The following is a 114,079-nucleotide window of genomic DNA, read 5'->3' as shown; positions in this document are numbered from 1 at the left end:
ATACAGGGAGCCGTCGCGGTTGATCGAGACCATCAGTCGCAAGTTGCCGTAGATCTGCTTGCGCCGGGCCTCTTCGGGGTAGTTGAGGTTGCCGATGCGCTCGACCTTTTTGCGCCACTCGTCCTTATACCAGGCGCCCTTGTCGCGCATGGTGGAGGCCGCGCTCAAGCGGTGGATGCGTGGGCGCTTGGCGTACAGTTGCCGTTCGTTGGCCAGTTCGGCTTCGAGGCTGGAAATCTCGCTGGACAGTTGTGCGCTGTCGAACCTTGGGGGAGCGGTCTTGGGCGTGGAATCCTTCTTGACCTGTTCGCGCTGGGTCACGGTTTTTTTCGGCTTCGGCGCGATGGTGGCCACGGCGGCCTTGGGTTTGGTTTCCTTGACCTCGGGCTTGACCGACGGGGGGGGCACGACCTTTTTCACTGAGTTGTCTTGGAACGGCGCCACTTCAGTGGTTTTCGGGATGGCCTTTTTGTTCAGGGTGCCGCTGCCTTGCTGGTTTTCCTGGGCGAGGAAGTCGGCCTTTTTCGGCGTGGTCTCGCTCTTAAAGGTGGCCAGGGTGATTTCCAGGGTCTTGCTGATGGCCTTGGGCTCGGCCACGGAGAAGCCCAGGCCGAGGATCAGGGCCAGGTGCAGGAGCGCCGCCAGGAACAGGGTAAACCCCAGGCGATCGGCTGGGCGCACGCCGCCATGGGCAAACTCGGGGGGCAAGTCGGACGGGAGGCTCATCGGCGTTTCGACATCACAGGAGGCATCACAAAACCAACATCACGGTTTCACAGGCGGCGCATGATAGCGCAATGTTGGTTTCAAGCCTTGAGTGTCAAACGTCAAGCGACAAGCTGCAGATGACGCAGATCAAGCTTGCGGCTTGTTGCTGGCGGCTTGCAGCTTGCTTTCGATGGCATCCATCAGCATTACGCCAATGCGAGTGCCAAACGCGTTGTCGATTTCGCGGATGCAGGTTGGGCTGGTGACATTGATTTCCGTCAGGTGTTCGCCGATCACATCGAGGCCGACAAACAGCAAGCCCTTGGCCCGCAGGGTCGGGCCGACCTGGGCGGCGATCCAGCGGTCCTTGTCGCTCAGTGGACGAGCTTCGCCACGACCACCGGCGGCCAGGTTGCCGCGGGTTTCGCCGGCGGCGGGGATGCGCGCCAGGCAGTAATCCACCGGTTCGCCGTCGATCATCAGGATGCGCTTGTCGCCGTCCTTGATCGCCGGCAGGTAGGCCTGGGCCATGATTTGCTGGCTGCCGAGCACGGTCAGGGTTTCCAGGATCACCGACAGGTTCGGGTCGCCGGTGCGGTGACGGAAGATCGAGGTGCCGCCCATGCCATCTAGCGGCTTGAGGATCACGTCGCCATGCTCGGCGGCGAATTCGCGCAATACATCGGCGCGCCGGCTGACCACGGTCGGCGGGGTGCACTGCGGGAACAGGGTGGCGAACAGCTTTTCATTGCAGTCGCGCAGGCTCTGGGGCTTGTTGACCACCAGCACGCCGGCGCTTTCGGCCTGTTCCAGCAGGTAGGTGGAGTAGACGAACTCCATGTCGAACGGCGGGTCCTTGCGCATCAGGATCACGTCCAGATCGCTCAGCGGGCAGTCGATCTCGGCGTCCAGCTCGAACCACTTCTGCGGGTTGGCGAACACCTGCAACGGACGCATGCGTGCCCGGGCGACGCCAGCGCCCTGGTACAGATCGCGCTGCTCCATATAAAAGAGGGTCCAACCGCGCTCCTGGGCGGCCAGCAGCATGGCCAGCGAGCTGTCCTTCTTGTAGGAGATGCTGGCGATAGGGTCCATGACAATCCCGACGCGAACGCTCATGGGGGGCTTCCTTCAAAAAGTTGGTGGGCGCAAGGCTAAGCAAGGCGAAAAAGTGGCGTCAGAGTGGCGCTGAGAGGGGCTTGGGTCAAGGAAAAACCACTGCCTGGCGTGGTCCATGGATTGCAGGGGGAGAGTGTGCTAAAAAGGCTCGCACGCCGGGCCGAGGCCTTGAACTTAAAGGCTTTGCGCTGTTGGCCGGCAGTACCGGACTAATTCATTGGCTGGGGCGATGGTAGAGCAGATATGGAACAGCATTCCAAGGCCTTGAAGGTGATGGTGATCGACGACTCGAAGACGATTCGCCGCACGGCCGAAATGCTGTTGAGGAACGTTGGCTGTGAGGTCATCACCGCCGTGGATGGTTTCGAAGCCCTGGCCAAAATCGTCGATCATCATCCCGGCATCATCTTCGTCGACATCATGATGCCGCGGCTCGACGGCTATCAGACCTGTGCGCTGGTGAAGAACCACAGCGCGTTCAAGTCCATTCCAGTGATTATGCTGTCCTCCAAGGATGGGCTGTTCGACAAGGCCAAGGGGCGCATCGTTGGCTCCGACCAGTTTTTGACCAAGCCCTTCAGCAAGGAAGAACTGCTGAGCACCATCAAGGCCCATGTCCCGGACTTTGTCGCGCTCACGCCACAGTAGACAAGCACAGCGGTGTCCGGACAGCGGGCCGCACGCCTATATCGTATGGGGAAGACCATGGCTCGTATTCTGATCGTCGATGACTCGCCGACTGAAATGTACAAACTCACCGGCATGCTGGAAAAGCACGGCCATGAAGTGCTCAAGGCCGAGAACGGTGCCGACGGCGTGGCCCTGGCCCGGGAAGAAAAACCCGACGCGGTGCTGATGGACATCGTCATGCCCGGCCTCAACGGTTTCCAGGCCACTCGCCAGTTGACCAAGGATGCCGAGACCAGTCATATCCCGGTGATCATCATCACCACCAAGGATCAGGAGACCGACAAGGTCTGGGGCACCCGCCAGGGCGCCAAGGACTACCTGACCAAGCCGGTGGACGAAGAAACCCTGATCAAGACCCTGAACAACGTCCTGGCTGGTTGATTGTCCACGCCATGAGCGAGTCCCAGACCGCCTTCGAGCTGCTGTTGGAGATTGACCAGCGCTGTCGCCTGCTGGCGGCCGACCTGCCGTCCCAGGAAACCCGCCAGCACCGTTGGAGTGGCATCGGCTTCCGCCTGGGTGAGCATTGGTACGTGGCCGCCATGGGCGAGATCAGCGAGGTGTTGCACGAGCCGCGCTACACCTTGTTGCCCGGGGTCAAACCCTGGGTCAAGGGCGTGGCTAACCTGCGCGGGCGGTTGCTGCCAATCATGGACCTGTGTGCGTTCTTCGGGCATGAGCTGTCGCCGTTGCGTAAACAGCGGCGGGTGCTGGTGGTGGAATACAAGGAACTGTTCGCCGGTCTGCTGGTGGATGAGGTGGTGGGTTTGCAGCATTTTGACCAGGACCGCCTGGAACCCGGTGTGACCGATGTCGCCGCTGCCGCGATCAATCCTTACCTGCAGGGACAGTTTCGCCGCGACCAGCTCTGGCAGGTGTTCAGCCCTTTCGCCCTGGCCTGTTCGCCGGGGTTTCTGGAGGTGGCGGCGTGACGGATGCTGGGGGGCTGTGCAAGCCGTTTGCAATATCACAGGAAGCACGTGCCTTTCTGGACCAACCCATGCTGTCCGGGCGATGTGCGCGTCCCGGGTATTTGAACGCGGGACCGCCCGCTCGCCACAGGCCTGATCGATGACCCAAGCCAAAACCGGCAAGCCCCTGGAGGGCTCCCGCAGTCGCTCGCAGATCATCGTGCTGTTCATCGCACTGATCGTGTTCATCATGCTGCTGTTCGCCAACTTCGCTTACCTCAACACCCAGGCCACCTACGACAAGCAGTACATCGGCCATGCCGGCGAGCTGCGGGTGCTGTCCCAACGCATTGCCAAGAACGCCACCGAGGCGGCGGCCGGTAAGGCGGCGGCGTTCAAGTTGCTGGGGGATGCGCGCAATGACTTCGCCCAGCGCTGGGGCTACCTGAAAAAAGGCGACCCGGCCACCGGCCTGCCGGGTGCTCCGGTGGCGTTGCGCGCGCAAATGCGCGCGGTGCAACTGGACTGGGAAAAACTGCTGAAGAACACCGACGCGATCCTCGCCAGTGAGCAGACGGTGTTGTCCCTGCACCAGGTGGCCGCGACCCTGGCGGAAACCGTGCCGCAGTTGCAGGTGGAGTACGAGAAGGTGGTGGAAATCCTGCTTCAGCGTGGCGCCCCCGCCAGCCAGGTGGCCATGGCCCAGCGTCAGTCGCTGTTGACCGAACGGATTCTCGGTGCGGTGAATACGGTGCTGGCCGGCGATGAAAATGCGGTGCAGGCCGCCGATGCCTTTGGCCGCGACGCCGCACGGTTCGGCCAGGTGCTCAACGGCATGCTGCAAGGCAACCCGGGACTGAAGATCAGCCAGGTCGAAGACCCCGACGCCCGGGCCCGGCTGACGGAGATTGCCGAGCTGTTTCAGTTCGTTTCCGGTTCGGTGGACGAAATCCTCGAAACCTCTCCCGAGCTGTTCCAGGTCCGTGAATCGGCGAGCAACATTTTCAGTCTGTCCCAGACCCTGCTGGATGAAGCCTCGCTGCTGGCCACCGGCTTCGAAAACCTGGCCGGCAGCCGCAAGCTGGACACCATCGGCGGTTATGTCCTGGGCTTGTTGGCGTTGGCCTCGATCATCCTCATCGGCCTGGTGATGGTCCGCGAAACCAATCGCCAGTTGCGGGAAACCGCCGAGAAGAACGAGCGCAATCAGAACGCGATCATGCGTCTGCTGGATGAGATCGAAGACTTGGCGGACGGTGATCTGACGGTGACCGCCTCGGTGACCGAGGACTTCACCGGGACCATCGCCGACTCCATCAACTATTCCGTCGACCAACTGCGGGACCTGGTGGCCACGATCAACCTGACCGCCGGCCAGGTGGCCGGCGCGGTGCAGGAAACCCAGGCCACTGCCATGCAACTGGCGGAAGCCTCGGAGCATCAGGCGCAGCAGATAGCCGAAGCCTCCACGGCGATCAACGACATGGCCCAGTCCATCGATCAGGTGTCGGCCAACGCCGCGGAGTCCTCGGCGGTGGCCGAGCGCTCGGTCGAGATCGCCAACAAGGGCAACGAAGTGGTGCACAACACCATTCATGGCATGGACAACATCCGCGAACAGATTCAGGACACCGCCAAGCGCATCAAGCGCCTGGGCGAGTCTTCCCAGGAAATCGGCGACATCGTCAGCCTGATCGACGACATTGCCGACCAGACCAACATCCTCGCGCTGAACGCGGCGATTCAGGCCTCCATGGCCGGTGACGCCGGACGCGGCTTTGCCGTGGTGGCCGACGAAGTGCAGCGGCTGGCGGAGCGCTCCTCGGCGGCTACCCGGCAGATCGAGACCCTGGTGCGGGCGATCCAGACCGACACCAACGAAGCGGTGATCTCCATGGAACAAACCACCACCGAAGTGGTGCGCGGCGCACGGCTGGCCCAGGACGCCGGTGTGGCCCTGGAAGAGATCGAAGGCGTGTCCAAGACCTTGGCGGCATTGATCCAGAGCATCTCCAACGCGGCTCAGCAGCAAACCTCCTCGGCCGGGCAGATCTCCTTGACCATGAACGTGATCCAGCAGATCACCTCGCAAACCTCGTCCGGCTCCACCGCGACCGCCGAGAGCATCGGCAACCTGGCGAAAATGGCCAGCCAGTTGCGCCGCTCGGTGTCCGGTTTTACGTTGCCGGCCACTCGGGCCCCGGCCCCGAATGACAACCGCTGACGCAGGTTTTGACTGGAGTGGTGATGGTGGATCGGCACGACTACGTAGCCCTGGAATGGGTCAAGGGCGAAATTGCCGAAACCTTGAAACAGGCGCATCAGGCACTGGAGCGCTTGGCGGACGATCCCCAGGCCCTGGACGCCCTCGATCAGTGCCTGGAGGGTATCCACCAAGTTCACGGCAGCTTGCTGATGGTGGAGTTCTATGGCGCCGCGCTCTTGGCCGAGGAGATGGAAAAGCTTGCCCTGGCCCTGCAGCAACAGCGCGTGGCCCAGCGCGACGAAGGCTTGCGTCTGCTGCGTCAAGCCATCGGTCAGTTGCCCCAGTACCTGGACCGGGTACAAAGCGCACGGCGCGATCTGCCGTTGGTGGTGCTGCCGCTGCTCAATGATTTGCGCAGTGCCCGGGGTGAAAGCCTGCTCTCGGAAACCAGCCTGTTCAGCCCGCAACTGCCCAGCCTGCCAGCGCTCTCCGATAAAGCCCTGGCGGCCCTCGAACCCCTGGAGTTCGCGACCCAGCTGCGCAAGCTGCGGCACCTGCTGCAGAGCGCGTTGATCGACCTGCTGCGCGAGCCGGATGACGACCAATGCTTGGGCCACATGGCCAAAGTGTTCGAGCGTCTGGAAGCCTTGTGTCAAGACGCGCCGCTGGCGCCCTTGTGGCACATCGCCTCGGCCCTGGTGGAAGGCATGCGCCAGGATGTGATCGCCAACAGCCCGACAGTGCGCAGCCTGCTCAAGGACGCCGAAAAGGAGCTCAAGCGCCTGCTGGAGCAGGGCATGCCGGGAATCAATCAGGCGGCCCCCGACGAGCTGCTTAAAAGCCTTCTGTTTTACATCGCCAAAGCGCGCCATCCCACCCCATTGATGCTGACCATGAAAGAACGTTACGGATTGGATGACGCGTTGCCCGATAGCACGCTGGTCGATGCCGAGCGGGCGCGCATGGCCGGTCCCGATCGTGATGCCATGCGCTCGGTGCTGGCGGCGCTGTGCGATGGTCTGGTGCGGGTCAAGGAGCGCCTCGACTTGTTCGTGCGCAGCGATCGCCAGCACGCCGCCGACCTCGATGGCCTGCTCTCGCCCCTGCGGCAGATCGCCGACACCCTGGCGGTGCTGGGCTTTGGCCAGCCGCGCAAGGTGATCATCGACCAATTGACGGTGGTGCAGAGCCTGGCCCAGGGCCAGCGCGCACCGGACGACGCGGTGCTGATGGATGTGGCCGGAGCCCTGCTGTATGTCGAGGCGACCCTGGCCGGGATGGTCGGCACCGTGGAGCCGGAAAGCCGCGAAGAGAGCCGCCTGCCCACCACCGACCTGACCCAGATCCACCAACGGGTGATCCAGGAGTCGCGGCTCTGTCTGCAGCAGGCCAAGGACCTGATCATCGAGTGCATCGAGGCCGACTGGGAGCGCGAGCAGTTGGTGTCGGTGCCGGAGCTGTTGACCCAGGTGCGCGGAGCCCTGGCAATGATTCCTTTGTCCCGTGCGGCCTGCTTGATGGACGCCTGCAATCATTTCATCAGTGAACGCCTGTTGCTGGACCCGTCGCGGCCGGATTGGCAACAACTGGATCATCTGGCGGACGTGATCAGCAGCCTGGATTACTACCTGGAGCGCTTGAGCCAAGACCCCGAAGCGCCAGGAGAGAAAACCCTCGACATCGCCGAACAGGGGCTGGCAGCCCTGGGTTACGTGCCAGCGCCGCCAGTGCCGCAACAGGTTGCGCCCCAGCGTCCCGAGGTGACGGCGCCGGAAGCGAATGCCCCCGAGGTCGCGCCGTCCCTGGCGGATGTGCTGGCCGCGCCACTCTCGGCGCTCAACCCGCCGGCCTTGATCACTCCGGGCAGCCTGTTGCCGCCACCGAGAGACGAGGAGCCGGTGGACGACGAGCTGCGCGACGTCTTTCTTGAAGAAACCGAAGAAGTGCTGGAGGTGCTGCGCGAGTACCTGCCGCAATGGGCTGTGCTGCCTCAGGGCCAATCCGCCCTGAGCGAACTACGCCGCGCCTTTCACACGCTCAAGGGCAGTGGGCGCATGGTCCGTGCCTTGGTGCTGGGGGAGTTGGCCTGGGCGTTGGAGAACCTGCTCAATCGAGTGCTGGAGCACAGCGTGGCTGCCAGTGCCGAGGTCCGGCAGTTGCTGAGTGAAACCCTGGACTTGCTGCCGGAGTTGATCGCCGAGTTCGCCGCCCGGGATCAGCGCCAGCGCGATGACGTCGACTGTCTGGCCGCTCGCGCCCATGCCCTGGCCAATGGTGATCAAGGTGTCGCGCTGCCGGCGCAGCACCAGGTCCTGGACCCGCAATTGCTGGAGATCTTCCGCATCGAGGCCCAGACCCACCTGGACAGCATCAACCGTTTTCTGGATCAAGCCACCGAGCAAGTGCCGCTGCAAGTCAGCGACGAGTTGCAGCGCGCCCTGCACACCCTGAAGGGCAGCGCTTCCATGGCCGGGGTGTTGCCGATCGCCGAGCTGGCCAGTCCTCTCGATCAGCTGACACGGGAATACCGAGCGCACTTGATCCCCCTGGACCTGGATGAAGTGGAACTGCTGCTGGAGGCCGAAGGCTTGCTGCGTCGTGGGCTGCGGCAGCTGGACAGCGCTCCGCTGGCGCCCATCGATGGCGCGCGGGCGCTGGTGGGGCGGATCCTGGCGCTGCTGGGTGAGCGTCTGGAAACCCTGCTCAATGCCCCGGACCGGGTGCCGCGGGTCAAGCGCGATCCGCAATTGATCAGCAACTTTCTGGCTCAGGGCATGGACATCCTGTTGGATGCTGAAAGCCTGTTGCGTCGTTGGCAGCAGCACCCCGGCGAGCGCCAGGAACTCAGCGCCCTGCTGGACGAACTGACCACCCTGGGCGAAGGCGCGCACCTGGCGGACCTGCATTCGATGGACGCGCTGTGCGAGGCCTTGCTGGATCTCTACGGCGCGGTGGAAGAGAGCAGCCTGGCGGTCAGCGAGCGCTTCTTTGATGAAGCTGAAAGCGCCCATGAAGCCCTGCTCAGCATGCTCGACGAGTTGGCGGCGGGGCAGCAGGTCAGCCCACGCCCGGACCGGCTTCGGGCCCTGCGTGAACTGCTGGATGAAGGCCTTGATCCATCCGCCACGGGTTTGATCAAGCGCGAGGGCAACCACGTCTTGAGCATCAGCGAATTGGGCGTGGCCACGGCCCGTCTGGAGCCGCCGGCCCCAGCGTCGACGGATGACGAGATTGTCGAAATCTTCCTCGAAGAGGCGGTGGATATCCTCGAAAGCGCTGGCCAGGCTTTGCAGCGCTGGCTGGCAGACCCGCAGAACGGCGCCCCCTTGTCGTCGTTGCAGCGTGACCTGCACACCCTCAAGGGGGGGGCGCGCATGGCTGAAGTGGCCCCGGTGGCGGAACTGGCTGAGGAACTGGAGTCGTTGTACGAAGGGCTGGTGGACCGGCGCTACAGTCACAGCCAGTCTTTGGGCTTGTTGTTGCGCAGCAGTCATGAGCAGTTGGCGCTCTTGCTGGAGCAGTTGCAAGGGCAGCGCCCCCTGGACGATTCCCGGGTCCAGGTCGAGGCTGTTCGGGCTTATCGACAACAGGCCGCCAACGCTGCGGACGCAGCGCCGAGCGCGGCACTGGAGGACGGCTCGGCCCATGACCCGGAGTTGCTGGAGATCTTCCTCGAAGAAGGCTTCGACATCATCGACAGTTCCGCCGCGGCCCTGGGGCGCTGGCAGGCCGACCCTCAGTCACGCCAGGAAGTGGAAACCCTGTTGCGCGACCTGCACACCCTCAAAGGGGGCGCGCGGATGGTGGAAATCGCCCCCATTGGTGATCTGGCCCATGAACTGGAGTTTCTGTTCGAAGGCATTTCCGCCGGGCTGCTGCAGGCCACTCCGGCGCTATTCAGCTTGCTGCAGAAGTGCCACGACCGTCTGGCGCAGATGCTCGACGCCGCCCGGGCCGGGCAACCCATTGCGGCGGCAGACCAACTGATCCTGGCGATTCATGATCTGAGTCACCCTCGTGTAGTGCCCACGGTCGGCGTGGACGCGCGGTTGTCCGCGAGCAAGCCTGAGTCGACAGCGCCGGCGGCCGAAGCGGCGGTGGCGGGGGACATGGTCAAAGTATCGGCCGAGCTGCTGGACGACCTGGTGAATCTGGCGGGTGAAACGTCGATCTTCCGTGGGCGTATCGAACAGCAGGTCAACGATGCCCGGGTCGCCCTCGGTGAAATGGAAACCACCATCGAACGCATGCGCGACCAGTTGCGCCGTCTGGACACCGAAACGCAAGGGCGCATTCTCAGTCGCCAACAGGTGGAGGCCGAGCGCCTGGGCTATGAAGAATTCGATCCCCTGGAAATGGATCGGCACTCGCAATTGCAGCAACTGTCCCGGGCCTTGTTCGAGTCGGCTTCGGACCTGCTGGACCTCAAGGAAACCCTCGAACGGCGCAACCAGGACGCCGAGAACCTGCTGCAGCAGCAAGGGCGGATCAACACCGAATTGCAAGAGGGCCTGATGCGCACGCGCATGGTGCCTTTCGAGCGCATGGTGCCCAGGCTCAAGCGCATTGTTCGTCAGGTGGCCGAAGAATTGGGTAAAGACGTGGCGTTCGTGGTCGGCAACGCCGAAGGGGAAATGGATCGCAACGTCCTTGAACGCATGGTCGCGCCGCTGGAGCACATGCTGCGTAACGCCGTCGACCACGGCCTGGAGTCCGCAGCCGTGCGCCGGGCGGCGGGCAAGCCGGAGCAGGGGCGGATCACCCTTGACCTGTCCCGGGAGGGCAGCGATATCGTCTTCGACATGCGCGACGATGGCGCAGGGGTACCGCTTGACGCGGTGCGCAACAAAGCCATCAAGCGCGGCCTGCTGGATCCGCAGTCGCCGATCAGTGACCGCGAGGTGTTGCAGTTCATCATGCAGCCGGGGTTCTCCACCGCCGAGAAGATCACCCAGATCTCCGGGCGCGGGGTCGGCATGGACGTGGTCCATGAAGAAGTGCGTCAACTGGGTGGCAGCATGAGCATCGACTCGGTTGCCGGGCAGGGCGTGCACTTTCGTATTCGCCTGCCGTTCACCGTCTCGGTCAACCGAGCGCTGATGGTGCAGTGCGCCGATGAGCAGTACGCCATTCCGTTGAACACGGTCGAGGGCATCGTTCGGGTCCTGCCGGGGGAACTGGACGGGTATTACCAACTCGATCCGCCGCATTACCAATACGCCGGCCAGCATTACCAACTGTGCTACCTCGGCGAGCTGCTGCATACCGTGCCACGGCCCAAGCTGCTGGGCCAGGTGCTGCCGTTGCCGGTGTTGTTGGTGCACTGTAACGAACAGCGGGTCGCAGTGCAGGTGGACGCCACCTTTGGCACCCGGGAAATTGTGGTCAAGAGCCTGGGGCCGCAGTTTGCCGCAGTGCAGGGTTTGTCCGGGGCGACCATTCTCGGCGATGGCCGAGTGGTGCTGATTCTCGACCTGCTGGCGCACATCCGTGCGCTGCAGCTCCAGGCACCGCAGCCCGGTCCGAGCGAGGAGGCCGCAGCCGCCGAAGTCCAGCCGCCCCGGCCCATGTTGGTGCTGGTGGTGGACGACTCGGTCACCGTGCGCAAGGTCACCAGCCGCCTTTTGGAGCGCCACGGCATGAACGTGCTCACCGCCAAGGATGGGGTCGACGCCATGGCGCTGCTGGCCGAACACACCCCGGACCTGATGCTGCTGGACATCGAAATGCCGCGCATGGACGGCTTCGAAGTGGCGATTCAGGTGCGCAACGATCCGCGCCTGCAGAAACTGCCGATCATCATGATCACCTCCCGCACCGGGCAGAAACACCGTGACCGGGCCATGGCCATCGGGGTCAACGACTACCTCGGCAAGCCTTATCAAGAGTCGGTGCTGTTGGAAAGCATCGCCCTGTGGAGCAAGCCCCATGCTTGATCACCGTGCAAGCACCCTCACCGGGCTGTTGCTGCCCCTGGCCGACCGTACCCTGATCCTGCCCAATGTGGCGGTGGCAGAACTGATCGACTATCAGCAGGTGGCGTTGGACCTGGATTCGCCGCCCTGGTTTCTGGGGCGGGTGTTGTGGCGTGAGCGACAGATTGCGCTGCTCAGCTTCGAGTCAGCCTGCGGCGGCCAGACCGTTGTCGGCGAGCGGGCGCGGATCGTCGTGCTCAACGCCTTGGGCGGACGCCCGGAACTGAAGTTCATGGCCCTGCTGGTGCAGGGCATTCCCCGTTCCTGCAAGCTCGACAGCCAGTTGAGCTACGTCGATGTGCCTTTGGCACCCTTGGAGAAAGCAGCGGTGCAGGTGGCCGAGCAAGTGGTTAAAGTGCCGGACTTGCCAGCGCTGGAGGCGTTGCTAGTGGGGGCGGGGCTATGCCTTTAGCGCCTGTGCCACCGCGTTTGTTGTCTCAGGCATGGCGCAATCTGTCTCGCACTTCCATCAGCGCATAACCCAGCAGATTAAGGCCGCGCCAGCTTGCTGGCTGGCGGGCTCTGGTGTCATCGGCGGCCAGGCCAATGCCCCAGATCCGGTCCACCGGGCTGGCTTCGACCAGCACCTGGTCTAGGGTAGACAGCAAGTATTCGTTCAGCGCCGGATGTTGACTGAACTTGGCCAGATTGCCCTGCACCACAATGTCAAAGCGCGCGGCCTGCCATTGCGCGTCATCAAAGTTGCGCACCTCGCGGCCCAGTTGCTTCACCTCGACGGGTGTCGCTGCCTGGAGGATGCGCGCGTGGGTTTGCGGGTCGTCGAACAGCAAGGCCTTGCCGGCCATCATGAAGTGCTCGGCGCTGGCGTAGTGGATGCCGGCGATCTCGAAACCAGCGGCGAACCACTGGCTGAAGCAACTCTGGGTAATGCGTCCGTCGCGGGCCGGTTGATGGCCCCAGAACATCAGGTAGTCGGGTTTCAGGCCGTGCTTTATCTGCTCCAGCAGCGCCTGGTTTGAGCGAATCGGTGTGTCCATGCTGACTCTCATTATTATGGGTTCTGGCCAGTGACTGACCGGTCCGGGGTGCATTGTGTACTGAGAAAGCGGCATGACGCCAATACCGATCAAGTGAGTGGCCGAGCAGCCGGTGGTTGTCATGCACTGCGTCCGGCACCGCCGTTGCTCTGCAGGATGCGCTGTATCACCAAGCGCAATCGCCACCTGTGGATAACCCAGCACCTGCGCAAGATGTTGCGCACGGTTTTGTGGATAACCCTGTGCGCATATCGATGTAATGCAAGCGGAGCAAGGCATGCCTTAAGCTGCGCAAGATCTTGCGCAGCACTGCGCAAGGTGTTGCGCACTTTTCGCATCATGTGCGCAAAAATACCGCTAAAAATCTTCGATAAAGCACCTAACTAGCTGATTTTAGTGGGTTAAATCCTGGGTGGCACAGTCCTTGTAATCATCTCTGCACCCTCGGGCCTTTTTCCCGCGGGTTTCTTTAGTGATTCGCAAGGAGAGCATGCATGGCAACGCCAGCGTATATGTCCGTCACCGGCACCAAACAGGGGCTGATCACCGCCGGGGCCTTTACCGCCGATTCCGTGGGCAACACCTACCAGGAAGGTCATGAAGACCAGGTCATGGTCCAGGGTTTCCAGCACGAAGTGATCATCCCCCGCGACCCGCAATCCGGCCAGCCCACCGGCCAGCGGGTGCACAAGCCGGTGATCATCACCAAGGTCTTCGACAAGGCGTCGCCGCTGCTGCTGGCGGCCCTGACCTCGGGCGAGCGCCTGACCGAGATCGTCATCCAGTGGTACCGCACCTCCGCCGCCGGCACCCAGGAGCACTACTACACCACCACCCTTGAGGACGCGATCATCGTCGACATCAAGGACTACATGCACAACTGCCAGGACCCGGGCAATGCCCACTTCACCCACCTGGAAGACGTGCACTTCACCTACCGCAAGATCACCTGGACCCACGAAGTCTCCGGCACTTCCGGCTCCGATGACTGGCGGACTCCGGTCACCGGCTAAGGAAGGCCGCTCGACCGTTACCGCGCCCTGGCCAGCCCCGCTGGTCCGGGCCCTTATTCATTCAGCAGTTGCACTGCCCGCATCGAGGCACAAGGGTGGCGCTTCAGCCTTGCACTTAAGACCCACAAGAGGTGTTCTACCGCCTGCTTGGAGCGCTCGCCGGCATCAGCATTTCCATTGGCCGCAACACCCTCTTCGAGCCCAACGCCAAACCGGACTTCCGTGCTGACGTACCTCATTCAATGCGCAGTGCCGACACACTGATCCGTATAGAAAGTCGACTTCCAGGTTTGCTGGGTAGTTTGGGGGGCGTCGATATCGAGGCGGATTGCCGACTCTGCGAAGTCATCACCCACTACAGCATCAAAGGTTCGCCCGACCTTACCGATATTCAAGCGCCAACCATGTGCTCCCTACCCAAAGCACAGCGGCTATTTAACGACAGCCTTGAGCTCTATTTTTCTACCCTTCCTGCCAATATAGATCCGTCCACCTTTAAAACTCGCAACTGGTACTGGGCGGTTCGAGCACAGTTTGTTTTGCAAAGCAGCGGTGGCGTCCGCTATTTTCCCGCACCGGAAGTTAAAGACCCAACAACTTACGGGCCGGCTGATGCCAAGGCTAATTTTAACAAGATCGAACTTCCATTTTGGGCCGACGAGCAAACACGTAAGGCATCTGGCAATGAATAAACCGATCGAGCTAATGCCTTATTACGCGCAAGCGGCATACAGTGCGAAAAAACATTCCGAGTCATCCTTTGCGGCTAAAAAAGTGGGAGGCAGTTGTGCGAGGGTTAGCTGACCAGGGATGGAGCTATGAACATTCCCCGGCACACCCGAAGGTGTCCCGCGCACAGCCACCATTAAGGATGCCGCTCAGCAAAGCGCCAGCATGGTAATGAATGGCGCTTATGCGTTCACAGCCCCACATTTCGACCGGTTAAGATCGGCCGTCGATGCGTCGGCGACCGGGCAACTATGCTGTCCCCCCCAGCGCTGCAACAACCGCCAAAGTGTTGCCATTACCTACAGCCCACACACCCTCCAATCATTACCCTCAGCGTAACGATTCAACGCCGCGCTTGATTGATGCCCCCCGTTTTCACTCCTAAGGTGGCTGCCACGACAGCGAACCCGTGGAGTGAGCATGACAACAATAATTTCCCCCGACGCGCGCTGGTCGCGGCGGCGCAGCGAAAAGCAGCGGCGCCTCGAACAGGTGCGGGCCCTCGCCGATGGCGTGGTGTTGCCGACCGACCAGATCGTCGCGGCGCTGGAGGCTCTGATCCTGCCCGGCGACCGGGTGGTGCTGGAGGGCAACAACCAGAAGCAGGCGGACTTTCTCTCCCGCTCCCTAGCCAAGGCCGACCCGGCCAAGCTGCATGATCTGCACATGATCATGCCCAGCGTTGGTCGCTCCGAGCACCTGGACCTGTTTGAGCGCGGCATCGCCCGCAAGCTGGACTTTTCCTTCGCCGGCACCCAGAGCCTGCGCATCAGCCAGTTGCTGGAAGACGGGCTGCTGGAAATCGGCGCCATCCACACCTACATCGAACTCTATGCGCGGCTGGTGGTGGACCTGATCCCCAATGTGGTGCTCTCCGCCGGCTTCATGGCCGACCGCGCCGGCAACATCTACACCGGCCCCAGCACCGAGGACACCCCAGCGCTGATCGAGCCGGCGGCCTTCAGCGACGGCATTGTCATCGTCCAGGTCAACCAGTTGGTGGATGACGTCAGCGAGCTGCCCCGGGTCGACATTCCCGCCTCCTGGGTGGATTTCGTGGTGGTGGCCGACAAGCCGTTCTACATCGAGCCGCTGTTCACCCGCGACCCGCGCCATATCAAGCCGGTGCACGTGCTGATGGCGATGATGGCGATCCGCGGCATCTACGAAAAACACAACGTGCAGTCGCTGAACCACGGCATCGGTTTCAACACCGCGGCCATCGAGCTGATCCTGCCCACCTACGGCGAATCCCTGGGGCTCAAGGGCAAGATCTGCCGCAACTGGACCCTCAATCCCCACCCGACCCTGATTCCGGCCATTGAAAGTGGCTGGGTGGACAGCGTGCATTGCTTCGGCACCGAATTGGGCATGGAGCACTACATCGCCGCGCGCCCGGACGTGTTCTTCACCGGCCGCGACGGTTCGCTGCGTTCCAACCGGATGTTCTGCCAATTGGCCGGGCAATACGCGGTGGACCTGTTTATCGGCGCCACCTTGCAGGTGGATGGCGACGGCCATTCTTCCACCGTGACCCGTGGTCGCCTGGCCGGTTTCGGCGGTGCGCCGAACATGGGCCACGACCCGCGCGGGCGGCGCCACGGCACCCCGGCCTGGCTGGACATGCGCTTAGACCCGAGCGATGCCCCTCAGGCCATGTTGGAGCGCGGCAAGAAGCTGGTGGTGCAGATGGTGGAAACCTTCCAGGAAGGCGGCAAACCGACCTTCGTCGAGACACTCGACGCGGTGGACGTGGCGCGCAAGAGCGGCATGCCGCTGGCGCCGATCATGATCTACGGCGACGATGTCACCCACCTGCTGACCGAGGAGGGCATCGCCTACCTGTACAAGGCCCGCTCCCTGGAAGAACGCCAGGTGATGATCGCCGCCGTGGCCGGAGTCACCGCCATCGGTCTGCGGCACAACCCCAAGGACACCGCGCGCATGCGCCGTGAAGGGCTGATCGCCTTGCCGGAAGACCTGGGTATCCGTCGCACCGATGCCAGCCGCGAGCTGCTGGCGGCGAAAAGCGTCGCCGATCTGGTGCAGTGGTCCGGTGGTTTGTACAACCCGCCCGCCAAGTTCAGGAGCTGGTAATGCACGCACTCAACCTGCAATCACCACCCCTGAGCCTGGCCGAGCGCCTGGCGGACCTGGCGGTGGACGCGTTGATCGACGAGGCCGACCTGTCGCCCAAGCCGGCCCTGGTGGACCGCCGTGGCAATGGCGCCCATACCGATCTGCACCTGGGCTTGATGCACGCTTCGGCCTTGTCCCTGTGGCCGGCCTTCAAGGAAATGGCCGAGGCGGCGCTGGCATTCGGCGCCGTCGGCCTGCCCCTGCGCGAAGCCCTGGGGCGCATAGGTCGCGAAGGCGAGCGGGCCATGCTGACCACCACCGGCGGGGTGAACACTCACCGTGGGGCGATCTGGGCCCTGGGCCTGCTGGTGGCCGCCGCCGCGCTGGAGCCTCAAGCCACAGTGGCCGGCAGTGTCGCGCTGCGGGCCGCGCGCCTGGCCCTGCTGGAGGACCGTTACGCGCCACGGCCCCTGAGCCACGGCGCCCAGGTGGCGATCCGCTACGGCGTGCGCGGCGCTCGCGAAGAAGCCCAGCAGGGCTTTCCCGCGGTGCTGCAATGGGGGTTGCCGCAGCTCAAGCGCAGCCGCGCCCAGGGCCATGGCGAACAGAACGCCCGGCTCGATGCCTTGCTGGCGATCATGAGCCGGCTGGCCGACACCTGCGTGCTCTACCGCGCCGGTGAACAGGGCCTGCACGCCATGCAACAGGGTGCCCAGGCGGTGCTCGACGCCGGTGGCAGCGCCAGCCTCGCCGGGCGCCGCCGGCTGCACGAACTGGACCTGCAACTACTGACCTTGAATGCCTCGCCCGGCGGCGCCGCCGACTTGCTGGCGGCCAGCCTGCTGCTGGACCGGATCGAATCCGCCGATGCCTTTCACCAGGGAGCGAACTGATGGAAACCTTGTCCTTTGAATTCCCCGCTGGCCAGCCCGGCCGTGGCCGCGCTCTGGTGGGCTGTGTCGGCTCCGGCGACCTGGAAGTGCTGCTGGAGCCGGGGCAGCCCGGCACATTGACCATCCAGGTGCAGACCTCGGTCAATGGCAGCGCCGCCCGCTGGCAGCACTTGTTCGAACGCCTGTTCGACGGCCAGACGCCACCGGCCTTGGCGATTGATATCCATGATTTTGGCGCCACGCCCGGAGTGGTGCGCCTGCGCCTGGAACAGGGCTTCGAGGAGATCGGCCATGACTGACACGGCGGCTTTGTTGAACAAGCGCAGCTTCGTCGAACTGGGCGCCCGCCAGCGCGCTCGGGCCTTGCTGGATGCCGGCAGTTTTCGTGAGCTGTTGGACCCGTTCCAGCGGGTCATGTCGCCGTGGCTGGCGCGCCAGGGCGTGGTGCCCCAGGCCGATGACGGGGTGGTGATCGCCAAGGGCAGCATCGATGCTCTGCCGGTGGTGGTGGCCGCCATCGAAGGCGTCTTCCAGGGCGGCAGCCTCGGCGAGGTGGGCGGGGCGAAGATCGCCGGGGCCCTGGAGCTGGCCGCCGAGGACAACCGCAACGGCATCCCGACCTGTGCCGTGCTGCTGCTGGAAACCGGTGGCGTGCGCTTGCAGGAAGCCAACCTGGGGCTGGCGGCGATTGCCGACATCCACGCGGCGATCGTCGACCTGTGCCAGTACCAGCCGGTGATCGGCGTGGTGGCCGGCAGCGTCGGCTGCTTTGGCGGCATGTCGATTGCCGCCGGGCTGTGCAGTTATCTTGTGGTCACCCAGGAAGCGCGCCTGGGGCTCAACGGCCCGCAGGTAATCGAACAGGAAGCCGGGCTTGAGGAATACGACTCACGGGACCGGCCGTTCATCTGGAGCCTGACCGGCGGCGAGCAGCGTTTCGCCAGTGGCCTGGTGGACCGTTATGTGGCCGACGATGTGGCGCAGATCCAGGCCCAGGTCCGCGAGTTGCTGGCCCTCGGCTTGCCCCCGCGGCAACGCAGCCGCGAGGCCGAACACTACCTGCAACGTCTGGCTCGTCTGGACACGGGGCCGCAAATCGATGCGGCGACGGTTCGCGATCTGTATCAAGGAGACCGCTCATGAGTGCTTGTTCTTTGCGGGGTTTGAACTGGTTCAACGCCTTGAGTGGCGGCGCCGCGCTGGTGGCCGGCCTGCCGCCGTCGCTGCGGGTGGCCGATGGCGAGCTGGCGGGGCAGCCGGTGCGTTTTATCGCCGTGGTGGCCGACCCGGAAAATCGCTTTCCCCGTGCCCGCCAGGGCGAGGTTGGCCTGCTGGAAGGCTGGGGTCTGGCTAAGGCCGTGGATGAGCTGATCGACACTGACCGCGACCAGCCCCACAAGCGGGCGCTGATTGCCATCGTCGATGTGCCGAGCCAGGCCTATGGCCGACGTGAAGAGGCTTTGGGCATTCATCAGGCCCTGGCCGCGGCCGCCGACAGCTATGCCCGGGCCCGCCTGGCCGGGCACCCGGTGATTGCCCTGCTGGTGGGCAAGGCCATGTCCGGAGCCTTTCTGGCCCACGGTTATCAGGCCAACCGCTTGATCGCCCTGCGCGATCCCGGGGTGATGGTGCATGCCATGGGCAAGGCGTCGGCGGCGCGGGTCACCCTGCGCAGTGTCGAGGAACTGGAAGCCCTGGCCGCCAGCGTGCCGCCCATGGCCTATGACATCGACAGCTACGCCAGTCTCGGGCTGCTCTGGGAAAGCGTATCGGTGCGGCAGATTGAACAGCCGGCAGTGGAGGATCTGGCGGTCGTCGAGGAATGCCTGTTGGCGGCGATTGCCGACGTGCGGGCCAAAGGCGTCGACCTGAGCTGCCGTCTGGGGGCGTCGAACCGGGCGGCGTCGAGCCGGGTTCGCCAATTGCTGCGGGAACAATGGTGAACGGCCTCGGCCCCTGGCTGCCCCACGACTTGCTGTGGGGCATGACCCCGGCGCAGTTGGCCGCCGATGCGCCGGATTGGGCCTTTGCCGTGCTGGAGGCCGGGCAGCCGGTGGTGGTGCGGCGGGCGCTGACGGCGCCGGGGCAGATCGCGGTCGGCCTACGCGGTCGCACCCGCGAGCAGCGCTACCCGGCTCTGCTGGCGTTGGAGTCGGTACTGCGTGGGGTACATCCCGAAGCGCTGTGCCAGCTGTGTGGCTCGCGCTCGTTGCCGGCGCTTCAGGCCTTGCAGCAGCTGCGTGGCGAGCTGGATGCCCTGGGCCTGGTCTGGGGCGTCAGCGGCAGTGCCGGTTTCGAGCTGGCCTCTGGGGTGGCTGCGTTGCATCAGCACAGCGACCTGGACCTGATCCTGCGCACGCCGGAACCCTTTTCCCGGGCTCAGGCCCGGGAGCTGCTGGCCCTGTTGGAGTGCGCCGAGTGCCCGGTGGATCTGCAACTGCAGGTGCCGGCCGGCGCTCTGGCCCTGCGGGAATGGGCGGGAACGGCGCCTCGGGTGCTGCTTAAAAGTGCCGAGGGCGCGCGCTTGGTCAGCGATCCCTGGTGCCCTCTGGAGCTGTTGGCATGAGCAGCCTGTTGGTATTTCCGGGCCAAGGCGCGCAGCAGCCGGGGATGCTCCAGCGTCTGCCGCCAAGCCCGGAAACCCGGGCCTGCCTGCAGGAAGCCAGTGAGGTCTTGGGGGAAGACGTACTGACACTGGATTCGCCCCAGGCCCTGGCCAGCACCCGGGCGGTGCAGCTGTGCCTGCTGATCGCCGGCGTGGCCAGTGCCCGGACCCTGCTGCAAGCGCCGCTCCGGGCGGACTATGTGGCGGGCCTGTCCATCGGCGCCTATCCGGCGGCGGTGGTGGCCGGGGCCCTGGGCTTTGCCGATGCCTTGCGCCTGGTGCGTCTGCGGGGGGAATTGATGCAGCAGGCGTACCCGCAGGGCTATGGCATGACCGCCCTGATCGGCCTGGATCTGGCGACGGTGGAAGGGCTGCTGGCCCAGGTCCACAGCCCGCAGAGGCCGGTGTACCTGGCCAATATCAACGCTGACAGCCAGGTGGTGATCGCTGGCAGCGAGGCGGCGATGCAGGCGGTGGCCGAGCTGGCCCGCGGTTGCGCAGTCGGCGTGGCCAAGCGGCTGGCGGTCAGTGTGCCGTCCCATTGCCCACTGCTGGAGCAACCGGCCCAGACCCTGGCCGCGGCCTTTGCCGAGGTGCCCTTGCAGATGCCCGTGCTGGATTACCTCAGTGGCAGCCGGGCACGGCCGCTGCGCACGCTGGAGCAGTTACGCGACGACCTGGCGTTCAACATGTGCCGGGTGGTGGACTGGCGCGGCACCGTGCAAGGCGCGTACGAGCGCGGGGTGCGCCTGCAGATCGAACTGCCACCCGGCGCGGTACTGACTGGGCTGGCCCGCCGGGTGTTTGCCCAAGGGACGGTGATCGCCTTCGATGGCGCGCGCCTGGACACCCTGCAAGCCCTGTTGAGTGAGGAGGGCAACCGCGACCGATAGAGCACCGACTCAGGCTGACGAAGCACAAGAACAACAACTTCGACGATGCACTTTGAGGACAACAACAATGATTATCTACGGTGTGGCCTTCCTGGCCTTTTGTACCCTGGCGGGTATTTTCATCGGTGAGCTGCTGGGCAAATTGATCGGTGTACCGGCCAATGTCGGCGGTGTCGGTATCGCCATGCTGCTGTTGATCGGCTTGGGCAGCTACCTGCACAAGCGCGGGCTGTTCACCGCCAAGTCCGAACAGGGCGTGGAGTTCTGGGGCGCGGTGTACATCCCCATCGTGGTGGCCATGGCCGCGCAGCAGAACGTCTACGGCGCGCTCAAGGGCGGGCCGATGGCGATTCTCGCGGGCACCCTGGCGGTGGTGATCGCCTTTGCCCTGGTGCCGGTGCTGGTGCGCATCGGCAACAAGGCGCCGGATGTCGCCGCTCCTCAGAAAACAGTGGGGTAAGGGCCATGTACGAATCGATGATGAAGGTCATTACCGGTTACGGGCTGATCAGCGGTTTTGCGGTGATCGGGATCACCATGTGGGTGTCCTACTGGATCTCCAGAACCTTTACCAAGGGCCGTTTGCACGGGTCGGCCATCGCCATTTTGCTGGGGCTGGCGCTGTCTTATGTGGGCGGTGCCTTTACCGGCGGGCAGAAGGGGGTGGTGGATATTCCGCTGCTGTCGGGCATCGGCCTGTTGGGCGGGGCCATGTTGCGTGACTTTGCGATCGTCGCCACGGCGTTCGGGGTCAGCTCCGTGGAGTTGAAACGGGCCGGGTTCGTGGGGGTCCTGGCGCTGTTTGTCGGGGTCGGCTCGTCCTTTGTCGCAGGCGTCGGCGTGGCCTTTGCCTTTGGCTATACCGATGCGGTGAGCCTGACCACCATTGGCGCTGGGGCGGTGACCTACATCGTCGGCCCGGTGACCGGTGCGGCGATTGGCGCCAGTTCCGAAGTCATGGCGCTGTCGATTGCCGCGGGGTTGATCAAAGCCATTTTGGTGATGGTGATGACGCCCTTCGTGGCCCCGTTGATCGGCCTCAATAACCCGCGCAGCGCGGTGATCTTCGGCGGCTTGATGGGCACCTCCAGCGGCGTCGCCGGGGGCTTGGCGGCCACCGATCCGAAGCTGGTGCCCTACGGTTGCCTGACGGCGGCGTTCTACACCGCCCTGGGCTGCCTGCTGGGGCCGTCGTTGCTGTTCCTGCTGATGCGCGGCCTGCTGGGCGCGTAGGCGCCGGCCAGCCGGCCAAAGGAGCCCTCGGAGTTTGTGCCGGGCTTGCGAACGCGTTCGCTGGCCAGCCAGCGCCTACAGGGCGGGTGCATCGCGGATTTCGTGTCGGCGCCGGCCAGCCGGCCAAAGGAGCCCTCGGAGTTTGTGCCGGGCTTGCGAATGCGTTCGCTGGCCAGCCAGCGCCTACAGGGCGGGTGCATCGCGGATTTCGTGTCGGCGCCGGCCAGCCGGTCAAAGGAGCCCTCGGAGTTTGTGCCGTGCTTGCGAACGCGTTCGCTGGCCAGCCAGCGCCTACGCAACGCCAGGCCGGCGTGCCGTTGGGTGGTCCGGCTGCTAGGTGCTTTGCCGATTGGCGTACATCCGGCATTCGGCCAGGAGCGCCAGGAGGTTGGGGTCGCGTTCCTTGGCCTTGAGAAACACCACGCCGATATGTTGCTGCAGGCGGTAGCGTGCCTGCAGCGGTATCAGCTTCACGCGGTTTTCATACACCGCGGCGATCCTTCCCGGTAGCAACGCATAACCGACCCCGGAGCTGACCATGCTCAGCAGGGTGAAGATGTCGTTGACCTGCATCGCCACCTTCGGCTCGAACCCCGCCTGCTTGAACACCCGCACGCCGTCCTGATGGGTGGCAAAGCCCTGGGTCAGGGTGATGAAGGTGGCGTCGCGCACGTCGGCCAGATCCACCGCGCTTTGCGTGGCGAAGGGTGAATCGGCGGGGGTGGCGAGGAAAATGTCATCGGAAAACAGCGGCAGTTGTTCGCAATCCGGGTCGTTGGTGCGTTCATCCAGGGAGATCAGGATGGCGTCCACGTCCATGTTCTTGAGCTTGTACAGCAGGTCGATGTTGGAACCCAGGATCAGATCGATGTTCAGTTCGCTGCGGCGCAGCTTCAGGCCCATGATCAGCTGCGGCACGGTTTTTACCGTCAGCGAGTAAAGGGCGCCGAGCTTGAAGCGTTCTGCTGAGAAGCCTGCGGCCTCACGGGTCAAACGCACGCTCTCGACCACGTCCTGCACCAGCTTCTGCGCGCGCTCCTCCAGCACGAAGGCGCTTTCCAGCGGCGTCAGGTTGCGTCCTTCGTGCTTGAACAGCGGGCAGCGCAGGGCGTTTTCCAGGGAGTGGATGGCCCGGTGCACGCTGACATTGCTGGTCTGCAACTCGGCGGCGGCGCGGGTCAGGTTGCCGGTGCGCATGAAGGCCAGAAACACTTCGAGCTTTTTCAGGGTCAACTCTTCGTCGATGAGCATGGTCCGGCCTCGGCTGATGAGGGGTTGATGATGCCCGATGAGTCCGAAAGTGGCCGCTGGTTTTTTATCCGCCGTGCCCCCATTGAGCTATTGCGCTTTCAAACTGCAGGCCTGAGCCTTGCGTGGTTTTTCATGTTTCAAGGGTGAGTGACCGATGTATCACGGAGAAAGATTCAACGCCTGGACCCACCTGCTGGGGGCGATTGCGGCGTGTATCGGCGGCATTTGGCTGGTGGTGCTGGCCAGCCTCGACGGCAGTCCGTGGAAGATCGTCAGTGTGGCGATCTACGCCTTCACCTTGCTGGTGCTCTACAGCGTGTCCACGGTCTATCACAGCGTGCGCGGCCGGGCGAAGAACATCATGCAGAAGGTCGATCACTTTTCGATTTACCTGCTGATTGCCGGCAGCTACACGCCGTTCTGCCTGGTGACCCTGCGCGGGCCCTGGGGCTGGACTCTGTTCGGGATTGTCTGGGGGCTGGCGCTGATCGGCATCCTGCAGGAGATCAAGCCGCGTTCCGAAGCGCGGATCCTTTCCATCGTGATCTACGCGGTGATGGGCTGGATCGTCCTGGTGGCGGTCAAGCCATTGTTGGCGGCCCTGGGCACCGCCGGGTTTGCCTGGCTGGCGGCGGGCGGGGTGCTGTACACCGTGGGCATCATCTTCTTCGCCCTGGACAGCCGCCTGCGCCATGCCCACGGCATCTGGCACCTGTTCGTGATCGCCGGCAGCCTGCTGCATTTCGTCGCCATCCTCTTCTACGTTCTTTAGGCGCCGGCTTGCTGGCGAAGAGGCCTTGGGAATTTGCGCTGGGCTTGCGGCCGCCTTCGCAGGCCGGCCAGCGCCTACAACGGATGGTCGAGTTGGGCCTGGGCCTGGCGGGCGAAGATCTCCAACAAGCTGGCCAGGGTGTGGGGCGGCGGTTCGGCGGCGCGGGTCACCGCGTACAGGGTGATCGGCAGCGGCGGGCTCAGGGGCCGGATGACGGTGCTGGCGGTTGATGCGCCCAGGGCGGTGAACGGGTCGATCAGCGCCAACCCGGCGCCGGACTCCACCATGGCCCGGGCCAAGGAGTAGGTCTGTACGGCAATGCGGATCCGCGGTGGCGGCTCCACGGCCTTGAGGTAACTGTCGAGGCGCGCCGACAGCGGGTCGCTGCTGCTCAGGCCAATCAGCGGTGCATCCGCCAGTTCCATCAGGGCCAGCGGTTGGCCGCGCACGGCGGGCGGCCAGTAGTCCAGCGGCGCCAGGGCCACCAGCACGCCCTGGGCCAGGGGCTGTGGGCAGAGCCCAGGGTGATCGGGGCGTTGCAGGGTCAGGGCCACGTCGATTTCCCGCATCAGCAGGTTCTGCACCAGTTCGCGGCTGTGGGCGCTGGACAGTTCGCACAGGCTGTCCGGGTAGAGGCAGGTCCATTCACTGATGGCCGGCGGCAGCAACGCCAGGGCCAGGGCCGGGGTGGCGCCGATGCGCAGGTTGTGGCCCGGCGCCCGGCGCAGGTTCTGGGCCAGGCGCCGCACGCCTTGCAGGCTTTCGCTGACCTTGTCCACTTCGCGCTCCAGCTCCAGGGCTTCCGGAGTTGGCTGCAACTTGCCCCGCACCCGCAGGAACAGCGGGAAACCCAGCTGCAGTTCGGCGTGCTGCAGGACCTTGGTCACCGCCGGTTGCGAGACGTGCAGCAACTGCGCGGCGCCGCTAATGGAGCCGGCCTGGCGGATGGCCTGGAAAATTTCGATATGACGCAGGCGCATGGGGGAGTCCATAACCTTTGTTTATGGGAGGTGCATCTTTATTCATTGTCCGGCGCCTGTCACCTGCCCCTAACCTTGGGCCATCGAACAACGGGCCAGGGGTCGTCATGAGTCAGCAGGTTTGCATCATCGGTGGGGGCGTCATCGGTCTGGCCAGTGCCTATGCCCTGGTCCGCCAGGGCTTCGAGGTGACCCTGGTGGAGGCTCAGGAGTCCCTGGGCAGCCAGACCAGCTTTGCCAACGGCGGGCAGTTGTCCTATCGCTATGTGGCGCCTTTGGCCGATGCCGGCGTGCCCTGGCAGGCCCTGGGCTGGATGCTCAAGGGCGACTCGCCGCTCAAGCTGCGCCCGCGCCTGGACCCGGCGCAGTGGCGCTGGCTGGCGGGTTTCCTCGGGGCTTGCCGGCACTCGGTGAACCAGCGCAATGCTGCTCACCTGCTGCGCCTGGCGTTGCTCAGCCAGAGCACCTTGCAACGCTGGCGCGAAGAGGATGGCCTACAGGGCTTTGACTGGCGAAGCAACGGCAAGCTGGTGACCTTTCGCGAGCCCGGCAGCTTCGAGCATGCCCGGCACAACCTGGCGGACAGCCGCCAGCAGCAGGCGTTGTCGGCTGCCGAATGCACCGCCCTGGAGCCGACCCTGGGGGACACGCCCTTCGTCGGTGGCATCTATACCCCGGATGAAGAAGTGGCCGACTGCCACGCGTTCTGCCTGCAACTGGCGGCGCGGCTGCAGGCTTCCGGACGTTGCGACATCCTCCTCGGCCAGCGGGTTCGGGCCATCCGTCAGGAGGGCGACCGGGTGCGGGCCATCGACTTGGGCGAGCGTCAGTTGCCGGTGAAGCATCTGGTGCTGGCGGCCGGTCATCGCAGCCCCGAGTTGCGCCTGCCGGGGCTCAAGCTGCCGCTGTATCCGCTCAAGGGCTACAGCCTCAGCGTGCCCATCGGCCCGCAGCACCGGGCGCCGGAGATCAGCATCACCGATTACAACCGCAAGATTGTCTACGCGCGCATCGGCCAGCAACTGCGGGTGGCGGCGATGGTCGACATCGTCGGTTTCGATCCGTCCCCAGACCCGGGGCGTCTGTCCCTGATGCGTCGGCAGGCCGAGCAGACCTTCGCCGACGCCGGCGATTATCAGGCCGCCATCGAGTGGGCCGGCATGCGTCCGGCCACCCCCAGCGGCGTGCCGCTGATCGGCGCCACCGCCTATCGCAACCTGTGGCTCAACCTCGGCCACGGTGCGCTGGGGTTCACCCTGGCCTGTGGCAGCGGTCAGTTGCTGGGCGAACTGATCGGCCAGTGTTCCACCAGCATCGACATGCAGGGCCTGATGCCCCGCGTCGCCTGAACGTTCAAAGGAGTCTTCAGATGAGTATCCAGCGTATCCACAGCAACGAGCGCCTGAGTGGCGCGGTGACCTTTGCCGAACTGGTGTTTCTCTCCGGGCAGGTGCCGGGGGCCAGCAGCGACATCGGCGGCCAGACCCGCGAGCTGCTGGAGAAGATCGACGTCTTGCTGGCCGAGGCCGGTAGCGACAAGGACCATCTCTTGAGCGCGACGATTTACCTCAAGGACATCCAGGCCGACTTCGCGGTGATGAACGAAGTCTGGTCGGCCTGGCTGACACCCGGCCAGGCGCCGGCGCGCACCACCTTGCAGGCGGCCCTGGCGCGCCCGCAGATCCTGGTCGAAATCAGCGTCATCGCGGTTCGCCGCTGAGCCGCCTTTACCCACAACGGAGAATAACAATGCATAAGATCACGTTGCTCGGCTGCACCCTGGGGCTGTTGTTCAGCGCCATTTCCCAGGCCAACGAGGCGCCCCTGGATGGCACCCTGGCCAAGATCGCCAACAGCGCCAGCATTACCTTGGGTTATCGCGACGCTTCGGTGCCCTTTTCCTACGTGGGCGACAACAGCGGCAAGCCCATGGGCTATTCGGTGGAACTGGCGAGCAAGGTGGTGGAGCGCATCCAGCAGCAGTTGCACCTGCCCAAGCTGAATGTGAAGTACAACCTGGTGACCTCGCAGACGCGCATTCCCCTGGTGCAGAACGGCACCGTGGACCTGGAATGCGGCTCCACCGGGGTGACTGCCGAGCGCCAGAAACAGGTGGCGTTCTCCTACGGCTTCATCTACGTCAAGGGCCAGTTGCTGACCGCCAAGGACAGCGGGATCAAGCGCTTCGCCGACTTGCGGGGCAAGAACGTGGTGACCACGGCGGGCACCACCAACGAGCGTTTTCTCAAGAACTACAACGTCGAGCACAAGATCGACATGTTCGTGATCAGCGCCAAGGACCACGGCGAAGCTTTCCAGATGCTCCAGACTGGGCGCGCGGCGGCGTTCTACATGGATGACGCGCTGCTCTACGGCGAACGGGCCAAGGCCCGCGATCCGCACAATTGGGTAGTGGTGGGCAAGGAGCAGTCGCGGGAGATCTACAGCTGCATGGTGCGCAAGGACGATCCGCAGTTCCTGGCGCTGGTCAACGGCGCGCTGGCGGATCTGTACCGCTCCGGGGAAATCAACGGCATCTACCAGCGCTGGTTCCAGCAGCCGATTCCGCCCAAGGGCCTGAACCTGGAGTTCCCCATGACTGCGGAGCTGAAAGCGATCATCGCCCGACCTACCAGCGATCCGGTGGAATAACCGCTGTTGGGCTGGCGGGGCGGCGCAGAGGCCTTGGGCATGAGGCTGTCTTCGTTGGCCCGTCAGTGCTTTGTGGGGCGCGGCTGGTTTTTGCCGTAACCCCACGGTGCGCGGCGTTAGAAGTCGCCCCAGAGCTGTTGGGCCACGGCCAGGGCTACCACGGGGGCGGTTTCGGTGCGCAGCACGCGAGGGCCGAGGCGGGCGGGCAGGAAGCCGGCACCCTGGGCCTGTTCCACTTCCGTGTCGGACAGGCCGCCTTCCGGGCCGATCAGGAAGGCCAGGGTTTCGGGTTTGGCATGGCTTTCCAGGGGCTGGGCCACCGGGTGCAGCACCAGCTTCAGATCGGCCTCGGCCTGCTTGATCCAGTCCGCCAGCAAGACCGGTGGATGAATCAGCGGAACGCGGGAACGACCGCACTGCTCGCAGGCGCTGATGGCCACCTGGCGCCAGTGCAGCAGGCGTTTGTCGGCGCGTTCGTCCTTGAGCCGCACTTCGCAGCGCTCGCTGAAAATCGGGGTGATCTCGCTAACCCCCAACTCCGTGGCTTTCTGAATCGCCCAGTCCATGCGCTCGCCCCGGGACAGGCCCTGGCCGAGGTGAATTCGCAGCGGTGACTCTTGCTGGCCGGCGAAGCTTTCATCCAACTGCACCCGCACGCGCTTCTTGCCCACTTCCACCAGGGTCCCGCGAAATTCCTGGCCCGAGCCGTCGAACACTTGCAGCGCATCGCCTTCGGCCATGCGTAGCACGCGCCCGATGTAGTGGGCCTGGGCCTCTGGCAGTTCGTGTTCGCCGAGGCTCAGGGGGGCGTCGATAAAGAAGCGGGACAATCTCATCTGGGTTCTCTGTTGAATATGCATCGGTGGAAAGCATTCTGTGGCGAGGGAGCTGGCTCCCGCTCGGTGGCGAAGCCGTCGTTGAATCCGTCGGGGCGCTCAGCCTGGTTGTGGGACCGCTGCGCGGTCCAGCGGGAGCCAACTCCCTCGCTACAATTGATGGCCTGCTCTAGCCCGGATCGCGAAAGCCTGGGTGGAAGTCCTTGGGCACCGCCACGCTGACGCTGTCGCGGGTGGCGATGTCGATGCCTTCGCTGGCGACTTCGGCGAGGAAGTCGATCTGCTCCGGAGTGATCACGTAAGGCGGCAGGAAATACACCACGCTGCCCAGGGGGCGCAACAGGGCGCCGCGCTCCAGGGCGTGCTGGAAGACTTTCAAGCCACGTCGCTCTTGCCAGGGGTAGGCGGTCTTGCTGGCCTTGTCCTGGACCATCTCGATGGCCAGGACCATGCCGGTCTGGCGCACTTCGGCGACGTGGGGGTGGTCCACGAGGTGCGCGGTGGCGCTGGCCATGCGCTGGGACAGGGCGCGGTTGTGGGCAATGACGTTGTCCTGCTCGAAGATGTCCAGGGTCGCCAGGGCCGCCGCACAGGCCAGCGGGTTGCCGGTGTAGCTGTGGGAGTGGAGGAAGGCGCGCAGGGTCGGGTAGTCGTCGTAGAAGGCGCTGTAGACGTCATCGGTGGTCATGCATGCGGCCAGGGGCAGGTAGCCGCCGGTCAGGGCCTTGGACAGGCACAGGAAGTCTGGGCGGATGCCGGCCTGTTCGCAGGCGAACATCGTGCCGGTGCGGCCGAAGCCAACGGCGATCTCGTCGTGGATCAGGTGCACGCCATAGCGGTCGCAGGCTTCGCGTAGCAGCTTGAGGTACACCGGGTGGTACATGCGCATGCCGCCGGCGCCCTGGATCAGTGGTTCGACGATGACCGCGGCGACGCTGTCGTGGTGCTCGGCCAGGGTCTGTTCCATGGCGGCGAACATGTTCCGCGAGTGTTGTTCCCAGCTCATGCCCTCGGGGCGCAGGTAGCAGTCCGGGCTCGGCACCTTGAGGGTGTCCAGCAGCAGGGCCTTGTAGGTTTCGGTGAACAGCGGTACGTCGCCCACCGACATCGCGGCGATGGTTTCGCCGTGGTAGCTGTTGCTCAGGGTGACGAAGCGCTTCTTGTTCGGTTGGCCGCGATTGATCCAGTAGTGGAAGCTCATCTTCATCGCCACTTCGATGCACGACGAACCGTTGTCGGCGTAGAAGCAACGGGTCAGGCCTTCGGGGGTGATCTGCACCAGGCGCTCGGACAGCTCGATCACCGGCTGGTGGCTGAAACCGGCGAGGATCACGTGTTCCAGCTGGTCCACCTGGTCCTTGATGCGCTGATTGATGCGCGGGTTGGCGTGGCCAAAGACGTTGACCCACCAGGAGCTGACTGCGTCCAGATAACGTTTGCCTTCGAAGTCTTCCAGCCAGACACCTTCACCGCGCTTGATCGGGATCAACGGCAGTTGTTCGTGGTCTTTCATCTGGGTGCAGGGATGCCACAGAACGGCGAGATCGCGTTGCATCCATTGGTTATTCAGGCTCATGTACGGTCTCCTGGAGGCGGCTGGCTGAGAACCTGTCTACGATCGTCGCGCGAAATGCCTGAGCGGCGCTGGCGAGAGCGTAAAGAGTTTCTGATGGCGCTGGCGAATAGTCGCGCAAGCCTATGCAATGCATAGCGGCGGGACAACCTATTGTGTGATGCGGCGACTGAGGACAGAACGCCGAGTGTGTAAAGACGCGTCTGGCAGTCACCAGGGCACCCGCCGTTGATTGAGACGGATTCGTCAGGAAATGGTCTTAATCTTTTCTTAACACCCTGAGCACAGACTACTCATCGTATTTCTCGATATTTCAAAGCGAAAATTTCCGCTTTAAATCGATAGGTAAATCGCTAGTCTTGGTCAGCGTTTCTTACAGGATGCAAGTGATGCAGTTACGTAATTCTTCTTCTCGCTATGGCTGGGTCAGCATCGTTCTGCACTGGGGTGTGGCGCTGACGGTCTTTGGTTTGTTCGGCTTGGGCCTGTGGATGGTCGGTCTCGACTACTACAGCGCCTGGCGTAAAGACGCGCCGGAGCTGCACAAGAGTATTGGCTTGACGCTGCTGGCGATCATGGTGCTGCGGGGGCTGTGGCGGTTTGTCAGCCCGGCGCCACCGGCACCGGCCAACCATGGGCGCCTGACGCGTCTGGGGGCCAAGTTGGGGCACGCGTTCCTGTACCTGGCTCTGTTCGCCGTGATGATTGCCGGATACCTGATCTCCACCGCAGACGGCGTGGGTATTCCAGTGTTTGGCTGGTTTGAAGTGCCTGCCCTGGTGTCCGGACTGCCGGACCAGGCTGATGTAGCAGGTGTGGTGCACCTGTACCTGGCTTGGGCGTTGGTGATCTTTGCCGGCATCCACGGCCTGGCGGCCTTGAAGCACCACTTTATTGATCGTGATGCGACCCTCATCCGTATGCTGGGCCGCAAAGCCTGATGTTCAACCTTGACTCAAAAGGAATAGAAAGCATGTTGAAAAAGACTCTCGCCGCATTGGCAATCGGATCTGCTGTATTGGCGGCTGGTCAAGTAATGGCGGCGGACTACGTGATCGACAAGGAAGGCCAGCACGCCTTTGTCGACTTCAAGATCAGCCACCTGGGCTATAGCTACATCACCGGTACCTTCAAGGACCTGGACGGCAAGTTCAGCTTCGACGCCGCCAAGCCTGAAGACGCCAAGATCGAAGTCAACGTGCGCACTGCCAGCGTGTTCACCAACCACGCCGAACGTGACAAGCACATCACCAGCAAGGATTTCCTGGAGTCCAGCAAGTTTGCCGATGCCAAGTTCGTGTCCACCAGCGTCAAGCCCACCGGCAAGAATGCCGACGGCAAGCTGACCGCTGACGTGGCGGGCGATCTGACCCTGCACGGCGTGACCAAGCCGGTGGTGGTCAAGGCCACTTTCCTGGGTGAAGGCAAGGATCCATGGGGCGGCTACCGTGCCGGCTTCGAAGGCACCACCAGCATCAATCGCCAGGATTTCGGCAAAATGATGGACCTGGGCCCGGCGTCCAACAACGTCGACCTGTACATCACCTTTGAAGGTGTGAAGGCGAAGTAATGCTTCGTCTGTAGCCGCTGCTGCAGGCTGCGAAAAGGCCCGCAGGGCCTTCGCGATTCAATTCGCACAGCCCTTATCGGACTGATCGCAACCTTCACCGAAGCAAAAAAACGCCCCCGACTACAAATCGGGGGCGTTTTTTATTGCCCGTCATGCAGCCCGGTGAGCCTGGCAGGCCCTTGCGCCAGGTTCCCCGTCGTTCGCAGCCTGTGGCAGCGGCTACAGAAAGCGCCCTCGACCAGCCGCCACAAAAAACGCCCCGGGTCTTGCGACCAGGGGCGTTTTTCGCTGCAGCGGATCGACTCAGCGATTGCGAGTCAGCAGCGCCGGCTTCTCGCCCCGTGGACGGCTTGGCAACTGATCCAGTTGCTCAGGCGTCGGGAAGCGGTCGGCCTTGGATTCCTTGTGCATGATCTTCGGTTGGTTACCCCGAGGACTCTGCACGGCCGGCTCTTGACGCGGTTGATCGTCACGGTTCGGGCGACGATTGCGCGATTCGTCGCGACGGCCTTGGCTGTCACGAGGCGCGCCGTTGCGCGCACCGCCGCTGCGCTTGGCTGGCGCGGTACCGGTGGTGCTGCCGTTGCTGTTGCGCGGGTTGCCGGAACGGCCCTGACCGCCGCCACGGGGCGCATTGCCGGCGCCTGCGCCCTGGGCTGGAGCCCCTGGACGGCGACCACGGCCTTGCTGGTTGTTCTTGTTCTGGTACGGGCTGACGTAGTCAGCGCGGTTACCGAAGTTATCCACATCGTCGTCGAGGAATTCGTCCGGCGCGCGATCGGCGCGCGGCGTCGGCTGGCGCTGTTCGCGGGCCGGGGTGCCTTCGCGAGGTTTCTGCTCACGGGCAGGGCGTTCGCCACGAGCGGGTTTGTCTTTGCCGCCCTTGTCTTTGCCTTTGTCCTTGCGACCACCGCCGCCGCCACCGCCGTTCGGGCCATCGCCACGGGGACCACGGGAGTTGCGCGGGTTGCGCACGTCTGGCCGCTCGCGCACTTCCGGCTTCTCGGCTTCCACGGCGCTGGCATCGAAGCCCATCAGGTCGCCGTCGGCGATCTTCTGCTTGGTCATGCGCTCGATGCTTTTCAGCAGTTTCTCTTCGTCCGGGGCAACCAGGGAGATGGCTTCGCCCGAGCGCCCGGCACGACCGGTGCGGCCGATGCGGTGCACGTAGTCTTCGTCAACGTTGGGCAGCTCGAAGTTGACCACGTGGGGCAGTTGGTCGATGTCCAGGCCGCGAGCGGCGATATCGGTGGCCACCAGGATCCGCACGTCGCCGGCCTTGAAATCGGCCAGGGCTTTGGTGCGGGCGTTCTGGCTCTTGTTGCCGTGGATCGCCACGGCGCTCAGGCCGTGCTTGTCCAGGTACTCGGCCAGGCGGTTGGCGCCGTGCTTGGTACGGGTGAACACCAGCACCTGTTCCCAGGCACCAGCGGTGATCAGGTGAGCCAGCAGCGAGCGCTTGTGGCTGGCGGGCAGGCGGAACACCCGTTGCTCGATGCGCTCCACCGTGGTGTTCGGCGGGGTGACTTCGATGCGTTCGGGGTTGTGCAGCAGCTTGCCGGCCAGGTCCGTGATGTCCTTGGAGAAGGTCGCGGAGAACAGCAGGTTCTGGCGCTTGGCCGGCAGGCGGGCGAGGACCTTCTTGACGTCATGGACGAAGCCCATGTCGAGCATGCGGTCGGCTTCGTCGAGTACCAGGATTTCCACGTGGGACAGGTCGACGCTGCCCTGGCCGGCCAGGTCCAGCAGGCGACCGGGGCACGCCACCAGCACGTCAACGCCACGGGCCATGGCCTGGACCTGCGGGTTCATGCCGACGCCACCGAAGATGCAGGCGCTGACGAACTTCAGGTCGCGGGCATACAGCTTGAAGCTGTCATGCACTTGCGCGGCCAGTTCGCGAGTCGGGGTCAGGACCAGTACGCGCGGTTGGCGCGGGCCGTGACGTTGGGATTTGTCCGGGTGACCGTTGGGAAACAACCGCTCCAGGATCGGAAGGGCGAAACCGCCGGTTTTACCAGTACCTGTCTGTGCCGCGACCATCAGATCGCGACCTTGCAACACGGCGGGAATGGCCCGCTGTTGCACCGGAGTAGGCTGGGTATAGCCGGCGGCTTCGATGGCACCGACTAAAGCCTCGGAGAGACCGAGGGAAGCAAAGGACATGAGTAATCCTGTTTTAGTGAGGGCTTGGCCCAAAGGGATAATCTTGCCGAGCGTGAATGGCGTTTAAGAGGACGCAATCCCGTCCGGTCCTGCTGGCCTGAAGACTCATCCACCGCAGGCTCGCGCGGGCCGGTTGGCTGCGCCGTAGCGTGGTGAAGATGCCTTGAACAGGGTCCAGCGTCCGGGCGTGAGCCTGGCGGGAGGCCGGAGTATAACAGAGCATTCGATGTGCGCTGCTTTCCTACTGCTCAACGGTTTTTTCTGACTCCGGTGTCGATAGCGGTCGGACGGGCGGCAGAGGAGTGGCGGCACCGTATTGGGCGCTCAACTCAGCGTAGGCCGGTTCGCGCTTGAAACGTTTGAGTTCGGCGCCGAAACGCTGCACCAGCAGGTCCATTCCGGCATTGCGGCGCAGCGCCAGGTACTGGCTTTGGCGGCTGATGACCGTCGGATTCTGACGGATCTGATCGCGGATCCCCAGGCTGTCCAGCAGGTGCTGGCCGACCCGTTTGTCAGTGATCAGTAGGTCGATCCGTCCCAGCAGCAGCTTGCCGAAGTTGGCTTCGTGAGTGGGGGCCGGTTCACGATTGAACAGCGTCGACTCGCTGAAGTCATCGCTGTACAGATAGCCGGGAGAGGTGCCGATGGTCAGGCCTTTGAGCTCGTCCAGATGCTTGAAAGGATGCGGCCGCTGCTTGGCGTAGAACATCACGAACTCGACGTCGGACAGCGGTTCGCTGGGATAGAGCAGGCTGGCGTCGCGCTGGTCGCTGTGGAAAATGTCCAGGGCGCCGTCGGCTTGACCGGTCTCCAGCATCGCCAGGCAGCGCTTCCAGGGCAGGAATTGCCACTCCACCTCGATCCCCAGGCGCTGAAAGACAATGGCCGTGGTTTCGTAGTCCAGGCCCCGCGCCTTGCCATGTTCCTCATAGACATAAGGTGCCCACGGCTCGGTGACAATGCGCAGCTTCTCGCCCTGAGCGTTAACGCTCAGGCAAGCCAAAAGCAAGGCTGTTAGTAATTGGGCAATGGCGGGCATCGTTGGAGATTACGACGAGAACCAGTGAAATAGCTAGCGGCCGTCTAGCTCAAGGGTTACTCGCCTTTTGTTTGTACCAGATGCGAGTAAATCGCTTTACGGCGCTGACCCAATACCAGACGAGTAATCGGATGGTTGAACCAGTGTTCGAGCTGATGGTTTTCAAGGGGGGTATCAAGGCGACGCTCAACGTTTTCACGGGCTTTTTCCCACCAGACAGGGGCACAGGCCTGATCGAATGGATTGGGGTGTTGGTAGCAACCATAAAGGATTTCACGCATGAACTGGCGTTGCTGTTTGGGCAGGGCCAGCGTCACGAGCTTATAAGTCAAGCGCTGGAGCGCGGGAGGCCTTGGCAGTGTTGCGGTCACCAGACGTGTTTCATCTAGTGCGAAACTGCTGACCGGGTCGGCGCCGTGTTTGTCCAGCCAGGCTTTTATCTTGGCGCGGAACAGCTGTTTGCGGCTCCAGTAGTGATGAATCAGGTCGGGACACTCGCGTACCTGCGTTGTGCGATAGGCGGCTACCGACAGGCAGAACTCTTCAAGGGTATAGGCGCCTTGCGCCAGAGGGTACAACTCATCCATCAAGGCGATCGAATGATCCAGGACACGCGCATCTGTGCGATCAAGGCCGATGACGCCGGAGTTCAGTAGCGGCATCTGATCATCTGCCAGGTTTCTTTGTCGCAGCACTGGCGCCAGCGTTTGATACAGCACGGCTTCTTTGTTGCTGCCGTATTGCATGCCAAAGGCATTACACAGCAGGGTGCCAGGCTTGATGCGACGAAACAGTTCCAGTGGCGAGCAGTGGAAAAACGTATCGGTGTCGATCAGCAGCGCGCGCTCAAACTCCTGCAGCACTTGTTGCATCACTACGTGTTTGGCGCGGAAGTGGTAACCATGTGGAGCGATCCAGGCCTGACGGGTGCGTTCGTCCAGCTCATGGACCTGAACCGGCAAGTTACGGTAAGGCGCGGGGTTGTCGGTGAAAACTTGAATGTCCAATCCTTCACCCGGTGTTTCGCGCAGGCCGGCCACGGCGCTGGCGATACTGAACACGGCTTCTTGGTGGTAGGTGCTGGCACCGTAAACCAGATAAATCAGCTGTGGGTTTGTGATGGGGCGAGTTGTGGACATCTGCAGCGATCATCCCTGGACAGTTGGGTAGAGTGAAAAAAAGGCCCTGGATTTCGCCAGGGCCTCGTTCTGAATGCTATGCCATTTCAGCGCGGCAGTTTCAGGTTTTTCCAGATCGCCAGGCTCGGCTCTGCCTGGTTCAGGGTATAGAAGTGCAGCCCTGGCGCGCCACCTTGCAGCAGGCGTTCGCACATTTCACTGATGACGTGCTCGCCGAAGGCTTGGATGCTGGCGCTGTCGTCGCCGTAGGCTTCCAGCTGCTTGCGAATCCAGCGCGGGATCTCGGCACCGCAGGCGTCGGAAAAACGCGCCAGCTTGCTGTAGTTGGTGATCGGCATGATGCCCGGCACGATGGGGATGTTCACACCCATCTTCTGCACGCGTTCGACGAAGTAGAAATAGCTGTCGGCGTTGAAGAAGTACTGGGTGATCGCACTGTCGGCGCCCGCATTGGCCTTACGCACGAAGTTGAATAGGTCGTCTTCGAAGTTGCGTGCTTGCGGGTGCATTTCCGGGTAGGCGGCGACTTCGATATGGAAGTGGCTGCCGGTCTCTTCACGAATGAAGCTCACCAGATCGTTGGCGTGACGCAGTTCGCCGCTGGCCATGCCCATGCCCGAAGGCAGGTCGCCGCGCAGGGCAACGATGCGCTTGATGCCGGCGGCCTGGTACTGCTTGAGCAGGCCGCGCAGGTCGTCCTTGCTGTCGCCGACGCAGGACAAGTGTGGCGCTGCGGGAATTCGTACTTCGCTCTCCAGTTGCAGCACAGTGTTGACTGTGCGATCACGGGTCGAGCCGCCGGCGCCGTAGGTGCAGGAGAAGAAGTCGGGGTTGTAGCCAGCCAACTGACGGGCAGTGGCGAGCAGTTTTTCATGCCCAGCATCGGTCTTGGTGGGGAAGAACTCGAAGCTGTAGCGACGGTCTTGGGACATGGAGGGAACCTCCAGCTACAAGCCGCAAGCTGCAAGCGCCAGAAGAAGCGTGGGTGCGCTCATCTCCCGGTCCTGGAGCTTGTTGCCTGACACTGTTTAAGCAAATAGGGGTAAAGCGTGAGGCTTTGTGCGACAAGCCCGGCTTGTGGCCCTGGCTTGCCGCTTGAAGCTCAAAGCTTGCAGCTGCTCTTAGTAGCGATAGGCGTCTGGCTTGAACGGGCCTTCGACGGTCACGCCGATGTAGTCAGCCTGTTGCTTGGTCAGTTGAGTGACCACGCCACCGAAGCCGCGGACCATTTCCAGGGCCACTTCTTCGTCGAGTTTCTTCGGCAGGACTTCAACGGTCAGGCGCTCGGCTTTCTGGGCCGGCGACAGGTCGGCGTACTTCTGGCCGAACAGGAAGATCTGCGCCAGCACCTGGTTGGCGAACGAGCCGTCCATGATGCGGCTTGGGTGGCCGGTGGCGTTGCCCAGGTTCACCAGACGGCCTTCGGCCAGCAGGATCAGGTAGTCGTCGTTCTGTGGGTCGAAATCGCCGTGGCCGGTACGGTGGATCTTGTGCACCTGTGGCTTCACTTCTTCCCATGCCCAGTGCTTGCGCATGAAGGCGGTGTCGATTTCGTTGTCGAAGTGACCGATGTTGCAGACAACCGCGCGCTTCTTCAGCGCTTTGAGCATGTTGGCGTCGCAAACGTTGACGTTACCGGTGGTGGTCACGATCAGGTCGATCTTGCCCAGCAGGGCCTTGTCGATGCTGGCTTCGGTGCCGTCGTTGATCCCGTCGATGAACGGCGAAACCAGTTCGAAGCCGTCCATGCAGGCTTGCATGGCGCAGATCGGATCGACTTCGGACACCTTGACGATCATGCCTTCCTGGCGCAGGGACTGGGCCGAGCCCTTGCCCACGTCACCGTAGCCGATGACCAGCGCTTGCTTGCCGGACAGCAGGTGGTCGGTGCCGCGCTTGATGGCATCGTTCAGGCTGTGACGGCAGCCGTACTTATTGTCGTTCTTGCTCTTGGTCACCGAGTCGTTGACGTTGATGGCCGGGATTTTCAGCTCGCCCTTGGCCAGCATGTCCAGCAGGCGGTGTACGCCGGTGGTGGTTTCTTCGGTCACGCCGTGAACGCGATCCAGTACCTGCGGGTATTTCTTGTGCAGTAGCTCGGTCAGGTCGCCGCCATCGTCGAGGATCATGTTGGCGTCCCATGGCTGGCCATCCTTGAGGATGGTCTGTTCCAGGCACCACTCGTACTCTTGCTCGGTCTCACCCTTCCAGGCGAACACCGGGATGCCGGCGGCGGCGATGGAGGCAGCGGCCTGGTCCTGAGTCGAGAAGATGTTGCAGGACGACCAGCGTACCTCGGCACCCAGGGCAACCAGGGTTTCGATCAGCACGGCAGTCTGAATGGTCATGTGGATGCAGCCGAGGATTTTCGCGCCCTTGAGTGGCTGCTCGGATGCGTACTTGCGGCGCAGACCCATCAGGGCTGGCATTTCCGACTCGGCGATGATGGTTTCGCGACGGCCCCAGGCAGCCAGGGACATGTCGGCGACTTTGTAGTCGGTAAAATCTGCAGGCGTGTTGACAGCGCTCATGAAGAGCCTCCATTCGTAGTGTGCGAATGGGCGCCGTTGTGCGTTTAGTGCCCGTACAGGGATTCCTGTACCGACAACGCCCCATCCGAGCCTGACAGGTCATGCCTGCTGCAGCGCCCCTCGGACAGGTGGCGGGAAAACGGTATCAAGTGCAGATGACCGTTTTGAAACGGTGGCGATTATAGCTGGCTGAGGCGGACTTCCAAAAGTGTTTCTGTCGCCTGGATGAAGATCATTAATCACGACCATAGTCGAGGTTGCGTAGAGCATGACCGCTCGGTCTGCCATGATGCCGGGCATCAATTGGCAGTACGGTCAGGAGTGAATATGAATTTCCATACCCGCAAGTGGGTAAAACCCGAAGACCTCAATCCCAACGGCACGCTGTTCGGCGGCAGCCTGTTGCGCTGGATCGACGAAGAAGCGGCGATCTACGCCATTGTTCAACTGGGCAACCAGCGGGTGGTCACCAAGTACATTTCGGAAATCAACTTTGTCAGCGCTTCGCGCCAGGGCGACATCATCGAGCTGGGTATCACCGCCACCGAGTTCGGCCGTACCTCCATCACCCTGACCTGTGAAGTGCGCAACAAGATCACCCGCAAATCTATTCTCACCGTCGAGAAGATGGTCTTCGTCAACCTCGGTGAGGATGGCTTGCCGGCGCCCCACGGCCGCACCGAGATCAAATACGTCAAGGACCAGTTCAAGGACGAAGCCTGATCGCCCTTGGGTGAAGGCGCGCTCCTGGCTGCCTTCGCCAGCAAGCGGGCGTCGATCCGCATGGAACAGCCCTGAACCCGATGTGTCGTAACTCATACGGCCCACTTGGTTGAGAATCTCCATGGGCATGCGAAGCGACGGTAACCCCCCGGCCTGTCGGCCGCAGAGCAACAAGACGTCGACCGTAACCAGCCACCGCGCGCGGCGGTGCTGCACGAAATCATCAGCACCCAGGGCGATCGGGAACTCAAGCGCAGTGTCGCCGCCCTGTGGTGGTCGGCGTTGGCCGCCGGCCTGACCATGGGCTTGTCGCTGAAGGGCATGGGCCTGCTCAATTCCCGACTGCCGGACGGTGAGGCCTTCAAGGTGATCGCCAGATTCGGGTACTGCGCGGGGTTTCTGGCGGTGATCCTCGCCCGTCAGCAACGGTTCACTGAAAACACCCTGACCGCCGTGTTGCCGGTAATGAGTAAACCGAGCCTGAGTAACGTCGGGCGGCTGTTGAGGCTATGGCGCCTGGTGCTGGTGGGCAACCTGTGCGGCACGCTGTTGGTGGCTTATGGGATGTTGTATCTGCCGATTGTCGACAGCAAAACCGATCAGGTCTTTCTCGAAATCGGCCGCGAGGTCATGGAAACGCCTGTGCGCAGATGTTCGCCAAAGGCATTATCTCCGGCTGGATGATTGCCACCAGGGTGTGGATGATTCCGTCCATGGAGAGCGCCAAGCTGTGGCCATCCTCCCCATCACCTACATAGGCGCTGTACGAAAAGTTTTGAGACGAAGGTCAGGCAAGGCGAAAACAGTCGATGAAGCGGAGTTTACGGGTTGTAAATGAGCATTCCGAGACCGTTTTCAACGTAGCATCACCGAGTATCAAGGCTTTTCGTACAAAGCCTAATGGCGTTGGGGGATTTCACTCTCATCCTGGTGGGTTCGGCGGAAGTGTCCTATCTGGTGTTTGCTGGTGAACTGGCGTGGCGGGATTTCTGGCTGGTGGTCGCCGGGCCGACCCTGGCGGGGAACATCAGGGGGGCGGCCTCATCTTCGCCTTGATCAGCCATGCTCAGGTGCGCGGCGAGAGTGGTCGACCGAGCCAGGGCGCGGACCAGGCGTTGGCGCCCGGTCCGCGACAGATCAATCGATGATCAATGGACCTCGGCCTTGGCGGCAGGGGCGTTCTGGGTAACGTGGCGCACCAGTTTGCCGATGCTCAGCCCCTGTAGCAGGATCGACGACAGCACCACGATGTAGGTGATGCTCAGCACCAGATCACGTTCCGGCCCCAGGGGCAGCGCCAGCGCCAGGGCCACCGACACACCGCCACGCAGACCACCCCAGGTCAAGATGCGGATGGTGCCTCGGGGGACGTTGCGCCAGCGTCGTAGCAACAGAATCGCCGGAGCCACGGTGAGCAGGCGCGAGAGCACGATGGCTATTGCCAGCAGGCTCGCGGCCGCCAGGTGCAGCCAGTTGAACGGCAGCAACAACAACTCAAGGCCGATCAGCGCGAACAACAGGGCATTGAGCATGTCGTCCAGCAGCTCCCAGAAACCATCCAGGTAACGCCGGGTCATGTCGTTCATTGCCAGGTTACGGCCCAGGTTGCCGATGATCAGACCCGCCACCACCATGGCGATCGGCGCCGACACATGTAGCTCGCTGGCCATGGCCGAGCCACCGATCACCAAGGCCAGGGTTAGCATCACCTCGATCTGGTACTGCTCAATGCTCTTGATCATCAGATACACCAGATAGCCGATCAGCCCACCGAACGCCGCGCCGCCAATGGCCTCATGAACGAACAGCCAGGCGGTGGCGCCCGCCGTGGGGGTTTCTCCCAACTGTGCGATGCCCAATAGCACGGTGAACACCACCACCGCGGTGCCGTCGTTGAACAGTGACTCACCGACGATGGTGGTTTTCAGCGGTTTGGAGGCGTTGGCGGTGCGTAGCACGCCGAGCACTGCAATCGGGTCGGTGGGGGAGATCAGTGCACCGAACAGCAAGCAATAAAGGAAGCTCACCTGCCAGCCGAACAGGCCGAAGATCCAATAGGCCAGGCTGCCGATGGCCAAGGTGGCGATCAGTACGCCCACCGTTGCCAGCAGGCCGATGGGCCAGCGATAGCTGCGCAGGTCGTTGAGGTTGACGTGCAGGGCTCCGGCGAACAGCAGGAACGACAGCATCCAGTTCATCAGTAGATCGCCGAAGTCGATCTTGCCAATCAACGCTTCGACATGTTCTTCAAGTCCGGGGAAGCCCAGGTAGCTCAAACCTTGCAACAGCAAGGAAAAGATCAGGGCAGTCACCATCACGCCGATAGTCGGCGGCAGGCCGATAAAGCGGAAATTGACGTAGGTGAGCAGGGTGGTCAGGCAGATAAAGGCAGCGACAAGTTCGAGCATCCGGACTCCTTTGGATGATTGCAGTGAAAACAGCCCGAACGCTTCAGGCCAAGGCTTTGATGTGTCGGCGGCGTGGCGGGACACAGTAGGGTGCTTTACGGATTCTGTGAGTTGTTCAGCTACGCTCTGGTGCTTTGGGTCATGCAGCTGGGATCGATTGCCAAGGCGGCATTGCGTGACATCAGCGTGATTCTGGTACTGCGGGTCATGGGTTACCTGAAAGAACCTTTCGGCCGGCCCCGGCTCTTAGCTTGTGGGTGCTGCTGGGCATGTTGCTGATGAAGCTCTGAATACTCCCTAAAACTCTAAAAAGGATGTGCGTTATGACTGTCGCTTTCTGGTGTGTGTTGATCGCTATTTTCCTGCCGTACCTGTGTACCGGTATCGCCAAGTTCAGCGGTGGCCAGTTCGGGCCACGGCAGAACCACGATCCACGGGCGTTCCTGGAAACCCTGCAAGGTTTCGCCAGGCGTGCGCACGCCGCGCAGCTCAACAGTTTTGAAGTGACCCCGGCGTTTGCCGCGGCGGTGATCGTCGCCCATGTGGCGGGCAACGCCTCGTTGGTGACGATCAATGTGTTGGCTGTGTTGTTCATCACCAGTCGCCTGTTGTACATCATCTGCTACCTGGCGGACTGGGCGATCCTGCGCTCCCTGGTGTGGTTCGTGGGCATGGCATTGATCGCCAGCTTCTTCTTCGTTTCGCTCTAAGGCGGGGCTTGTCGGTGCTAGCGAGATGACGAACGCTACCGCCGGCCCAGCCGGGCTCAAGGGGTGTCGCTGACTTCCGGGACGCTGGGCAGGGTCGCGCCTTTGGGCCAGAGCATCCAGATCTGGCCGGATTGCTTCATGTCGCCGGCCAGTTGCCCGGCAGCGTTGCCGGTGCCCCAGAACAGATCGGCGCGCACCTCGCCGGTGATGGCGCCGCCGGTGTCCTGGGCCGCGACTGGACGGACCAGGCTGCTGCCGTCGGGGCGGGTGGTGGACAGCCACAGCAGGCTGCCCAGGGGAATGACCTTGCGGTCCACCGCAACGCTGTAGCCGGCGGTCAACGGGACGTTCAGCGAGCCTCTCGGTCCTTCGTTGCTGTCGGGGTTGCGGGTGAAGAAGACGTAGCTCGGGTTGCTGGCCAGCAATTCGGTAATCCGTGTCGGGTGAGCCTTGGCCCAGGCGGCGATGGTGCCCATGGTCACGTCTTCTTTCTTCAGTTCGCCCTGGCCCACCAGCCAACGCCCGATGGGGCGATAAGGGTGGCCGTTCTGGTCGGCATAACCGATTCGCAATTGGCGCCCGTCATCCAGTTGAATCCTGCCCGAGCCCTGGATCTGCAGAAACTGCAGGTCCATTGGATCGGTCAACCAGGCCAGCACCGGCGCCTTGACCCCTTGGCGCTCGATGGTTGCCGCGTCGTCATAGGGTTTGAGCACCCGGCCTTCGAGCCGCCCCCGCAAGCGCTTGCCTTTGAGTTCTGGGTAGAGGCTGTCCAGCGCGACGATGATCATGTCGTCCGGCACCCCGTAAACAGGCACGTTGGCCACAGGGGTCGGGGTCAGGCTGCCGGGATACACCGGTTCGTAGTAACCGGTGATCAGGCCGGTGCTGCTGCCGCTGCCCGAGCGCAGGCCATAGACCTGCAGGTGTTCCTTGAGAAAACCGCGAACGGCCCCGGGGTCTTGCGCCACATTGGCTGCTGCGGCGCAGGTGGTGCCCCAGACCGGGTCGGCTTTCAGGCGGTTGCAGGCGCTGCGCCAGGAGTCAAAGCCCGCCAGCAGGTCGTTATCGGCGACGCTGGGCAGCGATTCCCATGAGGCGCTGTTGTACGTGGCCAGGGCGTGGGTTGACGGCTTGCTACTGTCGCCGCCGTTGCAGCCGGCAAGCAGCGCCAAAGCCGGCAGGGTCCAGAGCAGGTGGCGATGCCAGCGGAGGAAGCTCGGGTTCATGCTGTGTTTCCTTGAGGGGTGGGCCACTGCCTGAATGACGGCGGACAACCCCTATTGTTAATAGGGCTATTGGTGTTTGCCGGGTAGACGAGGATACTGGCCGCCGTTTCCGTGACCTGACCTGAAGCCATCATGACGCTAAAAAGACTTTCCGTTGTATTGCTGGCCTGCCTGACGCTTTCCGCCTGTGGCGGTGTCGACCCCAATTCCCCTCTGGGTCAGCGCAAGGCGATCTTCAAACAGATGCTCAAGACCGGCGAGGACCTGGGGGGCATGCTGCGTGGCCGGATCCCCTTCGACGGCGCACGCTTTGCCGAAGGGGCGGTGAAGCTCGACAGCCTGTCCCATGAGCCCTGGAAGCACTTCCCCGAGGTCAAGGAAGAGGACCACACCAGCGCCACCGATGATGTCTGGCGCAAGCAGGCACGTTTCCAGGAGCTGGCGCGCAACCTTGAAGCCGCCACCGCTGAACTGGTGACCATCAGTCAGGTCCAGCCCTACAAGGCCAGCAACCTGGGGCCCGCTGTACAGAAAGTCGAGGACGTCTGCAGTGCCTGCCACAAAGAGTTTCGTAATCACTGAGTGATGTGGTCGCCAGGGAAGGCGACGGTCATTTGTCCAGATCGTCCAGGGCTTCTTGCAGTTCCTTGCGGGACTCGGCGAGTTTGTCTTTGCGCTTGTTGATTTTCTCTGAGTCGCCTTTGTTCATGGCTTTTTCCAGGTCGGCCTGGCGACGGCTCACTTCGTGCTTGGCTTCCAGTACCTTGTTTTCCCGTTCCTTCCTCAGCGACGCATCGGTGCAGTGGGCGGTGACTTTGCTCAAGGCGCGCTCCAGGCCGGCTTGCTGATCGCTGTTGCCATGGGCCTTGGCCTGTTCGATCTGGGTCATGATGGCCTGGCGTTTGGCGGCGCAGCCAGTCAACGGAGGCACTGGTTCGGCGGCCAGAAGGGGGGCGCTCATCAGGCTGCACAGGGTCATTGCGGCGAGCATTGGAAAACGGTTCATTGAGGGCTCCAGGTGAAAAAAGATCAAAAAACAACCAGTGAAAAAATACAGCGTTTGTATCGCAAGTGGCCTGTTGGAGCCCGTTGCTGACGAGGTGGTTCAATGCGCCGGCACCGGCGGCGGGCTAAAAGCCTTCGATGCCGGCATCACTCAAGATTGTGCGCAGGGCCAGCACCTGTGGATCACGAAAAAATGCCGCCAGTTGCGCGGCTCGTCCAGCACCTACTCCTGATTCGTTCTGCCAGTCCTCGCGGCTTTTCAAGGCCAGGGTCTGCCACGGTCCGCTCAGATCAGCTGAGCCGCTGGGGGGAAGGCCCAGGGCTTTGAGCCAGCGCGCGAAGGGTCGTTGTCTTGCGCTGTGCAGGCTCCTGAGCAAGCGAGTACTGCTGCGTTTGCCGAAGCCGGCAATGTTAGCAAGCTCTGCCTGATCGAGGGTCAACCAATCCAGCAGGCTGTTGATACGGCCTGCTTCAATCAGCCGAGCCCAGGTTTGTCCGCTGACATTCTGCAGGTTTAGCCCTTGCTTGCTGCTGAGCCAGGTCAGTCGCGCCAGAAACTGGCTTTCACAGCCGGGTACGGGCTGCCAGCAACTTAAAGGGTGAAAGTCCTCCTGTCGCGGCGCCTGGATGGCCGGACGTTGCGCACGTCTGAGTACCACGCTATCCAGACGTGGAATGGTCAGGCCGGCGAGGCTGATCGCCACCTGGTCGCCGGGGACAATGTCCAGGGCTCGCCAGCGTTGCAAAGAACCGAGGCTGACGCGGCGGATCTGTCGGTCGTCAAGGGTCACCGGTTCGATATCCAGTAATGGGGTGATGCGTCCGGTGCGACCGATCCTGAATTGCACCTGGCGCACGTTGGCCAGGGCTTGGGTGTAGGGGTATTTCCAGGCGGCGATCCAGTGTGGGGCTTGTGCTTGCCAGCGCTCGGCAGGCGGGCGCCGGCTTTGACGCAGGATGATGCCGTCGCTGGCAAAGGGCAGGGGCGTGCGATACCAGTGTTCCCGCCAGTGCTGGGCATCGGCAAAGCGAGTGATGGGCTTACTGTATTCGCGGCCTTCGGTGAAGCCTAGTTCTGCCAGTCGCTCAAGGCGCTCGCTCAGCGTGCTGGGGCCTTGTGGCCAGTCCCAGACGAACAGGCCGATTTGCGCGGCGTCTTGTGCGGCCAGGTGCTTGCGCCTCATCCAGCCAGCCACGCGGCTGCGGGCGTTGATACTGCCGGAGCGTGCTTGGATGTGTAGGTTCAGGCGTTGATAAAGCTCGCCCTGAAGCAACAGGTCGACGGGTTGGTTGAGTTGCTGAGGAATGGCCTCGATCTGGCGCGCCGCTGCACTCCAGTCATGGCCATGCTGACCGTCGCCACGGCTCAGCGCCTGCTGAAGGCGCCCCTTGCGATAGATCAGGGTCACGGCCACGCCGTCGATTTTGGGTTGCGCCCAGACCTGCGCCCGGCTTTTGAGCCAAAGCTGCACCGCGTTGGCGTCGGGGAGTTTTTCCACGCCGGTGTGGGCGATGGGATGGGCGATGCCGCCGCGTGAGCTGGCCAGTGGCTGGTCCAGCATCCGGCCGGGCTGCGGGAAGCAGCGTTGCAGGGTATTGAGGCGATGGCGCGACTGGTCATACAGCTCATCTGCAACCAGCGATCGGCCTTGGCGATGGTAGCTGTCGTCCCAGCGTGTGATCTGTTGTTGCAGGTGGGCGATTTCCTCGCTGGCCCGGCGGCTTGACCAGTCGGGGCATTCGGCCTGGGCGGGCAATGGTATCAGGGTCAGTAACAGGAACAGTTTTGGCAGCATGGGGAGCATCCTTGCTCTGCGTGGTCATGTTCTGAAGGGTAGGCGGGCTGGGGCGGGGGATCTGGCGGAGGTGATTGCGGGGTGTTTCGCCAGGGCTGGGCGCGTCATCGCCAGCCCGTGGGGGCCTTGAGGGCTGTGGGTTTGTCGGCGCCAGAGAGAAACCTTCGGCTACAAAAAAGCCTCGCCGAGAAGTGCCCGGCGAGGCTTGGGGTGTTGCCAGGTGAAGCTTACAGGCCGGCAGCGGCGCGCAGTGCATCGGCGCGGTCGGTTTTTTCCCAGGTGAAGGTGGTGAAGGTGTCTTCACCCACGGTTTTGGTTTGCGGTGTACGGCCGAAGTGACCGTAGGAGGCGGTTTCCTGATACATCGGGTGCAGCAGGTCGAGCATGGTGGTGATTGCGTAAGGACGCAGGTCGAAGTGCTCGCGAACCAGGCGGATGATCTTGTCGTCGCTGATCTTGCCGGTGCCGAAGGTGTTCAGCGAGATCGAGGTCGGTTGCGCCACGCCAATGGCGTAGGACACCTGGATCTCGCAACGCTCGGCCAGGCCCGCTGCGACGATGTTCTTGGCCACGTAGCGGCCGGCGTAGGCGGCTGAGCGGTCAACCTTGGATGGGTCCTTGCCGGAGAACGCGCCGCCGCCGTGACGGGCCATGCCGCCGTAGCTGTCGACGATGATCTTGCGACCGGTCAGGCCACAGTCGCCCACCGGGCCGCCGATGATGAACTGGCCGGTCGGGTTGATGTGGAACTGGGTGTCCTTGTGCAGCAGCTCGGCCGGCAGCACGTGTTTGACGATCAGCTCCATCACGCCTTCGCGCAGGTCGTTGTAGGACACTTCCGGGTTGTGCTGGGTCGATAGCACCACCGCGTCGATGCCAACCACGATGCCGTTTTCATAGCGGCAGGTAACCTGGGATTTGGCATCCGGACGCAGCCAAGGCAACAGGCCCGATTTGCGAGCTTCGGCCTGGCGCTGCACCAGTTGGTGCGAGAGGGCAATCGGGGCGGGCATCAGGGCCGCGGTTTCGTTGCTGGCGTAGCCGAACATCAGGCCCTGGTCGCCGGCACCCTGATCTTCAGGCTTGGCACGGTCGACGCCCTGATTGATGTCGGGGGACTGCTTGCCAATGATGTTCAGCACACCGCAGGTGGCGCCGTCGAAGCCGACTTCGGAGTTGGTGTAGCCGATGTCGCAGATCACGTCGCGAACGATCTGCTCCAGGTCGACCCAGGCGCTGGTAGTGACTTCGCCAGCGACGATGGCCACGCCGGTCTTGACCAGGGTCTCCACTGCTACGCGGGCGTGTTTGTCCTGGGCAATGATGGCGTCCAGTACCGCATCGGAAATCTGGTCAGCGATTTTATCCGGATGCCCTTCGGACACGGACTCGGAGGTGAAAAGGGAGTATTCGCTCATCTCGACGGTTTCCTAAAATTTACCGATGGTGAGTGTCGCCAGCCGGTCGCTGAAAATGGCGGACCTGGATCTGGAAACCATTACGTAAGCCTATATAGAGGCTGTCCCCGGGAGTCAGTCCCGCAGCGGTGGCCCAACGGGCCAGATCATCTTGTTCGAAGCCTAGCCAGAGATCACCGCAAGCCTCTTTGGCCCAGCTCTGGTCATGGCTGCACAAGTCTGTCACTAACAGGCTGCCGCCTGCTTGCAGCAAATTGGCCATCTGCTTGAGGGCCTCGGCCGGCGCGGCGAAATGGTGCAGCACCATATTCAGCACCACGCAGTCGGCGGTCAGTTGTACGTCACCCAATGCATCGGCCAGTTGCAGGCTGACGTTAGCCAGCGTTTCGCGCTCACACAGCTGGCGCGCCAGTTCAAGCATCGCCGGGCTGTTATCCAGCGCGGTGACGTGGGCAAAGCGTCGGGCCAGATCGGGGAGGAATCCGCCGTCGCCTGGACCGACTTCAATGGCCGTGGCCATTGGACTGAAGCTCAGTTTGTCCAGCAGCGCGAGGACGCTCTCGCGGTACTGCGGCAGTCCTGCGATAAGGTCCTGCTGGGCGCGAAATTTCTCCGCCACCCGAGAAAAAAAGTCCTGGCTGGCCGCGGCTCGTTGCCGATGCACCAGGCTAATTCGCGACTGCACGTCGTCTGGCAACGGCAGTTGATCGACTTCATCCAGCAATGCGGCGTGCAGCTTGCCCCCCAGGAGTTCGGTATGGGGCAGGGCGCGGCGATAGAAAATTGCATTGCCTTCACGGCGGGTCGCCACCAGGCTGGCCTGAGCCAGAACCTTCAAGTGATGACTCATGCCTGACTGGCCAGTGGCGAAGATCTGAGCCAATTCCAGCACGCCGAACGAATCGTTGGTCAGGGCTCGCAGCACATTCAGTCGCAACGGATCGCCGCCGGCTTTGCACAGGGCTGCCAGTTCGTCGCAATTGTCATGTTCGATAGAGGGTGCGTGCAGGTTCATAGGGGCGCAGTCTAGTGATGCCCGGAACGGCTCGCAAGACCAATATCAAAAAGTTTTGATATTGGTCGCCGGAAGGCCTTTGCCAGAGCCTCGGTCATGTCACTTAACGAACGGCAAAGAAGGCTCATCAGGGGATTGTGTGTTCATCCGTGGGAAAAACATGCCTGAGTGACTATCTGTCATTGCCCCCGCCAGACGCCTGAGGGAAAATGCAGGCCTTTTTTCCGTTTCGTTTTATTCAATCCTCAGGAGATCAGCGATGCCCAGCCGTCGTGAGCGTGCCAACGCCATTCGTGCACTCAGCATGGATGCCGTGCAAAAAGCCAACAGCGGCCATCCAGGTGCCCCCATGGGTATGGCGGATATCGCCGAAGTACTTTGGCGTGACTACCTTAAGCACAACCCGAGCAATCCATCCTTCGCCGACCGCGACCGCTTCGTGCTGTCCAACGGTCACGGCTCGATGCTGATCTACTCGCTGTTGCACCTGACCGGCTACGACCTGTCGATCGATGACCTGAAAAACTTCCGCCAACTGCACAGCCGCACCCCGGGCCACCCGGAGTTCGGCTACACCCCGGGCGTGGAAACCACCACCGGCCCATTGGGTCAGGGCCTGGCCAATGCCGTGGGCTTCGCCCTGGCAGAAAAAGTCCTGGCGGCCCAGTTCAACCGTCCAGGTCACGACATCGTCGATCACCACACCTACGTGTTCCTGGGTGATGGCTGCATGATGGAGGGCATTTCCCACGAAGTGGCGTCCCTGGCCGGCACGCTGGGCCTGGGCAAGCTGATTGCTTTCTACGATGACAACGGCATTTCCATCGACGGTGAAGTCGAAGGCTGGTTCACCGACGACACGCCGAAGCGTTTCGAAGCCTACAACTGGCAGGTGATCCGCAACGTTGACGGCCACGATCCGGAAGAGATCAAGACCGCCATCGACACCGCGCGCAAGAGCCCGCTGCCGACTCTGATCTGCTGCAAGACCACCATCGGTTTCGGTTCGCCGAACAAGCAGGGCAAGGAAGACTGCCACGGCGCGCCACTGGGTGCCGAGGAAATCGCCCTGACTCGCACCGCGCTGAACTGGAATCACGGCCCGTTCGAAATCCCGGCTGATATCTACGCCGAGTGGGACGCCAAAGAAACTGGCCGCGCCGTGGAAGCCGAGTGGGATCAGCGTTTCGCGGCCTACTCCGCTGCATTCCCGACCGAAGCCAACGAGCTGGTGCGTCGCCTTGCCGGTGATTTGCCAGCGGACTTCGCCGAGAAGGCCAATGCCTACATCGCTGAAGTGGCGGCCAAGGGCGAAACCATCGCCAGCCGTAAAGCCAGCCAGAACACCCTGAACGCCTTCGGTCCGCTGCTGCCTGAGTTCCTCGGCGGCTCGGCCGACCTGGCGGGTTCCAACCTGACCCTGTGGAAAGGCTGCAAGGGCGTCAGCGCTGAAGACGCCAGCGGCAACTACATGTACTACGGCGTGCGCGAGTTCGGCATGACCGCAATCATGAACGGGGTTGCCCTGCACGGCGGCCTGGTGCCTTACGGCGCGACCTTCCTGATGTTCATGGAATACGCCCGCAATGCGGTGCGCATGTCGGCGCTGATGAAGCAGCGGGTGATCCACGTCTACACCCACGACTCCATCGGTCTGGGCGAAGACGGCCCGACTCACCAGCCGATCGAGCAACTGACCAGCCTGCGCAGCACCCCGAACCTCGACACCTGGCGCCCGGCCGATGCCGTGGAGTCGGCGGTGTCCTGGAAGTACGCTCTGGAGCGCAAGGACGGCCCATCGGCGCTGATCTTCTCCCGTCAGAACCTGCAGCACCAAACTCGTGATGCCGGCCAGATCGCCGACATCAGCCGCGGTGGCTACGTGTTGAAAGACTGCGCAGGCGAGCCTGAGCTGATCCTGATCGCTACCGGTTCGGAAGTGGGCCTGGCGGTTCAGGCGTTCGACAAACTGACCGAACAAGGTCGTAAGGTGCGGGTGGTTTCCATGCCGTGCACCAGCGTGTTCGACGCCCAGGATGCAGGCTACAAACAATCGGTGTTGCCGCTGCAGGTCAGCGCGCGGATCGCCATCGAGGCTGCTCATGCCGACTTCTGGTTCAAGTACGTGGGCCTGGAAGGCCGCGTGATCGGCATGACCACCTACGGCGAGTCGGCGCCTGCGCCGGCCTTGTTCGAAGAGTTCGGCTTCACCCTGGACAACATCCTGGGTCAGGCTGAAGAGCTGCTGGAAGACTAAACCCGTTAGTGGGTTTGTCTGGTCTGACGCTCGGAGCAAGCTCGCGCGTACAGGGGGGCACGACATCCCTGTGCGGGCGAGCTTGCTCGCGATGACGACATGACAGGCAGCACCACGCTGACGGTACGATCCCCGGTCATCGAGAACCTCATGCCCCAACCGCGTCCCTATAAAGTTGCACTCAACGGCTACGGCCGGATTGGTCGTTGCGTCTTGCGTGCTCTCTTCGAGCGGGGGGCTGCGGCCGGATTCGAGATCGTCGCCATCAATGACCTGGCCGACATGGCCAGCATCGAATACCTGACGCGCTTCGACTCCACCCACGGCCGGTTTCCCGGTGAAGTGAAGGTCGACGGCGATTGTCTGCATATCAATGGCAACTGCGTGAAAGTGCTACGCAGTGCTACCCCCGAAGGCATCGACTGGGCGTCCCTGGGCGTCGACCTGGTGCTGGAATGCTCCGGTGCCTACAACACCCGTGAAGATGGCCAGCGCTTTCTCGACGCCGGCGCTCCGCGAGTGTTGTTCTCCCAGCCGATGGCCAGCGAGTCGGATGTCGACGCCACCATCGTCTACGGGGTGAATCAGGATGGCCTGATTGGCAATGAACTGCTGGTGTCCAACGCCTCCTGCACCACCAATTGCGGCGTGCCGCTGTTGCGTCTGCTGAATCAGGCGATTGGCCTGGAGTACGTGTCGATCACCACCATTCACTCGGCCATGAACGATCAGCCGGTGATCGACGCCTATCACCATGAAGACCTGCGCCGCACCCGTTCGGCCTTCCAGTCGGTGATCCCGGTGTCCACTGGTCTGGCGCGTGGTATCGAGCGTCTGTTGCCGGAACTTGCCGGGAGAATCCAGGCCAAAGCTGTGCGCGTGCCAACGGTCAATGTGTCTTGCCTCGACATCACCATGCAGACCGTCAATGACACCGACGCCACCGAGGTCAACCGGATCCTGCGCGAGGCCGCCACCAGCGGTCCGCTCAAGGGGCTGTTGGCTTACACCGAGCTGCCTCACGCCAGCTGTGATTTCAATCATGACCCTCATTCGGCGATCGTCGATGCCAGTCAGACCCGTGTTTCCGGCCCCCGGCTGGTGAACATCCTGGCCTGGTTCGACAACGAATGGGGCTTTGCCAACCGCATGCTGGATGTTGCAGGACATTACCTGCAAACAGCTGCTCCACTCCCTGTCTCTACCATTCAGTAACCCAGGAATTGCGACCCATGACCGTGTTGAAGATGACCGACCTCGATCTGCAAGGTAAGCGCGTACTGATCCGCGAAGACCTCAACGTCCCAGTCAAGGACGGTGTTGTCACCAGCGATGCGCGGATCCTGGCTTCGCTGCCGACCATCAAGCTGGCCCTGGAAAAAGGTGCGGCAGTGATGGTTTGCTCGCACTTGGGTCGCCCGACCGAAGGCGAGTTTTCCGCCGAGAACAGCCTCAAGCCGGTAGCCGATTACCTGAGCCGCGCCCTGGGCCGCGAAGTGCCGTTGGTGGCTGACTACTTGGGCGGCGTCGAGGTCAAGGCCGGCGACATCGTGCTGTTTGAGAACGTGCGCTTCAACAAGGGCGAGAAAAAGAACGCCGACGAATTGGCCCAGCAATACGCAGCGCTGTGCGACGTGTTTGTGATGGATGCCTTCGGCACCGCGCACCGCGCCGAGGGTTCGACCCATGGCGTGGCCAAGTTCGCCAAGGTGGCTGCTGCAGGTCCTTTGCTGGCGGCCGAGCTGGATGCGCTGGGCAAGGCCCTGGGCAACCCGGCCAAGCCGATGGCGGCCATTGTTGCCGGCTCCAAGGTGTCGACCAAGCTTGATGTGCTCAACAGCCTGAGCCAGATCTGCGACCAGTTGATCGTGGGCGGAGGCATTGCCAATACCTTCCTGGCTGCGGCCGGTCATCCGGTGGGCAAGTCGTTGTACGAGCCTGATCTGCTGGACACGGCCCGTGCCATCGCCGCCAAGGTCAGCGTGCCGCTGCCGGTGGACGTGGTCGTGGCCAAGGAGTTCGCCGAAAGCGCCGAAGCTACCGTCAAGCTGATCGCTGACGTAGCGGCCGACGACATGATCCTCGACATCGGTCCACAGACTGCCGCGCAGTTCGCCGAGCTGCTGAAATCTTCCAAGACCATCCTCTGGAACGGTCCGGTGGGCGTGTTTGAGTTCGACCAGTTCGGCAACGGAACCCAAGTGCTGGCCCAGGCCATCGCCGACAGCGCCGCGTTCTCCATCGCAGGCGGTGGCGACACCCTGGCGGCCATCGACAAGTATGGCGTGGCCCAGCAGATCTCCTACATTTCTACCGGCGGTGGCGCGTTCCTAGAGTTCGTCGAGGGCAAGGTGCTGCCGGCGGTTGAAGTCCTGGAAGCCCGGGCCAAGGCCTGACGCCTCGATTGGCCGGGCAAAGGAGTGTTCTGATGGTCAAGACATTGCCACTGTTGATCGCCGCGGCTTTGCTGGCGGGGTGCTCCGGCACTCCGCAGGCAAAATCGGTCGATGAGGCCGGTGAGCCGGACAAAGGCTGCTATCAGGCCGATTGGCAGGCCGAGACGGCGCCGGTGATTAACAAACGGCTGGGCCCAGAGGGCCTGGAGAAGTACGAGACACCGTCAAAGACCAGGGAACAGGGCTGCCCTTGACGGGTCAGACTGGATAACGCGAATCGCCGGGGCCTGTGGGCTCGCGGCCGAGGAACATTGATGAAAGCTTTGATCGTCGTGGCGATGCTGGGAATGCTGGCCGGTTGTGCCAACCTGAACCTGCTCAAGTCGCCGCCCCCCGACAACTGGACCACCTGGGTATGTGACAGCCAGGCAAGCGTGCTCTGGCGCTACACCGACAACAGCCGCAAGGAGGTTGACGTGCGGCTGGGGGGCGACGATCAGGTGCGTCGCCTTAAGCTTGAGCCCAGCGGTTCGGGTTCGCTGTACAGCGATGACATGCTGGCCTTTCACGTCAAGGGTGAAGAGGGCCTGGTTTATTGGGTCGCCACCAATGACTTGATCGGCCGTGGCTGCAAGGCCCAATAAGAGCTGGCTTGCCAGCCAAGGCGGCGTCCAGACCTGTGCAAGGTCAAGGGCCCCTTTACCGGCGAACTGGTTCCTGAAGGGCTGTAGAGATTTGGTTTTAACGGATACAACAGGGCGGGCTGACCCCCGATCTGCAATCACTTGAATAGCAGTCGCCGCTACGGCAGGCTTGCACGATTAACGACCCTCGACCGGGAGAGAGACACACAATGGCACTCATCAGCATGCGCCAGATGCTGGACCACGCAGCCGAGTTCGGCTACGGCGTTCCAGCTTTCAACGTCAACAACCTTGAGCAGATGCGCGCCATCATGGAAGCCGCTGACAAGACTGACTCCCCGGTGATCGTTCAGGCGTCCGCCGGTGCGCGCAAGTACGCCGGTGCGCCGTTCCTGCGTCACCTGATCCTGGCCGCCATCGAAGAATTCCCGCACATCCCGGTGTGCATGCACCAGGACCACGGCACCAGCCCTGACGTCTGCCAGCGTTCCATCCAGTTGGGTTTCTCCTCGGTCATGATGGACGGCTCTCTGGGCGAAGACGGCAAGACTCCCACCGATTACGAATACAACGTGCGCGTCACCCAACAGACCGTGGCCATGGCCCACGCCTGCGGCGTGTCGGTCGAAGGCGAGCTGGGTTGCCTGGGGTCTCTGGAAACCGGCATGGCCGGTGAAGAAGACGGCATCGGTGCCGAAGGCGTGCTGGATCACAGCCAGATGCTGACCGACCCGGAAGAGGCCGCGGATTTCGTCAAGAAGACCCAGGTCGACGCCCTGGCCATCGCCATCGGCACCAGCCACGGTGCCTACAAGTTCACCAAGCCGCCTACCGGCGACGTGCTGGCCATCGACCGCATCAAGGAAATCCACAAGCGCATTCCCAACACCCACTTGGTGATGCACGGTTCTTCGTCGGTTCCGCAGGAGTGGCTGGCGATCATCAACCAGTACGGCGGCGACATCAAAGAAACTTACGGCGTGCCGGTTGAAGAAATCGTTGAAGGCATCAAGTACGGCGTGCGTAAGGTCAACATCGACACCGACCTGCGTCTGGCGTCCACTGGTGCCATGCGTCGTCTGATGGCCACCAACCCGAGCGAGTTCGATCCGCGCAAGTTCTTCGGCGCCACCGTGACCGCCATGCGCGACGTGTGCATTGCCCGTTACGAAGCCTTTGGTACCGCCGGCAACGCTTCGAAGATCAAGCCGATCTCCCTGGAAGGGATGTTCCAGCGTTACCTCAAAGGTGAGCTGAACGCCAAGGTCAACTAAGTCCTGGCGTTGAACGAAAAACCCGCAGCAATGCGGGTTTTTTGTGCCCGTTGTTCCTCTTCCCTTGGGCACGGGCTTGCCTGCGACAGCGGCCTGCGCGAACGCAACGCGCGGTGCGCCGGTAAGGTGGCCGGGCGTGTTGGCTCAGGTCTTGTTGTGGTCGATGTCCAGCTTGGAAAAGGTCACCTTGCCGCCTTCGCTGGTGTAGCCAGTGTTGTCCTGCACATAGACCCCTGCCTTGAAGTACAGCGGCTTGTCGCGCCAGGTGGCGCTCAATTGCGCATCCCACTGAGCGCCTGCGGCGCTGAGCCCCAAAACGCCGCCAGGGCTCAGGTGGATCAGGTAGGAAAAGTCGCGATCCATCGGCACGTTTTGGGCCAGGGTGATGATTCGACTGTGTTCATCGTCCGGGCGCATGCGCACCTTGGCGACAATGTTGCCGGCACCTGTGCTGGTCTTGTACTGGTACTCCACTTTCACCAGGGGCTTGGTGCTGTTGTAGGCGTGGATCTGGCCAATGACGATCTTGCCCGACGAGGGCACCTGGTTCACCGTCAGGGTCGCGTGCAACAGGTTGTCGGCCTCGGGGTAGGTCCAATTGCGCAGGCTGCCGTTGGCGTAAGTCTCGCGCAGTTCGGTACGGGGATAGATGGCGTTTGCGGTTTTCGAGCCGGTCACCGGCGACCAGAAAAACAGCGTGCCGGTGTCGGCGTGGAAGTAAGAGTTCTTGAAGCCTTTGACCAGTCTCGGGGTGTCGATGGTTGTCGGTGGAGTGCCGACGGGAACGCTGAGGTTCCAGGTTGCCAGGTCGATCATGATGGGGGATTTCCACAAGAGCGTCTTTGATACAGGCCCGCCAACGGCTTTAGCCTGCGCTTCTCAGGGCGCCTTTATAACGCAGATCAGGCGCAGGGAATGCCCCGTATGGCGGATATCTGGCGTCAGCAAAATGTCTAAATGCCATACTCCCCGGTTTCTATGCTGCAAACATGTGACCGTTAGTCGGGAGTCGTGGCGATTGGCGAAGTGATGGCGTGCTGACAGCTTCTGCTTTTCAGGATCCGGGTCTAGAGTGAGACCTCAGTTTCTGTCGGGTTTCTCCCCACCCGGTCTTTTTGCAGACAAAGAGAAGCAGCATGGAATGCGCGCAACCGGAGGCGGCCGAAGGCCACTCCACTCTTCTGATCGTTGATGACTATCCTGAAAACCTCCTCAGCATGCGTGCGCTGTTGCAGCGTCAGGACTGGCGAGTGATGACCGCCGGCTCAGGCGTCGAGGCCCTGGGCCTGCTGCTTGAGCATGAGGTGGACTTGGTGTTGTTGGATGTGCAGATGCCGGGCATGGACGGCTTTGAAGTGGCCAGGCTGATGCGTGGCAGTCAGCGCACCCGGCTGACCCCGATCATCTTTCTGACCGCCAACGAGCAGTCCCATGACGCCGTGCTCAAGGGCTATGCCAGCGGCGCGATGGATTACCTGTTCAAGCCTTTCGACCCGCAGATCCTTAAACCCAAGGTGCAGGCCCTGCTGGAGCATCAACGCAATCGCCGGGCTCTGCAGCGCCTCAGTCATGACCTGGAAGTGGCCCGGGCGTTTAACGCTTCGGTGTTGGAAAACGCCGCCGAGGGCATTCTGGTGGTAGATGAGGAGGGTTGCGTACGCTTCGCCAATCCCGCGGTGTCACGCCTGCTCAACGCTCAGGTCAAAGAGCTGGAAGGCTCGCCCTTTCTCGACTATCTGCAAAACCCCCATATTCCCCACTGGCACGACTCGGAGTTGTACGGCTGCTATCGCCGAGGCGAAACCTATCGCCTGCATGACGCGTTGCTGCGCACGGTTCCCGGCCAGCAACTGAGCGTGGCCTTGTCCTGCGCACCATTGCCCAGCGAGCAGAAGGCTATGGTCGTCACCCTGCTGGATATGTCCGAGGTGCGGCGTCTGCATCAGCAACTGGAATATCAGGCGGTGACCGATCCGTTGACCGGGTTGCTCAACCGTCGTGGTTTCTACCAGACCGTGGATAACATCCTGCTGCGCAGTGAGCGTTCAGAAAAGTCTCTGGTTCTGCTGTACCTGGACCTCGACGGCTTCAAGCGGGTCAACGATTCCCTGGGGCACGATGCCGGTGATCGCGTGCTGCGCTGGGTTTCCGAGCAGTTGAAGGAATGCCTGCATTCGTTTGACATCCTCGGGCGCATGGGTGGCGATGAATTCACCGCGTTGCTGGAACTGCGCTTTCCCGAGCACGCGGCGAAAATTGCCGAAAAGCTGATCGAACGCCTGTCCATCAACCAGCAGATCGATGGGCTGGAAGTGGTCTTGGGGGCCAGCATCGGCATCGCCATCTACCCTGATTGCGGTTCCAATCTGGACGGCCTGTTGCGGGCGGCGGACATTGCCATGTACGAAGCCAAGCGCGCCGGTCGCCAGCAATATCGTTATTACGATCACGAGATGAACGGTCGCGCGCGCTCTCGGTTGATGCTTGAAGACAGCGTGCGCAACGCGGTGGAACGCAAGGAGTTCACTCTGGTGTATCAGCCCCAGGTGGCGATTGCCGATGGGCGTTTGCGGGGCTTCGAGGCGCTGCTGCGCTGGCGCCATCCGAGCGTGGGTGATGTGCCGCCGGGGCTGTTTCTGCCCTTGCTGGAAGAGGCGCGCCTGATCAGCCGCCTGGGCAGTTGGATCTATCAACAGGGCGCCGCTCAGCGCAAGGATTGGGAGCCCGTGTTCAGTGCAGACCTGGTGCTCGGTGTCAGCCTCAGCGCCACTCAGTTCAACATGCCTAATCTGGCTGCGGAGTTGCAGCAGGTGTTGGCCCACCATGGCCTGCAACCTCGGCAGTTGGAAGTTGAAGTCACGGAAGCGGCCTTGACCCAGAACCTGGATGACAGCCGCAAGCAGTTACAGCAGTTGCATCAATTGGGCGTACGGGTGGCGTTGGACGACTTTGGTTCAGGCAGTTGTTGCCTGGCTTATCTGCGCGATTTGCCACTCGACACCCTCAAGCTCGATCGCCACTTGATTGCCCGGTTGCTGACCTCGCCCCGAGATGCTGCGATTGCCCGCAGCGTGATCGATCTGTGCAAGCAGTTCGGGCTGTTGGTGATCGCCGAGGGAGTGGAAACCGTCGAGCAGTACCAATGGCTCAAGGGCAATGGGTGTGAGTATGTGCAAGGCTTTCTGGTGGCCCGGCCACTGACCGCCGACAGCGCCAGCCAGTTTGTCCAGCCGTTTGACTGGAGCGCGCTGCCGGCCTGAATTCGCTACACTGGCGACCTTTTGCACCTTGCGTTGCCTTCCTCATGACCGCACTCAAATACCTCCAGGCCTATCCCGTCGCCTTGCAAGAGCAAGTGCGCCAGTTGATCGTCGAAGATCGCCTGGGCGCCTACCTGAGCCAGCGGTATCCGCAAAAACATGCGGTGCAGAGCGACAAGGCGCTGTACAACTATGCGCTGGAGCTCAAGCAGGAATACCTGCGCAACGCACCGGCCATCGACAAGGTGCTGTTCGATAACCGCCTGGACCTGACCCATCGCGCCCTCGGTCTGCACACCACGGTGTCCCGGGTGCAGGGGGGCAAGCTCAAGGCCAAGAAAGAGATTCGTATTGCCTCGTTGTTCAAGGAGGCGGCGCCGGAGTTTCTGCGGATGATCGTGGTGCACGAGTTGGCGCACTTCAAGGAATCCGATCACAACAAAGCGTTCTACAAGCTCTGCGAGCACATGCTGCCGGGCTATCACCAGCTGGAATTCGACCTGCGGGTCTACCTGACCTGGCGCGACCTGCAAGCCAAGGCAAGTGTGTTGGGTTAACCCTTAGCGACAAGGAACGGGCGATGGATGTGAGTAAAACCAAGAGCAGTTTCTACCGCCGCTTGTACGTGGCGTATCTGATCGACACGGGCCTGGCCAGCAGCGTGCCGGCCTTGACCGAGGTTACTGGCATGCCCCGGCGCACCGCCCAGGACACCATCGCCGCCCTGGCGGACCTGGACATTCTCTGTGAGTTCGAACAACAAGACGGCGCCCGCAATCACGCCGGTTGTTACCGGATTCGCAATTGGGGCGCGATCGACAAGGTGTGGATCAAGTCCAACCTGCCGCAGATAAAGACGGTGCTGGGGTATCCCTGAAATTCAGACCCGGCGCATGCCGATGTGGGGGATACCGTCTTCCAGGTAGGGCTCGCCGGCCACATTGAAACCGTAGTGTGCGTAGTAAGTCTGCAAATGAGCCTGGGCCGAGAGGTAGATCGGCGTGTCGGGCCAGTACCGCTGCGCCTGTTTCAGGCCCTGTTCCATTAGCTCGTGCCCCAGCCTGTTGCCCCGGCTGCTTTCGGCGATCACCACGCGACCGATCACCACGTCGCCGCCTTGGGAGACTGGGTCCAGCAGGCGCAGATAGGCCACCAAGCGGTCACCGTCCCAGCCCATCAGGTGGCAGGTGTCGCCTTCCAGGTCACGGCCGTCCACTTCCTGGTAGGGGCATTTTTGTTCCACCACAAATACTTCAGTGCGCAGTTGCAAGATGGCATACAGCTGCTCCTTGCCGAGATCGGTGTGATGCTTGCAGACCCATTCGATGGTCATTTTCATATCCTGTGAAAAGTGCTGCGCGAAATAGTAAGCACATCGGCGCGAGATGTCTTGTCGTGACTTAGCGGCAAATTGTTTCTGTGAGTTTGGTCAAAATGCCACTATTGTTTTCACAGACTTTTGTCTTCGTTGTGTAATGTGCTTTGAAGTCCTGTGTATTGGCGTCGATGAGCTAATGTTAAAAACGGGGCCCGACCTGCTGCCTGTTGCAAGTGGGCGGGAACGCGCTGGGCACTGTGCCCGCTAAGGATCTTTTAGCATGCTGCGATTGCATCGAGCTTTGGCTTTGATCGGATTGCTGTTGCTGGGCCAAGGCGTTTATGGGGAAAAGCTGCGACTGGTCGCTGATGCCTGGCCGCCGTTTACCGATGCGACTTTGGTCAATGGCGGTGTGGCCACCGATATCGTCAGCACGGCGCTGGCCCGCGCGGGTTATTCCAGTGAGTTCGAACAGGTGCCTTGGGCCCGGGCGCTGCTGGGGATCGGTGAGGGGCGCTACGACGTGCTGGTCAACGCCTGGTACAACGAAGAACGCACCCGCCTGGGGCAATTCTCTTCGGAGTACATGCTCAACCGGCTGCGCTTCATCAAGCGCAAAGATGTCCCGCTGGAATACAAAGACCTCAAGCAACTGCACGCATACCCGATTGCCGTGGTGCGTGGTTATGCCTATTCGCCGAAATTCGACAATGACCCAGAGATGCAAAAAGTGCTGGTGCACAATTTCGCCATGGCGGTGCGCATGCTCGCGGCGGATCGGGTCAAGCTGACCCTGGAAGACGAGTACGTTGCCCGTTACTACTTGGCGCGCGAATCACCGAGGGTACGCAATGCCCTGGAATTTTTGCCCAAGCCCTTGAGCGAAAACAGCCTGCATATCCTGGTGAGCCTGAAGAACCCCGAGCACGCGCAGATCATTGCCAAGTTCGACCGGGAAATCGCCGCGATGAAGGCAGACGGCAGCTACGACCGCCTGCTGCGCCAGCACGGCATGTAAGGGAAGCAGCGGTAAGCTGCGAGCGCCAAGCTAGAGCCGTTCGCGCCGTTCTTGTCGCTTGTCGCTGCTCTTAAGCTGCCTTGATCAGGTGCGCCGCCAGGGTTCGCAACGGACCCAGTTGTCGGCAGATCAACGCCAGTTGGGTCTGCACTAGGCGCTGGCCTTCGTCGATTTCATCCGGCATCTGCTCCAGCTCATTGGCCAGCGCTTCCTCGGCATCGCTCTGGATGGCGATCGGGGTCTTGTTGGCCAGCCCCTGGGCGATTTCATCGATGCTCGCCGCCAGGCTGACGCCCGCGCCATTGATCAGATGCTCGCGTACCTCGCCCGGCAGTTGGGTCTCTCGGTGTGCACCCAGGCCGGAAAGGTAGCTGAGCAAGGTGTGAGACAGCACCAGGAAACGGAAGCCCACGTCGGCCTCCTTACGGAAGTGCCCCGGCTCCATGAGCATGTTGGCCAGGGTGGTGGACAGCGCCGCGTCGGCGTTGTGGGCATTGCGCCGGGCCAGGCGGTAGGCCAGGTCGTCGCGCTTGCCGGCGGCGTACTGTTGCATGATCTGGCGCAGGTAGATGCTGTTGCAGGTCAGGGTGTTGGCCAGCACCTTGTTCAGGCGCCGTCCCTGCCAGTCCGGCAGGAACAGGAACACCGCCAATCCTGCGATCAGGCTGCCCAGCAGGGTATCGAACAGCCGCGGTAGGAATAGCCCGTAGCCGTCGCCCACCTGGTTGAAGCAGAACAGCACCATCAGGGTGATGGCGGCGGTGGCCAAGGTGTAGCGGGTGGTGCGGTTGGTGAAGAACACCACTCCGGCGGCGATGGCGAACAGCGATTGCACCAAGGGGCTGGGGAACAGGTCGAACAGCGCCCAGGCGATGGTCAGGCCGATGGCGGTGCCGACGATCCTTTGGCCCAGCTTGCGCCGGGTGGCGCCGTAGTTGGGCTGGCAGACGAACAGCGTGGTGAGGATGATCCAGTAGCCCTGGGACGGGTGGATCAAATGCACCATGCCGTAGCCGATGCTCAGCGCCAGGGGCAGGCGCAGGGCATGGCGGAACAGCAGCGAAGTGGGTGTCAGTTGGGTGCGCAGGCGGGTCCAGACATCCTTGAGGTTGCGCGGCGAGCGGTCCAGCAGGCTGCTGTCGGTGGCATCGGCCAGGGCGTCGGGGTTGCTGGCGTCGCTGAGCAGGCGGTCGAGGGTGCCGAGGTTGGCGGCCAGGGCCCGCAGCGAACGCAGCAGCCCGCGCCAGGCCGGGTTGCTCTGGATGCGCAAGTGTTCCAGGGAGGCGTGCAGGTCGCTCAGAGCTTGGGCGAAGCTGGCGTCATAGACGAAGGGCTGGCGCAGTTGGATGGATTCGGCCAGGGCGCGGCAGGCCTTGCCCTGCTGGCGCAGCAGGCGCTGGCAGCGAAACAGCACGTCGCTGTGGAAGAAGGCGTCGGTCAGGGCGTTGTACGGGTAGTGCGACGAGCTGGCACGCTCGTGGATGTCCTGGGCCAGGAAGTACAGCTTCAGGTAGCGACTGACCTTCGACCCCGGCCGGCCATTGCCGACCCGGTGCAGGATGATCTCCTTGGCGGCGTTGAGGGCTGCCACCACCTTGCCATTTTGCTGGGCCAGCTCCAGGCGCCGGGCTTCAACATCCAACTGGCGGATCGGTTCGAACAGCGATGCCTTGAGCTTGAGGTAATAACCCAGTTCGCGGAACAGCCGGGCCAGGCTCTGCTGCACTGGCTGGTTGGAAAACAGCGCTTGCCACAACACCGACAGCGCGCCGTACCAGGCGGCGCCTGCCACCAGCAGCAGCGGCTCGTGCCAGAAATCGATCACCGCGCCGCCGCGCTGATCGACGCCGATCATGGTGTAGACCGAGAGAATCAGGGTCGCCGAGGCGATGGCGCCATAGCGTTCCCCCAAGGCCCCGAGCATGGTCAGGCCGAAGCTGGCCAAGGCCAGGGCGATGGCGAAGATCCAGGGGTAAGGGAACAGCAGCTCCACCGACAGCGCGGCGATGCTGAAGCACACCAGGGTGACCGCCAGGGCGTTGAGGCGACCTTGCCAGCTGTCGTCGGTTTCCGCCAGGGCACTGGCGATGACGCCGAGGAACAGCGGGATCAGCAGGGCCATTTCATCCTGGTACCAGCACAGCGCCATGCTGCCGGTCAGGGCGATGAACACCCGCACGCTGTAGCTGAATTTATCCAGCGCCCAGAGGCGGCGCAGAGACTGACGAAAAGAAGTCGATGACATGGAGTGAGACAGGCCTTCCGGGGCGATGCAGCTAAATTGAGCCAGTATTGACGACGGCGCAATGCCGCCGTCACATCGGCCGGCAAATTCTGTTGCCGTTGCCGTTGCCGCAGGCTGCGACAGGTCCGTAGGGCCTCAGCGGACATTGGATCGCCGCGCCCCTTCGGGTCGTGCGCAGCCTGCGGCAGCGGCAGGGACACGAAGCGGCTCAGACGTATTGCGCTGCCGCGTAGCCCGAGGCCCAGGCCCACTGGAAATTGAAGCCGCCCAGGTGGCCGGTGACGTCCAGCACTTCACCGATGAAATACAGCCCCGGGCTCTTCAGCGATTCCATGGTCTTGGACGACACCTCGCGGGTATCGACCCCGCCCAGGGTCACTTCGGCGGTGCGGTAGCCCTCGGTGCCCGCCGGCACCAACTGCCAACTGCCGAGTTTTTGCGCCACGTCCGCCAGCTCCACCGGGGTGTACTGCTTCATCGGTTTGGAGACGAACCAGTGATCGGCCAGCAAGCCGGCCATCTTCTTGGTGAAGATCTCCCCCAGCAGGGTTTTCAGCTCGCTGTTGGGGCGTTCGGCCTGTTGCTGTTGCAGCCAGTCCAGAGCGTCGAGGTCCGGTAGCAGATTGATTTCGACGCTGTCACCGGGCTGCCAATAGGACGAAATCTGCAGGATCGCCGGACCACTGAGGCCGCGGTGAGTGAAGAGGATGTTTTCACGAAAACTCTGCCCGTTGCAGCTCACCAGGCAGTCCACCGAAGTGCCCGACAGCTCGCCGCACAGCACCTTGAGCTGGTCGGTGATGGTGAATGGCACCAGGCCGGCACGGGTCGGCAGCAGTTCATGGCCGAACTGCCTGGCCACTTGATAACCGAAGCCGGTGGCGCCCAGGGTCGGGATTGACAGGCCGCCGGTGGCGATCACCAGGGATTGGCACTGCACCGCGCCCAGGGTGGTCTGCAGCAGGTAGCCGGCCTCCCGCTTCTCGATCTGCTGGATCGAGGTGTCCAGGCGCAACTCGACCCCAACCTGGTGGCACTCGTCGAGGAGCATGCCGAGGATGTCGCTGGACTTGTTATCGCAGAACAGCTGGCCGAGTTTCTTCTCGTGGTAGGGCACGCCATGCTTGGCCACCAGACCGATGAAGTCCCACTGGGTGTAGCGGGCCAGGGCCGACTTGCAGAAGTGCGGGTTCTGCGAGAGAAAATTGCCCGGTTCGGTGTACATGTTGGTGAAATTGCAGCGTCCGCCGCCGGACATCAGGATCTTCTTCCCGGCCTTGTTGGCGTGGTCCAGCAGCAGCACCTGGCGCCCGCGGCCGGCCGCGGTCAGGGCGCACATCAGGCCGGCGGCGCCAGCGCCGATGATCACGACTTGGGTAGAACGCAAAACGTTGTCCTCGTTAGGAGCGGCTACAGGTCAAGCAGTGGGGTTAGAGGATGCGCACGCGCAGCGAACGGCCCTTGATCTTGCCGTTGTTCAAACGCTGCAGCGCCTGCATGACCACGGTGCGATCAACCGCCACATACGACTGGAAGTCGAAGATCGCGATCTTGCCGACCTGGGCGCCCGGGATGCCGGCGTCGCCAGTCAGTGCACCGAGAATATCGCCCGGGCGCACTTTGTCCTTGCGCCCGCCAGCGATGCACAGCGTGCTCATCGGTGGCTGCAGCGGGGCGCCGCCCTGAGACTTGAGGTTGTCGACCTGATCCCAGTTCAGCGGGGCTTTCTGCAGTTGTTCGATGGCTTGCGCGCGATGGGCTTCGGACGGTGCGACGAGGCTGACCGCGATACCTTTTTCGCCAGCGCGACCGGTGCGGCCAACGCGGTGAATGTGGATTTCTGAATCGCGGGCCAGCTCGACGTTGATCACCATGTCCAGCGCATCGATGTCCAGGCCGCGGGCGGCCACGTCGGTGGCGACCAGTACCGAAGTACTGCGGTTGGCGAACATCGCCAGCACCTGATCGCGGTCACGCTGTTCCAGATCGCCGTGCAGGCCGACGGCGGAAATGCCTTTGGAGATCAGGTGATCGACGGTTTCCTGAACTTGCTGCTTGGTGAAGCAGAAAGCGACGCAGGAAGCCGGGCGGAAGTGGTGCAGGACTTTGGTCACAGCGCTCATGCGTTCGTCCGGGGAGATCTCGTAGAAACGCTGTTCGATCTGCGTGTCGTCGTGGAACGCTTCGGCTTTCACCGTCTGCGGATCACGCATGAACTTCGACGCCAGTTGCTTGATGCCCACCGGGTACGTAGCGGAGAACAGCAGGGTCTGTCGGCGCGACGGGGTCTGCTCGATGATGTCTTCGATGGCGTCGTAGAAGCCCATGTCGAGCATGCGGTCGGCTTCGTCGAGCACCAGGGTGTTGAGGCCGTCGAGCTTCAGCGAGCCCTTGCGCAGGTGCTGGGAGATGCGCCCCGGGGTGCCGACGATGATGTGCGCGCCGTGCTCCAGGGAGGCGATCTGCGGGCCGAAGGGCACGCCGCCGCACAGGGTCAGGACCTTGATGTTGTCTTCGGCGCGGGCCAGGCGCCGGACTTCCTTGGCCACCTGGTCGGCCAGCTCGCGGGTCGGGCAGATCACCAGCGCCTGGCAGCCGAAGTAGCGCGGGTTGATCGGGTTCAGCAGGCCGATGCCGAAGGCTGCGGTCTTGCCGCTGCCGGTCTTGGCCTGGGCGATCAGGTCCATGCCCTTGAGGATCACCGGCAAGCTTTGCGCCTGGATCGGCGTCATCTGGGCATAACCGAGGGAGTCGAGGTTAGCCAGCATGGCGGCGGACAGGGGCAAAGTATTAAAAGCGGTGGCGATGGTGGTCACGGGACTGGCCTGCAAAACAAAATGTCGCGCAGTGTATCAGTCCCGCTCCCACAACCTGCAAATTCTGGACGAGCAACCGCGCAGGGGCGGTTTTGGGTAGGCGCCGGCTGGCCAGCGAAGGCGGCCGCAAGGTTTGCACCGGGCTCGGCGGCCTCATCGCCGGCAAGCCGGTTCCTACGAAGGGAACTGTGCGGCTCAATGCTCGATGTGTTGCTCCTCGACCTTGCGCGCCCTTCGGCCATCGGTGGGCGACAGCTGGAGGAAGATCGCCGCCGCCAGCATCGCCATGATGCCCACGGTGAGAAAGGTCAGCTGGAAGGCACCAAGCACGGTGTTCACTCCGTCATTGCCTACTTGTGCAGTAAAACCGCCCAGCAGCGCGCCGGCGCAGGCCACCCCGAGGCTCAGGGACAGTTGCGCGACCACCGACAACAGGCTGTTGCCGCTGCTGGCGGCGGCATCGTCGAGGTCGATCAGAGTCACGGTGTTCATCGCGGTGAACTGCAGCGAGTTGATCGCCCCCAGCACCGCCAGCATGCCCAGCAGCAGCGGGTAGGGCGTGTGCTCAGTGACCAGCCCCATGCTCGCCAGCATCAGGCCCAGGGCCAGGGTGTTGCCGGTGAGCACGATGCGATAGCCCAGGCGTTCGATCAGCGGCCGGGCAATGGACTTGGCCAACATCGCTGCGGCCGCCAGGGGCAGCATGCTCATCCCCGCCTGGGAAGGAGAGTAACCCAAGGCCACCTGCAACAGCAGCGGCACCAGGAACGGCAGGGCGCCGCTGCCCAGGCGGGCGAACAGGTTGCCGAGGATGCCCACGGCAAAGGTCCGTACCTTGAACAGCGACGGGGCGAACAGCGGGTTGTCGATGTGCCCGGCCCGCAGCCAATAGGCCGCCAGGCAAGCCATTCCGCCAAACAGCAGCAACATCACCCGCAGGTGCGGCAGGTGCAGTTCGCCCAGGCCTTCCATGGCGATGGTGATCAGCACCATCGCCGCGCCGAACAACAAGAAGCCCAAGCCATCGAAGCGGGTGCGCTCACTGCCCCGCAGGTCGGGGATAAAGCGCCACACCGCGTAGCAGCCCATCGCGCCCACCGGCAGGTTGATCAGGAAAATCCAGTGCCAGGTCAGGTACTGCACCATCCAACCGCCCAGGGTCGGGCCCAATAGCGGACCCAGCAGCCCGGGAATGGTGATGAAACCCATGATCCGCACCAACTCCGAGCGCGGGTAGGCGCGCAGCACCACCAATCGACCCACCGGCAGCATCAGCGCGCCGCCCAGGCCCTGGATCACCCTGGCTCCGATCAGCATGCTCAGCGAGTGGGACAGGGCGCACAGCAATGAGCCGATGCTGAACAGCAAGATGGCGCCGAAGAAGATCTTCTTGGTGCCAAAACGGTCAGCGATCCAGCCCGAGGCTGGGATCAGCAGCGCCACGGTGAGCATGTAGGCGATGATCACCCCTTGCATGCGCAGCGGGTCTTCGGCTAGGTCCCTGGCCATGGCGGGCAGCGCCGTGTTGAGGATGGTACCGTCCAGCGATTGCATGAAGAAGGCGATGGCCACCACCCAGGGCAGCCAGCGGGTGGTGGTGGCGTCGAGAGGCGAGTGTTGTGGCATAAAACCTCTGTCGATCGGTCAAGGTGGGCAGTTGCCATGTGGCGAGGGCGCAAGCGCTGGCTCGAGCGAGCGGCGCCCAAAGGGCGGCGCTCGTCAACCTGGCGTCGTGCAATGGCGCACGCTTCCGGGTTGCCAGGGTTTGGGCCCGCTTCGCGGGCCAGCGGGAGCGGACTCCCTCGTCACATCGGTGGTGGTTACAAGGTCAGGGTCAAGCGGCTGACCAGCGCGCCGGGCAAATGCATCGAGGCGGTCTGGCGCTGGCCGTAGGTGCTGGCCGAGAGCAGCAGTTCCCGGTGCTGGGTCAGGGCCTCCAGTTGCGAGCCCAACAGGCTGTAGACGCTGTCGTCGAAGCGCATAGTGCTCACCGGGGCCTGGATCTCGCCGTTCTCCACCCAGAAGGTGGCGAAGCGGGTCATGCCCGTCAGCCGCGCCGCCGGCAGGTCCGAATAGTTCAGGTACCACAGGTTGCTGATGTACAGACCGGTGCCCAGCTGCTTGAGGATCTCCTGCTGGGACAACTGGCCCGCCGCCATGTTCAGCGCGCCGGGGTATTCGCCGCTGTCGGCGCCGTTGCTGCTCAGGCCGTACTCGGCGGCGCTGCGGGAGTTGATCAGTTGGGCATTGGCACTGCCCGCGGCGATCAGCGACAGGTCGCTGCGCGGGTAACCCTCATCGGAAAACGCTGGGCTCAGCGAGCCGCTGACTTGTTCGTCCAGGGCCACCAACGGGCTCAACGCGGCGTCGCCGGCATAAAGCTTTTGCAGCGGGCTGTGTTTGCTGGCAATCGACTGGGCGGAAAAACCGCCCCAGGCCAGCATGCCGATGATCTCTTCCAAGGCGGCCGGTGCCAGGTAGGCTCGGTACTGCCCGGGTGCCAGGGGGCGCAGTGGGCGACCGAGGTAATCCAGTTGTTGGCGAGTCTGCTCGAAGCGCTGCGCGAATTGCTCGCTGTCCCAGGTGTGTCCGGCGTAGCTGGCCTTTACCGCCTCGCCGTTGGCGTGGAACAGGCTGAAATCAAAGTTGAAGCTGTTGGCCTGATGCCAGCCGAACGCCCCGTCGGAGCTGGCGAAGCCGCGGCCGATAGGCCCGGCGGCATAGATGCCTACCAGGTCCAGGCCGGATGCGGCACGGCCGATTTCCTCCACCACTTGCTCGCTGTCGAGCAGCGGATGGTCCTGCACGTGGTGGGATTGCCAGCGGGTGTGGTTGAGCATCAGGTACGGGTCCGCCGGCAGCAGCGGCAGGGTTTCGCGCAGTTGTTGCAAGGCATCGGCCAGGCGTTGACGGTCCACCTCGGGGTCGTTGCTCAAGGTGATGCTGAGGTCGGCGTGGCGACCACCGTCGATCAACTTGAAGTGCAGGCTGGCCTGTTGCACTTGCCCGGCCTGACGCACCTTGGCGTGGTTGAAGCGAATGAACTCCGAAGACTCGGCGGCATAGCTCAGGGTGAACTGCTCCGATTCCTTGACCGCGTCCTGCAGCCACTGCACCAACGCCTTGAACGGCTCGGCCTGACTCATCGTCCTGGTCATCAGGCATCTCCTCCAAATACGTCAATCGTGCTGAATACGCAGGCCGGGGAAGCATGGCCGACGCGGATCACCTGGTTGGGTTCGCCCTTGCCGCAGTTAGGGGTGCCCAGGACTTGGAAGGTGCTGCGGTCGCCCACCGCGCTGAGGTTGCGCCAGAACTGCGCGGAAATGCCCCGGTAGTTGGGGTTCTTGACCACGCCCTTGAGTTCGCCGTTTTCGATCAGTTGGCCCCATTCGCAGCCGAACTGGAACTTGTTGCGCGCATCGTCGATGGACCAGGAGCGGTTGGTGGACATCAGGATGCCGTGTTCGATCTGGCCGATCAGGCGCTCCAGGGGCTGGTCGCCGGGCTCGACATTGAGGTTGGCCATGCGGTCGATGGGCGCGCGGTTCCAACTGCTGGCGCGGCTGTTGGCAACGCCGTCGAGGCCACTGCGGTATTGCGACAGGGCACTGCCCAGGGGACGTACCAGCAGCCCCTCGCGGATCAGGAACTGCTTGCTGGCGGCGCTGCCATCGTCGTCATGGCCGTAGCTGGCCAACTCCTCGGGAATCAGTGGGTCGAAGGTTACGTTGAGCAGGGAAGAACCGTATTGCAGGCGGCCGAAATCTTCCTGTTTGACGAAACTGGTGCCGGCGTAGTTGCGCTCGTCGCCGAGGATGCGGTCCAGCTCCAGAGGATGGCCGATGGACTCGTGGATCTGCAGCATCATCTGGTCCGGCATCAGCAGCAGGTCCCGAGGGCCTTGCGGGGTGTTCGGCGCCAGGAGCAACTGCAGCGCCTGATCGGCCACCCGTGGCGCCGCGCCCAGCAGGCCGCAACGGCTGATCACATCACCGGCGCCCTGCTGGCCGAAGTTTTCCCGGCCCAGGCTGCGGGTCTGACTGTCGCTACCGTCGTAGGCGGTGACATCCAGGCCCGGGTAGACAAACCGCTGAGCCTGGCGCAGCTCGGCGCCGGCGCTGTTGAGGTAGATCTGCTCGACCTGGGTCACGCCGATGCCCACTTGCCAGTTCACCAGGCGCTCGTCCTTGGGCACCGAGGCCGACTCGTCGCCCAGCAGCTGGTAGCAGTCGCTGAGGGATGGGAAGGGCTGGTCCAGATTCGGCGAAAGGTAGTCGCCACGGTGGCTGGACACCGGCTGCTCGCGCAGGTCCAGCAGGGCGTGGGCGGCGATCACCCGAGCCAGGTGTTCGGCGCGGTCGAGGGCGGCTTGCAGGCCGCCTTGCGAGAGGTCACTGGTGGCGGCGTAGGCTTCCACACCACGCACCCGTACGGTCAGCATCGCCCCTTCGTCGCGGCCCAGGCTCGGTGGTTCGGCAACGTTCTTGCGCACTGACAGGTATTGGTCCGACTCGCGCACGTAGCGCAGAGAAAAGAATTCGGCGCCCGTGCGCAAGGCAGCAAAGCGCTGCTTGAGCCGGGGGTGAAAGTCGAACATGGAGGACCTCCTTGTGAGACGCGATAGCGGGCGGGTCTTGTCGCCAGCAAACGGAACGCTGCCCGGCGGCTCCTACAGATATAGGCGTCGGTGGACTCCGGGGCGAAGGGGATGGGCAAGTTGCAGAACTGTAGCTGCTGCCGGAGGCTGCGATCAAGGAGGCAGTGCGGGCAATGCGGGGGCAGGAAATACGCGGTGAGGTGAAAAAGGCACCGACCCTTGCGGTCGGTGCCCGTGCGGCTTACTGCGCGGTCGGAGTGATATCGCGCATTGGCTTGCCACGCACCGGGGCGTCGCCCGCTACGTAGTAGGCAGCCTTGCTGCGGGGCAGCGGCTGACGGCCACGGATCTTGTCGGCAATTTTTTCGGCCATCATGATCGTCGGCGCGTTGAGGTTGCCGGTGGTGATGATCGGCATGATCGAGGCATCCACCACACGCAGGCCTTGCATGCCATGCACGCGACCCTGGCCGTCCACGACCGCCATCTCGTCGGTGCCCATCTTGCACGAGCAGGATGGGTGGAACGCGGTCTCGGCGTGTTCGCGGATGAACGTGTCCAGTTGCTCGTCAGTCTGCACCTCGATGCCCGGGCTGATCTCGCGGCCACGGAAGGCGTCCAGGGCTGGCTGCTGCATGATTTCCCGGGTCAGGCGGATGCCGTCGCGAAATTCCTGCCAGTCCTGCTCGGTGGCCATGTAGTTGAAGAGAATGCTCGGGTGCTGGCGCGGGTCCTTGGACTTGAGTTGCACGCGGCCGCGGCTCGGCGAGCGCATGGAACCCATGTGCGCCTGGAAACCGTGCTCTTTCACACCGTTGCTGCCGTTGTAGTTAATCGCCACCGGCAGGAAGTGGTACTGGATATTCGGCCATTCGAACTCTTCACGTGTACGGATGAAACCGCCAGCCTCGAACTGGTTGCTGGCGCCGATGCCGGTGCCGTTGAACAGCCACTCGGCGCCGATGGCCGGTTGGTTCCACCACAGCAGCGAGGGGTACAGCGACACCGGCTGGGTGCAAGCGTATTGCAGGTACAGCTCTAGGTGGTCCTGCAGGTTTTCACCCACGCCCGGCAGGTCGTGAACCACGGGGATGTCCAGGCTTTCCAGCAGGGCGCGCGGGCCGACGCCAGAGCGTTGCAGCAGTTGCGGCGAGGCGATGGCGCCGGAGCTGACAATCACTTCCTTGCGGGCACGGGCTTCCACGCGCTCTTCGGTGCTGCCTTGCAGGTAGCTCACGCCGATGGCGCGCTTGCCGTCAAACAGGATCTTGTCGGTCAGCGCATGGGTGACGATGGTCAGGGTCGAGCGCTGCTTGGCCACATCCAGGTAGCCGCGGGCGGTACTGGCGCGACGTCCTTTCGGGGTCACGGTACGGTCCATCGGGCCGAAGCCTTCCTGCTGGTAGCCGTTCAGGTCTTCGGTGCGCGGATAGCCGGCCTGCACGCCGGCTTCGACCATGGCGTGGAACAGCGGGTTGTTGCCGGCTTTGGGCGTGGTCACGCTGACCGGGCCATCGCCGCCGTGGTAGTCGTTGGGGCCGATGTCACGGGTTTCCGCCTTGCGGAAATACGGCAGGCAGTCCAGGTAGGTCCAGTCTTCCAGGCCTGGCAGCTTGGCCCAGCCGTCATAGTCCATGGCGTTACCACGGATGTAGCACATGCCGTTGATCAGCGAGGAGCCGCCCAGGCCCTTGCCGCGCCCGCACTCCATGCGCCGACCGTCCATGTGCGGCTCTGGATCGGTTTCGTAGGCCCAGTTGTAGCGACGGCCTTGCAGGGGGAACGCCAGGGCCGCTGGCATTTGGGTACGGAAGTCGAAACGGTAGTCCGGGCCGCCGGCTTCGAGCAGCAGGACGGTGACGCCTTCGTCTTCAGTCAGGCGGGTCGCCAGGGTGTTACCGGCGGAGCCGGCACCGATGATGATGTAGTCGAATTCTTGGGACATTGAATGCACCCTCTTTGAGGTTGGTCAGGTCGCACGATCAATAGGCCTGTAGCCGCTGCCGAAGGCTGCGATCGCCGCGCAGCGGACGTGCTTCGGCGATCGCAGGAAGGTCCTTCGGACCTTTTCGCAGCCCGCGGCAGCGGCTACAGGGGTTGTCGCTGAGGCTGGGTGTCTTAGAACACCGAGGCGTAGTCGCCCAGCTCGACCTGCACCGATTTGATGCGGGTGAAGTTGTTCAGCGAGCTGATGCCGTTCTCACGGCCCACGCCCGATTGCTTGTAGCCGCCAACCGGCATCTTGGCGTCGGATTCGCCCCAGGCGTTGATCCAGCAGATGCCGGCTTCGAGTTGATGAATCACGCGGTGGGCGCGGTTCAGGTCCTTGGTGACGATACCGGCGGCCAGACCGAAGTCGGTGTCGTTGGCGCGGCGGATCACCTCTTCTTCGGTTTCATAAGTCAGGATCGCCATCACTGGGCCGAAGATTTCTTCACGCACGATGGTCATGTCGTCGGTGCAGTCGGTGAACACGGTTGGCGCAACGAAGGCACCCTTGGCGAATTCGCCGTCGGTCAGACGCTCACCGCCGCACAGTACGCGGGCACCTTCTTCCTTGCCCTTGGCGATGTAGCCCAGCACGCTTTCCATGTGCTGGAAGCTGACCAGTGGACCGAAGTTGGTGTTTTCGTCTTCCGGGTTGCCGATGCGGATGCGCGCTACGCGCTCGGCGATCTTGGCTTCGAAAGCGGCTTTCAGGTGGCTTGGCACGAATACGCGAGTGCCGTTGGTGCAGACCTGACCGGAGCTGTAGAAGTTGGCCATCATCGCGGTGTCGGCGGCGCGATCCAGGTCGGCGTCGTCGAAGATGATCAGCGGCGACTTGCCGCCCAGTTCCATGGTCACGTCTTTGAGCGACGAGCTGGAAGCGCTGGCCATGACCTTCTTGCCGGTGTCGGTGCCGCCGGTGAAGGAGACTTTCTCGATGCGCGGGTGCTCGGTCAGCCAGGTGCCGACTTCACGGCCGCTGCCGGTCAGCACGTTGAACACGCCCGCCGGTACGCCCGCTTCGGTGTAGATCTCGGCCAGTTTCAGGGTGGTCAGCGAGGTCACTTCACTTGGCTTGAAGATCATCGCGTTACCGGCGGCCAGGGCGGGCGCGGATTTCCACAGGGCGATCTGGATCGGGTAGTTCCAGGCGCCGATGCCGGCGACCACGCCCAGGGGCTCGCGACGGGTGTAGACGAAGGAGGTGGTGCGCAGCGGGATCTGCTCGCCTTCGATGGCCGGTACCAGGCCTGCGTAGTACTCCAGCACGTCGGCGCCAGTGACGATGTCCACGTACTTGGTTTCGGAGAAGGCTTTACCGGTGTCCAGGGTTTCCAGAGCGGCCAGTTCGTCGTTGCGCTCGCGGAGGATTTCCACGGCGCGACGCAGAATGCGCGAACGCTCCATGGCGGTCATGGCGACCCAGATCTTCTGGCCCTTTTCGGCGCTGACCACGGCGCGTTCCACGTCATCAAAGGTCGCACGCTGCACTTGTGCGAGAACTTCACCGTTGGCCGGGTTGATGGCGTCGAAAGTGGCGTCGCTGCCGGCATCGGTGTAGCCGCCGTCGATGTAGAGTTTTTGCAGTTCGAAACGGGCCATAGTGTCCTCGCAAGTGCATTAAGTAGTGGGCTTGACCACCGGGCGTGTCGCTAAGTTCAGGACACGTTGATCAGTGGCGGTTCAGGGGCCGAGCGTCTCTTTTGTGCTCTAGCGCTCCTGCTTAGCCAGTTGGAAATCCATGTATTCATAAGCGATCTGCTGCGCTTGCTCGGTGTCGAAAGCGTCTCCCGACAGCGCACCGCGCAACCACAAACCGTCAATCAGGGCTGCCAGGCCACGGGCTGCGTTGCGTGCTTGATCCAGCGGCAGGACGCGACGGAACTGGCAACACAGGTTGGAGTACAGGCGGTGATCGTTGATCCGCTGCAACCTGTGCAATGACGGGTGGTGCATGCTGGTGGCCCAAAAGGCCAGCCAGGTTTTCATTGCCGGGCCATTGACCTGGCTGGCGTCGAAGTTGCCTTCGATGATCACCTGCAGATGGGCCCGCGGGCTGTCATCTGTCAGCGCCAGGCGGCGCGCGGTGACGTTCTCTATCAGGACATTCATCAGGTACCGCATGGTGGCGGCGATCAGGCCGTTCTTGTCCTGAAAGTAGTGACTGATGATGCCGTTCGAGACACCGGCCAAACGGGCGATCAGCGCAATGCTGGCGTCCCCCATTCCGACCTGATCGACCGCTTGCAGCGTGGCTTCGATCAATTGCTGGCGGCGTATGGGTTGCATACCGACCTTGGGCATCTGATAGCTCTCCTTAGGCCCGTCGACAGGCGAATGACGCCAGTCGACTTGCGGGCCAGTCTATTTTGTTTTGATTGAACGTTCAATCAACAAAGAATAAGATCTGCGACAAATCGTCGCTGCCTGAGGTTTTTTTCCTACTGGTAGACGGCGGGAAAGCGACCTCCGAAATAGCCCAAAACTTACATGCGGCATGGCGTGGACCGGCAAGAGAACGGACGTGTTGAAGGGGCAGGACGCGCTGGGGGCCAGGCGATGAACTGCAGGTTTGTCACCGACCTCGGATGCGGGTGCGCAACGCGGCTTTTGCGGTTTCGGGTTTTTTCGGGGTGTCTTTATATCACCCGACGATCGGCTGCCAACTAACCGATTGGTCGGGTGCGGTGTTGCCTTGTGTCCTTCTCTCGCACTGCCTGGAGCATCTGTGCAATGAGTTCTGCCTCTCTTATAAAGACCCCACCAGAGAAGGTGCGGGTCAACGGTTGGGTGTTCTACACCTCTACCGCGCTGATCCTGTTGTTGACCGCCATTCTGATCATCGCCCCGCAAGAGGCCGGCAGACTGCTCGGGATTGCTCAGGAGTGGTTGTCCCGCAGCTTCGGCTGGTACTACATGGTGGTGATCGCCGCTTACCTGGTGTTCGTGGTGGGCCTGGCGTTTTCCTCCTACGGCAAGCTCAAGCTGGGGACCAAGCAAGACACCCCGGACTTCAGCTACGGCGCCTGGGCTGGCATGTTGTTTTCCTCGGGTATCGGTATCTCGCTGCTGTACTTCGGCGCCTCCGAGCCTCTGGATCATTACTTCAACCCGCCCGAAGGCGTACCCGGCAGCAACCTGGCCGCACGCCAGGCGTTGCAACTGACCTTCCTGCACTGGGGCCTGCATGGCTGGGCGATCTACGCGCTGGTCGGGCTGGCGGTTGCGTACTTTGCCTATCGGCATAACCAGCCGCTGGCGCTGCGTTCGGCGTTGTATCCGCTGGCGGGCGAGCGCTGGGTCAAGGGCGCGGCCGGTCACGCGGTGGACGGCTTCGGCATGTTCGTGACCCTGCTGGGTCTGGTGACCAACCTGGGGATTGGTTCGATGCAGGTGTCTTCCGGTCTGGAGAACCTGTTCGGCATGGAGCACAGCAACACCAACCTGCTGATCGTGATCATCGTCATGAGCACGGTGGCCACCATTGCTGCGGTGTCTGGCGTGGAGAACGGCATCCGTCGTCTGTCCAACCTGAACATCGTGCTGTTCAGCGGCCTGCTGATCTTTGTCCTGCTGTTCGGCCCGACCCTGCACTTGCTCAACGGTTTCGTGCAGAACATCGGCGACTACCTCAACGGCGCGGTGCTGAAAACCTTCGACCTGTATGTGTATGAAGGCGACAGCGCCAAGTCCGATCGCTGGCTCGGCCTGTGGACCCTGTTCTACTGGGCCTGGTGGATTTCCTGGGCACCGTTCGTAGGCATGTTCATTGCGCGTATTTCTCGCGGTCGCACAGTGCGTGAGCTGGTGGCCGGCGTGCTGCTGATTCCCCTGGGTTTCACCCTGGCCTGGCTGTCGATCTTCGGCAACTCGGCTTTGGATCTGGTGGTCAACCAGGGCGCGGTGGAGCTGGGCAAGACGGCGCTGGAACAGCCGTCGATGGCGATCTATCAATTGCTTGAGCACTACCCGGCCTCGAAGATTGTCATCGGTGTATCGATCTTCGTCGGCTTCGTGCTGTTCCTGACCCCCGCCGACTCTGGTGCGGTGATGATGGCCAACCTGTCCTGCAAGGGTGGCAACGTCGACGAAGACGCCCCGCACTGGCTGCGGATCTTTTGGTCGGTGGTGATCACCCTGGTGACCATCGGTCTGTTGTTCGCCGGCAACTTCGAAGCCATGCAGACCATGGTGGTGCTGGCCGGCCTGCCGTTCTCGGTGGTGCTGATCTTCTTCATGTTCGGTTTGCACAAGGCCATGCGCCAGGACGTGCAGATTGAACAGGAACAGGCGCAACTGGCCGAGCGCGGTCGCCGGGGTTTCAGCGAGCGCCTGACCCAGCTGGACCTGCAACCGAGCCAGTCGGTGGTGCAGCGTTACATGGACAAGCACATCAGCCCGGCGCTGCAGGAAGCCGTCGCGCAACTGCGCACCCTGGGCCATGAAGTGCAGACCAACCTGGGCAAGTCCAAGAGTTTGCTGGGCCTGCGGGTGGAAATGGAGGAAGGCAATCCCTTCGTCTATGAAGTGAGCCTGGACGGCTACCTGGCGGCGCCGAGCGAATCGGCCCAGCCGGAAGGGGCGGACAGCGAAGTGCGCAGTCGTTTCTACCGCGCCGAGGTGTACCTGCACAACGGCAGTCAAGAATACGACTTGATGGGCTTTACCCAAGAGCAGATCACCCACGATGTGCTCGATCAGTTCGAAAGCCATCGGCATCTCCTTGGCCGTGTCTATAGCTGAGTGAGTTGACGGATCGCTCTCTGGTCGACGAGCGATGGCTTTCTTTTGCAGGTCCGGCTTGCGGGTAAGCGCGTCCTCAGGGGCGCGGTCGGGCTCTAGGGCCGTTGCGTCGTTATGCGCAACTTCCTGCACGATGGTGGGCTTTGGTTAAAACAAAACGCCGCGATTGCTCGCGGCGTTTTTGTGCCTGCCTGGTCAGCCCAGGTTCTTGCCGAGCAGGGCGTGATACAGCTCACTGTCGCCAAGAATCCCCACCACCTTCTGGTTGTCGTGGAGCACCAGTTTGTTGCCGGTCTGGTAGCGGATCTGCAAGGCGTCGCGCATGCCGATGTTGGAGTCCACCAGGGTCGGACGCCGGCCCAGTTCCTCCACCGCTTGCCCGGGCACCCAGTTCTGCAGGTCCAGCTGCGAGCCGTTGCAGCGCGCGCCCTTGATGGTGTTGCCTTCCGCCAGGTCAAGCCAGGAATCGCCGCCTGGGTCCAGGCACACCGAACCGTTGACCCGCTTGCAGTTGTCCAGGCTGCGCATCAGGCTGCGACCGCAGAGCACGTTCAGCGGGTTGGTGTGAGCGACGAAGGTGCGCACGTAATCGTCCGCCGGGTTGAGGACGATTTCTTCCGGGTTGCTGTACTGGATGATGCGGCCGTCTTTCATGATGGCGATGCGGCTGCCCAGTTTCAGGGCCTCGTCCAGGTCGTGGCTGACGAACACGATGGTCTTGCTCAGCTTGCGTTGCAGCTCCAGCAACTCGTCCTGCAAACCCTGGCGGATCAGCGGGTCGAGGGCCGAGAAGGGTTCGTCCATCAGCAGGATGTCGGCGTCCATGGCCAGGGCGCGGGCCAGGCCGACCCGCTGCTGCATGCCGCCGGACAACTCGTCGGGCTTCTTGTTGCGCCATTGGGCCAGGCCCACCAGCTCGAGCTTCTCGTCCACCAGCTTGCGCCGTTCCTTTTCCGGTCGACCCTGCATTTCCAGACCGAAGCTGATGTTCTCGCGCACGGTCAGCCAAGGCATCAGGGCGAACTTCTGGAACACCATGGCGATGCGTTTGGTGCGCATCATTTTCAGCTCGGCCGGGGTGCAGGAGGCGATGTCGATCTGCCGTCCTTCGTGCTCGACGAACAACTGGCCCCGGCTGACAGTGTTGAGGCCGTTGATGCAACGCAGGAGGCTGGATTTGCCGGAGCCGGAGAGGCCCATCAATACGCAGATCTCGCCCTTTTCGATATCCAGGCTGGCACTTTCCACGCCAACGATCTGTCCGGTTTTTTTCAGGATCTCGTTGCGGGTCATGCCCTCATCCAGCAGCTTGAGCGCCTCGCGTGGGTCCTTGGAGAAGATAACGTCGACGTTATCGAAGCGGATTATGCTCATGCGTCACCTCCTTTTTTAGCTTCGGGTTGTTTGCAGATGCGATCGAGCATGATGGCCAGCAACACGATCGCCAGGCCGGCCTCGAAGCCCAAGGCAATGTCGGCGGTGTTCAAGGCGTTGACCACCGGTTTGCCCAGGCCGTCGGCACCCACCAGGGCGGCGATCACCACCATCGACAGCGACAGCATGATGCATTGGGTGATGCCGGCAGCGATGCTGGGCATGGCGTGAGGCAGTTCAATGCGCGACAACAACTGACGGCGCGAGCAGCCAAAGGCCTTGCCGGCGTCCATCAACTCTTGTGGAACATCGCGAATGCCGAGGTAGGTCAGGCGGATCGGCGCCGCGATGGCGAACACCACGGTGGAAATCAGTCCGGGTACCACACCCAGGCCGAACAGGGTCAGGGTTGGGATCAGGTACACAAAGGTGGGAACGGTCTGCATCAGGTCGAGCACCGGACGCATCAATGTGAAGAACAGGGGCTTGTGCGCGGCAATGATCCCTAAGGGCACGCCGATGACCACGCAGACCAGGGTGGCGAACATCACCTGGGCCAGGGTTTCCATGGTTTCCTGCCAGTACCCCAGGTTGAGGATCAGCAGAAAGGACAGCACGACAAACACTGTCAGGCCCCATTTGCGCTGAATCAGGTGCGCCAGCAGGGCGATCAGGCCGATCAGGGCCAGGGGGTTGAACCAGGTCAGCGCGAACGTCACGCCGTGGATCATGGTTTCCAGGGTAATAGCGATCGCGTCGAAGGTGTCGGCACCGTGTTTCGTCAACCAGTCGACGAAAGCCGCGATGTACTCGCCCAGGGGTATTTTTTGATCAATGAGCATGGTAGTGAACGTCCGCATACAGGGAAGAAACAGCCCGGGCGGGGCAAGCCCGCCCGGCGTAAGCGATTACAACTCAAGCTTGGCTTTCACGGCTGCAAGTCCTGGTTTGCCGTCAATGGTGGTCACGCCTGCGAGCCAGGTATCGAGCACCTGCGGGTTCTTTTTCAGCCAGGCCTTGGCGGCCGCCTCAGGCTTCATTTTGTCGTCCAGCACATTGCCCATCAGGGTGCTTTCCATGTTCAGGGTGAACGACAGGTTCTTCAGCAACTGGCCCACGTTACTGCACTCGTTGGTGTAGCCCTTACGGGTGTTGGTGTAGATGGTCGCCTGGCCGAAGTTGGGGCCGAAGAAGTCGTCGCCGCCGGTCAGGTACTTCATCTTGAATCGGGTGTTCATTGGGTGCGGTTCCCAGCCCAGGAACACCACCGCGGTGTCGCGACGCTGGGCGCGCTCGACCTGTGACAGCATGCCCGCTTCACTGGATTCCACCACCTTGAAACCGGCGTCTTTGAGGCCGAAGGCGTTCTTGTCGATCATGCTCTGGATGGTGCGGTTGCCATCGTTGCCCGGCTCGATGCCGTAGATCTTGCCGGCCAGCTCTTTCTTGAACTTGGCGATGTCGGCAAAGTCTTTCAGACCCTTGTCATACAGCGACTCGGGTACGGCCAGGGTGTACTTGGCGTTTTCCAGGTTGGCGCGCACGGTTTCCACGGTGCCGGCATCACGGTAGGGCTTGATGTCGTTTTCCATGGTCGGCATCCAGTTACCGAGGAACACGTCCATGTTCTTGCCATCGGCCAGGGACTTGTAGGTCACCGGCACGGAAATCATCGTGGTCTTGGTTTTGTAACCCAGGGCTTCGAGCACGACGCTGGTCGTGGCGGTGGTGACGGTGATATCGGTCCAGCCGACATCGGAGAAGTTGACGGTGCTGCATTGTTCCGGCTCTGCGGCCTGTGCCAGAAGCGGCAGACTCAGCATGGCGGCTAGTAACAACGAGGGGGAACCTTTCATAAAGCGGGGACTCCTGGATTTTATGGCGGCGTTTGGACCGCGCTTATATGTGTGGCGGTTGGTGTGTCGGGAACAGCTCTACCACCGTGCCTTGCAATCGAGTCGAGACTGATCATGTACCAGTGAAAAACTGTCGCCTACCGGGTGCGTCGTATCCAGTACAGGGAGGGTCGCATCTAGTGTCGGTGAGGTCGCATACAGTGTTTTTCAAGCATTTACCCTGCATCTGCACCGCTAAAAACGCCCAGAACCCGAGGCTGTCGCCTGGCGGCGTTGGTGGGCATGAGTGGGTCGGTGTCAGACGCCGTGAGGCGTTGTAAAAGCCCGATGATGCGCACTTCTCGGCGGATTGCAGCTTGAGCGTAGCAGCTCCGTCAGTGGGTGTTTTGAGCGCCCGGACTGTGCTCATCGAGGAGTTACGCAGCAATGGCTATCAGTGTTTTCGACTTGTTTAAGATAGGTATCGGGCCTTCCAGTTCCCATACAGTTGGACCAATGCGTGCCGCGGCGTTGTTCGTCCAGGCATTAAAGGAACGACAGGTGTTGGAATCGGTGCAGCGTATCGAGGTTCAGCTTTTTGGTTCATTGTCCGCCACCGGCATCGGCCACGGCAGCGACAACGCGGTGATCATGGGCTTGATGGGGGAGTGGCCGGACGCGATCGATCCGTCGCTGATCGGCGGCCACATCCAGCAACTGCGCGCAACCGACACACTGTGGCTGGACGGACGCCTGCCGGTGCCTTTCATCTGGTCCCGGGACATGCAACTGGTGGACGAAAACCTGCCCTTTCACCCCAACGCCATGACCCTGATCGCCGAGGGCGAGGGTGGCCTGTTGCACCGCGACACTTACTATTCGGTAGGCGGTGGTTTTGTCGTCGACCAGGCTCAGGCCAACAGCGGTGTGGCGGACCTGGATCGCAGCGAACTGCCTTACGATTTTTCCAGCGCGGTGCAATTGCTCGGTTTGTGTCAGCAGCACAATCTGCGGGTCGCCGAACTGATGATGGCCAACGAGAAGGTCTGGCGTTCAGAGGAGGAAATCCGCAGCGGCCTGATGACACTCTGGCGGGCCATGCAAGCGTGCGTGGAGCAGGGCCTCAAGCACGAAGGCATCCTGCCGGGCGGGCTCAATGTGCGCCGTCGCGCGGCCAAATTGCATCGCAGCCTGCAGGAGTTGAACAAGCCCAACGTGATCGGCTCGACCTTGAGCGCCATGGAATGGGTCAACCTGTTCGCCCTGGCGGTGAATGAAGAAAACGCCGCCGGTGGGCGCATGGTCACCGCCCCCACCAACGGCGCGGCGGGCATCATTCCGGCAGTGTTGCATTACTTCATGAAGTTCAGCGAAGACGTGACCGAAGCCAACGTCGTGGACTTTTTCCTCAGCGCGGCGGCGATCGGCATCCTGTGTAAAAAGAACGCTTCGATCTCGGGCGCTGAAGTCGGCTGCCAGGGGGAAGTCGGGTCAGCCTGTGCCATGGCGGCGGCCGGGCTATCGGAAATTCTCGGCGCGACGCCGGAACAGCTGTGTAACGCCGCGGAAATCGGCCTGGAACACAACCTGGGCCTGACCTGTGACCCGGTGGGCGGGCTGGTGCAAGTGCCGTGCATTGAGCGCAATGCGATCGCCGCGGTAAAGGCGATCAATGCCGCTCAGATGGCCTTGCGCGGCGACGGTCAGCACTTCATCTCCCTGGACCGGGTGATCCGCACCATGCGCGATACCGGCGCGGACATGCATGACAAATACAAAGAAACCTCGCGGGGCGGGTTGGCGGTGAGTGCGGTGGAGTGCTGAGGGACGCGTGAACGCGCGCAAATCGCTCACGGTCGAGGACTGACGCCACCTTTTAGCGCGTCGTGAATAGACAAGTCACCAGCCGAGTCGCGGACAGATGGCCGTCTGCGGCCGGTTGTGCGTTGAGTTACACCTGCCGCTCTCGGCGCGACGAACCGGCCGCATAAGTGCTACCTAACTGCTCAGTGCCCGGGTCCTGCTTCTGTCGGCCGGGTTATCCGGCATTTCTTATCCGCACAATGACAAGGGCTATATAGACGCTTCGGGATGTCGTTTTTAGAAGTTATTGAATACCCATTCAACTTTAGGCATGGCAATTGCTCTGTGAGTATCAAGCCCGCCTCTTTTGCGTTTCAGGGCACATAAAAAGAGCCTCCGCCTGAGGCCATCACCCGCTTTGTGTGAGGAGATATCGCGATGACGTCGTTCAACTCCGGGGCTCAACCCCAGAACCGTGCGCCTCAATCCATCGGCTTTCTGCTGCTGGACAATTTCACGCTGATTTCCCTGGCCTCCGCAGTCGAACCCCTGCGCATGGCCAACCAGCTGTCCGGTCGCGAGTTGTATCGCTGGACCACCCTCAGCGTCGATGGCGGTCAGGTCTGGGCCAGTGATGGCTTGCAAATCACCCCCGATGCCTCGGTACACAAAGCGCCCAGCCTCGACACCGTCATCGTCTGCGGCGGCGTCGGTATCCAGCGCTCCGTGACCCGCGAGCATGTGACCTGGTTGCAAAGTCAGGCCCGCCAGTCTCGTCGTCTCGGCGCGGTGTGCACCGGCAGTTGGGCCCTGGCGTGCGCCGGCCTGCTGGATGGTTTTGATTGCAGTGTGCACTGGGAATGCCTGGCGTCGATGCAGGAAGCTTTCCCGCGGGTGGCCATGAGCACGCGCCTGTTCACCCTCGACCGTAACCGCTTCACCAGCTCCGGCGGCACCGCGCCGCTGGACATGATGCTGCACCTGATCAGCCGTGATCACGGCCGCGAGCTGTCGGCGGCGATCTCGGAAATGTTCGTCTATGAGCGCATCCGCAACGAACAGGATCACCAGCGCGTGCCCCTCAAGCACATGCTCGGCACCAACCAGCCCAAGCTTCAGGAAATCGTCGCGTTGATGGAGGCCAACCTCGAAGAGCCGATCGACCTCGACGAACTGGCGGTGTACGTCGCCGTGTCCCGGCGCCAACTGGAGCGGTTGTTCCAGAAATACCTGCACTGTTCGCCATCGCGTTACTACCTCAAGCTGCGGCTGATCCGCGCGCGGCAACTGCTCAAGCAAACGCCGATGTCGATTATCGAGGTGGCTTCGGTCTGCGGTTTCGTTTCTACGCCGCACTTCTCCAAGTGCTACCGCGAATACTTCGGCATTCCACCGCGAGATGAGCGCGTTGGCTCCAACACCACCCAGCAAGTGGCGATGATGCCGTTGCCGCAAGCCATGGTCCTGGCGCCGCTGTCCGGCCCGATATCGGCCCTGAGCCAGGCGCGCAACGAGTCGACATTCGCCAGCGTGCGCCTGTAGTCACAGGCGTTTCTTGAAATACACCACGCGCTCGGTTTCCTCCAAACCCAGCGCGTTGTGCAGGGTCTGGCTGGGCAGATTGTCCAGGCTGGTATCCGAAGCCAGTTCCACGCAGCCTTGTTGGTGTCCCCATGTAGCCACCTGCTCGATCAGGCGCTGGGCGATGCCAAGGCGGCGGTACGCGGGCGCTACATAGCGGCCTTCGAGAAAGACCACCGGCGAGCTGTCGGTGCCGTTGACGTAGTCGCGGCGCAACGCCGCCTCGGCCAGTTCCGCCACCGCACCCTTTGGCCCATGGGCCAGCCAGCAGCCATAGCGCTGGGGCTGCGCCAACATGTGCCGGATTTCAGCTTGGTATTCTTGCGGCGAACAGTCGGGCCATAGGTCCTGGCGCAATGGCAATCAAGCGGATTGTTCGCTGAGGACGCCGGGTTGAATGCGGATCATGAGGAAATTGCCTGTGTCGGTCTGGGGAAAGCGGGCTCTAGCAACCGACTCAGGCATTGGGGACATTCACGCGCGCTTGTGTTGCAGGTATTCGGCCAGGGCCGGCAGCAACTGACGGTCGATGGCCTGGCGCACCGCCGGCAGAATGGTCGCATTGCCGGTGAGCATCTGCTCCACCATGCCCTTGAGCGCCTGGGCCCGCGCGTCGCTCAAACCCCTTACCGCACATTCGCAGGCCTGCTCGGCGCTGGCGCCTGCGGGCATTTCGAAACCCAGGGCCCGGAGTTGTCCCAGCAGGTCGTCCTGGTCAATCAAATCCGCATGCATCATGACTTTTATCCTTGTTCAGGGAGCGTGGTCGTCAGTCGATTCTGGTAGGGCGTCCGGGTGGCGGCAAGGGCAGATTGTCGTGATGGCCCGTTTACCTATGAACAGGTCGTTTTCGACTAACTCGATGCGATTGGCGCTGTCGTTGTGTAGCTACGGATCTGACTTGTATTTCAGATGTTTCTGCCTTATTTGACCCAGCTCCTGGCGGCATAAGAGATGGGGCAATGATTCAGGCCTAATCGCTGAACGCCATTCACAAGGAGCAATCATCATGTCAGGGAAGCCCGCCGCTCGTGTCTCCGATCCCACTGCCCGCCCGATTCCCGGGCATGGCGTGAACCCGATTGTCAGTGGATCGCCCGATGTCATTTTTGACGGATCGCCCGTTGCCCGTGAGGGGGACTAGACCGCGTGTGGATCTACTCAACAGCCATACAACGAGCAGTTTGAGCGGCTGGACGCTGAAGGCGAACCGGTTCCCGGGTTTAGCTACAAGATTGTGACGCCGGGAGGGAAGGTCTATCGGGATGTAACGGACTCCAATGGATTGACGCAACGTGTTTTTACCAACGCGAGCGAACTGCTTCGCATAGAACCGGATGATGTCGTTTAAGGAGTCGCTCATGAATCAGATTGTGCTGGCTAACAATCTGCATGCTACTACCAGGGAGCCGAACTCTGGACAGCGTGTTGGTGTGACCGCCACGTATGTGAGGCGAGCGGATGATGAAGGGGGGGAGGTGTAAGCCTGTGTTTTCTTATGGGTTTGATAAGGTGTTTTTATGTGAGTATACAAAGGCAGCCATTTTGAGAGTTGATGGTAGGTATACGCCTTTTAAGGTGCTTGACGGTAACGGGGGGCGGTAAAGACGTGGCGTTGAGTAACAGTAACGTTCCTTTATATATGTCTGATGTGGGGGCTGAACAAGCTGGGGCAACAGTCAGGGTGAAGTTCGCCAATTTACAAGAGGGCGTTGAGTCAGATATTCAATGTTTTTCACTCCGGCAGTAATGGGCCATAGCGCGTTTTGGCGATTTGAATGCGCGGGTTACGCTTAACAGCATCTGGGATGGGAGGTACACGCCAATACCTCCTGGCAGGCATCGAATCATGGCGCCAGACTATTCTCATGCGCACATTAGTACTGCGGGTTATAGAGGTACTCATCCTGGGCAAGTTAACTGTACAGATGTCTGGTTTTCCATTGTATTGGAAGGGACGGCCGTTAATAGCATTCGATATATACACATCGGGCACATTTCGGAGGGCAGTGTTACTTGTTATGAACTGGTCAAGTGGAATTCGCTATATGAGTGCCTTATTAGCAAGCATGTTTCGGGTAGTAAAAGGAAGTCTATTGGTGAACTGATCGTTGAGGCGTAACGAGTGAAAATAATGCTTGCTGTATGTTCTGCTTTTTTTGCTGATGAGCTCACATTGTGTCTCGGGGTCGCCTGAGTGTGGAGATTTTCTGAGGACTATTGCCAATCCACCCAACGCTATCGAGTTTGTCAGTTGTGAATCCAAGCCCAAGAGCCAAAGTGCGCCACTAAAAGCCATCTATCGAGTAGAAGGAGAAATTGCGCATGATGTAGAACAGTATTTACATCGTGAGTTGGGCGTACAAGGGGGGTGAAGTTTGCCTGCTGTATGTGGGAGGTAAGAGCTGAGACTTACTACGAAGATAAAAGTACCGGTCTTGGATATCACATCAGATTGGCTTCTGAGGAAACGATTCACTACAAAAGGGAGGAGTGGGACAACATTGGATACTTTTATATTTCGGTTGTTCACTTGAGAGAGCCCCTTTGACGGTGTTCATGCTTAAGGCCGGATGTTCATGAGCTGATTTACTTCGTATTTTTCCTGATCCTCCAATAAGTGGAATAATCCGACGCCGATGGAGCTTTGTCGGCAGGGCGACCGCCCACTCGGAAACCGTGGAGCTGCAGTGGATGAAAGCGTTGTTCAAAGGATGCCTGGCCGGTGTGTTGTGGGTGTTTTCCAGTGGTGCCTGGGCCGCTCCCGAGTGTGCCGACTTTCTGCGGGACGCCGCCGACCCACCGCAGGTTCTCGAGTTTGTCGGGTGTGAATCCGCACCGCAGTATCAAGGGTCACCGCTGACCGCCACCTATCGGGTTGAAGGCAGGCATGCCTATGAGATGGAGCGCTATCTGCAGCGTCTATCGGGGGAGGCGAGCTATTTGAAGTTTGTCTGCTGTGGCTGGGAAACAACGGGGTTCACCTATTACAGGGATAAAACCACCGGGCGCCGCTATCAGCTCGGCATGGGGTCCGAGGAGACGCCCTATAGCCGGCGCGAGCAGTGGGGCAAGATCGGCTATTTCTATGTGAGGGTGGTGCTGTATACGGAGGAGGTCTGAAGGGCGACGCTGGCCCTTTTACCTACGAACACGTCGCTTTCGGCTAACTGGAGTCAGGGCCGAATCGGCAGACTGAACCCAGCTGGCGTCGTGATGGTTTGGTCACCTTCTCACCGCAGCTCCTCAGCAGTAGTCCCTGCCTCGATCCTGTCACGGCTTGATCGGGGCTTTTTTTGTCTGTGGAAGGCTGGCCGGCCAGTTTCGCCGGCAAGCCGGCTCCTACCGGGAGCCAGTGCTGGCGACATGAGGATCAGCGTTGCAGGACGAGGATTCTGGAGAGCAGTTCGTCGCGGTCGATGTAGCAGCCCTGGAAGTGCCGGGCGCCGCTGGCCGGGTCGAAGGCGTTGCGCGCGTGCAGGGTGCGGCGGTTGTCGAAGCACCAGAGCTGGCCCGGATCAAGGCGCCGGATCACCCGGAACCGGGCTTCGCGGGTCAGGGCGATAAAACGGCGGTAGGCGCGATACAGCCGGGGCATCTGTTGTTCGGTGGTGTCGAAAGGACCGCGCAGGAAGTTGGCCATGCGGATTTCCGCCACGTCGCCCAGGGCATTCAGGGCAATGATCGGCGCCAGGCAGCGGTAGTCGCTGTGGCGGTCCTTGTTGCGAAACTCCACCGGTATTTCACACAGCGCGCGGAAGGCGTCGGGGTCTTCGTGGCGCAAGGCTTGGGCAATGGCGAAACCGTCGACGAAGATGCTTTCGCCGCCCTCGGCGTCATTCACCAGGCAATGCAGAAATTGCAGCCCCGGTTGCAGTTCGCGGGTCGGCAGGTCGCTGTGCAAAGGCAGGTTGAAGGCAGTGTAGGCATTGCTGTCGGCGTCGGCCTTGGACTGCACGTTGAACAGCACGCCGAAGTTGCTCTCGCGGATGAACGCAATGCGCCGGGCGATCAGGGCCAGGGAGCCGGGTTCGGTGGGCGCGCCGCGCACCTGGGTCAGACCGATGTCGCGCAGGGCCAGCAGCCATTGCAGCAGCGCCTTGGGGTCGTCCATCAGGGACTGATAGTCGAATACCGGCAGTTGCAGGTGGCTGTCCCACAGCTGGCTCTGCGCCTTGTTGGTGCGGCGTTCCTCGCGGGATTGCCGGTCATAGGCGTGGGCCCGCAACCAGCCGGGGTCGAAACGACTCTGGTGGCCGTCCGACCAGTCAAGGCACAGGCAACCCTGGCTATCGATGCGCGCTGCGAGGCAGTCCAGGTCTTCGGGGACGTCGATGATTTCCACTAGCTGTTCGCGGGTCACGCTGTAGACGCATTGCGCGCAGGGGCAGTTGTCCCGCAGCCACTGATGGTGAAAGGGGCTGAGGCGATCATCGGCCCAGCGCACCTGAACCCGGTCCGGCAATACCTGGACGGCGCTTAACGGGCTGGTCAGCGGGTAACGGCGATAGTCGGCAAGGGCGGCGGTGTTCACGGTGATCTCCTTTTCGGGCGGATGGCTATTGCGCTGCGGGCAGGCCGATGACTCGGCCGATGTAGGCGGGGCGCGGCAGATCGGCCTGTTCGTCGCTCAGAGCTTGCAGGCGCTGCAGGACCGGCTCGCTGAACGGCGCCGAACGCGGCCCGGCCAGATCGACGTGGAGCAGCATCTGCTCGTTGCCGGCCAGCTCCTGGTGATCACCGGCCCTGTGCAGGCTGTGATACAGGTGCAGACGCTTGCGGTCGTGGCCGATGATCTGGGTGCGCACTTGGACCTCGGTGCCCTGCTTCACTTCGTGCAGGTAGTTCAGGTGCAGTTCCAGGGTGAACAGCGAGTGGCCGCTGGCTTCGCGGTTGTCGCTGTCGAGCCCCAGTCGATCCATCAGGGCATCGGTGGCGTAGCTGAAGATCAGTAGGTAAAAGGCATCGCGCAGATGGCCGTTGTAGTCGACCCAATCGCTGACGATGCGGGTGCTGTAGGTGTTCAGGGCAGGCATGGAATCACCGGTTGGATGTCGGCGCCGACTTGTCGGCGAAGGTGTCCTTCAGGGCGCAGCAAGGCTGCGTTGGACGCTTCGCCGGCAAGCTGGCTCCTAGGGGCTTGGGTTAGTCGTGAAAGTGCATGCCGTGCTTGGCCTTGGTGGTTTTCACCGCCTCCAGCACCGCCAGCAGGCAGTCATCACGATAGCGCTCCAGGGCCGAGATGCTGTGCGCGCCCAGTTGCTCGGCCGTGCCTTCGACCACGTCGTCGATCAGCTTGTCGGTCAGTTCCGGGGCCGGCAGGTAGGTCCAGGGCAGTTGCAGCGCCGGGCCGAACTGGGCCATGAAGTGGCGCATGCCGGCGTCGCCCCCGGCCAGGGTGTAGGTGAGGAAGGTGCCCATGAACGACCAGCGCAGGCCGGCGCCAAAACGGATCGCATCGTCGATTTCCCCGGTGGTTGCCACGCCGTCGTTGACCAGGTGCAGGGCTTCGCGCCACAGCGCTTCGAGTAGGCGGTCGGCGATGAACCCCGGCACTTCCTTGCGCACGTGCAGTGGCCGCATCCCTAAGGATTCATAGACCTTGATCGCCGCCTGGATCGCGGCGGGTGCGGTGCGCTGGCCGCCCACCACTTCCACCAGCGGCAGCAGGTACACCGGGTTGAACGGGTGGCCCACCACGCAGCGTTCCGGGTGGGTCGAACCCTCATAGAATTCACTGGGCAACAGGCCCGAGGTGCTGGAGCCGATCAGGGCATCGGGCTTGGCCGCCGCGCTGATCTTGCTGTGCAGCTCCAGCTTGAGTTCCAGGCGTTCTGGAGCACTTTCCTGAATGAAGTCGGCGTCTTTCACGCATGCTTCAATGGTGCTGACAAAGCGCAGGCGCTGTGGCGAGGCGCCCGGGGCCAGGCCCTGTTTTTCCAGGGCCCCCCAGGCATTGGCGATGCGCTGGTGCAGGGCGGCTTCGGCCCCGGGGGCCGGGTCCCAGGCCACCACGTCCAGGCCGTGGGCCAGGGCGCGGGCCACCCAGCCGCTGCCGATCACGCCGCTGCCCAGGGCGGCGAAGGTTTTGATCTCGGTGATAAAGGTCATGGCGTCTTCCTAAAATAAAGGGGCCGAAGGAGCTGGCTTGCCAGCGACGCTGTGAACGGCCATGGGGGCCTGTTCGCTGGCCAACGGAGCACAGGGAGGGCCTCAGGCGACTGGAATGTCGGCGCTGACGGCCCTCTTGGCGGTTTGCTCGCTTCTGCAGAGGTGCAAATGAATACGGATTAACCGCGTTGCTTAAGGCCCATTTTTTGCCGCCCTTCGGCTGGGGTCAGGACCCGGGCACCGAGGCGGCTGAGAATCTCCGTGGCCCGTTCCACCAGTTGGCCGTTGGTGGCGAGCACGCCGCGGTCCAGCCACAGGTTGTCTTCCAGGCCGACCCGCACGTTACCCCCCAGCAGCACCGCTTGCGCGGCCATGGGCATCTGCATGCGGCCGATGCCGAAACCGGCCCATACCGCATCCGCCGGCAGGTTGTCGACCATGGCTTTCATGGTGGTGGTGTCCGCCGGGGCGCCCCAGGGAATGCCCAGGCACAACTGGAACAGCGGGTCGTCCAGCAGGCCTTCCTTGATCATCTGCTTGGCAAACCACAGGTGGCCGGTGTCGAAGATTTCCAGCTCGGCCTTCACCCCCAGCTCCTGGATGCGCTTGGCGCCGGCTCGCAGCTGGGCCGGGGTGGACACGTAGATGGTGTCGCCGTCGCCGAAGTTCAGGGTGCCGCAGTCCAGGGTGCAGATCTCCGGCAGCAGCTCCTCGACATGGGCCAGGCGGGTCAGGGGGCCGACCAGGTCGGTGTTGGGGCCGAACTCCATGGGGTTTTCGTCGGCGCCGATCTCCAGGTCGCCGCCCATGCCGGCGGTGAGGTTGACGATGATGTCAACGTCGGCCTCGCGAATCCGCTCCATCACTTCGCGGTACAGCGCCACGTCCCGGCTGAACTTGCCAGTGGCCGGGTCGCGCACATGGCAGTGGACCACGGTGGCCCCGGCCTTGGCGGCCTCCACCGCGGCGGCGGCGATCTGTTTCGGGGTCACCGGCACGTGGGGGCTCTTGGCGGTGGTGTCGCCAGCACCGGTGAGTGCGCAGGTGATGATGACGTCGTGGTTCATGGTGCGGTTCCTTACAGGCGGGTTTGCTGGGGGCATGAGATGGCCGTGCGCAGCCCAGGGTGGGCTGCGGGGCGCGAGCGTTGGTGGCTTATTTGCGGGTCAGTTGCAGGTGTTCGGCGGCCGGCTTGCCATCGAAGGTGGTCACCCCTTCCAGCCAGCGCTGCTGGTCCTGCGGGTGGTCCTTGAGCCACTGACGGGCGGATTCCAGGGCGTCCTTGTGCTCCAGCAGCGGTTGCATCATGCGGCTCTCGTCTTCGGCGCTGAAGGTCAGGTTGGTCAGCAGCCGGTGCACGTTCGGACACTGCTCGGCATAGGTCGGTGCGGTGACGGTCCAGACCGTGGCCTGGCCCTCGTTCGGCCCCAGGGCATCCTGGCTGCCGTTGAGGTAGGTCATCTTGAAGTTGACGTTCATCGGGTGCGGTGCCCAGCCGAAGAACACGATGGCTTCGTTGCGCTTCACCGCCCGGGCCACCGCCGACAGCATGCCGGCCTCACTGGACTCCACCAGCTGGAACCGGCCCAGGCCGAACTGGTTCTTGGCGATCATGTCCTTGATCTGGGTATTGGCGCCCGAGCCGGGTTCGATGCCGTAGATTTTGCCGCCCAGTTCTTTCTGGAACCTGGCGATGTCGGCGAAGGTCTTCAGGCCCTTGTCCGCCAGGTAGGAGGGGACGGCCAGGGTGGCGCGGGCGTCCTTGAGGCTGGGCTCGGCCAGGACCTTGACCTGATTGGCCTCGACGAACGGGGTGATGGTCTGGGTCATCAGCGGGTTCCAGTAGCCGAGGAACAGGTCCAGGCGTTGGTCGCGGATGCCGGCGAAGATGATCTGCTGCGAGGCGCTGGTTTGCTTGGTCTTGTAGCCGAGGCCGTCGAGCAGAACCTGGGTCATGGCGCTGGTGGCGATCACGTCGGTCCAGTTGACCACGCCCAGGCGTACGTTCTGGCAACTGGGGGCGTCGGCGGCCATGGCTCCCGATGTCAGAAAAACGCTACCACTAAGCGCAAGCACACAGCGGCTGATCAGTCGTTTCATGTGGGTTCCCTCGGCAGGTTGTTATTGTCGATTCCGGCGTCTTGGTGCGCCGGTGTGGCCAAGGTACGCGGGCGCCGTATCGGCTAAACGCACAGCGGCGACCGACTCTTGCACTGCAGCGACCAGTACCCTTGTGGGCGCTGGGCATTTGGCGTATCACAAGGCCCACGCTGGCCGTCACGGGAGTGAATTGCATGTCACAGGACTTCTACTTCCTGCTGATGCCGGGGTTTTCCGCCATCGGCTTTATTTCCGCCATCGAGCCGTTGCGGGTGGCCAATCGTTTTCGCGGTGAGCTGTATCGCTGGCATGTGCTCAGCGCCGACGGCGGCGCGGTGCTGGCCAGCAACGGCATGTCGGTCAATGTCGATGCTGCCCTGGAGCCGCTGAAGAAGGGCGCGACCTTGTGGGTAGTGGCCGGCTTCGAGCCGTTGAAGTGCCTGACTCCAGCCCTGGAGCACTGGCTGCGACGTCTGGACATGGAGGGCGTGACCCTGGGCGGTATCGACACCGGCAGCGTGATCCTCGCCGAGGCCGGGCTGCTGGAGGGGCACCGGGTGACCCTGCACTGGGAAGCCATCGAGGCGTTCAAGGAGTCCTATGCGCAGTTGAGCGTGACCCAGGAACTGTTCGAGATCGATCGCCGCAGGATCACCTGCGCCGGTGGCACCGCGTCCATCGACATGATGCTCGACCTGATCGCCCAGGCCCACGGCCCGCAACTGGCGATCCAGGTCAGCGAGCAATTCGTGCTCGGGCGCATCCGCCCGCGCAAGGATCACCAGCGCATGGAAGTCGCCAGCCGCTATGGCATCAGCAACAAGAAACTGGTGCAGGTGATCGGCGAGATGGAACAGCACAGCGAACCGCCCCTGAGCACCCTGGCCCTGGCCGAATCGATCAAGGTCACCCGGCGCCAGCTGGAGCGCCTGTTTCGCCTGCACCTGAACGACACCCCGAGCAACTTTTACCTCGGCCTGCGCCTGGAGAAGGCCCGGCAACTGCTGCGCCAGACCGACATGAGCGTGCTGGAGGTGAGCATCGCCTGCGGCTTTGAGTCGCCGTCCTACTTCACCCGCAGCTACCGTGCGCGTTTCGTGCACTGTCCCCGGGAGGACCGGCGCCTCTTGGGAGGAGGACGGGAGCTGGTTTGACAGGGTTTTATAGTTAATTATACTCGCGGCTATAAATTACAGTCCTGGCAATAATTGAGTATAAAAACATGTCGAAAAACACCGGCTTCGTGTTTCGTCGTCCTGCCCTGGCACTCAATATTGCCGATGGTCTGGTGGGTTGCGGGATTCAGGATTACAGCTCGGGACTGTTTCTGGCCGCGCCACGGCGCACCGGCAAAAGCACCTTCCTGCGCGAAGACCTGCTGCCTGAGTGTCAGCAGCGCGGCTGGCTGGCGGTGTATGTCGATCTGTGGGCCAATCGCGAGAAAGATCCCGCCGAGCTGATTGCCGCAGCCATCGCCGGGGCTCTGGTGCCCTTTGAGAAAGGCATCCGCAAACTGGCCAAGTCCCTTGGGGTGGAGAAGCTCAGCTTCCTGCGGACCCTCTCCTGGGATTTCAGCCAATCCCAACTCCCCGAAGGCGCTACCCTGACCCAGGCTCTGGAATTGCTGCACAGCGCCGCGGGCAAGACCGTGGTTCTGGTGATCGACGAAGCCCAACACGCCCTGAGCTCCGAGGCTGGACTGAACGCCATGTTCGCCCTGAAGGCGGCCCGGGATCAGCTCAATCAGGGCCGGGACATGGCCACCAACGGCCTGCGCCTGGTGTTCACCGGCTCCAATCGCGACAAGCTGGCGCATCTGGTGCTCAACCGTAACCAGCCGTTCTTTGGTTCCAGCATCACCCCGTTTCCGTTGCTGGGACGGGACTTCACCAAGGCTTACACCGCACATCTCAATGCCCACCTGGCGCCGACCAATCAGTTTAACGCCGATGATCTGGACCAGGCGTTCGAGTGGGTGGGGCGCCGTCCGGAGATGCTTCGCAGCATTATTGGCCAGGTGGCTCTGGAGCTGGGAGAGGCAGGGCAACTCAACGAACTCCTGCGCAGCAGTGCCGAGGTCTTGCGCGCTGGGGTCTGGAGCGAGTTTGAAAGCGCCTGGAACGGCCTGACCCGTTCCCAGCGCGCGGTGCTGGAAGTGATGGTGGAACGCTCGCGTAACAACCTGCCGTTCGCGCCCTTTACCGACGACACCCTGGCGGCGGTGGCCAAGGCCTTGCAGGCCATGGGCAGCGATACGCAACCGGGCACCCAGACGGTGCAGGCCTGTATCGATGCCCTGCGGGAAAAGGAGTTGGTGTGGAAATCCAGCCGGGGCGCCTATGCCCTGGAAGACAACTCATTCGCCGACTGGCTGCAGCATTATCGGCGCCAACTGTAGCTGCTGCCGCAGGCTGCGAACGGCCCGCAGAGACGCGAGGATCTCAGGCGCGCTGGATGTTTGGCGTTAGACCGCTAAGCAGGGCCTCAGGATCATTTCTTCAGCAAGGCGGCGCAGGCGGTCTTGTAGGCTTCGTGCTGGTATTTGTTGAGGCTCGCCCCCAGCTCGAAGCCATGCTTCTTGTGCTGGGCGTTGATGGTTTGCGGCGACAGCAGGGTCACTTCGCAATTATCCAGCAACTGAAACACGCCTTCGATCTTGAAGGTGGTAGGGCCGCCGGCAAATTCGCCTTTCTTGCTGCGTTTCTTGATGGCGATGCGGGTCACTCCGTGTTCGCGGACAAAGGCGCCGATCCGGGCGGCGAAGTCGCGAACGTTGCCCGCGTCATCGTCGTCTTCCAGGGCGATCTTCTTGATCGCCAGCGCCTGGTGGTGCGGTGCGCCGTCTTGCAGGGAGGCGAGGGCGAAGATGGCTTCGCTGCCCTTGATCTCGATACCGCAGATGCTCATGAGTAACCCTTTCAATCGTTGAGTGGGGCGCAGCTTACAGCTCCAGCTGGTCGGCGCGTATACCGAAGACGGCGGCAATTTTTTCCCGGGTGCTCTTGCGGGGGCGGGCCACGCTCTCTTGTTGGGCGAAGGCCGGCTGAGAGATTCCCAGCCGCTTGGCAACCTCATCCTGGGTCAGGTGCAGGTGCTCGCGCCAGGCCCGGATCGGCGTGGCGCCATCGACCATGCGACTGACCACGCCATGGGGGATCAGATCAGGCTCATTCTGCTGCGCAACGTACTGCGCGTAGGGAATCACCACGAACGCCGGCTTGCCGTCCGGGCCGTGGATGATCTGGATGTCAGTAGGTGCGTTCATCACGTTTTTTGACCTCTTGAACACTGACGATATGGATAACCCCGTCCCAATCAAACAGCACGCGGTACTGGCCAACCCGCAGGCGATAGGCATAGGTGTGGCCGGACAGGGCTTTGACGTTGCCACTGGCGGGCATGTCGGCCTGCAGGGCGATCGCATCACGAACCTGGACCTGATGCTCGTGGTGCAGTCGCATCAACTGCTTGACCGCTTTTCGACTCCAGAGGATTTCGTTCATGGCGGACTATATAAGCCTTTTATAAGTATTGCGAATCCTTGCTTATATTTGCTGTCCGGCCAAGCCTAGAACCTTGTCCCTTTGTTGCCCGCGCCAGCGTTACCAGGTCGTGGACTGCCCGCGCCGGTCCACTTCGTACACCTTGTGCCGCAGCAGGCGTTCCTTGAGCCAGCGTTCGGCCTTGCCCATCACCCGTTGCCGGGCCCACAGCAGGTCTACGCCCACCAGCCAGTCGGTGTGGGGGTAGGCGCCCAGTTGCAGTTCCACCAGCTCGCCCTGGGCCAGTTCGCGCTGGATCAGTTGCCGGGGCAGGGTGGCCCAGCCCAGGCCGGCGCGGACCATCTCCAGCAGCGCCAGGTAGTTTTCCGCCTGCCACAGTTGGCTGCAGCGCAAGTACTCGCTGCTGGGCAACTTGTCGGCGTGGGCGCTGAAGGCCAGGCGCCGGTACTCATGCAGGTCGTCGAAGGTCAGGTTGTCCAGCCGGGCCAGGGGATGATCCGGGTGACAGACGTGCAGCATGATCAGCTTGCCCATCTGCTGGAACTCCAGCTCCTGGGGATAGCCCGGTTGCGAAAAGGCGATTCCCAGCACCGCATTGCCCCGGGCCACCAGCTCGCTGCCATCCCCAGACAGCGGGTGACGGATCAGCAGGTCGACGTAGGGGAAGGCCTGCTCGAACTCGCGCAAGACCGGCATCAGCGGGCCGTAAGGGGTTTCGATCACGATCGACAGCTGCGCCTCCAGGGTCTGCGACAGGCAGTCGGCACTGGCCTGCAGGGTCAGGCAGCGCTCCAACACCGCCTCGGCCTGCAGCCGCATCTTCTGCCCGATGGCAGTCAGCACCGGGCTGCGGCTGCTGCGGTCGAACAGCGCCACGCCCAGGTCGGCCTCCAGGTTGGCGATGGCCACGCTGACCGTGGACTGGGTCTTGCCCAGCTTGCGCGCAGCGGCCGAAAACGAGCCGGTTTGTGCGGCTTGGACGAACATTTGCAGTTGCTCCAGTGAAAAGCGCATCGCGTCTCCTGAGCCCAGGACAGGTTTGTGCAATCCATCGTTAAAAACGATGGCTGCTCATTTGGTGCATCGCAGTCAAGCACAGATCATGGACGCCGCCGTCCGAACTTCCTGCCGGGGCCCTGCTCCGGATGCCTGCCAGAACAACAACAGCCGCACCTTCAGGAGACCTGCGACATGACTATTTCCCGTGTACATCCCGTGGACGAGGTTCTGCCCGTTCGCCAGTTGTTCAGCTTCGGCCTGCAACACGTGCTGGTGATGTATGCCGGCGCGGTGGCGGTGCCGTTGATTCTAGGCAATGCCCTGGGCCTGACCCCGGCCCAGGTGGTTCTGTTGATCAACGCCAATCTGCTGACCTCCGGTATTGCCACCCTGATCCAGACCCTGGGCTTCTGGCGGTTCGGCGCGAGGCTGCCGTTGATCCAGGGCTGCTCCTTCATCGCCCTGGCGCCGATGATCATGATCGGCAAGCAGTTCGGCCTGACCGAGGTGTTTGGCGCGGTAATCGCCGCCGGTGCCCTGACCATTGCCCTGGCGCCGCTGTTCAGCCGCCTGCTGCGGTTCTTTCCGCCGGTGGTGATTGGCAGCCTGATCACCATCATCGGCATTTCCCTGATGCCGGCGGCGGCCATCTGGCTGGGGGGCGGCAACCCGGCGGCGGCGGATTTCGGCGCGCCGGCCAACCTGCTGCTGGGCCTGGCCACGGTGGTGGTGACCCTGGTGATCTACGGCAAGTTCTCCGGGTTTATCGGCAACCTCAGCGTGTTGATCGGCCTGCTGGCTGGCAGCCTGATCGCTGCCGCCTTCGGTATGACCCACTTCGCCCAGGTCGGCGACGCGGCCTGGTTCGAACTGAGCCCGCCCATGGCTTTCGGCGCCCCGCGGTTTTCCCTGATGCCGATCCTGATCATGACCCTGGCGATGCTGGTGATCATGGCCGAGACCACCGGCAACTGCCTGGCCATCGGCAAGCTCACCGGCAGGCCAACCACCCAGCGCACCCTGGGCGATGCCTTTCGTGCCGACGGCCTGTCGACCCTGGTGGGCGGACTGTGCAACAGCTTTCCCTACAACGCCTTTACCCAGAACACCGGACTGATCGCGCTCTCCAAGATCAAGAGCCGCTTTGTGGTGGCGGCAGCCGGCACGATCATGGTGCTCATGGGGCTGTTTCCCAAGCTCGGGGCACTGGTGGCTGCGGTGCCGACCCCGGTATTGGGGGGCTGCGCCATCGTCATGTTCGGCATGACCACCGTGGCCGGCATCCAGGAGCTGTCGCGGGTGAGGTTCGAGGGCACCCGCAACGCGATCGTTGTCGCGGTGTCGGTCAGTGTCGGTGTGCTGCCGATGTCCTTTCCGGCACTGTTCGCCCAAGCCCACGGGCCGCTCAAGCTGCTGCTGGAAAGCGGCATCTTTCTCGGTGCCATCACCGCCATCGTCCTCAATCTGCTGCTCAACCCTCACGAGCCAGCGGCCGACGCGTTGCCGGCCCATGCCGGGCTCAATGACTGAAGGTCGCTTTCCAACCCGTCTTTTTCGGCGGGACTCTGCCCATGAAAAGGAGGTCACCATGACCCAGATGCTTTCTCCCATCCCTTCCGGCGTCAGCGAACTGGACCTGCACCTGCTGCGTCAGAGCATCGAACTGGCCGGGGAGGCCAAGGCCCGTGGCCGGCACCCGTTCGCCGCCCTGGTGGCGGATCGTGATGGCAAGATCATCGCCCGTGCTGGCAACAATTCGATGCCTCCCGAAGGCGACCCGACCCAGCACGCCGAATTGGCTGCCGCTGCCAAGGCGGCCAGGCTCCTCAGCCCCCAGGCCCTGGCCGAGTGCACCCTGTACACCAGCGCCGAGCCCTGCTGCATGTGCGCCGGGGCCATCTACTGGACCGGGATTGGCCGAGTGGTCTACGCCCTGTCCGAACACGCCTTGCTGGAATTGACCGGCGATCACCCGGAGAACCCGACCTTTTCCCTGCCGTGCCGTGAAGTCTTTGCCCGTGGACAGCGGCAGATCCAGGTGTTCGGGCCGATGCTGGAACACGAAGCGGCCCAGGCTCACGTGGGGTTCTGGAAATGAACGGCGGAGTGTCCATCCACGTGGTGGATGTCGCCAGCGGCCAGGTGGCCGAAGGCATGGCGGTGCGGGTGCGCCGCCCGGGCGGGGAGTTGCTCTGCGCAGGGCGAGTTGCCGCTGACGGCCTGCTGGCTGAATTGAGCGAGCAGGCGCAGGACTTCACTCGGGGCGTCTATGAGGTGGAGCTGGAGGTGGCGGCGTTCTATCGCGAGCAAGGCCAGGCGCTGCCGCCGGTGCCCTTCCTCGATGTGCTGGTGTACCGCTTTGGCCTGGACGACCCGCGCCAGCACTACCATCTGCCGTTCAAGCTCACCGCCTGGGGCGTCTCGTGCTTTCGCGGTGGCGCCTGACTCGTCGCTGTCCCGGCGCTCTGCTGTAGGCGCGAGCTTGCTCGCCAAGCGTTGCCTGCCGCGCCATGGGCTTCGGCCAGACACGCTTGGCGGGCAAGCCCGCGTCTACCGGTGACGGGTCATTCCTGGGCGATGGACTCGATGAACTCCGAGCGCTCGTCGCTCATCCGTGCCAGGCAATCGTTGGTGGCGATGGTGTAGGCCTGGGTCCCGGGCTTGGCCGGAAAGGACTCCACCGCGCAGTCGGCATCGCGCTGCTTCTGCCACAACTGCTGTGCATGTTTGACCTTGGCGCTGATGTCGCTCAGTTGCGCGTTGTCATTGCCGTACAGCGTGCCTAGACGTTCTAGCAGGCTTTGCACGTTGTCATTGAGCAATTGTTCGGCGGTGATCCGGTTATAAGCGGCGCATTCCAGGGTTTGCCTGTCGTTTTCCACTCCGTCGCACGGTGTGTTGTCGGCCTCTTCGGCCGCCTGCACGCCGGTTGCCATCAGTACCACGGCCAGGAAGATCGGTTTCATTGCAGCATGGCCCCTCATCCAGTGAAGCGTTGGTCTAAGCGGCGGATTCTGGCGCAAGCCCCCGGCAAAGAACAGAGCCCGCCAATGCCCTGCGTCCGGCCCTTTGTCGGGTCTTGACGCTTTCGGCAATTCCCCTGTCGTTTTTGCACCGAGGCGCCCCGGTCCTCAAGCATATGCTGACCCCAAAGCGCCGGCAGACGATTCGGCGCGTGAATCGCCAACAAGGGGACAGCCTGATGAGCCCAGCCGAATTACACGCCGACAGCATCGTTATCGACGGGCTGATCATTGCCAAGTGGAACCGCGAGCTGTTCGAGGACATGCGCAAGGGCGGCCTGACCGCGGCCAATTGCACGGTGTCGGTGTGGGAAGGGTTTCAGGCCACGGTCAATAACATTGCCGCCAGCCAGAAACTGATCCGCGAAAACAGTGACCTGGTGATGCCGGTGCGCACCACCGCGGACATTCGCAAGGCCAAGGAAGTGGGCAAGACCGGCATTCTCTTCGGCTTCCAGAATGCCCACGCTTTCGAAGACCAGATCGGCTACGTCGAGGTGTTCAAGCAGCTGGGCGTGGGCATCGTGCAGATGTGCTACAACACCCAGAACCTGGTGGGCACCGGCTGCTACGAGCGTGATGGCGGGCTCTCCGGATTCGGCCGCGAGATCGTCGCCGAGATGAACCGCGTCGGGGTGATGTGCGACCTGTCCCACGTCGGTTCCAAGACCAGCGAGGAAGTGATCCTCGAATCCAAGAAACCGGTCTGCTACTCCCACTGCCTGCCGTCCGGGCTCAAGGAGCACCCGCGCAACAAGTCCGATGCAGAACTGAAATTCATCGCCGATCACGGCGGTTTCGTCGGCGTGACCATGTTCGCGCCGTTCCTGGCCAAGGGCATCGATTCGACCATCGACGATTACGCCGAAGCCATCGAATACACGATGAACATCGTCGGTGAGGATTCCATCGGCATCGGCACCGACTTCACCCAGGGCCACGGCCAGGACTTCTTCGAATACCTGACCCACGACAAGGGCTACGCCCGGCGCCTGACCAACTTCGGCAAGATCATCAACCCCCTGGGCATCCGCACCGTGGGCGAGTTCCCCAACCTCACCGAAACCCTGCTCAAGCGCGGCCATAGCGAGCGTGTGGTGCGCAAGATCATGGGCGAGAACTGGGTCAACGTCCTCAAGGATGTCTGGGGCGAATAAGGCCACCCGTCACGTTTATCCCTGTAGCCGCTGCCGCAGCCTGCGGCAGCGGCTACAGACGTACTTATCCACAGAATTCCGGAGTTTTGAAACATGGCCAAGATCGCCCCGCAACTGCCTATCGAAGTCGACAGCGAAACCGGTGTCTGGACCTCCGACGCCCTGCCGATGCTCTACGTGCCACGGCATTTCTTCGTCAACAACCACATGGGCATCGAGGAAGTCCTGGGGGCCGAAGCCTACGCCGAGATCCTCTACAAGGCCGGCTACAAGTCCGCCTGGCACTGGTGCGAAAAAGAAGCCGAATGCCACGGCCTAGAAGGCGTCGCGGTGTTCGAGCACTACATGAAGCGCCTGTCCCAGCGCGGCTGGGGGCTGTTCAAGATCCAGGACATCGACCTGGATAAAGGCACCGCCAGCGTCAAGCTCGAACACTCGGCGTTCGTCTACGTCTACGGCAAGGTCGGGCGCAAGGTCGACTACATGTTCACCGGTTGGTTCGCTGGCGCCATGGACCAGATCCTGGCCGCCCGTGGCAGCCAGATCCGCACCGTGGCAGAGCAGGTTTACGGTGGTTCCGAAGAAGGCCACGACGATGGCCTGTTCGTCGTCAAACCGTTGTAAGCGGAGTTAAGAAAATGGCTTTCGAAGCGATGTTCCAGCCGATCCAGATCGGCAAACTGACCATCCGCAACCGTGTGCTCAGTACCGCCCACGCCGAGGTCTATGCCACTGACGGCGGCATGACCACCGAGCGCTACGTGAAGTACTACGAAGAAAAGGCCAAGGGCGGCATTGGCCTGGCGATCTGCGGTGGTTCCTCGGTGGTGGCCATCGACAGCCCCCAGGAATGGTGGAGCTCGGTGAACCTGTCCACCGACCGCATCATTCCGCACTTCCAGAACCTGGCCGACGCCATGCACAAGCATGGCGCCAAGATCATGATCCAGATTACCCACATGGGTCGGCGCTCGCGTTGGGATGGCTACAACTGGCCGACCCTGATGTCGCCATCCGGGGTGCGTGAGCCGGTGCACCGCGCCACCTGCAAGACCATCGAGCCGGAAGAGATCTGGCGGGTGATCGGCAACTACGCCCAGGCCGCGCGCCGGGCCAAGGCTGGCGGCCTGGACGGCGTCGAACTGTCGGCGGTGCACCAGCACATGATCGACCAGTTCTGGAGCCCGCGGGTCAACAAGCGCACCGACGAATGGGGCGGCACCTTCGAGAAGCGCATGCGCTTCGGCCTGGAGGTACTCAAGGCGGTGCGCGCCGAAGTCGGTGACGACTTCTGCGTCGGTATCCGCTTGTGTGGCGATGAATTCCACCCGGACGGCCTGTCCCACGAGGACATGAAGCAGATCGCCAAGTACTACGACGACACCGGCATGCTCGACTTCATCGGCGTGGTGGGTTCGGGCTGCGACACCCACAACACCCTGGCCAACGTGATTCCCAACATGAGCTTCCCGCCGGAGCCGTTCCTGCACCTGGCGGCGGGCATCAAGGAAGTGGTCAAGGTCCCGGTGCTGCATGCGCAGAACATCAAGGACCCGAACCAAGCCACGCGGATTCTCGAAGGCGGTTACGTCGACATGGTCGGCATGACCCGCGCCCACATGGCCGATCCGCACCTGATCGCCAAGATCAAGATGGGCCAGATCGACCAGATCAAGCAGTGCGTCGGCGCCAACTACTGCATCGATCGCCAGTACCAGGGCCTGGACGTGCTGTGCATCCAGAACGCCGCCACGTCCCGTGAATACATGGGCGTGCCGCACATCATCGAGAAAACCACCGGCATCAAGCGCAAGGTGGTGGTGGTCGGCGCCGGTCCTGCCGGCATGGAAGCCGCTCGCGTCGCCGCCGAACGTGGCCACGACGTGACCCTGTTCGAGAAAAAAGACGCCATTGGCGGGCAGATCACCACCGCCTCCAAGGCCCCGCAGCGGGACCAGATCGCTGGCATCACCCGCTGGTACCAGCTGGAGCTGGCGCGCCTGAAGGTCGACCTGCGCCTGGGCACCGCGGCGGACACCGCGAGCATCCTCGACCTGCGCCCCGATGTGGTGGTGCTGGCCGTGGGCGGCCATCCGTTCATCGAGCAGAACGAACACTGGGGCGCCGAAGAAGGATTGGTGGTCAGCAGTTGGGACATCCTCGACGGCAAGGTCGCGCCGGGCAAGAACGTACTGGTCTACGACACCATCTGCGAGTTCACCGGCATGTCGGTCACCGATTTCATCGCCGACAAGGGCTCGCAAGTGGAGATCGTCACCGACGACATCAAGCCGGGCATCGCCGTGGGCGGCACCTCATTCCCCACCTACTACCGCAGTCTGTACCCCAAGGAAGTGATCATGACCGGGGACCTGACCCTGGAGAAGGTCTACCGCGAGGGCGACAAACTGGTGGCGGTGCTGGAGAACGAATACACCGGCGCCCGCGAAGAACGAGTGGTGGACCAGGTGGTGGTGGAGAACGGCGTGCGTCCCGACGAGGAACTCTACTACGGGCTCAAGGAAGGTTCGCGCAATAAGGGCCAGATGGACGTCGAGGCGCTGTTCGCGATCAAGCCGCAGCCGTGCCTGAGCGAGGCGGGGGAGGGCTACCTGTTGTTCCGCATCGGCGACTGCGTATCCCAGCGCAATACCCATGCCGCGATCTACGACGCACTGCGCCTGTGCAAGGACTTTTAGCGGCAACTGCAAGTTTCAAGCGGCAAGTTGAAGCAGGCTTCCGCGATTGCTCTGTCTTGCTGCTGGAAACGCGCGGTCGATAGGACGCACTCGGCTCTGTGAGGATTTTTAGCAGCAACTGCAAGTTTCCGGCTGCAAGCGAAAGCGCTGCTCACATTGCTCTTTCTTGCCGCTTGAAACTTGCCGCTTGCAGCTGACCCTAAGGTGATTGTGATGTTGAACACCCTGCTTCCCATTCTGTTGTTCGCCGCCGTTGGCCTTGCGCTCCTCGGTGCGCTGCGACGCATGACCATGTGGCGCCGGGGGCGAGCCTCCAAGGTCGACCTGATCGGTGGCCTCTTGGCCATGCCCAAGCGCTATATGGTGGATCTGCACCATGTGGTGGCCCGGGACAAGTACATAGCCAACACCCACGTGGCCACGGCGGGCGGTTTTGTCCTGGCCGCGGTGCTGGCGATCCTGGTGCACGGCTTTGGCTTGCACAGCCGCATTCTTGGTTACGCCTTGCTGCTGGCCACCACGCTGATGTTCGTCGGCGCGCTGTTTGTCGCCAAGCGCCGGCGCAACCCGCCGGCGCGGTTGTCCAAGGGCCCGTGGATGCGCCTGCCGAAAAGTCTGCTGGCGTTCTCGGTGAGTTTCTTTGTGGTAACCCTGCCTGTGGCCGGGATCCTGCCGGAACACTTTGGTGGCTGGGTACTGGCGGCGATCCTGGCGGTCGGCGTGCTGTGGGGCGTGTCCGAGTTGTTCTTCGGCATGACCTGGGGCGGGCCGATGAAGCACGCCTTCGCTGGCGCCTTGCACTTGGCCTGGCACCGCCGCGCCGAGCGCTTTGGTGGTGGGCGCTCCACCGGCCTCAAGCCGTTGGACCTGGAAGACCCGAGCGCGCCTTTGGGAGTGGAAAAACCCAAGGACTTCACCTGGAACCAACTGCTGGGCTTCGACGCCTGCGTGCAGTGCGGCAAGTGCGAGGCCGCATGCCCGGCCTTCGCCGCCGGCCAGCCGCTGAACCCGAAGAAACTGATCCAGGACATGGTGGTCGGCCTGGCCGGTGGCACCGACGCGCAGTTCGCCGGCAGCCCGTACCCTGGCAAAGCCATTGGCGAACATGGCGGCCATCCGCACCAGCCCATCGTCAACGGCCTGGTGGACGCCGAGACCCTGTGGTCCTGCACCACCTGCCGGGCCTGCGTCGAGGAATGCCCGATGATGATCGAGCACGTCGATGCCATCGTCGACATGCGCCGTCACCTGACCCTGGAGAAGGGCGCGACCCCGAACAAGGGCGCCGAGGTCCTGGAAAACCTGATCGCCACCGACAACCCCGGCGGCTTCAACCCGGGCGGGCGGATGAACTGGGCGGCGGACCTGAACCTGTCCCTGCTCAGCGAGAAACAAAGCACCGAGGTGCTGTTCTGGGTCGGCGACGGCGCCTTCGACATGCGCAACCAACGCACCTTGCGGGCCTTCGTCAAAGTGCTCAAGGCGGCCAAGGTGGACTTCGCCGTGCTCGGCCTGGAGGAGCGCGACAGCGGCGACGTGGCCCGACGTCTGGGCGACGAAGCAACCTTCCAGCTGTTGGCCAAGCGCAATATCCAGACCCTGGCCAAGTACCGCTTCAAACGCATCGTCACCTGCGATCCACACAGTTTCCATGTGCTGAAGAACGAATACGGCGCCTTCAACGGTCACTATCTGGTGCAGCACCACAGCACCTACCTGGCTGAACTGATCGACGCCGGTGCGCTGAACCTGGGCCAGCACAAGGGCAGCAGCGTGACCTATCACGACCCCTGCTACCTGGGACGCTACAACGGCGAGTACGAAGCACCGCGCGACGTGCTGCGGGCCCTGGGCATCGAGATCAAGGAAATGCAGCGCTCGGGCTTCCGTTCCCGTTGTTGCGGCGGCGGAGGAGGCGCGCCGATCACCGACATTCCGGGCAAACAGCGCATACCCGACATGCGCATGGAGGACATCCGCGAGACCGGCGCTGAGCTGGTGGCCGTGGGTTGTCCACAGTGCACGGCGATGCTCGAAGGGGTGGTGGAGCCACGGCCGATGATCAAGGACATCGCCGAACTGGTGGCCGATGCCTTGCTCGAAGACGCCGCCCCAGGCAACGCCCCGGCGTCGCTGAAACCTGAACCTGCGGAGGTGCACTGATGAGCGACATTATCCGCCGCGATCCCCGCGCCGAATGGATTGCCCGCAACCGCCTGCACCCGCTGCATGCGGCCATGCAGCCGGCGCAACACAGTTGGATGGGGCCCAATGGCCTGATCCGCAAGAACCCCCACGGCGTCGGTTTCATCGGGCCCAATGGCCTCAAGCGCATCGACCGCAGTGGCGCCCAGCAGGGCGGCACGGCCAAGCGCACGGCAGCGGCCGAAGTGCAGTTGCCGCTGCATCAAGTGGCGCAGCCGGCGTTCTACATCAGCGTGGTGCCGGACATGGTCGGCGGCCGCTTGAGCAGTCACGACCGCGACCTGTTGGGCCTGGCCCGGCAGTTGGCGGGCCAGGACGGCGCGGTACTGGCGGTGGTGTTTGGCGAGCACAAGGAATCGGCCTTTGCCACGGCCGGCGTCGACCGCCTGCTGATCCTCGAAGGCAGCGAATTCGACGGTTATGCACCGGAACAACGGGTGCAGGGCTTGCGAGCTGTGGATAACCAGCTCCACCCGCGCCACTGGCTGCTGCCCGACAGCCGCAGCGGTGGCGGCGAACTCGGCCGGCGCTTGGCCGCGGCCCTGGGCGAACGCCCGGCGACCCGGGTCTGGCAGGTCAAGGATGGGCAGTGCATCGGCAGGGCCGGTGCCGGCCTACAGGACCTGGCGCGACCGGCACCACGCTTGATCCTGGCGGCCGCCGAATGCGCCGAGCCGGTCAGCGAAACCCGCCACGAAGCCTTGCCGGTGGAGTTATCCACAGCGGTGGTCCGCAGTCTGGCGCGGATCGAGGACTTGGGTGCGGTGGCGGTGGACCCGGCGGCGATTCCCATGGCCGAAGCCGAATTCATCTTTTCCGGGGGCAACGGGGTCAAGGACTGGCCGCTGTTCCACCAGACCGCCGCGGCCCTGGGCGCCACCGAAGGCGCCTCGCGGGTGGCGGTGGACGACGGCTTCATGGCCCGTGACCGGCAAGTGGGGGCCAGTGGCATCTGGGTCACCGCCAGGGTTTATGTGGCGGTGGGCATTTCCGGGGCGATCCAGCACCTGCAAGGCATCGGCGCTTGCGACAAGGTGGTGGCGATCAACCTCGACCCGGGCTGCGACATGATCAAACGCGCCGACCTGTCGGTGATTGGCGACAGCGGTGACATTCTCAAGGCCTTGATCGCGGCGGTAGCGGCCTACCGCGACGGCGCCAAGCGCGACGCGGCTTAAGGGGAACGTGATGAACAGCAATGTGATCAGCCTGGTGTCGATTGGCGCCCACCCCACTTCCGGTCGCCCACGGCGCGCCGAGCAGGATGCCCGGGCGGTGGAGCTGGGCCTGCAACTGGCGGGGGACAAACTGCAGGTGCTGCATGCCGGCGATGTGGCCGAACCGGCCCTGCGTGCTTACCTGGGCATGGGCCTGGGACAGTTACATGTGCTGGAACAGCCCGCGGGCTCCGATGCGCTGCCGATCCTGACTCAGTACCTGCGCGACGCCGGTGCCCAGATGGTGCTCACCGGCAGCCAGGCGGAAACCGGCGAAGGTTCGGGCATGCTGCCGTTTCTGTTGGCGGAAAATCTCGGCTGGCCGTTGGTGGTGGGGCTGGCCGAGGTCGAATCCCTGGCCGATGGCGTGGCCCATGTGCTGCAAGCCCTGCCTCGGGGGCAGCGGCGTCGGCTCAAGGTGCGTCTGCCATTTCTGGCCACTGTGGATAACGCCGCGCCCAAGCCGCGCCAGAGCGCCTATGGCCCGGCACGCCGTGGTCTGTTGCAGGCCGATCAGGTCGTGGTGGTGGACGATGAGTTACTCACAGCTTCCAGCCTGCAACCGGCCAAACCGCGGCCCAAGCGCCTGAAGGTGATCAAGGCCAAGAGCGGCGCCGACCGCATGAAGGCCGCCACCGCCAAGGCCAGCGGCGGCACCGGCCAGGTACTCAAGGGCGTCAGCCCCGAAGCGGGGGCCGAGGCCATTCTCAAACTGCTCATCGAAGAAGGCGTGGTGCGCTGAGTTCAAGGTTATGCACAGCCTTCGCCGCCCTTAGCCACCGTAGGAGCCGGCCTGGTGGCGAAGGTCGTGCCCGATTCCCGGCACCGCTGTTCGCTGGCGAGCCAGCGCCGACATCGGGCTGGCGGGGTTACTCACAATCCCTGTGCGCGGACCTGTGGATAAGGTGTTCGCGCCTTGCTCAAGCCCGTGTACAACAAGCCCTGTAGCCGTTTGTACGAAACTTGACCAGGCTAAGCTGGGGTTTTTCATGGCTTTTTTCCTGTGCAGGGCAACAGCCGAAGAGACTTTTGCACAGCACTTGCCCCCAAAGTCTGTTGGCGTTTCTGTGGATAAGATGTTCGCTTAGCGCTACAGGCCAGGTGGATCGGGGGTTACGTAGGATTGATTAAAAAACAACCAAATCCTTGCTTTTCTGTCGATTAATCCGCTTGAGCCCCGATAATTCATGGCTTTGAGCGCTTTTCCACAGTTTCCGGTGCCGACCACCCGACTTGCCCCCAAAGTCTGTTGGTGGTTCTGTGGATAAGGTGTTCGCCCTCCGCTACAGCTCCTTAAATACAAGGCATACAGACAATTGGTTGAAAATCGATCAATTGTCCCGCAAACGGCTGTTTTGTCATAAGCCACGGATTTTATTGGCGTTGCCCGATAAAATATCCCCTGGCGCCTGGCACTTGCCCACAGTTACTGTGGGCCAAGGTGTGGATAACGTGTTTGCTGAAGGCTGTAGCCCTTGTAATCCATAGCGTGTAAAGCAATAGATCAAATTTCATACAGTTCTAATGGCTTTCTTGACACCGGCAAGTGGTCTGTCTTCACTCATCCCTCAGGGAATGAGCACTGACTTATCCACATCCCATGTAAGGAGCTCAGGCAATGGATTGTCGTTTACCGCAGTCGTCTGCGACTCGGGCTCCCCGGCCCCGACGCACCCTGCGCCGTGTCGCCAACCAGCACGCTCGCTTATAGACCTGCCTGCGGTTTATCGGCCCCGTCCTCATCACTGACTCCAGGGTTTGTGTTTCTGGCCCCCAGGCCTGCCGGTGCGGCTGCCCGGTGCATGATCGGCTTCACCTATCAGAGGTGGCCGCAGAGCTGCCCCATCTGCCTGAGAGGAATCCCGTTATGACTCGGATCGCGACCCCCATCAGCGAGATCCAGGAGCACTATGACGTTGTCGTCATCGGCTCGGGCTACGGCGGTGGTATAGCCGCTTCCCGATTGTCCCGGGCCGGGCAGCGGGTGTGCCTGCTGGAGCGGGGACGGGAGATTCAGCCCGGCGAGTACCCCAACACCTTGGCCACCGCCACCGAGGAGTTGCAGGTGCATGATCCCGAGGGGCACATCGGCTCGCGCACCGGGTTGTTTGATCTGCACGTCAACGACCAGCAGAACGTGGTGGTCGGCTGCGGCCTGGGTGGCACGTCGCTGATCAATGCCAATGTTTCCCTGGAGCCCGAGCCGGGTGTATTTGATGATCCGCGCTGGCCTCAAGCCGTACGTGAACACCGCGACACCCTGCTCAAGGAGGGGTTTGCCCGAGCCCGGGAGATGCTCAAGCCCAGCCCTTATCCCGATTCGGCACCCCCCTTGCGCAAGCTTGAAGCCCACCGTAAATCCGCGGATTTCCTCCAGCAGAGCGCGCACTTCTACAAACCGCCGATCAACGTCAACTTCGCCAAGCTGAGCAACAACCTCAACCATGTTGGGGTCGAGCAGCTGCCCTGCAATCACTGCGGCGACTGCGTCTCGGGTTGTAATAACAAGGCCAAGAACACCACCTTGATGAACTACCTGCCAGATGCCAGTAATTATGGTGCCGAGATCTTCTGTCAGGCTCAGGTGCGCTATCTGGTGCGCGACGGTGACGGCTGGATTGTGCACTTCCAGTACCTGGACAGCGGCCGCGAGAAATTCTCGGCGCCGACCCTGTTCGTCAAGGCCGACATCGTCGTGCTCAGTGCCGGCACCCTGGGCTCCACGGAGATCCTCCTGCGTTCCAGGGCCAAGGGCCTGGCCACCTCGGCGCAGTTGGGGGCGCACATGAGCGGTAACGGCGACATCCTCGGTTTTGCCTACAACTGTGAGCAGGCCATCAACGGCGTCGGTTTTGGCAACCACCCGACCAACGAGTTGAAACCCGTGGGCCCGTGCATCACCTCGATCATCGACCTGCGTACCGAAGGCGATTGGCGCAGCCGCATGGTCATTGAGGAGGGCTCGATCCCCGGCGCCCTGGGTCGCGCCATGGTACCGAGCATGGCGCTGTTCGCCAGGACCCTGGGCAAACCCACCGACCACAGCTTGAGCGGCAGATTGGGCTACAAGGAGCGCGAGGCCGAGGGGGTCGTGCGCGGTCCGTATTACGGTGCGCTGCACGCCATGCAGACCTACCTGATCATGAGCCATGACAATGGCCGCGGGCGCATGCGCTTGGACGCCCATGACCAGTTGCGCATCGATTGGCCGGGAGTGGGTCAGCAGCCCAACGTGATCCTGGGCAACGAGCGGTTGCATCAGGCAACCCGGGCCTTGGGCGGGATCTGGGTGGAAAACCCGATCTGGACCCAACTGCTCAAGCACAGCATCGTGTCGGTGCATCCATTGGGGGGCTGCGTGATGGGCGAGGACGCCAGCCAGGGCGTGGTCAATCACAAAGGCCAAGTGTTCAGCGCCAGCAGCGGCAATGAGGTTTACCCCGGGCTGTACGTGGCGGACGGGGCGGTGATTCCAACCTCGCTCGCGGTTAACCCGTTGCTGACCATATCCGCGATCAGCGAGCGCAACATGCGCCTGCTGGCCGAGGATCGCGGCTGGCAGATCGACTACCGCTTGCCGTCGGCCCCCAGTAAAGCGGTGGCAGCGCCGACCCTGGGGGTGCAGTTCACTGAAACCATGAGGGGCTATTTCTCCAGCGCCTTCACCCAGCCACCCGGCACGGACCTGGCGCGCTATCGAGAAGCGGCCAGGCGTGGCGAAGCGGAAAACTCGCCGATCGAATTTACCCTGACCATCACCGCCGCCGACCTCAACCGCATGCTCAACGAGCCCGAGCATGGCGCGACCTTGGTCGGCACCCTCAGCGCGCCAGGGTTGTCGGCGCAACCCTTGGTGGCCAGCCAGGGTGTGTTCAACCTGTTTGAGGAGTACCGGCAGCAGGTCGGCGTGCGCCACATGAATTACGACATGCGCCTGAGCGCCGAAGATGGCAACGAGTATTACTTCAGCGCCTTCAAGAGCGTGCCCGAAGACCATGGCGTACTGAATATCTGGTCCGACACCAGCACCCTTTACGTCACCCTCTATCGCGGTCGGGACAAAAACGGCCCGGTGCTGGGCTCGGGGGTGATGCACATCTTGCCGTCGGACTTCGCCAAGCAGATGACCACCATGAAGGTGCTCAATGCGAGCAACGAGCTCGAGCGTATCGACGCCTTGGCGCGTTTTGGCAAGTTCTTTGCCGGCGTGCTCTGGGAGAGCTACGGTGGGGTGTTTGCCGGGGATATCTACTTCAACCCCGACGCGCCGCCACGCAGCAAGCGGCCCCTGGATGCGCCGGCGCCCACCGTGCATTTCTTCCAGACCGACGACCAGGTGCGGTTGCGCCTGACCCGTTACCAGGCCGGCGGCAAAGGCCCGGTGATGCTGGTGCATGGCCTGGGCGTGGGCTCGGGTATTTTTTCCACCGACACCATCCAGACCAACCTGCTGGAATACCTGTGCAAGCACGACTATGACGTCTGGCTCCTGGATTTTCGGGTCAGCATCCTGTTGCCGGCGAGCAAGCAGGAATGCAATGGCGATCAGATTGCGGCCTACGATTTCAAGGCCGCGATTGCCCAGATCCAGCAGGCGACGGCGGCCCGGGACGTGCAATGCGTGGTGCATTGCTACGGTGCCACCACGTTCTTCATGTCGTTGCTGGCGGGCCTACAGGGTGTGCGTTCGGTGGTCTGCTCACAGATCGCCACCGACGCCGTGGTCGCCAAGGCCACCGGAATCAAGGCCGGGTTGCACCTGCCGGGGATGCTCGATGCCATTGGGGTTAAATCCCTGACCGCCTACGCCGACGCCAAGGAGAGCTGGTTCAACAAACTCTACGACACCGCACTCAATGGCTACGCGCGGCTTGAGGCTCAGGGCTACTGCAGCAATCCGGTGTGCCATCGCATCACCTTCATGTATGCCTCGCTGTACCGCCATGACACCCTTAATCAGGCCCTGCATGACAACCTGCATGAGCTGTTCGGCGAGTCCAACATCGAGACCTTCGAGCATTTGGCCCTGATCTGCCGCAAGGGCCACCTGGTGGACTTCAAGGGGCGTGACGTCTATATGCCGCATTTCGACCGGTTGGCGTTGCCCATTTGCTTCATCAGTGGTGCGGACAACCAGTGCTACCTGCCGCAAAGCACCCAGAAAACCTATGAACGCCTGTGCCAACTGCATGGTCCTGAGCGCTATAGCCGCCACGTAGTACCGGGCTACGGACACATCGACTGCATCTTCGGCAAGAACGCGGTGGTCGACGTCTACCCGCTGATCCTCGCGCACCTGGAGAAGACCGCCCTGGGTTGATGGGCGCCCGTCGCGGCCCGCGCCAAGGCCGCTTCGTCGCACCCGGTAGACATGGCGTTGAGTGCACACATGAGCCCCTGGAACCACCGGGAGCGGGGCAAGGACCACCCACCCAAGAGGGATGCCGGTATGCCACTTATCAGCAATCTGGAACATGATGTCGACCGGGTAAAAACCCGGATCGACGGTTTGCTCGCCAGGCTCGATCTGGCCTGGAAAAAACTCCGTCATCAGCTCGAACCCGCCGAACTGCAGGCGATCGTACAACTGCTGCAGCGTGCCCATGATCAGGCGCAGTACGCCTTGATCCACGGCGACCTGCCACCCGGCCAAGCCCCCGTACCCTGGGAGCTGGCCCACGGCCTGTCGGTGCTGCACCTGGGCAACGCCACGCCCTTGCCGCAAACGGTGGCCCAATTGCAGACCCAGGTGATGAAGGACGGTACCCTGCTGGGGTGTCGCCAATGGGAACTGTTGGATCTACGCTGGAGCGAGGCCTTGCTCAACTGGATCGAGAACCTGCGCGACCATGCACCGTTCGGCATCACCCCGGCGCTGATCGAAATGCCGGACACCGTGCTGCTGGGCATGGCCGGAGATTGGGGCACCGGCTACTTCCAGCCCAATTCGGCGGCGCAGCGCGTGGCGGACCTGATCAAGCAGGACCAGCCGGATTTCACCGTCCACCTGGGAGATGTGTATTACGCCGGTACCGGCAGCGAAGAGAACGCCGACCTTGCCGACTGGCCCATGGGCCGCCAGGCGTCATTCAGCCTCAACTCCAACCATGAAATGTACAGCGGTGCCCATGGCTACTTTGCCGAGATCGCCGCGCTGTTTCCCAAGCAGCAAGGCACCAGCTACTTCGCCCTGTTCAACAGCCACTGGCTGATCGTCGGCCTGGACAGCGCCTATGCCGCCGATGAAATGAACCTGTACATGGACGGCAACCTCAATCCCCCGCAGCAGCAATGGCTCAAGGACCTGGTGGCGAGCAAGGGGCAGGGGCGCAAGATCATGGTGCTCAGTCATCACCAGGGGCTGGATATCAGTGGTCAGCAGCAGACCGCGCTGTACAAGCAGGTGGTCGCGGCCCTGGGCCGGGTGCCGGACTACTGGTACTGGGGGCACCTGCACAATGGCATCTGCTATGCGCCCCAGGGCGGCATGTACGGGCGCTGCATCGGCCACGGGGCGATTCCCTATGGCGTCACCCGCGAGTTGCAAGGCAACCCCCGGGTGCAATGGTCGGAAACCCTGTCGGCGAATGATCCGAACTACCCGCTGCGGGTACGCAACGGCTACGTGAGGGTGAAATTGGACGGCTCGCAGATCAGCGAAGCCTTCGTGAGCGAAACTGGTGCGCTGAGCTGGCCGGTGTAGCCGCTGCCGAGCCCGCGAGGCTGCGCAAAGGTCCGCAGGACCTTGCTTGGCAATCGCCAGACAAACCTCTGTCGCCTGCACGATCGATCCTTGCACGCACTACATCGGAATGCCGCCCAACTCGTTCGCAGCCTGCGGCAGCGGCTACAGGGGGTGTAGCCGCTGCCGAGCTTGCGGTTTTAGCCGTTAACCGGCACGCCCTTGAGATACGGCGCCGGCTCGGCGCCGAGGTTGCTCAGCATACGTTCGCTGTACCAGTCGACGAAGTTGACCACGCCAAACTCATAGGTCTTGGAGTACGGACCGGGCTGGTAGGCGGTGGAGTTGATGCCGCGCTGGTTTTC

100 protein-coding genes, 3 pseudogenes and 1 riboswitch (2 of these 104 only partly in view) are annotated in these 114,079 nt (G+C 62.6%); of the genes and pseudogenes, 58 read left to right on the top strand and 45 right to left on the bottom strand.

All coding sequences use genetic code 11. The features are described from left to right. Both PLD_RS02695 and gshB read right to left on the bottom strand, forming a co-directional pair. Window positions 1-726 carry the 5' portion of an energy transducer TonB gene (locus PLD_RS02695; protein WP_159889563.1) on the bottom strand. The gene continues 174 nt to the left of window position 1, outside the view, so only the first 726 of its 900 coding nucleotides appear in the window; the start codon lies at window positions 724-726; its stop codon lies off the left edge, out of view. A gap of 129 nt (window positions 727-855) precedes the next feature. Further along, a complete protein-coding gene (gshB, locus tag PLD_RS02690; RefSeq protein WP_159889561.1) occupies window positions 856-1,827 on the bottom strand; it encodes a glutathione synthase in 972 nt (323 codons plus the stop codon). A gap of 243 nt (window positions 1,828-2,070) precedes the next feature. On the opposite strand from gshB, the gene pilG reads away from it, so the two are divergent. The 6 genes from pilG (at window position 2,071) to PLD_RS02660 (ending at window position 12,021) form a co-directional block, all read left to right on the top strand. Further along, window positions 2,071-2,475 (top strand): twitching motility response regulator PilG, encoded by a 405-nt coding sequence (gene pilG / locus PLD_RS02685; RefSeq protein ID WP_159889559.1) that lies wholly within the window; start codon window positions 2,071-2,073, stop codon window positions 2,473-2,475. Between the two features lie 57 nt (window positions 2,476-2,532). Next, complete coding sequence (gene pilH, locus PLD_RS02680; protein ID WP_011064000.1) at window positions 2,533-2,898, top strand: twitching motility response regulator PilH; 366 nt, start codon at window positions 2,533-2,535, stop codon at window positions 2,896-2,898. Between the two features lie 11 nt (window positions 2,899-2,909). Next, window positions 2,910-3,449 carry a chemotaxis protein CheW gene (locus PLD_RS02675; protein ID WP_159889557.1) on the top strand — a complete coding sequence of 180 codons (540 nt, stop codon included), beginning with the start codon at window positions 2,910-2,912 and terminating at the stop codon, window positions 3,447-3,449. Between the two features lie 139 nt (window positions 3,450-3,588). Then, window positions 3,589-5,652: a methyl-accepting chemotaxis protein gene (locus PLD_RS02670; RefSeq protein WP_159889555.1), complete on the top strand. Its 2,064-nt coding sequence runs from the start codon at window positions 3,589-3,591 to the stop codon at window positions 5,650-5,652. 23 nt (window positions 5,653-5,675) lie between these two features. Beyond that, window positions 5,676-11,570: an Hpt domain-containing protein gene (locus tag PLD_RS02665; protein ID WP_159889553.1), complete on the top strand. Its 5,895-nt coding sequence runs from the start codon at window positions 5,676-5,678 to the stop codon at window positions 11,568-11,570. After that, on the top strand, window positions 11,563-12,021 hold the full coding sequence (locus tag PLD_RS02660; protein ID WP_159889551.1) for a chemotaxis protein CheW: 459 nt from the start codon (window positions 11,563-11,565) through the stop codon (window positions 12,019-12,021). The genes PLD_RS02665 and PLD_RS02660 overlap by 8 nt, the downstream gene beginning before the upstream one ends. A 25-nt stretch (window positions 12,022-12,046) precedes the next feature. Here PLD_RS02660 and PLD_RS02655 read toward each other — a convergent pair whose 3' ends face one another. After that, window positions 12,047-12,607, bottom strand: a complete 561-nt coding sequence (locus tag PLD_RS02655; protein WP_159889549.1) for an NADAR family protein — start codon at window positions 12,605-12,607, stop codon at window positions 12,047-12,049. A gap of 494 nt (window positions 12,608-13,101) precedes the next feature. Here PLD_RS02655 and PLD_RS02650 point away from each other — a divergent pair, with 494 nt between their 5' ends. From PLD_RS02650 to madM, 11 genes are all read left to right on the top strand, one after another. Then, a complete protein-coding gene (locus tag PLD_RS02650) occupies window positions 13,102-13,620 on the top strand; it encodes an Hcp family type VI secretion system effector (RefSeq protein ID WP_047305413.1) in 519 nt (172 codons plus the stop codon). Between the two features lie 131 nt (window positions 13,621-13,751). Next, window positions 13,752-14,312, top strand: a complete 561-nt coding sequence (locus PLD_RS02645) for a hypothetical protein (protein WP_159889547.1) — start codon at window positions 13,752-13,754, stop codon at window positions 14,310-14,312. Window positions 14,313-14,769: 457 nt separating this feature from the next. After that, a complete protein-coding gene (mdcA, locus tag PLD_RS02640; protein ID WP_159889545.1) occupies window positions 14,770-16,446 on the top strand; it encodes a malonate decarboxylase subunit alpha in 1,677 nt (558 codons plus the stop codon). Continuing rightward, a complete protein-coding gene (locus PLD_RS02635; RefSeq protein ID WP_159889543.1) occupies window positions 16,446-17,321 on the top strand; it encodes a triphosphoribosyl-dephospho-CoA synthase in 876 nt (291 codons plus the stop codon). The genes mdcA and PLD_RS02635 overlap by 1 nt, the downstream gene beginning before the upstream one ends. Next, on the top strand, window positions 17,321-17,620 hold the full coding sequence (locus PLD_RS02630; RefSeq protein ID WP_159889541.1) for a malonate decarboxylase subunit delta: 300 nt from the start codon (window positions 17,321-17,323) through the stop codon (window positions 17,618-17,620). The genes PLD_RS02635 and PLD_RS02630 overlap by 1 nt, the downstream gene beginning before the upstream one ends. Beyond that, entirely contained in the window at window positions 17,613-18,464 is an 852-nt protein-coding gene (locus tag PLD_RS02625; protein WP_159889539.1) for a biotin-independent malonate decarboxylase subunit beta, read from the top strand. Before PLD_RS02630 ends, PLD_RS02625 begins: the two co-directional genes overlap by 8 nt. Continuing rightward, complete coding sequence (gene mdcE / locus PLD_RS02620) at window positions 18,461-19,264, top strand: biotin-independent malonate decarboxylase subunit gamma (protein WP_159889537.1); 804 nt, start codon at window positions 18,461-18,463, stop codon at window positions 19,262-19,264. Before PLD_RS02625 ends, mdcE begins: the two co-directional genes overlap by 4 nt. Then, a complete protein-coding gene (locus PLD_RS02615) occupies window positions 19,261-19,887 on the top strand; it encodes a malonate decarboxylase holo-ACP synthase (RefSeq protein ID WP_159889535.1) in 627 nt (208 codons plus the stop codon). Before mdcE ends, PLD_RS02615 begins: the two co-directional genes overlap by 4 nt. Continuing rightward, window positions 19,884-20,819, top strand: coding sequence for a malonate decarboxylase subunit epsilon (gene mdcH / locus PLD_RS02610; RefSeq protein ID WP_159889533.1), 936 nt, complete (start codon window positions 19,884-19,886; stop codon window positions 20,817-20,819). Before PLD_RS02615 ends, mdcH begins: the two co-directional genes overlap by 4 nt. A 67-nt stretch (window positions 20,820-20,886) precedes the next feature. After that, a complete protein-coding gene (gene madL / locus PLD_RS02605) occupies window positions 20,887-21,279 on the top strand; it encodes a malonate transporter subunit MadL (RefSeq protein ID WP_159889531.1) in 393 nt (130 codons plus the stop codon). Window positions 21,280-21,284: 5 nt separating this feature from the next. Further along, window positions 21,285-22,052 carry a malonate transporter subunit MadM gene (gene madM, locus PLD_RS02600; protein WP_159889529.1) on the top strand — a complete coding sequence of 256 codons (768 nt, stop codon included), beginning with the start codon at window positions 21,285-21,287 and terminating at the stop codon, window positions 22,050-22,052. Between the two features lie 333 nt (window positions 22,053-22,385). Here the strand turns inward: madM and PLD_RS02595 are convergent, their stop codons facing one another. Further along, on the bottom strand, window positions 22,386-23,303 hold the full coding sequence (locus tag PLD_RS02595) for a LysR substrate-binding domain-containing protein (RefSeq protein ID WP_159889527.1): 918 nt from the start codon (window positions 23,301-23,303) through the stop codon (window positions 22,386-22,388). A 154-nt stretch (window positions 23,304-23,457) separates the two neighbouring features. Between PLD_RS02595 and PLD_RS02590 the strand changes: the two genes are divergently transcribed. After that, entirely contained in the window at window positions 23,458-24,075 is a 618-nt protein-coding gene (locus PLD_RS02590) for a hemolysin III family protein (protein ID WP_159889525.1), read from the top strand. 74 nt (window positions 24,076-24,149) lie between these two features. Here the strand turns inward: PLD_RS02590 and PLD_RS02585 are convergent, their stop codons facing one another. Continuing rightward, window positions 24,150-25,055: a LysR family transcriptional regulator gene (locus tag PLD_RS02585; RefSeq protein ID WP_159889523.1), complete on the bottom strand. Its 906-nt coding sequence runs from the start codon at window positions 25,053-25,055 to the stop codon at window positions 24,150-24,152. A gap of 107 nt (window positions 25,056-25,162) precedes the next feature. Between PLD_RS02585 and PLD_RS02580 the strand changes: the two genes are divergently transcribed. From PLD_RS02580 to PLD_RS02570, 3 genes are read left to right on the top strand one after another with little or no spacing between them, the layout of a single operon-like run. Beyond that, window positions 25,163-26,404, top strand: coding sequence for a D-amino acid dehydrogenase (locus PLD_RS02580; protein ID WP_159889521.1), 1,242 nt, complete (start codon window positions 25,163-25,165; stop codon window positions 26,402-26,404). A 20-nt stretch (window positions 26,405-26,424) separates the two neighbouring features. Beyond that, a complete protein-coding gene (locus PLD_RS02575; RefSeq protein ID WP_159889519.1) occupies window positions 26,425-26,775 on the top strand; it encodes a RidA family protein in 351 nt (116 codons plus the stop codon). Window positions 26,776-26,804: 29 nt separating this feature from the next. Then, on the top strand, window positions 26,805-27,707 hold the full coding sequence (locus PLD_RS02570) for a transporter substrate-binding domain-containing protein (protein ID WP_159889517.1): 903 nt from the start codon (window positions 26,805-26,807) through the stop codon (window positions 27,705-27,707). A gap of 116 nt (window positions 27,708-27,823) precedes the next feature. Here PLD_RS02570 and PLD_RS02565 read toward each other — a convergent pair whose 3' ends face one another. Together PLD_RS02565 and PLD_RS02560 are read right to left on the bottom strand one after the other, a co-directional pair. Then, window positions 27,824-28,543, bottom strand: coding sequence for a 16S rRNA (uracil(1498)-N(3))-methyltransferase (locus PLD_RS02565; protein WP_159889515.1), 720 nt, complete (start codon window positions 28,541-28,543; stop codon window positions 27,824-27,826). Window positions 28,544-28,712: 169 nt separating this feature from the next. Next, entirely contained in the window at window positions 28,713-30,119 is a 1,407-nt protein-coding gene (locus tag PLD_RS02560; RefSeq protein WP_159889513.1) for an adenosylmethionine--8-amino-7-oxononanoate transaminase, read from the bottom strand. A 386-nt stretch (window positions 30,120-30,505) separates the two neighbouring features. On the opposite strand from PLD_RS02560, the gene PLD_RS02555 reads away from it, so the two are divergent. Continuing rightward, window positions 30,506-31,057: a cytochrome b gene (locus PLD_RS02555; protein ID WP_159889511.1), complete on the top strand. Its 552-nt coding sequence runs from the start codon at window positions 30,506-30,508 to the stop codon at window positions 31,055-31,057. A gap of 32 nt (window positions 31,058-31,089) precedes the next feature. Beyond that, on the top strand, window positions 31,090-31,686 hold the full coding sequence (locus PLD_RS02550; protein ID WP_159889509.1) for a YceI family protein: 597 nt from the start codon (window positions 31,090-31,092) through the stop codon (window positions 31,684-31,686). 303 nt (window positions 31,687-31,989) lie between these two features. Here PLD_RS02550 and PLD_RS02545 read toward each other — a convergent pair whose 3' ends face one another. The 5 genes from PLD_RS02545 to ahcY all read right to left on the bottom strand — a co-directional run bounded on the left by PLD_RS02545 (window position 31,990) and on the right by ahcY (window position 38,561). Next, window positions 31,990-33,852, bottom strand: coding sequence for a DEAD/DEAH box helicase (locus PLD_RS02545; RefSeq protein WP_159889507.1), 1,863 nt, complete (start codon window positions 33,850-33,852; stop codon window positions 31,990-31,992). A gap of 241 nt (window positions 33,853-34,093) precedes the next feature. Further along, window positions 34,094-34,891, bottom strand: coding sequence for an ABC transporter substrate-binding protein (locus tag PLD_RS02540; protein ID WP_159889505.1), 798 nt, complete (start codon window positions 34,889-34,891; stop codon window positions 34,094-34,096). A gap of 56 nt (window positions 34,892-34,947) precedes the next feature. Next, the gene (locus PLD_RS02535) at window positions 34,948-36,030 is read right to left on the bottom strand and encodes a hypothetical protein (protein ID WP_159889503.1); all 1,083 of its coding nucleotides are present in this window, start codon (window positions 36,028-36,030) and stop codon (window positions 34,948-34,950) included. An 86-nt stretch (window positions 36,031-36,116) separates the two neighbouring features. Continuing rightward, window positions 36,117-36,962, bottom strand: a complete 846-nt coding sequence (metF, locus tag PLD_RS02530; RefSeq protein ID WP_159889501.1) for a methylenetetrahydrofolate reductase [NAD(P)H] — start codon at window positions 36,960-36,962, stop codon at window positions 36,117-36,119. Window positions 36,963-37,151: 189 nt separating this feature from the next. Beyond that, window positions 37,152-38,561 carry an adenosylhomocysteinase gene (gene ahcY / locus PLD_RS02525; protein ID WP_159889499.1) on the bottom strand — a complete coding sequence of 470 codons (1,410 nt, stop codon included), beginning with the start codon at window positions 38,559-38,561 and terminating at the stop codon, window positions 37,152-37,154. Between the two features lie 21 nt (window positions 38,562-38,582). Beyond that, a riboswitch (S-adenosyl-L-homocysteine riboswitch) is annotated at window positions 38,583-38,689 on the bottom strand. A gap of 199 nt (window positions 38,690-38,888) precedes the next feature. On the opposite strand from ahcY, the gene PLD_RS02520 reads away from it, so the two are divergent. The 3 genes and pseudogenes from PLD_RS02520 to PLD_RS02510 form a co-directional block, all read left to right on the top strand. Then, window positions 38,889-39,284, top strand: coding sequence for an acyl-CoA thioesterase (locus PLD_RS02520; protein ID WP_060841501.1), 396 nt, complete (start codon window positions 38,889-38,891; stop codon window positions 39,282-39,284). Between the two features lie 121 nt (window positions 39,285-39,405). Continuing rightward, window positions 39,406-40,038 (top strand): annotated as a pseudogene (locus tag PLD_RS02515) (formate/nitrite transporter family protein); the annotation flags it as partial. 143 nt (window positions 40,039-40,181) lie between these two features. Next, a pseudogene (locus PLD_RS02510) lies at window positions 40,182-40,432 on the top strand (hypothetical protein); the annotation flags it as partial. Here PLD_RS02510 and PLD_RS02505 read toward each other — a convergent pair. Further along, the gene (locus PLD_RS02505) at window positions 40,433-41,692 is read right to left on the bottom strand and encodes a sodium:proton antiporter (RefSeq protein ID WP_159889497.1); all 1,260 of its coding nucleotides are present in this window, start codon (window positions 41,690-41,692) and stop codon (window positions 40,433-40,435) included. It abuts the pseudogene before it with no gap. A 99-nt stretch (window positions 41,693-41,791) separates the two neighbouring features. Between PLD_RS02505 and PLD_RS02500 the strand changes: the two are divergent. Then, a pseudogene (locus PLD_RS02500) lies at window positions 41,792-41,982 on the top strand (EamA family transporter); the annotation flags it as partial. Window positions 41,983-42,015: 33 nt separating this feature from the next. Beyond that, window positions 42,016-42,402: an MAPEG family protein gene (locus PLD_RS02495; protein ID WP_159889495.1), complete on the top strand. Its 387-nt coding sequence runs from the start codon at window positions 42,016-42,018 to the stop codon at window positions 42,400-42,402. 56 nt (window positions 42,403-42,458) lie between these two features. Here PLD_RS02495 and PLD_RS02490 read toward each other — a convergent pair whose 3' ends face one another. Continuing rightward, window positions 42,459-43,631, bottom strand: a complete 1,173-nt coding sequence (locus PLD_RS02490) for a murein transglycosylase A (RefSeq protein ID WP_159889493.1) — start codon at window positions 43,629-43,631, stop codon at window positions 42,459-42,461. A gap of 132 nt (window positions 43,632-43,763) precedes the next feature. On the opposite strand from PLD_RS02490, the gene PLD_RS02485 reads away from it, so the two are divergent. Beyond that, window positions 43,764-44,213 carry a cytochrome c gene (locus tag PLD_RS02485; protein WP_159889491.1) on the top strand — a complete coding sequence of 150 codons (450 nt, stop codon included), beginning with the start codon at window positions 43,764-43,766 and terminating at the stop codon, window positions 44,211-44,213. A gap of 28 nt (window positions 44,214-44,241) precedes the next feature. Here PLD_RS02485 and PLD_RS02480 read toward each other — a convergent pair whose 3' ends face one another. From PLD_RS02480 to PLD_RS02465, 4 genes are all read right to left on the bottom strand, one after another. Beyond that, complete coding sequence (locus PLD_RS02480) at window positions 44,242-44,637, bottom strand: DUF1090 domain-containing protein (RefSeq protein WP_159889489.1); 396 nt, start codon at window positions 44,635-44,637, stop codon at window positions 44,242-44,244. Between the two features lie 124 nt (window positions 44,638-44,761). Next, window positions 44,762-46,441 carry an NAD-dependent DNA ligase LigB gene (ligB, locus tag PLD_RS02475; protein ID WP_178116104.1) on the bottom strand — a complete coding sequence of 560 codons (1,680 nt, stop codon included), beginning with the start codon at window positions 46,439-46,441 and terminating at the stop codon, window positions 44,762-44,764. 218 nt (window positions 46,442-46,659) lie between these two features. Next, window positions 46,660-47,850 carry a methionine adenosyltransferase gene (gene metK, locus PLD_RS02470; RefSeq protein WP_159889485.1) on the bottom strand — a complete coding sequence of 397 codons (1,191 nt, stop codon included), beginning with the start codon at window positions 47,848-47,850 and terminating at the stop codon, window positions 46,660-46,662. A 19-nt stretch (window positions 47,851-47,869) separates the two neighbouring features. Continuing rightward, window positions 47,870-48,865, bottom strand: a complete 996-nt coding sequence (locus tag PLD_RS02465; protein WP_159889483.1) for a metalloregulator ArsR/SmtB family transcription factor — start codon at window positions 48,863-48,865, stop codon at window positions 47,870-47,872. Window positions 48,866-49,124: 259 nt separating this feature from the next. Between PLD_RS02465 and tkt the strand changes: the two genes are divergently transcribed. The 6 genes from tkt to fba all read left to right on the top strand — a co-directional run bounded on the left by tkt (window position 49,125) and on the right by fba (window position 55,436). Continuing rightward, window positions 49,125-51,122 (top strand): transketolase, encoded by a 1,998-nt coding sequence (gene tkt, locus PLD_RS02460; protein WP_159889481.1) that lies wholly within the window; start codon window positions 49,125-49,127, stop codon window positions 51,120-51,122. 150 nt (window positions 51,123-51,272) lie between these two features. Then, entirely contained in the window at window positions 51,273-52,337 is a 1,065-nt protein-coding gene (gene epd, locus PLD_RS02455) for an erythrose-4-phosphate dehydrogenase (RefSeq protein ID WP_159889479.1), read from the top strand. Between the two features lie 17 nt (window positions 52,338-52,354). Continuing rightward, the gene (locus tag PLD_RS02450; RefSeq protein WP_159889477.1) at window positions 52,355-53,518 is read left to right on the top strand and encodes a phosphoglycerate kinase; all 1,164 of its coding nucleotides are present in this window, start codon (window positions 52,355-52,357) and stop codon (window positions 53,516-53,518) included. Between the two features lie 32 nt (window positions 53,519-53,550). Next, window positions 53,551-53,772 carry a hypothetical protein gene (locus PLD_RS02445; protein ID WP_159889475.1) on the top strand — a complete coding sequence of 74 codons (222 nt, stop codon included), beginning with the start codon at window positions 53,551-53,553 and terminating at the stop codon, window positions 53,770-53,772. 60 nt (window positions 53,773-53,832) lie between these two features. After that, entirely contained in the window at window positions 53,833-54,162 is a 330-nt protein-coding gene (locus PLD_RS02440; protein ID WP_159889473.1) for an MliC family protein, read from the top strand. A gap of 209 nt (window positions 54,163-54,371) precedes the next feature. Further along, window positions 54,372-55,436 carry a class II fructose-bisphosphate aldolase gene (fba, locus tag PLD_RS02435; protein WP_159889471.1) on the top strand — a complete coding sequence of 355 codons (1,065 nt, stop codon included), beginning with the start codon at window positions 54,372-54,374 and terminating at the stop codon, window positions 55,434-55,436. A gap of 144 nt (window positions 55,437-55,580) precedes the next feature. Here fba and PLD_RS02430 read toward each other — a convergent pair whose 3' ends face one another. After that, window positions 55,581-56,252: a polysaccharide lyase family 7 protein gene (locus tag PLD_RS02430; RefSeq protein ID WP_159889469.1), complete on the bottom strand. Its 672-nt coding sequence runs from the start codon at window positions 56,250-56,252 to the stop codon at window positions 55,581-55,583. Between the two features lie 320 nt (window positions 56,253-56,572). On the opposite strand from PLD_RS02430, the gene PLD_RS02425 reads away from it, so the two are divergent. The 3 genes from PLD_RS02425 to PLD_RS02415 are packed head-to-tail and all read left to right on the top strand — an operon-like array spanning window position 56,573 to window position 59,573. After that, window positions 56,573-58,696 (top strand): bifunctional diguanylate cyclase/phosphodiesterase, encoded by a 2,124-nt coding sequence (locus PLD_RS02425; RefSeq protein WP_159889467.1) that lies wholly within the window; start codon window positions 56,573-56,575, stop codon window positions 58,694-58,696. 44 nt (window positions 58,697-58,740) lie between these two features. Further along, window positions 58,741-59,253 carry a M48 family metallopeptidase gene (locus PLD_RS02420; protein ID WP_159889465.1) on the top strand — a complete coding sequence of 171 codons (513 nt, stop codon included), beginning with the start codon at window positions 58,741-58,743 and terminating at the stop codon, window positions 59,251-59,253. Window positions 59,254-59,276: 23 nt separating this feature from the next. Beyond that, entirely contained in the window at window positions 59,277-59,573 is a 297-nt protein-coding gene (locus tag PLD_RS02415) for a helix-turn-helix domain-containing protein (RefSeq protein ID WP_159889463.1), read from the top strand. Window positions 59,574-59,576: 3 nt separating this feature from the next. Here the strand turns inward: PLD_RS02415 and PLD_RS02410 are convergent, their stop codons facing one another. Further along, a complete protein-coding gene (locus PLD_RS02410) occupies window positions 59,577-60,029 on the bottom strand; it encodes a GNAT family N-acetyltransferase (protein ID WP_159889461.1) in 453 nt (150 codons plus the stop codon). A 265-nt stretch (window positions 60,030-60,294) separates the two neighbouring features. On the opposite strand from PLD_RS02410, the gene PLD_RS02405 reads away from it, so the two are divergent. Beyond that, window positions 60,295-61,032 (top strand): ABC transporter substrate-binding protein, encoded by a 738-nt coding sequence (locus PLD_RS02405; RefSeq protein ID WP_159889459.1) that lies wholly within the window; start codon window positions 60,295-60,297, stop codon window positions 61,030-61,032. A gap of 70 nt (window positions 61,033-61,102) precedes the next feature. On the opposite strand, the gene yccS is transcribed toward PLD_RS02405, so the two are convergent. From yccS to betI, 9 genes are all read right to left on the bottom strand, one after another. After that, window positions 61,103-63,277 carry a YccS family putative transporter gene (gene yccS, locus PLD_RS02400; protein ID WP_159889457.1) on the bottom strand — a complete coding sequence of 725 codons (2,175 nt, stop codon included), beginning with the start codon at window positions 63,275-63,277 and terminating at the stop codon, window positions 61,103-61,105. Window positions 63,278-63,485: 208 nt separating this feature from the next. Continuing rightward, on the bottom strand, window positions 63,486-64,664 hold the full coding sequence (locus PLD_RS02395) for an NAD(P)/FAD-dependent oxidoreductase (RefSeq protein ID WP_159889455.1): 1,179 nt from the start codon (window positions 64,662-64,664) through the stop codon (window positions 63,486-63,488). 43 nt (window positions 64,665-64,707) lie between these two features. Continuing rightward, entirely contained in the window at window positions 64,708-66,045 is a 1,338-nt protein-coding gene (gene dbpA / locus PLD_RS02390; RefSeq protein ID WP_256674528.1) for an ATP-dependent RNA helicase DbpA, read from the bottom strand. A gap of 243 nt (window positions 66,046-66,288) precedes the next feature. Then, window positions 66,289-67,719, bottom strand: coding sequence for a multidrug transporter subunit MdtD (gene mdtD, locus PLD_RS02385; RefSeq protein ID WP_159889451.1), 1,431 nt, complete (start codon window positions 67,717-67,719; stop codon window positions 66,289-66,291). A 194-nt stretch (window positions 67,720-67,913) separates the two neighbouring features. After that, complete coding sequence (locus tag PLD_RS02380) at window positions 67,914-69,251, bottom strand: TldD/PmbA family protein (RefSeq protein ID WP_159889449.1); 1,338 nt, start codon at window positions 69,249-69,251, stop codon at window positions 67,914-67,916. Next, window positions 69,251-70,693, bottom strand: a complete 1,443-nt coding sequence (locus PLD_RS02375) for a TldD/PmbA family protein (RefSeq protein ID WP_159889447.1) — start codon at window positions 70,691-70,693, stop codon at window positions 69,251-69,253. Before PLD_RS02375 ends, PLD_RS02380 begins: the two co-directional genes overlap by 1 nt. 241 nt (window positions 70,694-70,934) lie before the next feature. Beyond that, window positions 70,935-72,638, bottom strand: a complete 1,704-nt coding sequence (gene betA, locus PLD_RS02370; RefSeq protein ID WP_159889445.1) for a choline dehydrogenase — start codon at window positions 72,636-72,638, stop codon at window positions 70,935-70,937. Between the two features lie 173 nt (window positions 72,639-72,811). Further along, the gene (gene betB / locus PLD_RS02365; RefSeq protein ID WP_159889443.1) at window positions 72,812-74,284 is read right to left on the bottom strand and encodes a betaine-aldehyde dehydrogenase; all 1,473 of its coding nucleotides are present in this window, start codon (window positions 74,282-74,284) and stop codon (window positions 72,812-72,814) included. A 108-nt stretch (window positions 74,285-74,392) separates the two neighbouring features. After that, on the bottom strand, window positions 74,393-74,986 hold the full coding sequence (betI, locus tag PLD_RS02360) for a transcriptional regulator BetI (RefSeq protein ID WP_159889441.1): 594 nt from the start codon (window positions 74,984-74,986) through the stop codon (window positions 74,393-74,395). 486 nt (window positions 74,987-75,472) lie between these two features. On the opposite strand from betI, the gene PLD_RS02355 reads away from it, so the two are divergent. Next, window positions 75,473-77,425: a BCCT family transporter gene (locus tag PLD_RS02355; RefSeq protein ID WP_256674527.1), complete on the top strand. Its 1,953-nt coding sequence runs from the start codon at window positions 75,473-75,475 to the stop codon at window positions 77,423-77,425. Between the two features lie 195 nt (window positions 77,426-77,620). Here the strand turns inward: PLD_RS02355 and choV are convergent, their stop codons facing one another. The 3 genes from choV to PLD_RS02340 form a co-directional block, all read right to left on the bottom strand. Further along, the gene (gene choV, locus PLD_RS02350; RefSeq protein WP_159889437.1) at window positions 77,621-78,799 is read right to left on the bottom strand and encodes a choline ABC transporter ATP-binding protein; all 1,179 of its coding nucleotides are present in this window, start codon (window positions 78,797-78,799) and stop codon (window positions 77,621-77,623) included. Next, a complete protein-coding gene (choW, locus tag PLD_RS02345) occupies window positions 78,796-79,641 on the bottom strand; it encodes a choline ABC transporter permease subunit (protein WP_159889435.1) in 846 nt (281 codons plus the stop codon). The genes choV and choW overlap by 4 nt, the downstream gene beginning before the upstream one ends. A 66-nt stretch (window positions 79,642-79,707) precedes the next feature. Further along, a complete protein-coding gene (locus PLD_RS02340) occupies window positions 79,708-80,655 on the bottom strand; it encodes a choline ABC transporter substrate-binding protein (RefSeq protein WP_159889433.1) in 948 nt (315 codons plus the stop codon). A 426-nt stretch (window positions 80,656-81,081) separates the two neighbouring features. On the opposite strand from PLD_RS02340, the gene PLD_RS02335 reads away from it, so the two are divergent. Together PLD_RS02335 and PLD_RS02330 are read left to right on the top strand one after the other, a co-directional pair. Continuing rightward, window positions 81,082-82,458 (top strand): L-serine ammonia-lyase, encoded by a 1,377-nt coding sequence (locus PLD_RS02335; RefSeq protein ID WP_159889431.1) that lies wholly within the window; start codon window positions 81,082-81,084, stop codon window positions 82,456-82,458. Between the two features lie 417 nt (window positions 82,459-82,875). Further along, window positions 82,876-83,979, top strand: coding sequence for a GlxA family transcriptional regulator (locus PLD_RS02330; protein WP_159889429.1), 1,104 nt, complete (start codon window positions 82,876-82,878; stop codon window positions 83,977-83,979). Here the strand turns inward: PLD_RS02330 and aac(6') are convergent, their stop codons facing one another. Together aac(6') and PLD_RS02320 are read right to left on the bottom strand one after the other, a co-directional pair. Further along, window positions 83,980-84,381, bottom strand: coding sequence for an aminoglycoside 6'-N-acetyltransferase (gene aac(6'), locus PLD_RS02325; protein WP_256674524.1), 402 nt, complete (start codon window positions 84,379-84,381; stop codon window positions 83,980-83,982). A gap of 111 nt (window positions 84,382-84,492) precedes the next feature. Beyond that, on the bottom strand, window positions 84,493-84,756 hold the full coding sequence (locus PLD_RS02320; RefSeq protein WP_159889427.1) for a hypothetical protein: 264 nt from the start codon (window positions 84,754-84,756) through the stop codon (window positions 84,493-84,495). A gap of 271 nt (window positions 84,757-85,027) precedes the next feature. On the opposite strand from PLD_RS02320, the gene PLD_RS02315 reads away from it, so the two are divergent. From PLD_RS02315 to PLD_RS02305, 3 genes are all read left to right on the top strand, one after another. After that, window positions 85,028-85,162 carry a PAAR domain-containing protein gene (locus tag PLD_RS02315; protein WP_159889425.1) on the top strand — a complete coding sequence of 45 codons (135 nt, stop codon included), beginning with the start codon at window positions 85,028-85,030 and terminating at the stop codon, window positions 85,160-85,162. Window positions 85,163-86,183: 1,021 nt separating this feature from the next. Beyond that, a complete protein-coding gene (locus PLD_RS30985) occupies window positions 86,184-86,393 on the top strand; it encodes a DUF4952 domain-containing protein (protein ID WP_371928896.1) in 210 nt (69 codons plus the stop codon). Window positions 86,394-86,712: 319 nt separating this feature from the next. Further along, the gene (locus PLD_RS02305; protein ID WP_159889422.1) at window positions 86,713-87,141 is read left to right on the top strand and encodes a DUF4952 domain-containing protein; all 429 of its coding nucleotides are present in this window, start codon (window positions 86,713-86,715) and stop codon (window positions 87,139-87,141) included. A 250-nt stretch (window positions 87,142-87,391) separates the two neighbouring features. Here the strand turns inward: PLD_RS02305 and PLD_RS02300 are convergent, their stop codons facing one another. From PLD_RS02300 to PLD_RS02280, 5 genes are all read right to left on the bottom strand, one after another. Beyond that, complete coding sequence (locus PLD_RS02300; RefSeq protein ID WP_159889420.1) at window positions 87,392-88,552, bottom strand: gamma-butyrobetaine dioxygenase; 1,161 nt, start codon at window positions 88,550-88,552, stop codon at window positions 87,392-87,394. A gap of 25 nt (window positions 88,553-88,577) precedes the next feature. Then, the gene (locus tag PLD_RS02295) at window positions 88,578-89,054 is read right to left on the bottom strand and encodes a thioesterase family protein (RefSeq protein ID WP_159889418.1); all 477 of its coding nucleotides are present in this window, start codon (window positions 89,052-89,054) and stop codon (window positions 88,578-88,580) included. Window positions 89,055-89,163: 109 nt separating this feature from the next. Beyond that, window positions 89,164-90,129 carry an L-carnitine dehydrogenase gene (locus tag PLD_RS02290; protein WP_159889416.1) on the bottom strand — a complete coding sequence of 322 codons (966 nt, stop codon included), beginning with the start codon at window positions 90,127-90,129 and terminating at the stop codon, window positions 89,164-89,166. Window positions 90,130-90,308: 179 nt separating this feature from the next. Beyond that, the gene (locus tag PLD_RS02285) at window positions 90,309-91,196 is read right to left on the bottom strand and encodes a 3-keto-5-aminohexanoate cleavage protein (protein ID WP_159889414.1); all 888 of its coding nucleotides are present in this window, start codon (window positions 91,194-91,196) and stop codon (window positions 90,309-90,311) included. Window positions 91,197-91,284: 88 nt separating this feature from the next. Next, window positions 91,285-92,229, bottom strand: coding sequence for a choline ABC transporter substrate-binding protein (locus tag PLD_RS02280; RefSeq protein WP_159889412.1), 945 nt, complete (start codon window positions 92,227-92,229; stop codon window positions 91,285-91,287). A gap of 194 nt (window positions 92,230-92,423) precedes the next feature. Between PLD_RS02280 and PLD_RS02275 the strand changes: the two genes are divergently transcribed. Both PLD_RS02275 and PLD_RS02270 read left to right on the top strand, forming a co-directional pair. Then, on the top strand, window positions 92,424-93,383 hold the full coding sequence (locus tag PLD_RS02275) for a GlxA family transcriptional regulator (RefSeq protein WP_159889410.1): 960 nt from the start codon (window positions 92,424-92,426) through the stop codon (window positions 93,381-93,383). A gap of 68 nt (window positions 93,384-93,451) precedes the next feature. Beyond that, a complete protein-coding gene (locus PLD_RS02270) occupies window positions 93,452-94,627 on the top strand; it encodes an AAA family ATPase (protein ID WP_159889408.1) in 1,176 nt (391 codons plus the stop codon). Window positions 94,628-94,719: 92 nt separating this feature from the next. On the opposite strand, the gene PLD_RS02265 is transcribed toward PLD_RS02270, so the two are convergent. From PLD_RS02265 to PLD_RS02250, 4 genes are all read right to left on the bottom strand, one after another. After that, window positions 94,720-95,136 (bottom strand): DUF3010 family protein, encoded by a 417-nt coding sequence (locus PLD_RS02265; protein ID WP_159889406.1) that lies wholly within the window; start codon window positions 95,134-95,136, stop codon window positions 94,720-94,722. Between the two features lie 34 nt (window positions 95,137-95,170). After that, window positions 95,171-95,494 carry a helix-turn-helix domain-containing protein gene (locus PLD_RS02260; protein ID WP_102881105.1) on the bottom strand — a complete coding sequence of 108 codons (324 nt, stop codon included), beginning with the start codon at window positions 95,492-95,494 and terminating at the stop codon, window positions 95,171-95,173. Continuing rightward, window positions 95,478-95,732 (bottom strand): type II toxin-antitoxin system RelE/ParE family toxin, encoded by a 255-nt coding sequence (locus tag PLD_RS02255; RefSeq protein ID WP_159889404.1) that lies wholly within the window; start codon window positions 95,730-95,732, stop codon window positions 95,478-95,480. Before PLD_RS02255 ends, PLD_RS02260 begins: the two co-directional genes overlap by 17 nt. Window positions 95,733-95,831: 99 nt before the next feature. Next, complete coding sequence (locus PLD_RS02250) at window positions 95,832-96,746, bottom strand: LysR family transcriptional regulator (protein WP_159889402.1); 915 nt, start codon at window positions 96,744-96,746, stop codon at window positions 95,832-95,834. A gap of 177 nt (window positions 96,747-96,923) precedes the next feature. On the opposite strand from PLD_RS02250, the gene PLD_RS02245 reads away from it, so the two are divergent. The 3 genes from PLD_RS02245 to PLD_RS02235 are packed head-to-tail and all read left to right on the top strand — an operon-like array spanning window position 96,924 to window position 99,176. Further along, window positions 96,924-98,261, top strand: coding sequence for a nucleobase:cation symporter-2 family protein (locus PLD_RS02245; protein WP_159889400.1), 1,338 nt, complete (start codon window positions 96,924-96,926; stop codon window positions 98,259-98,261). Window positions 98,262-98,319: 58 nt separating this feature from the next. Further along, a complete protein-coding gene (locus PLD_RS02240) occupies window positions 98,320-98,829 on the top strand; it encodes a nucleoside deaminase (protein WP_159889398.1) in 510 nt (169 codons plus the stop codon). Between the two features lie 8 nt (window positions 98,830-98,837). Beyond that, on the top strand, window positions 98,838-99,176 hold the full coding sequence (locus PLD_RS02235) for a hydroxyisourate hydrolase (RefSeq protein ID WP_178116103.1): 339 nt from the start codon (window positions 98,838-98,840) through the stop codon (window positions 99,174-99,176). A gap of 119 nt (window positions 99,177-99,295) precedes the next feature. Here the strand turns inward: PLD_RS02235 and PLD_RS02230 are convergent, their stop codons facing one another. Next, on the bottom strand, window positions 99,296-99,697 hold the full coding sequence (locus tag PLD_RS02230) for a lysozyme inhibitor LprI family protein (RefSeq protein WP_159889394.1): 402 nt from the start codon (window positions 99,695-99,697) through the stop codon (window positions 99,296-99,298). Window positions 99,698-99,933: 236 nt separating this feature from the next. Here PLD_RS02230 and PLD_RS02225 point away from each other — a divergent pair, with 236 nt between their 5' ends. From PLD_RS02225 to PLD_RS02190, 8 genes are all read left to right on the top strand, one after another. Continuing rightward, entirely contained in the window at window positions 99,934-100,911 is a 978-nt protein-coding gene (locus PLD_RS02225) for a dipeptidase (RefSeq protein ID WP_060842023.1), read from the top strand. A gap of 93 nt (window positions 100,912-101,004) precedes the next feature. Further along, window positions 101,005-101,535 carry a 4-vinyl reductase gene (locus PLD_RS02220; RefSeq protein WP_159889392.1) on the top strand — a complete coding sequence of 177 codons (531 nt, stop codon included), beginning with the start codon at window positions 101,005-101,007 and terminating at the stop codon, window positions 101,533-101,535. A gap of 14 nt (window positions 101,536-101,549) precedes the next feature. Further along, window positions 101,550-103,610: a dimethylglycine demethylation protein DgcA gene (gene dgcA, locus PLD_RS02215; protein ID WP_159889390.1), complete on the top strand. Its 2,061-nt coding sequence runs from the start codon at window positions 101,550-101,552 to the stop codon at window positions 103,608-103,610. A gap of 213 nt (window positions 103,611-103,823) precedes the next feature. Next, on the top strand, window positions 103,824-105,773 hold the full coding sequence (gene dgcB, locus PLD_RS02210; RefSeq protein ID WP_159889388.1) for a dimethylglycine demethylation protein DgcB: 1,950 nt from the start codon (window positions 103,824-103,826) through the stop codon (window positions 105,771-105,773). Then, complete coding sequence (locus tag PLD_RS02205) at window positions 105,773-106,993, top strand: electron transfer flavoprotein subunit alpha/FixB family protein (RefSeq protein WP_159889386.1); 1,221 nt, start codon at window positions 105,773-105,775, stop codon at window positions 106,991-106,993. Before dgcB ends, PLD_RS02205 begins: the two co-directional genes overlap by 1 nt. Window positions 106,994-107,003: 10 nt before the next feature. Next, entirely contained in the window at window positions 107,004-107,774 is a 771-nt protein-coding gene (locus PLD_RS02200) for an electron transfer flavoprotein subunit beta (RefSeq protein ID WP_159889384.1), read from the top strand. Between the two features lie 1,125 nt (window positions 107,775-108,899). Next, the gene (locus tag PLD_RS02195; protein ID WP_159889382.1) at window positions 108,900-112,352 is read left to right on the top strand and encodes a GMC oxidoreductase; all 3,453 of its coding nucleotides are present in this window, start codon (window positions 108,900-108,902) and stop codon (window positions 112,350-112,352) included. 129 nt (window positions 112,353-112,481) lie between these two features. Next, on the top strand, window positions 112,482-113,735 hold the full coding sequence (locus PLD_RS02190) for a metallophosphoesterase (RefSeq protein ID WP_159889380.1): 1,254 nt from the start codon (window positions 112,482-112,484) through the stop codon (window positions 113,733-113,735). A gap of 179 nt (window positions 113,736-113,914) precedes the next feature. Here the strand turns inward: PLD_RS02190 and gbcA are convergent, their stop codons facing one another. Continuing rightward, window positions 113,915-114,079, bottom strand: partial view of a glycine-betaine demethylase subunit GbcA gene (gene gbcA / locus PLD_RS02185; RefSeq protein ID WP_159889378.1) — the final stretch only. 1,131 nt of this gene lie beyond the right edge of the window; only the last 165 of its 1,296 coding nucleotides appear in the window; its start codon lies beyond the right edge, outside the window — the gene reads right to left on this strand; it ends in the stop codon at window positions 113,915-113,917.

Origin of the sequence: Pseudomonas sp. LD120 (assembly GCF_009861525.1) — a bacterium.
Taxonomy (GTDB): domain Bacteria; phylum Pseudomonadota; class Gammaproteobacteria; order Pseudomonadales; family Pseudomonadaceae; genus Aquipseudomonas.
Note: the sequence above shows the minus strand (reverse complement) of the source record. Positions and strands in the feature narration are given on the sequence as shown.

Bases quoted from the DNA above. Each gene is read 5' to 3' on its own strand.
- PLD_RS02430 (WP_159889469.1), bottom strand. From the start codon at position 56,252: ATGATCGACCTGGCAACCTGGAACCTCAGCGTTCCCGTCGGCACTCCA.
- PLD_RS02245 (WP_159889400.1), top strand. From the start codon at position 96,924: ATGACTATTTCCCGTGTACATCCCGTGGACGAGGTTCTGCCCGTTCGC.
- PLD_RS02405 (WP_159889459.1), top strand. From the start codon at position 60,295: ATGCTGCGATTGCATCGAGCTTTGGCTTTGATCGGATTGCTGTTGCTG.
- PLD_RS02665 (WP_159889553.1), top strand. From the start codon at position 5,676: ATGGTGGATCGGCACGACTACGTAGCCCTGGAATGGGTCAAGGGCGAA.
- mdtD (WP_159889451.1), bottom strand. From the start codon at position 67,719: ATGCCACAACACTCGCCTCTCGACGCCACCACCACCCGCTGGCTGCCC.
- ahcY (WP_159889499.1), bottom strand. From the start codon at position 38,561: ATGAGCGCTGTCAACACGCCTGCAGATTTTACCGACTACAAAGTCGCC.
- PLD_RS02190 (WP_159889380.1), top strand. From the start codon at position 112,482: ATGCCACTTATCAGCAATCTGGAACATGATGTCGACCGGGTAAAAACC.
- PLD_RS02280 (WP_159889412.1), bottom strand. From the start codon at position 92,229: ATGAAACGACTGATCAGCCGCTGTGTGCTTGCGCTTAGTGGTAGCGTT.
- PLD_RS02315 (WP_159889425.1), top strand. From the start codon at position 85,028: ATGTCAGGGAAGCCCGCCGCTCGTGTCTCCGATCCCACTGCCCGCCCG.
- PLD_RS02295 (WP_159889418.1), bottom strand. From the start codon at position 89,054: ATGCCTGCCCTGAACACCTACAGCACCCGCATCGTCAGCGATTGGGTC.
- dgcB (WP_159889388.1), top strand. From the start codon at position 103,824: ATGTTGAACACCCTGCTTCCCATTCTGTTGTTCGCCGCCGTTGGCCTT.
- pilG (WP_159889559.1), top strand. From the start codon at position 2,071: ATGGAACAGCATTCCAAGGCCTTGAAGGTGATGGTGATCGACGACTCG.
- PLD_RS02570 (WP_159889517.1), top strand. From the start codon at position 26,805: ATGCATAAGATCACGTTGCTCGGCTGCACCCTGGGGCTGTTGTTCAGC.
- PLD_RS02490 (WP_159889493.1), bottom strand. From the start codon at position 43,631: ATGAACCCGAGCTTCCTCCGCTGGCATCGCCACCTGCTCTGGACCCTG.
- PLD_RS02270 (WP_159889408.1), top strand. From the start codon at position 93,452: ATGTCGAAAAACACCGGCTTCGTGTTTCGTCGTCCTGCCCTGGCACTC.
- PLD_RS02595 (WP_159889527.1), bottom strand. From the start codon at position 23,303: ATGCTCATCGACGAAGAGTTGACCCTGAAAAAGCTCGAAGTGTTTCTG.
- madM (WP_159889529.1), top strand. From the start codon at position 21,285: ATGTACGAATCGATGATGAAGGTCATTACCGGTTACGGGCTGATCAGC.
- betA (WP_159889445.1), bottom strand. From the start codon at position 72,638: ATGTCCCAAGAATTCGACTACATCATCATCGGTGCCGGCTCCGCCGGT.
- PLD_RS02305 (WP_159889422.1), top strand. From the start codon at position 86,713: ATGAAAGCGTTGTTCAAAGGATGCCTGGCCGGTGTGTTGTGGGTGTTT.
- PLD_RS02340 (WP_159889433.1), bottom strand. From the start codon at position 80,655: ATGAAAGGTTCCCCCTCGTTGTTACTAGCCGCCATGCTGAGTCTGCCG.
- PLD_RS02480 (WP_159889489.1), bottom strand. From the start codon at position 44,637: ATGAACCGTTTTCCAATGCTCGCCGCAATGACCCTGTGCAGCCTGATG.
- epd (WP_159889479.1), top strand. From the start codon at position 51,273: ATGCCCCAACCGCGTCCCTATAAAGTTGCACTCAACGGCTACGGCCGG.
- PLD_RS02630 (WP_159889541.1), top strand. From the start codon at position 17,321: ATGGAAACCTTGTCCTTTGAATTCCCCGCTGGCCAGCCCGGCCGTGGC.
- pilH (WP_011064000.1), top strand. From the start codon at position 2,533: ATGGCTCGTATTCTGATCGTCGATGACTCGCCGACTGAAATGTACAAA.
- choW (WP_159889435.1), bottom strand. From the start codon at position 79,641: ATGCTCATTGATCAAAAAATACCCCTGGGCGAGTACATCGCGGCTTTC.
- PLD_RS02205 (WP_159889386.1), top strand. From the start codon at position 105,773: ATGAGCGACATTATCCGCCGCGATCCCCGCGCCGAATGGATTGCCCGC.
- PLD_RS02465 (WP_159889483.1), bottom strand. From the start codon at position 48,865: ATGAACCTGCACGCACCCTCTATCGAACATGACAATTGCGACGAACTG.
- PLD_RS02380 (WP_159889449.1), bottom strand. From the start codon at position 69,251: ATGACCAGGACGATGAGTCAGGCCGAGCCGTTCAAGGCGTTGGTGCAG.
- PLD_RS02660 (WP_159889551.1), top strand. From the start codon at position 11,563: ATGCTTGATCACCGTGCAAGCACCCTCACCGGGCTGTTGCTGCCCCTG.
- betB (WP_159889443.1), bottom strand. From the start codon at position 74,284: ATGGCCCGTTTCGAACTGCAAAAACTCTACATCGACGGCGGCTACACC.
- PLD_RS02220 (WP_159889392.1), top strand. From the start codon at position 101,005: ATGGCCAAGATCGCCCCGCAACTGCCTATCGAAGTCGACAGCGAAACC.
- tkt (WP_159889481.1), top strand. From the start codon at position 49,125: ATGCCCAGCCGTCGTGAGCGTGCCAACGCCATTCGTGCACTCAGCATG.
- PLD_RS02250 (WP_159889402.1), bottom strand. From the start codon at position 96,746: ATGCGCTTTTCACTGGAGCAACTGCAAATGTTCGTCCAAGCCGCACAA.
- PLD_RS02450 (WP_159889477.1), top strand. From the start codon at position 52,355: ATGACCGTGTTGAAGATGACCGACCTCGATCTGCAAGGTAAGCGCGTA.
- choV (WP_159889437.1), bottom strand. From the start codon at position 78,799: ATGAGCATAATCCGCTTCGATAACGTCGACGTTATCTTCTCCAAGGAC.
- PLD_RS02445 (WP_159889475.1), top strand. From the start codon at position 53,551: ATGGTCAAGACATTGCCACTGTTGATCGCCGCGGCTTTGCTGGCGGGG.
- PLD_RS02420 (WP_159889465.1), top strand. From the start codon at position 58,741: ATGACCGCACTCAAATACCTCCAGGCCTATCCCGTCGCCTTGCAAGAG.
- PLD_RS02565 (WP_159889515.1), bottom strand. From the start codon at position 28,543: ATGAGATTGTCCCGCTTCTTTATCGACGCCCCCCTGAGCCTCGGCGAA.
- mdcA (WP_159889545.1), top strand. From the start codon at position 14,770: ATGACAACAATAATTTCCCCCGACGCGCGCTGGTCGCGGCGGCGCAGC.
- PLD_RS02590 (WP_159889525.1), top strand. From the start codon at position 23,458: ATGTATCACGGAGAAAGATTCAACGCCTGGACCCACCTGCTGGGGGCG.
- PLD_RS02290 (WP_159889416.1), bottom strand. From the start codon at position 90,129: ATGACCTTTATCACCGAGATCAAAACCTTCGCCGCCCTGGGCAGCGGC.
- fba (WP_159889471.1), top strand. From the start codon at position 54,372: ATGGCACTCATCAGCATGCGCCAGATGCTGGACCACGCAGCCGAGTTC.
- PLD_RS02335 (WP_159889431.1), top strand. From the start codon at position 81,082: ATGGCTATCAGTGTTTTCGACTTGTTTAAGATAGGTATCGGGCCTTCC.
- metF (WP_159889501.1), bottom strand. From the start codon at position 36,962: ATGTCCCAAGACCGTCGCTACAGCTTCGAGTTCTTCCCCACCAAGACC.
- gshB (WP_159889561.1), bottom strand. From the start codon at position 1,827: ATGAGCGTTCGCGTCGGGATTGTCATGGACCCTATCGCCAGCATCTCC.
- PLD_RS02650 (WP_047305413.1), top strand. From the start codon at position 13,102: ATGGCAACGCCAGCGTATATGTCCGTCACCGGCACCAAACAGGGGCTG.
- PLD_RS02675 (WP_159889557.1), top strand. From the start codon at position 2,910: ATGAGCGAGTCCCAGACCGCCTTCGAGCTGCTGTTGGAGATTGACCAG.
- mdcE (WP_159889537.1), top strand. From the start codon at position 18,461: ATGAGTGCTTGTTCTTTGCGGGGTTTGAACTGGTTCAACGCCTTGAGT.
- PLD_RS02545 (WP_159889507.1), bottom strand. From the start codon at position 33,852: ATGTCCTTTGCTTCCCTCGGTCTCTCCGAGGCTTTAGTCGGTGCCATC.
- PLD_RS02580 (WP_159889521.1), top strand. From the start codon at position 25,163: ATGAGTCAGCAGGTTTGCATCATCGGTGGGGGCGTCATCGGTCTGGCC.
- PLD_RS02560 (WP_159889513.1), bottom strand. From the start codon at position 30,119: ATGAGCCTGAATAACCAATGGATGCAACGCGATCTCGCCGTTCTGTGG.
- PLD_RS02230 (WP_159889394.1), bottom strand. From the start codon at position 99,697: ATGAAACCGATCTTCCTGGCCGTGGTACTGATGGCAACCGGCGTGCAG.
- PLD_RS02440 (WP_159889473.1), top strand. From the start codon at position 53,833: ATGAAAGCTTTGATCGTCGTGGCGATGCTGGGAATGCTGGCCGGTTGT.
- metK (WP_159889485.1), bottom strand. From the start codon at position 47,850: ATGAGCGAATACTCCCTTTTCACCTCCGAGTCCGTGTCCGAAGGGCAT.
- PLD_RS02575 (WP_159889519.1), top strand. From the start codon at position 26,425: ATGAGTATCCAGCGTATCCACAGCAACGAGCGCCTGAGTGGCGCGGTG.
- PLD_RS02625 (WP_159889539.1), top strand. From the start codon at position 17,613: ATGACTGACACGGCGGCTTTGTTGAACAAGCGCAGCTTCGTCGAACTG.
- PLD_RS02485 (WP_159889491.1), top strand. From the start codon at position 43,764: ATGACGCTAAAAAGACTTTCCGTTGTATTGCTGGCCTGCCTGACGCTT.
- PLD_RS02505 (WP_159889497.1), bottom strand. From the start codon at position 41,692: ATGCTCGAACTTGTCGCTGCCTTTATCTGCCTGACCACCCTGCTCACC.
- PLD_RS02375 (WP_159889447.1), bottom strand. From the start codon at position 70,693: ATGTTCGACTTTCACCCCCGGCTCAAGCAGCGCTTTGCTGCCTTGCGC.
- PLD_RS02520 (WP_060841501.1), top strand. From the start codon at position 38,889: ATGAATTTCCATACCCGCAAGTGGGTAAAACCCGAAGACCTCAATCCC.
- PLD_RS02585 (WP_159889523.1), bottom strand. From the start codon at position 25,055: ATGCGCCTGCGTCATATCGAAATTTTCCAGGCCATCCGCCAGGCCGGC.
- PLD_RS02535 (WP_159889503.1), bottom strand. From the start codon at position 36,030: ATGTCCACAACTCGCCCCATCACAAACCCACAGCTGATTTATCTGGTT.
- PLD_RS02550 (WP_159889509.1), top strand. From the start codon at position 31,090: ATGTTGAAAAAGACTCTCGCCGCATTGGCAATCGGATCTGCTGTATTG.
- ligB (WP_178116104.1), bottom strand. From the start codon at position 46,441: ATGCTCCCCATGCTGCCAAAACTGTTCCTGTTACTGACCCTGATACCA.
- PLD_RS02670 (WP_159889555.1), top strand. From the start codon at position 3,589: ATGACCCAAGCCAAAACCGGCAAGCCCCTGGAGGGCTCCCGCAGTCGC.
- PLD_RS30985 (WP_371928896.1), top strand. From the start codon at position 86,184: ATGAGCTCACATTGTGTCTCGGGGTCGCCTGAGTGTGGAGATTTTCTG.
- yccS (WP_159889457.1), bottom strand. From the start codon at position 63,277: ATGTCATCGACTTCTTTTCGTCAGTCTCTGCGCCGCCTCTGGGCGCTG.
- mdcH (WP_159889533.1), top strand. From the start codon at position 19,884: ATGAGCAGCCTGTTGGTATTTCCGGGCCAAGGCGCGCAGCAGCCGGGG.
- PLD_RS02540 (WP_159889505.1), bottom strand. From the start codon at position 34,891: ATGCCCGCCATTGCCCAATTACTAACAGCCTTGCTTTTGGCTTGCCTG.
- PLD_RS02275 (WP_159889410.1), top strand. From the start codon at position 92,424: ATGTCACAGGACTTCTACTTCCTGCTGATGCCGGGGTTTTCCGCCATC.
- betI (WP_159889441.1), bottom strand. From the start codon at position 74,986: ATGCCCAAGGTCGGTATGCAACCCATACGCCGCCAGCAATTGATCGAA.
- PLD_RS02425 (WP_159889467.1), top strand. From the start codon at position 56,573: ATGGAATGCGCGCAACCGGAGGCGGCCGAAGGCCACTCCACTCTTCTG.
- PLD_RS02225 (WP_060842023.1), top strand. From the start codon at position 99,934: ATGAGCCCAGCCGAATTACACGCCGACAGCATCGTTATCGACGGGCTG.
- PLD_RS02330 (WP_159889429.1), top strand. From the start codon at position 82,876: ATGACGTCGTTCAACTCCGGGGCTCAACCCCAGAACCGTGCGCCTCAA.
- PLD_RS02195 (WP_159889382.1), top strand. From the start codon at position 108,900: ATGACTCGGATCGCGACCCCCATCAGCGAGATCCAGGAGCACTATGAC.
- PLD_RS02555 (WP_159889511.1), top strand. From the start codon at position 30,506: ATGCAGTTACGTAATTCTTCTTCTCGCTATGGCTGGGTCAGCATCGTT.
- PLD_RS02285 (WP_159889414.1), bottom strand. From the start codon at position 91,196: ATGAACCACGACGTCATCATCACCTGCGCACTCACCGGTGCTGGCGAC.
- PLD_RS02495 (WP_159889495.1), top strand. From the start codon at position 42,016: ATGACTGTCGCTTTCTGGTGTGTGTTGATCGCTATTTTCCTGCCGTAC.
- PLD_RS02415 (WP_159889463.1), top strand. From the start codon at position 59,277: ATGGATGTGAGTAAAACCAAGAGCAGTTTCTACCGCCGCTTGTACGTG.
- dbpA (WP_256674528.1), bottom strand. From the start codon at position 66,045: ATGCTGGCTAACCTCGACTCCCTCGGTTATGCCCAGATGACGCCGATC.
- PLD_RS02240 (WP_159889398.1), top strand. From the start codon at position 98,320: ATGACCCAGATGCTTTCTCCCATCCCTTCCGGCGTCAGCGAACTGGAC.
- PLD_RS02265 (WP_159889406.1), bottom strand. From the start codon at position 95,136: ATGAGCATCTGCGGTATCGAGATCAAGGGCAGCGAAGCCATCTTCGCC.
- PLD_RS02635 (WP_159889543.1), top strand. From the start codon at position 16,446: ATGCACGCACTCAACCTGCAATCACCACCCCTGAGCCTGGCCGAGCGC.
- PLD_RS02320 (WP_159889427.1), bottom strand. From the start codon at position 84,756: ATGATGCATGCGGATTTGATTGACCAGGACGACCTGCTGGGACAACTC.
- PLD_RS02260 (WP_102881105.1), bottom strand. From the start codon at position 95,494: ATGAACGCACCTACTGACATCCAGATCATCCACGGCCCGGACGGCAAG.
- PLD_RS02200 (WP_159889384.1), top strand. From the start codon at position 107,004: ATGAACAGCAATGTGATCAGCCTGGTGTCGATTGGCGCCCACCCCACT.
- PLD_RS02410 (WP_159889461.1), bottom strand. From the start codon at position 60,029: ATGACCATCGAATGGGTCTGCAAGCATCACACCGATCTCGGCAAGGAG.
- dgcA (WP_159889390.1), top strand. From the start codon at position 101,550: ATGGCTTTCGAAGCGATGTTCCAGCCGATCCAGATCGGCAAACTGACC.
- PLD_RS02655 (WP_159889549.1), bottom strand. From the start codon at position 12,607: ATGGACACACCGATTCGCTCAAACCAGGCGCTGCTGGAGCAGATAAAG.
- PLD_RS02255 (WP_159889404.1), bottom strand. From the start codon at position 95,732: ATGAACGAAATCCTCTGGAGTCGAAAAGCGGTCAAGCAGTTGATGCGA.
- madL (WP_159889531.1), top strand. From the start codon at position 20,887: ATGATTATCTACGGTGTGGCCTTCCTGGCCTTTTGTACCCTGGCGGGT.